The sequence below is a fragment of the Hyalangium versicolor genome, from assembly GCF_020103695.1.
GTDB lineage: Bacteria > Myxococcota > Myxococcia > Myxococcales > Myxococcaceae > Hyalangium > Hyalangium versicolor.
The window spans coordinates 230,685-346,027 of the sequence record NZ_JAHXBF010000012.1; the positions used below are offsets into that span (position 1 = coordinate 230,685).

General features: G+C 67.4%; 94 protein-coding genes (2 of these 94 cut by a window edge). 44 read left to right on the forward strand and 50 right to left on the reverse strand.

Annotated features, from left to right (window positions below; genetic code table 11):
• Nucleotides 1-811 carry the 3' portion of a hypothetical protein gene (locus tag KY501_RS25295; protein ID WP_224365952.1) on the forward strand. 2,531 nt of this gene lie to the left of the window's left edge, so only the last 811 of its 3,342 coding nucleotides appear in the window; the start codon falls outside the window, past its left edge; its stop codon occupies nucleotides 809-811.
• Here KY501_RS25295 and KY501_RS25300 read toward each other — a convergent pair.
• Nucleotides 802-1,593 carry an alpha/beta fold hydrolase gene (locus tag KY501_RS25300; protein ID WP_224365953.1) on the reverse strand — a complete coding sequence of 264 codons (792 nt, stop codon included), beginning with the start codon at nucleotides 1,591-1,593 and terminating at the stop codon, nucleotides 802-804. The two genes, KY501_RS25295 and KY501_RS25300, sit on opposite strands and share 10 nt — an antisense overlap.
• Before the next feature lie 249 nt (nucleotides 1,594-1,842).
• Here KY501_RS25300 and KY501_RS25305 point away from each other — a divergent pair, with 249 nt between their 5' ends.
• From KY501_RS25305 to lepB, 3 genes are all read left to right on the forward strand, one after another.
• Nucleotides 1,843-2,214 (forward strand): helix-turn-helix transcriptional regulator, encoded by a 372-nt coding sequence (locus KY501_RS25305; RefSeq protein ID WP_224365955.1) that lies wholly within the window; start codon nucleotides 1,843-1,845, stop codon nucleotides 2,212-2,214.
• Between the two features lie 140 nt (nucleotides 2,215-2,354).
• Entirely contained in the window at nucleotides 2,355-4,415 is a 2,061-nt protein-coding gene (locus KY501_RS25310; RefSeq protein ID WP_224366145.1) for a S46 family peptidase, read from the forward strand.
• An 88-nt stretch (nucleotides 4,416-4,503) separates the two neighbouring features.
• On the forward strand, nucleotides 4,504-5,178 hold the full coding sequence (gene lepB, locus KY501_RS25315; protein ID WP_224365957.1) for a signal peptidase I: 675 nt from the start codon (nucleotides 4,504-4,506) through the stop codon (nucleotides 5,176-5,178).
• 21 nt (nucleotides 5,179-5,199) lie between these two features.
• Here the strand turns inward: lepB and KY501_RS25320 are convergent, their stop codons facing one another.
• On the reverse strand, nucleotides 5,200-6,156 hold the full coding sequence (locus KY501_RS25320) for a serine/threonine-protein kinase (protein ID WP_224365959.1): 957 nt from the start codon (nucleotides 6,154-6,156) through the stop codon (nucleotides 5,200-5,202).
• Between the two features lie 80 nt (nucleotides 6,157-6,236).
• Here KY501_RS25320 and KY501_RS53990 point away from each other — a divergent pair, with 80 nt between their 5' ends.
• Entirely contained in the window at nucleotides 6,237-7,589 is a 1,353-nt protein-coding gene (locus tag KY501_RS53990; protein WP_224365961.1) for a sigma 54-interacting transcriptional regulator, read from the forward strand.
• Between the two features lie 43 nt (nucleotides 7,590-7,632).
• Here KY501_RS53990 and KY501_RS25330 read toward each other — a convergent pair whose 3' ends face one another.
• Entirely contained in the window at nucleotides 7,633-9,051 is a 1,419-nt protein-coding gene (locus KY501_RS25330) for a CPBP family glutamic-type intramembrane protease (RefSeq protein WP_224365963.1), read from the reverse strand.
• 247 nt (nucleotides 9,052-9,298) lie between these two features.
• On the opposite strand from KY501_RS25330, the gene KY501_RS25335 reads away from it, so the two are divergent.
• The 3 genes from KY501_RS25335 (at nucleotide 9,299) to KY501_RS25345 (ending at nucleotide 11,629) form a co-directional block, all read left to right on the forward strand.
• Nucleotides 9,299-10,801, forward strand: coding sequence for a LysM peptidoglycan-binding domain-containing protein (locus tag KY501_RS25335; RefSeq protein ID WP_224365964.1), 1,503 nt, complete (start codon nucleotides 9,299-9,301; stop codon nucleotides 10,799-10,801).
• Between the two features lie 82 nt (nucleotides 10,802-10,883).
• Nucleotides 10,884-11,213, forward strand: coding sequence for a tellurite resistance TerB family protein (locus KY501_RS25340; RefSeq protein ID WP_224365965.1), 330 nt, complete (start codon nucleotides 10,884-10,886; stop codon nucleotides 11,211-11,213).
• Nucleotides 11,214-11,257: 44 nt separating this feature from the next.
• Nucleotides 11,258-11,629 carry a helix-turn-helix transcriptional regulator gene (locus tag KY501_RS25345; RefSeq protein WP_224365967.1) on the forward strand — a complete coding sequence of 124 codons (372 nt, stop codon included), beginning with the start codon at nucleotides 11,258-11,260 and terminating at the stop codon, nucleotides 11,627-11,629.
• Nucleotides 11,630-11,661: 32 nt separating this feature from the next.
• Here the strand turns inward: KY501_RS25345 and KY501_RS25350 are convergent, their stop codons facing one another.
• Nucleotides 11,662-12,432, reverse strand: coding sequence for a PP2C family protein-serine/threonine phosphatase (locus KY501_RS25350; protein WP_224365969.1), 771 nt, complete (start codon nucleotides 12,430-12,432; stop codon nucleotides 11,662-11,664).
• A gap of 253 nt (nucleotides 12,433-12,685) precedes the next feature.
• Between KY501_RS25350 and KY501_RS25355 the strand changes: the two genes are divergently transcribed.
• Both KY501_RS25355 and KY501_RS25360 read left to right on the forward strand, forming a co-directional pair.
• Nucleotides 12,686-13,873 (forward strand): hypothetical protein, encoded by a 1,188-nt coding sequence (locus KY501_RS25355; RefSeq protein WP_224365971.1) that lies wholly within the window; start codon nucleotides 12,686-12,688, stop codon nucleotides 13,871-13,873.
• 17 nt (nucleotides 13,874-13,890) lie between these two features.
• Nucleotides 13,891-15,516: a hypothetical protein gene (locus KY501_RS25360; RefSeq protein WP_224365973.1), complete on the forward strand. Its 1,626-nt coding sequence runs from the start codon at nucleotides 13,891-13,893 to the stop codon at nucleotides 15,514-15,516.
• 15 nt (nucleotides 15,517-15,531) lie between these two features.
• On the opposite strand, the gene KY501_RS25365 is transcribed toward KY501_RS25360, so the two are convergent.
• The 4 genes from KY501_RS25365 to KY501_RS25380 form a co-directional block, all read right to left on the reverse strand.
• The gene (locus KY501_RS25365; RefSeq protein ID WP_224365975.1) at nucleotides 15,532-16,824 is read right to left on the reverse strand and encodes a choice-of-anchor X domain-containing protein; all 1,293 of its coding nucleotides are present in this window, start codon (nucleotides 16,822-16,824) and stop codon (nucleotides 15,532-15,534) included.
• Nucleotides 16,825-16,832: 8 nt separating this feature from the next.
• Nucleotides 16,833-17,717, reverse strand: a complete 885-nt coding sequence (locus KY501_RS25370) for a hypothetical protein (RefSeq protein WP_224365977.1) — start codon at nucleotides 17,715-17,717, stop codon at nucleotides 16,833-16,835.
• Between the two features lie 372 nt (nucleotides 17,718-18,089).
• A complete protein-coding gene (locus KY501_RS25375; RefSeq protein ID WP_224365979.1) occupies nucleotides 18,090-19,889 on the reverse strand; it encodes a serine/threonine protein kinase in 1,800 nt (599 codons plus the stop codon).
• A 13-nt stretch (nucleotides 19,890-19,902) separates the two neighbouring features.
• Complete coding sequence (locus KY501_RS25380) at nucleotides 19,903-20,775, reverse strand: DUF2381 family protein (protein ID WP_224365981.1); 873 nt, start codon at nucleotides 20,773-20,775, stop codon at nucleotides 19,903-19,905.
• A 275-nt stretch (nucleotides 20,776-21,050) separates the two neighbouring features.
• On the opposite strand from KY501_RS25380, the gene KY501_RS25385 reads away from it, so the two are divergent.
• Entirely contained in the window at nucleotides 21,051-21,551 is a 501-nt protein-coding gene (locus tag KY501_RS25385) for an SRPBCC family protein (RefSeq protein ID WP_224365982.1), read from the forward strand.
• 122 nt (nucleotides 21,552-21,673) lie between these two features.
• On the opposite strand, the gene KY501_RS25390 is transcribed toward KY501_RS25385, so the two are convergent.
• The gene (locus KY501_RS25390) at nucleotides 21,674-22,795 is read right to left on the reverse strand and encodes an aminotransferase class I/II-fold pyridoxal phosphate-dependent enzyme (protein ID WP_224365984.1); all 1,122 of its coding nucleotides are present in this window, start codon (nucleotides 22,793-22,795) and stop codon (nucleotides 21,674-21,676) included.
• Between the two features lie 161 nt (nucleotides 22,796-22,956).
• Here KY501_RS25390 and KY501_RS25395 point away from each other — a divergent pair, with 161 nt between their 5' ends.
• The 3 genes from KY501_RS25395 (at nucleotide 22,957) to KY501_RS25405 (ending at nucleotide 25,286) form a co-directional block, all read left to right on the forward strand.
• Nucleotides 22,957-23,448: a TlpA disulfide reductase family protein gene (locus tag KY501_RS25395; RefSeq protein WP_224365986.1), complete on the forward strand. Its 492-nt coding sequence runs from the start codon at nucleotides 22,957-22,959 to the stop codon at nucleotides 23,446-23,448.
• Nucleotides 23,449-23,491: 43 nt separating this feature from the next.
• Entirely contained in the window at nucleotides 23,492-24,535 is a 1,044-nt protein-coding gene (locus tag KY501_RS25400) for an SDR family NAD(P)-dependent oxidoreductase (RefSeq protein ID WP_224365988.1), read from the forward strand.
• 127 nt (nucleotides 24,536-24,662) lie between these two features.
• On the forward strand, nucleotides 24,663-25,286 hold the full coding sequence (locus KY501_RS25405; RefSeq protein ID WP_224365992.1) for an NADPH-dependent F420 reductase: 624 nt from the start codon (nucleotides 24,663-24,665) through the stop codon (nucleotides 25,284-25,286).
• A 35-nt stretch (nucleotides 25,287-25,321) separates the two neighbouring features.
• Here KY501_RS25405 and KY501_RS25410 read toward each other — a convergent pair whose 3' ends face one another.
• The gene (locus KY501_RS25410; RefSeq protein ID WP_224365993.1) at nucleotides 25,322-27,142 is read right to left on the reverse strand and encodes a DUF4215 domain-containing protein; all 1,821 of its coding nucleotides are present in this window, start codon (nucleotides 27,140-27,142) and stop codon (nucleotides 25,322-25,324) included.
• Nucleotides 27,143-27,286: 144 nt separating this feature from the next.
• Between KY501_RS25410 and KY501_RS25415 the strand changes: the two genes are divergently transcribed.
• Nucleotides 27,287-27,937 carry a TFIIB-type zinc ribbon-containing protein gene (locus KY501_RS25415; protein WP_224365995.1) on the forward strand — a complete coding sequence of 217 codons (651 nt, stop codon included), beginning with the start codon at nucleotides 27,287-27,289 and terminating at the stop codon, nucleotides 27,935-27,937.
• Nucleotides 27,938-27,946: 9 nt separating this feature from the next.
• On the opposite strand, the gene KY501_RS25420 is transcribed toward KY501_RS25415, so the two are convergent.
• Nucleotides 27,947-28,144, reverse strand: a complete 198-nt coding sequence (locus KY501_RS25420) for a hypothetical protein (protein WP_224365997.1) — start codon at nucleotides 28,142-28,144, stop codon at nucleotides 27,947-27,949.
• A 129-nt stretch (nucleotides 28,145-28,273) separates the two neighbouring features.
• A complete protein-coding gene (locus tag KY501_RS25425; RefSeq protein WP_224365999.1) occupies nucleotides 28,274-29,374 on the reverse strand; it encodes an MJ1255/VC2487 family glycosyltransferase in 1,101 nt (366 codons plus the stop codon).
• A gap of 60 nt (nucleotides 29,375-29,434) precedes the next feature.
• Between KY501_RS25425 and KY501_RS25430 the strand changes: the two genes are divergently transcribed.
• The gene (locus KY501_RS25430; protein ID WP_224366000.1) at nucleotides 29,435-29,746 is read left to right on the forward strand and encodes a hypothetical protein; all 312 of its coding nucleotides are present in this window, start codon (nucleotides 29,435-29,437) and stop codon (nucleotides 29,744-29,746) included.
• Nucleotides 29,747-29,874: 128 nt separating this feature from the next.
• A complete protein-coding gene (locus KY501_RS25435; protein ID WP_224366001.1) occupies nucleotides 29,875-30,768 on the forward strand; it encodes a LysR family transcriptional regulator in 894 nt (297 codons plus the stop codon).
• Nucleotides 30,769-30,772: 4 nt separating this feature from the next.
• On the opposite strand, the gene KY501_RS25440 is transcribed toward KY501_RS25435, so the two are convergent.
• On the reverse strand, nucleotides 30,773-31,870 hold the full coding sequence (locus KY501_RS25440) for an isoaspartyl peptidase/L-asparaginase family protein (RefSeq protein WP_224366003.1): 1,098 nt from the start codon (nucleotides 31,868-31,870) through the stop codon (nucleotides 30,773-30,775).
• Between the two features lie 195 nt (nucleotides 31,871-32,065).
• On the opposite strand from KY501_RS25440, the gene KY501_RS25445 reads away from it, so the two are divergent.
• The 3 genes from KY501_RS25445 (at nucleotide 32,066) to KY501_RS25455 (ending at nucleotide 37,025) form a co-directional block, all read left to right on the forward strand.
• Entirely contained in the window at nucleotides 32,066-33,889 is a 1,824-nt protein-coding gene (locus KY501_RS25445; RefSeq protein WP_224366005.1) for a two-component system sensor histidine kinase NtrB, read from the forward strand.
• A 187-nt stretch (nucleotides 33,890-34,076) separates the two neighbouring features.
• Nucleotides 34,077-36,482: a sensor histidine kinase gene (locus KY501_RS25450; RefSeq protein ID WP_224366006.1), complete on the forward strand. Its 2,406-nt coding sequence runs from the start codon at nucleotides 34,077-34,079 to the stop codon at nucleotides 36,480-36,482.
• Between the two features lie 72 nt (nucleotides 36,483-36,554).
• The gene (locus tag KY501_RS25455; RefSeq protein WP_224366008.1) at nucleotides 36,555-37,025 is read left to right on the forward strand and encodes a GNAT family N-acetyltransferase; all 471 of its coding nucleotides are present in this window, start codon (nucleotides 36,555-36,557) and stop codon (nucleotides 37,023-37,025) included.
• On the opposite strand, the gene KY501_RS25460 is transcribed toward KY501_RS25455, so the two are convergent.
• The 7 genes from KY501_RS25460 to KY501_RS25490 form a co-directional block, all read right to left on the reverse strand.
• Entirely contained in the window at nucleotides 36,982-37,809 is an 828-nt protein-coding gene (locus KY501_RS25460; protein ID WP_224366010.1) for a polysaccharide deacetylase family protein, read from the reverse strand. The two genes, KY501_RS25455 and KY501_RS25460, sit on opposite strands and share 44 nt — an antisense overlap.
• 81 nt (nucleotides 37,810-37,890) lie before the next feature.
• Entirely contained in the window at nucleotides 37,891-39,207 is a 1,317-nt protein-coding gene (gene rsmB, locus KY501_RS25465; protein ID WP_224366012.1) for a 16S rRNA (cytosine(967)-C(5))-methyltransferase RsmB, read from the reverse strand.
• Nucleotides 39,204-40,088 carry a type II 3-dehydroquinate dehydratase gene (locus KY501_RS25470; protein WP_224366014.1) on the reverse strand — a complete coding sequence of 295 codons (885 nt, stop codon included), beginning with the start codon at nucleotides 40,086-40,088 and terminating at the stop codon, nucleotides 39,204-39,206. Before KY501_RS25470 ends, rsmB begins: the two co-directional genes overlap by 4 nt.
• A 33-nt stretch (nucleotides 40,089-40,121) precedes the next feature.
• On the reverse strand, nucleotides 40,122-41,075 hold the full coding sequence (gene fmt, locus KY501_RS25475) for a methionyl-tRNA formyltransferase (protein ID WP_224366016.1): 954 nt from the start codon (nucleotides 41,073-41,075) through the stop codon (nucleotides 40,122-40,124).
• Between the two features lie 180 nt (nucleotides 41,076-41,255).
• Nucleotides 41,256-42,677 (reverse strand): hypothetical protein, encoded by a 1,422-nt coding sequence (locus KY501_RS25480; protein ID WP_224366018.1) that lies wholly within the window; start codon nucleotides 42,675-42,677, stop codon nucleotides 41,256-41,258.
• 204 nt (nucleotides 42,678-42,881) lie between these two features.
• Nucleotides 42,882-44,240, reverse strand: coding sequence for a sigma 54-interacting transcriptional regulator (locus KY501_RS25485; RefSeq protein ID WP_224366019.1), 1,359 nt, complete (start codon nucleotides 44,238-44,240; stop codon nucleotides 42,882-42,884).
• Nucleotides 44,241-44,327: 87 nt separating this feature from the next.
• The gene (locus KY501_RS25490; protein ID WP_224366021.1) at nucleotides 44,328-44,930 is read right to left on the reverse strand and encodes a signal protein; all 603 of its coding nucleotides are present in this window, start codon (nucleotides 44,928-44,930) and stop codon (nucleotides 44,328-44,330) included.
• A gap of 106 nt (nucleotides 44,931-45,036) precedes the next feature.
• On the opposite strand from KY501_RS25490, the gene KY501_RS25495 reads away from it, so the two are divergent.
• A complete protein-coding gene (locus KY501_RS25495; RefSeq protein WP_224366024.1) occupies nucleotides 45,037-46,629 on the forward strand; it encodes a HEAT repeat domain-containing protein in 1,593 nt (530 codons plus the stop codon).
• 103 nt (nucleotides 46,630-46,732) lie between these two features.
• A complete protein-coding gene (locus KY501_RS25500) occupies nucleotides 46,733-47,083 on the forward strand; it encodes a hypothetical protein (protein WP_224366026.1) in 351 nt (116 codons plus the stop codon).
• 2 nt (nucleotides 47,084-47,085) lie between these two features.
• Here KY501_RS25500 and KY501_RS25505 read toward each other — a convergent pair whose 3' ends face one another.
• From KY501_RS25505 to KY501_RS25515, 3 genes are all read right to left on the reverse strand, one after another.
• Nucleotides 47,086-48,462, reverse strand: a complete 1,377-nt coding sequence (locus tag KY501_RS25505) for a hypothetical protein (RefSeq protein ID WP_224366027.1) — start codon at nucleotides 48,460-48,462, stop codon at nucleotides 47,086-47,088.
• Nucleotides 48,459-50,291, reverse strand: coding sequence for a hypothetical protein (locus KY501_RS25510; protein ID WP_224366029.1), 1,833 nt, complete (start codon nucleotides 50,289-50,291; stop codon nucleotides 48,459-48,461). Before KY501_RS25510 ends, KY501_RS25505 begins: the two co-directional genes overlap by 4 nt.
• Nucleotides 50,292-50,548: 257 nt before the next feature.
• Entirely contained in the window at nucleotides 50,549-51,631 is a 1,083-nt protein-coding gene (locus tag KY501_RS25515) for a HEAT repeat domain-containing protein (RefSeq protein ID WP_224366031.1), read from the reverse strand.
• A gap of 144 nt (nucleotides 51,632-51,775) precedes the next feature.
• Between KY501_RS25515 and KY501_RS25520 the strand changes: the two genes are divergently transcribed.
• Nucleotides 51,776-55,735 (forward strand): serine/threonine-protein kinase, encoded by a 3,960-nt coding sequence (locus KY501_RS25520; protein ID WP_224366033.1) that lies wholly within the window; start codon nucleotides 51,776-51,778, stop codon nucleotides 55,733-55,735.
• Between the two features lie 42 nt (nucleotides 55,736-55,777).
• Here the strand turns inward: KY501_RS25520 and KY501_RS25525 are convergent, their stop codons facing one another.
• Together KY501_RS25525 and adh are read right to left on the reverse strand one after the other, a co-directional pair.
• Entirely contained in the window at nucleotides 55,778-56,167 is a 390-nt protein-coding gene (locus KY501_RS25525) for a DUF779 domain-containing protein (protein WP_224366035.1), read from the reverse strand.
• Between the two features lie 20 nt (nucleotides 56,168-56,187).
• Nucleotides 56,188-57,714 carry an aldehyde dehydrogenase gene (gene adh, locus KY501_RS25530; protein WP_224366037.1) on the reverse strand — a complete coding sequence of 509 codons (1,527 nt, stop codon included), beginning with the start codon at nucleotides 57,712-57,714 and terminating at the stop codon, nucleotides 56,188-56,190.
• Nucleotides 57,715-57,940: 226 nt separating this feature from the next.
• Here adh and KY501_RS25535 point away from each other — a divergent pair, with 226 nt between their 5' ends.
• Complete coding sequence (locus KY501_RS25535; protein ID WP_224366039.1) at nucleotides 57,941-58,726, forward strand: L,D-transpeptidase family protein; 786 nt, start codon at nucleotides 57,941-57,943, stop codon at nucleotides 58,724-58,726.
• Nucleotides 58,727-58,742: 16 nt separating this feature from the next.
• Here KY501_RS25535 and KY501_RS25540 read toward each other — a convergent pair whose 3' ends face one another.
• Together KY501_RS25540 and KY501_RS25545 are read right to left on the reverse strand one after the other, a co-directional pair.
• Nucleotides 58,743-59,270, reverse strand: coding sequence for a YkgJ family cysteine cluster protein (locus KY501_RS25540; RefSeq protein ID WP_224366041.1), 528 nt, complete (start codon nucleotides 59,268-59,270; stop codon nucleotides 58,743-58,745).
• 25 nt (nucleotides 59,271-59,295) lie between these two features.
• Entirely contained in the window at nucleotides 59,296-60,696 is a 1,401-nt protein-coding gene (locus KY501_RS25545; protein ID WP_224366043.1) for an LETM1/MDM38 family protein, read from the reverse strand.
• Nucleotides 60,697-60,870: 174 nt separating this feature from the next.
• Here KY501_RS25545 and KY501_RS25550 point away from each other — a divergent pair, with 174 nt between their 5' ends.
• Nucleotides 60,871-61,587, forward strand: coding sequence for a hypothetical protein (locus KY501_RS25550; RefSeq protein ID WP_224366045.1), 717 nt, complete (start codon nucleotides 60,871-60,873; stop codon nucleotides 61,585-61,587).
• 43 nt (nucleotides 61,588-61,630) lie between these two features.
• Here the strand turns inward: KY501_RS25550 and KY501_RS25555 are convergent, their stop codons facing one another.
• Both KY501_RS25555 and KY501_RS25560 read right to left on the reverse strand, forming a co-directional pair.
• Nucleotides 61,631-63,925, reverse strand: a complete 2,295-nt coding sequence (locus KY501_RS25555) for a carbohydrate-binding protein (RefSeq protein ID WP_224366047.1) — start codon at nucleotides 63,923-63,925, stop codon at nucleotides 61,631-61,633.
• 93 nt (nucleotides 63,926-64,018) lie between these two features.
• Nucleotides 64,019-66,607 (reverse strand): carbohydrate binding domain-containing protein, encoded by a 2,589-nt coding sequence (locus tag KY501_RS25560; RefSeq protein WP_224366049.1) that lies wholly within the window; start codon nucleotides 66,605-66,607, stop codon nucleotides 64,019-64,021.
• 441 nt (nucleotides 66,608-67,048) lie between these two features.
• Between KY501_RS25560 and KY501_RS25565 the strand changes: the two genes are divergently transcribed.
• Complete coding sequence (locus KY501_RS25565) at nucleotides 67,049-68,113, forward strand: DUF6607 family protein (RefSeq protein ID WP_224366051.1); 1,065 nt, start codon at nucleotides 67,049-67,051, stop codon at nucleotides 68,111-68,113.
• On the opposite strand, the gene KY501_RS25570 is transcribed toward KY501_RS25565, so the two are convergent.
• The 3 genes from KY501_RS25570 to KY501_RS25580 all read right to left on the reverse strand — a co-directional run bounded on the left by KY501_RS25570 (nucleotide 68,080) and on the right by KY501_RS25580 (nucleotide 71,099).
• Entirely contained in the window at nucleotides 68,080-69,555 is a 1,476-nt protein-coding gene (locus tag KY501_RS25570; RefSeq protein ID WP_224366053.1) for an MXAN_6640 family putative metalloprotease, read from the reverse strand. The genes KY501_RS25565 and KY501_RS25570 overlap by 34 nt on opposite strands.
• Nucleotides 69,552-70,334 carry an HmuY family protein gene (locus tag KY501_RS25575; RefSeq protein ID WP_224366055.1) on the reverse strand — a complete coding sequence of 261 codons (783 nt, stop codon included), beginning with the start codon at nucleotides 70,332-70,334 and terminating at the stop codon, nucleotides 69,552-69,554. Before KY501_RS25575 ends, KY501_RS25570 begins: the two co-directional genes overlap by 4 nt.
• A gap of 183 nt (nucleotides 70,335-70,517) precedes the next feature.
• Nucleotides 70,518-71,099: a DJ-1/PfpI family protein gene (locus tag KY501_RS25580; protein ID WP_224366057.1), complete on the reverse strand. Its 582-nt coding sequence runs from the start codon at nucleotides 71,097-71,099 to the stop codon at nucleotides 70,518-70,520.
• A gap of 61 nt (nucleotides 71,100-71,160) precedes the next feature.
• Between KY501_RS25580 and KY501_RS25585 the strand changes: the two genes are divergently transcribed.
• The 3 genes from KY501_RS25585 to KY501_RS25595 all read left to right on the forward strand — a co-directional run bounded on the left by KY501_RS25585 (nucleotide 71,161) and on the right by KY501_RS25595 (nucleotide 74,910).
• Complete coding sequence (locus KY501_RS25585; protein WP_304608637.1) at nucleotides 71,161-72,549, forward strand: FAD-binding oxidoreductase; 1,389 nt, start codon at nucleotides 71,161-71,163, stop codon at nucleotides 72,547-72,549.
• Nucleotides 72,550-72,620: 71 nt separating this feature from the next.
• Nucleotides 72,621-74,156: a Tox-REase-5 domain-containing protein gene (locus KY501_RS25590; protein ID WP_224366058.1), complete on the forward strand. Its 1,536-nt coding sequence runs from the start codon at nucleotides 72,621-72,623 to the stop codon at nucleotides 74,154-74,156.
• Between the two features lie 13 nt (nucleotides 74,157-74,169).
• Nucleotides 74,170-74,910, forward strand: a complete 741-nt coding sequence (locus KY501_RS25595) for an Imm52 family immunity protein (RefSeq protein ID WP_224366059.1) — start codon at nucleotides 74,170-74,172, stop codon at nucleotides 74,908-74,910.
• Nucleotides 74,911-74,922: 12 nt separating this feature from the next.
• Here KY501_RS25595 and KY501_RS25600 read toward each other — a convergent pair whose 3' ends face one another.
• Nucleotides 74,923-76,638, reverse strand: coding sequence for an FAD-dependent monooxygenase (locus tag KY501_RS25600; protein ID WP_224366060.1), 1,716 nt, complete (start codon nucleotides 76,636-76,638; stop codon nucleotides 74,923-74,925).
• A gap of 108 nt (nucleotides 76,639-76,746) precedes the next feature.
• Here KY501_RS25600 and KY501_RS25605 point away from each other — a divergent pair, with 108 nt between their 5' ends.
• The 3 genes from KY501_RS25605 (at nucleotide 76,747) to KY501_RS25615 (ending at nucleotide 80,533) form a co-directional block, all read left to right on the forward strand.
• Complete coding sequence (locus KY501_RS25605; RefSeq protein ID WP_224366061.1) at nucleotides 76,747-77,415, forward strand: TetR/AcrR family transcriptional regulator; 669 nt, start codon at nucleotides 76,747-76,749, stop codon at nucleotides 77,413-77,415.
• A gap of 134 nt (nucleotides 77,416-77,549) precedes the next feature.
• Nucleotides 77,550-79,403, forward strand: a complete 1,854-nt coding sequence (locus tag KY501_RS25610) for an HSP90 family protein (RefSeq protein WP_224366062.1) — start codon at nucleotides 77,550-77,552, stop codon at nucleotides 79,401-79,403.
• A complete protein-coding gene (locus tag KY501_RS25615) occupies nucleotides 79,400-80,533 on the forward strand; it encodes a hypothetical protein (protein ID WP_224366063.1) in 1,134 nt (377 codons plus the stop codon). Before KY501_RS25610 ends, KY501_RS25615 begins: the two co-directional genes overlap by 4 nt.
• Here KY501_RS25615 and KY501_RS25620 read toward each other — a convergent pair.
• Nucleotides 80,517-82,091 (reverse strand): serine/threonine-protein kinase, encoded by a 1,575-nt coding sequence (locus KY501_RS25620; RefSeq protein WP_224366147.1) that lies wholly within the window; start codon nucleotides 82,089-82,091, stop codon nucleotides 80,517-80,519. The two genes, KY501_RS25615 and KY501_RS25620, sit on opposite strands and share 17 nt — an antisense overlap.
• A gap of 216 nt (nucleotides 82,092-82,307) precedes the next feature.
• Here KY501_RS25620 and KY501_RS25625 point away from each other — a divergent pair, with 216 nt between their 5' ends.
• The gene (locus KY501_RS25625; RefSeq protein ID WP_224366064.1) at nucleotides 82,308-82,739 is read left to right on the forward strand and encodes a universal stress protein; all 432 of its coding nucleotides are present in this window, start codon (nucleotides 82,308-82,310) and stop codon (nucleotides 82,737-82,739) included.
• 30 nt (nucleotides 82,740-82,769) lie between these two features.
• Here the strand turns inward: KY501_RS25625 and KY501_RS25630 are convergent, their stop codons facing one another.
• Complete coding sequence (locus KY501_RS25630) at nucleotides 82,770-84,359, reverse strand: long-chain fatty acid--CoA ligase (protein WP_224366065.1); 1,590 nt, start codon at nucleotides 84,357-84,359, stop codon at nucleotides 82,770-82,772.
• Complete coding sequence (locus KY501_RS25635) at nucleotides 84,356-85,891, reverse strand: aromatic amino acid ammonia-lyase (protein ID WP_224366066.1); 1,536 nt, start codon at nucleotides 85,889-85,891, stop codon at nucleotides 84,356-84,358. The genes KY501_RS25630 and KY501_RS25635 overlap by 4 nt, the downstream gene beginning before the upstream one ends.
• A gap of 199 nt (nucleotides 85,892-86,090) precedes the next feature.
• Here KY501_RS25635 and KY501_RS25640 point away from each other — a divergent pair, with 199 nt between their 5' ends.
• Nucleotides 86,091-86,663: an HdeD family acid-resistance protein gene (locus tag KY501_RS25640; protein ID WP_224366067.1), complete on the forward strand. Its 573-nt coding sequence runs from the start codon at nucleotides 86,091-86,093 to the stop codon at nucleotides 86,661-86,663.
• A gap of 85 nt (nucleotides 86,664-86,748) precedes the next feature.
• A complete protein-coding gene (locus tag KY501_RS25645; RefSeq protein ID WP_224366068.1) occupies nucleotides 86,749-87,459 on the forward strand; it encodes a hypothetical protein in 711 nt (236 codons plus the stop codon).
• A 42-nt stretch (nucleotides 87,460-87,501) separates the two neighbouring features.
• Here KY501_RS25645 and gstA read toward each other — a convergent pair whose 3' ends face one another.
• The 5 genes from gstA to KY501_RS25670 all read right to left on the reverse strand — a co-directional run bounded on the left by gstA (nucleotide 87,502) and on the right by KY501_RS25670 (nucleotide 94,847).
• Entirely contained in the window at nucleotides 87,502-88,110 is a 609-nt protein-coding gene (gene gstA / locus KY501_RS25650; protein WP_224366069.1) for a glutathione transferase GstA, read from the reverse strand.
• A 99-nt stretch (nucleotides 88,111-88,209) separates the two neighbouring features.
• Entirely contained in the window at nucleotides 88,210-90,537 is a 2,328-nt protein-coding gene (locus tag KY501_RS25655; RefSeq protein WP_224366070.1) for a Tex family protein, read from the reverse strand.
• A gap of 91 nt (nucleotides 90,538-90,628) precedes the next feature.
• The gene (locus tag KY501_RS25660; RefSeq protein ID WP_224366071.1) at nucleotides 90,629-92,044 is read right to left on the reverse strand and encodes a hypothetical protein; all 1,416 of its coding nucleotides are present in this window, start codon (nucleotides 92,042-92,044) and stop codon (nucleotides 90,629-90,631) included.
• A gap of 84 nt (nucleotides 92,045-92,128) precedes the next feature.
• The gene (locus KY501_RS25665; RefSeq protein ID WP_224366072.1) at nucleotides 92,129-92,668 is read right to left on the reverse strand and encodes a GNAT family N-acetyltransferase; all 540 of its coding nucleotides are present in this window, start codon (nucleotides 92,666-92,668) and stop codon (nucleotides 92,129-92,131) included.
• Nucleotides 92,669-92,711: 43 nt separating this feature from the next.
• On the reverse strand, nucleotides 92,712-94,847 hold the full coding sequence (locus tag KY501_RS25670; protein ID WP_309242993.1) for an alkaline phosphatase D family protein: 2,136 nt from the start codon (nucleotides 94,845-94,847) through the stop codon (nucleotides 92,712-92,714).
• A 183-nt stretch (nucleotides 94,848-95,030) separates the two neighbouring features.
• Between KY501_RS25670 and KY501_RS25675 the strand changes: the two genes are divergently transcribed.
• Both KY501_RS25675 and KY501_RS25680 read left to right on the forward strand, forming a co-directional pair.
• Nucleotides 95,031-96,413 carry a hypothetical protein gene (locus KY501_RS25675; RefSeq protein ID WP_224366073.1) on the forward strand — a complete coding sequence of 461 codons (1,383 nt, stop codon included), beginning with the start codon at nucleotides 95,031-95,033 and terminating at the stop codon, nucleotides 96,411-96,413.
• The gene (locus KY501_RS25680; RefSeq protein WP_224366074.1) at nucleotides 96,403-97,746 is read left to right on the forward strand and encodes a hypothetical protein; all 1,344 of its coding nucleotides are present in this window, start codon (nucleotides 96,403-96,405) and stop codon (nucleotides 97,744-97,746) included. The genes KY501_RS25675 and KY501_RS25680 overlap by 11 nt, the downstream gene beginning before the upstream one ends.
• 3 nt (nucleotides 97,747-97,749) lie before the next feature.
• On the opposite strand, the gene KY501_RS25685 is transcribed toward KY501_RS25680, so the two are convergent.
• The 3 genes from KY501_RS25685 to KY501_RS25695 form a co-directional block, all read right to left on the reverse strand.
• Nucleotides 97,750-98,148, reverse strand: coding sequence for a hypothetical protein (locus KY501_RS25685; protein WP_224366075.1), 399 nt, complete (start codon nucleotides 98,146-98,148; stop codon nucleotides 97,750-97,752).
• Nucleotides 98,149-98,390: 242 nt separating this feature from the next.
• The gene (gene recA, locus KY501_RS25690) at nucleotides 98,391-99,476 is read right to left on the reverse strand and encodes a recombinase RecA (protein ID WP_224366076.1); all 1,086 of its coding nucleotides are present in this window, start codon (nucleotides 99,474-99,476) and stop codon (nucleotides 98,391-98,393) included.
• A 133-nt stretch (nucleotides 99,477-99,609) separates the two neighbouring features.
• Nucleotides 99,610-100,725, reverse strand: coding sequence for a hypothetical protein (locus KY501_RS25695; RefSeq protein WP_224366077.1), 1,116 nt, complete (start codon nucleotides 100,723-100,725; stop codon nucleotides 99,610-99,612).
• 26 nt (nucleotides 100,726-100,751) lie between these two features.
• Here KY501_RS25695 and KY501_RS25700 point away from each other — a divergent pair, with 26 nt between their 5' ends.
• Genes KY501_RS25700 through KY501_RS25720 form a run of 5 tightly spaced genes read left to right on the forward strand, consistent with a single transcriptional unit; the run spans nucleotide 100,752 to nucleotide 103,619 of the window.
• Nucleotides 100,752-101,414: an RNA polymerase sigma factor gene (locus tag KY501_RS25700; RefSeq protein ID WP_224366078.1), complete on the forward strand. Its 663-nt coding sequence runs from the start codon at nucleotides 100,752-100,754 to the stop codon at nucleotides 101,412-101,414.
• Entirely contained in the window at nucleotides 101,411-101,881 is a 471-nt protein-coding gene (locus KY501_RS25705; RefSeq protein ID WP_224366079.1) for an anti-sigma factor family protein, read from the forward strand. The genes KY501_RS25700 and KY501_RS25705 overlap by 4 nt, the downstream gene beginning before the upstream one ends.
• Entirely contained in the window at nucleotides 101,881-102,381 is a 501-nt protein-coding gene (locus KY501_RS25710) for a DUF3106 domain-containing protein (RefSeq protein WP_224366080.1), read from the forward strand. Before KY501_RS25705 ends, KY501_RS25710 begins: the two co-directional genes overlap by 1 nt.
• Nucleotides 102,378-102,623 (forward strand): hypothetical protein, encoded by a 246-nt coding sequence (locus KY501_RS25715; RefSeq protein ID WP_224366081.1) that lies wholly within the window; start codon nucleotides 102,378-102,380, stop codon nucleotides 102,621-102,623. The genes KY501_RS25710 and KY501_RS25715 overlap by 4 nt, the downstream gene beginning before the upstream one ends.
• 21 nt (nucleotides 102,624-102,644) lie before the next feature.
• Nucleotides 102,645-103,619, forward strand: a complete 975-nt coding sequence (locus tag KY501_RS25720) for a serine/threonine-protein kinase (protein ID WP_224366082.1) — start codon at nucleotides 102,645-102,647, stop codon at nucleotides 103,617-103,619.
• Between the two features lie 33 nt (nucleotides 103,620-103,652).
• On the opposite strand, the gene KY501_RS25725 is transcribed toward KY501_RS25720, so the two are convergent.
• From KY501_RS25725 to KY501_RS25745, 5 genes are all read right to left on the reverse strand, one after another.
• On the reverse strand, nucleotides 103,653-105,656 hold the full coding sequence (locus KY501_RS25725) for a PAS domain S-box protein (RefSeq protein ID WP_224366083.1): 2,004 nt from the start codon (nucleotides 105,654-105,656) through the stop codon (nucleotides 103,653-103,655).
• A 73-nt stretch (nucleotides 105,657-105,729) separates the two neighbouring features.
• Nucleotides 105,730-108,312, reverse strand: a complete 2,583-nt coding sequence (locus tag KY501_RS25730) for a bifunctional aminotransferase class I/II-fold pyridoxal phosphate-dependent enzyme/GNAT family N-acetyltransferase (protein ID WP_224366084.1) — start codon at nucleotides 108,310-108,312, stop codon at nucleotides 105,730-105,732.
• 243 nt (nucleotides 108,313-108,555) lie between these two features.
• The gene (glmS, locus tag KY501_RS25735; RefSeq protein WP_224366085.1) at nucleotides 108,556-110,391 is read right to left on the reverse strand and encodes a glutamine--fructose-6-phosphate transaminase (isomerizing); all 1,836 of its coding nucleotides are present in this window, start codon (nucleotides 110,389-110,391) and stop codon (nucleotides 108,556-108,558) included.
• A gap of 164 nt (nucleotides 110,392-110,555) precedes the next feature.
• Nucleotides 110,556-111,944, reverse strand: coding sequence for a bifunctional UDP-N-acetylglucosamine diphosphorylase/glucosamine-1-phosphate N-acetyltransferase GlmU (gene glmU / locus KY501_RS25740; RefSeq protein WP_224366086.1), 1,389 nt, complete (start codon nucleotides 111,942-111,944; stop codon nucleotides 110,556-110,558).
• A gap of 33 nt (nucleotides 111,945-111,977) precedes the next feature.
• Nucleotides 111,978-112,139, reverse strand: coding sequence for a hypothetical protein (locus KY501_RS25745; RefSeq protein WP_224366087.1), 162 nt, complete (start codon nucleotides 112,137-112,139; stop codon nucleotides 111,978-111,980).
• Nucleotides 112,140-112,574: 435 nt separating this feature from the next.
• Here KY501_RS25745 and KY501_RS25750 point away from each other — a divergent pair, with 435 nt between their 5' ends.
• Nucleotides 112,575-113,357: a TatD family hydrolase gene (locus KY501_RS25750; RefSeq protein ID WP_224366088.1), complete on the forward strand. Its 783-nt coding sequence runs from the start codon at nucleotides 112,575-112,577 to the stop codon at nucleotides 113,355-113,357.
• A 12-nt stretch (nucleotides 113,358-113,369) separates the two neighbouring features.
• Here KY501_RS25750 and KY501_RS25755 read toward each other — a convergent pair whose 3' ends face one another.
• On the reverse strand, nucleotides 113,370-113,972 hold the full coding sequence (locus KY501_RS25755; RefSeq protein WP_224366089.1) for a DUF2378 family protein: 603 nt from the start codon (nucleotides 113,970-113,972) through the stop codon (nucleotides 113,370-113,372).
• Between the two features lie 211 nt (nucleotides 113,973-114,183).
• On the opposite strand from KY501_RS25755, the gene KY501_RS25760 reads away from it, so the two are divergent.
• Nucleotides 114,184-115,343, forward strand: the 5' portion of a protein-coding gene (locus KY501_RS25760) for a M3 family metallopeptidase (RefSeq protein WP_224366090.1). The gene runs 907 nt beyond the window's last position; 1,160 of the gene's 2,067 nt are visible here — the first part of the coding sequence; its start codon is at nucleotides 114,184-114,186; the stop codon falls past the right edge of the window.

Below are 115,343 nucleotides of genomic sequence, written 5' to 3' on the forward strand. Positions count from 1 at the left end.
GAGCCCCTCCGAGCTGCGTCCCGAGGTGCGCCCGCGCTACGCGGCCCTGGTGCTCCAGGTGGCTCGGCATTCCGAGCTCACCGTGCGCAAGCAGGCGTGGCTCAAGCTCGCGGCCTGGTCCCCCGGCCTGGAGGAGCAGGTGGCGCGGGCGGCCTCCGAGCGCATCCTGGAGCTCGCGGGCGGTGCCGAGTGGAAGGAGGCCACACAGACGCTGGTCAATACCGTGCGAGACGGTGTCGCGGTGGAGCAGGTGATCTCGACGGTAGCGGCGCTCGTCACGCAGCCCGTCACCGAGACGCAGAACGCCACGGCGGAGAGGGATCTGCCGGCCCGCCAGCGGCTGCAGGGGCTGTGCGCGGCGTTGCTGGAACTGCCGCCACCGGCGCGCCTGCGGCTGCGGACTCGACTGCATGAGGTGGCGGATGTCATCGCCACGGACGCATCGCTCTGGCCGGAGAGCGTGAGGCTGCGGCTGAGCGTGCTCGACTGGAAGAATGCGGAGACGGTGAGCAAGGCCCTGCTCCACCTCACGCACGAGTCGCACCAGGAGCCACTCTTCGCCCCGACGCTCGCGAACGAGGTGTCCATCGCGGTGGGGAACCCGAATGCCCAGTGGGAGCCGGAGACCCTGCTGGAGATCTCGGATCACGTCGCCCAGGCGGCTCCCCTCGTCTCGGTGGAGTTGGTGTTTGCCGCAGGGAACCGTCTGCACTGGCGAGAGGACGCGGCGAAGCGCCTCCGCGTCCTGCGCGAGCACTCACGCCCGGCCGTTCGAGCCGCGGCGCGAGCCATCACCACGGCTCAAGAGTGAGCGTGGGCGCGGAGGAACTCCAGCAGGTGCGCGTTGAACACCTCGGGGTGCGTGAGGCTGGCGGCGTGGGAGGCCCCGGGGATGCTGACGAAACCCACGCTGCCGGGCAGCAGATGGCTGAGCAGTTCTCCCTGCGAAGGAGAGATGGTGGTGTCCTCGGCGCCGTGCAGGACGAGCGCCGGACACCGGATGTCCTTCAAACGCTTGCTGATGTCATCCCGATCGACCAGACAGCGGATGGCGGCCAGCACGTGCGCCCCGGTGAGCACCCGCCAGTGATTGATCCAGGTGGTGAAGCGAAGCGGATCTCCCAGGAAGGAGCTGGCGAGGATATGGAGGATCGGCTCGATGGGCCCCTCGGAGGACCAGATCTTCGCGATGTCCTGGTAGATGTCCTTCTGCTGGGCCTCCTCCGGAGTGATGCGGGTGCTCATGAGCACCAGGCCCTTGACGCGATCGGGATGGCGCAACGCCATGCGCAAGGCACAGTGGCTGCCCAGGGACATGCCGCCCACCACCGCCCGATCGATGCCGAGGTGATCGAGCAGGGCCACGCAGTCATCCGCTGAGTCCCAGAGGTTGAAGGGCTTGCCGTCCCAGCGCGTGCGTCCCAGCGCGCGCGAGTCCCAGCGGATGACGCGGAACTCGGGGGCCAGCGCGAGCACCTGCGGCTCGAACATGCGGCTGTCCATGAGGAAGCCGTGGCCCAGAATGAGAGGAGGGCCCGAACCACCCGAGTCCTCGAAATAGATGTCCTGACCGTGAATGGAGACAAGGGGCATGGTGTCCCCGGAACCCTGCCCGCCCCTGGCCTCCGGGGGCATACTCCTGGAGTGGTACGGCTCCCGCCTCGACCGTTGCGTACCCTCCCGCGCATTCCAGTCAGTTGGACGACACATAAGGTGGGCGGAATGAAAGGCAAACCGGCAGCGCGGGCTCTCCCGCGCTCCTCTGGGGCTCAACACAAGCGGCGTCACACGAGCCCTCTGGCGCTTCGGGGAGACAGGCAACTTCAGGAGCAGCGGCTCCGGATGACGCTCGGCCGCGCGGCGCGAGTGGCGAGGCTGCGCTCCGGGCTCACCCAGGCGGACGTCGCCGAGATCATCGGCACCGTCACGGAGGTGTATGGGCGCATGGAGCGCGGCAAGCTGCTCCCGAGCGTGCCCACCCTGCTGCGGCTCTGTGTGGCACTGCGCAGCGGGCCCCATGAGCTGATGGGGTTCGTCCCCGTGGGCCCGGCCGGTGGGAAGGCGCCCTGGGAGGATCTCAAGTCCGCGCCCGCCGTGACGAAGACCCCGGAACTCCAGCGGCTGGTGACGCGTCTGGGCCGTCTCCAGCGCTCGGAGCTCCGGCTCGTCCTGTCGCTCGTCACCTCCCTGGCGGCGCGGCGGATGAAGCGGTGAGCCTGCCGGAGCAAGCTCCGAACCCCAGGCGCTGCACCGCCATTCCCTGAAAGAAAAGTCCTGGGAGGAGCCTGTTGACGCGGGCTGCCTCTCGGGAAAGAACAGGCGTCTACCTCCTGCACCTGGAAGGACGCATGCCTGTGTACCGCCTGCTGCTCGCCCTCGGCCTGCTCGTGGCCCTCCCCGCCCGCGCGGAGGAGGGAATGTGGACCTACGACGCATTTCCCTCCGAGGCCGTGAAGAAGGCCTATGGCTTCACGCCGACACAGGCGTGGTTGGACTCGGTGCGGCTGGCCTCGGTCCGGCTCGCGGGTGGGTGCTCGGCCAGCTTCGTGTCTCCCAACGGGCTGGTGATGACCAACCACCACTGCATCCGCAGCTGCGTGGAGGACCTGTCCTCGTCCCAGAAGGACCTGCTCGCGACGGGTTTCTCCGCCGCCGAGGCCAAGGACGAGCTGCGCTGCCCCAAGGTGGAAGCCAACCAACTGGTGGAGATGACGGACGTCACCGCGCGGATGAACGCGGCGACGAAGGGGCTCAGCGGCGCGGCCTTCAACACGGCGCTGAAGGCGGAGATGTCCAAGGCCGAAGCGGAGTGCGCCACCGGGCCGCAGGTGCGCTGCGACGTGGTGACGCTCTACAACGGCGGCAAGTACCACCTTTATAAGTACCGCCGCTTCCAGGACGTGCGGCTGGTCTTCGCGCCGGAGTTCTCCATGGCCAGCTTTGGAGGGGACCCGGACAACTTCAACTTCCCCCGCTTCGGCTTCGACGTGGCCTTCGTGCGCGTGTGGGAGAACGATCAGCCGGCTCGCAGCCCGAACTTCCTGCCCTGGGCGAAGCAGAGCGTGAAGGAGGGAGAGCTCGTCTTCGTGTCCGGCCACCCGGGTGGCACCGAGCGCAAGAGCACGGTGGCCGAGTTGGAGTTCCAGCGGGACGTGGCGCTGCCGTACACCCTGCTGAACCTGGCGGAGCTGCGCGGCATGCTGCGCGAGTTCACACAGGGCTCCCCGGAGCGGCTGCGTGTCACTCGCGCGACGCTGCGCTCGGTGGAGAACGGCCTCAAGGCGCTGCGAGGCCGGCACCAGGCGCTGGCGGCTCCGGCACTGCTGGCGCAGAAGCGCAAGGAGGAGGCAGAGCTCCGGACGCAGGTGATGGCCAGAGCCAAGCTCAAGAGCTTGACGGTGGGGGCGTGGGAGGAGATCGCCCAGGCGCTGGAGCTCTATCGCCCCATGCTGCCCGAGTACCGGATGAAGGAGGCGGGAGATGCCTTCCAGTCCGAGCTCTTCACCCTCGCGCGCCAGCTGGTGCGCAGCGCGGAGGAGCTGCCCAAGCCCAACGCGGAGCGGCTGCGCGAGTACACGGAGGCCCAGCTGCCCTCGCTGCGCCAGCAACTCCTGCGCGAGGCCCCCATCTCGTTGGAGCTGGAGGTGGCGACGCTGACGTACGGCCTCACCCGGATGCGCGAGACGCTGGGCGCGGATGATCCCTTCGTCCGGACGGTGCTCGGCCGCGCGGCACCGGCGGACATGGCGCGAGCACTGGTGGTGGGCACGAAGCTGCACGACGTGAAGGTGCGAAAGGCGCTGCTGGAGGGAGGCAAGGCCGCGGTGGACGCCTCGGAGGATCCGATGGTGGTGCTGGCGCGCAAGGTGGACGCGGAGGCTCGGGCGGTGCGCAAGCGCTACGAGGACTCGGTGGAGGCTGTCCTCAAGCGCAATGGTGAGCGGCTGGCCCAGGCGCGCCTGGCCGTGTACGGCACCAGCGGCTATCCGGACGCCACCTTCACCTTGCGGCTCAACTACGGCGCGGTGAAGGGATGGGAGGAGAACGCCCGCACGGTGGCGCCGTTCACCACCTTTGGTGGCGCGTGGGAGCGGAACACCGGCAATGAGCCCTTCAAGCTGCCGGCCTCGTGGCTGGCGGCCCAGGGGAAGGTGCCTCCGGAGACGCCGCTGGACATGGCCACCACCAACGACATCATCGGCGGCAACTCCGGCTCGCCCATGGTGAACAAGGACGGGCAGGTGGTGGGGCTCGTCTTCGACGGCAACCTGCCCTCGCTTGGAGGCCGGTATGCCTATGTGCCGGCGACGAACCGCGCGGTGGCGGTGAACGGGGCGGGGATCCTCGCCGGGCTGGAGCACGTCTATGGGGCCCGGCGTGTCCTGGAGGAGTTGCGCGCCACGCAGGCCCGGTGATTGTCGGCTGGAAGGTGAATCGACACCGCTTCGGCAATGGCCAGCCCCTCTCGACGTAGAATCCTCCGCTAGCGTGCGAGGAGGAACGATGGAGCGTGCTCACCCGAAGCCACCGTCGAAGCGGTGGATGAAGTACCTGGCCGACCTGGCCTTCTTCGCCATCATCCTGGTGGGCCGAGGCAGCTTCGCGGACCACTACCATGTGCCCTCGGGCTCCATGGAGCCCACGCTCCAGGTGGGCGATCGCCTCGCGGTGGACAAGCGCGCCTACGGGCTGCGCATCCCCCTCACCCACATCTGGCTCACCGAGAAGTCACCTCAGCGCGGGGATGTCGTCATCTTCGACTCGCCGGCCAATGGCAACGTGCTGGTGAAGCGGCTGGTGGGGCTGCCGGGGGACCACATCGCCTTCGATGGCGTGAACCTCATCCTCAACGGCCAGCGCGTGCCTCAGGACTTCACGCAGGAGGACGCGCGCATCGAATATCTCCCGGGAGCGCCCCATCCGCTCCACCCCGAGCCCTATCAGGGGCCTCCGATGAGAGAGGTGGAGGTGCCTGCTCGACACTACCTGATGCTCGGCGATCACCGGGGCAACTCGGCGGACAGCCGCTTCTTCGGATTCGTTCCTCGGGAGAACCTGCTCGGCCGCGCGGTGGCCGTCTACTACAGCCCACGCGACGGGCTCTCTGGCAGCGAGCGCTGGTGGATTCCCCTGCGCGCGGCCGATGGCTCGCAGAGCGATCCGCGGCTCACACGGTAGGTATCGGAGCGCGCTCCGCGCTCACTCAGGGCCCGAGTCCCCGTCTTCCAACACCGTCTCCGCTGGCCGCCGGGGCTCCGGCGTTACAGGCTGCGCGCGCTGGATCCACCGCGCCAGCTCCGAGGGTCCTGCGTCCGGCCGCGCACGGCGCAGCGGCGCCAGCAGTGTGCGGAACGCCTCTGCCGAACCCACCCGCTCCTCCGGTTTGCGCGTCAGGCATGCGCGCAGCAAGGGCCTCAGGTCCGCCTCCACGTCCTCCAGTGAGCCCAGCTGCGCCTCGCGCACGCGATCCATGGTCTCCAGCGTCGTCTCTCCGTCGAAGGGACGACGGCCGGTCAGCAGCTCATGCAGGGTGGTGCCCAGTGAGAAGAAGTCGCTCGCGGGGCTCAGCGTCCCGCCGCGCATCTGCTCTGGAGACATGTACGCGTACGTGCCTTTGCGGACACCGCTTCGAGTGACCTCCCGCAGCAACGTGGCCTTGGCGATACCGAAGTCCGCGAGCTTCACCTCACCGAGCCGGGAGATGAGGACATTGGCCGGTGTGACGTCCCGATGGACGACTCCGAGCGGACGCCCCTCGTCATCCGTGAGCGCGTGCACTGCGCCGAGCGCCAGCGCCAGCTCATCCGCGATGTGGAGCGCCAGCGATGTGCCTGGAAGACCTCTGGCGAGGAGGCTCGCGAGATCGGCTCCATCCACGTAGTCCAACCGGACGTAGTACACGCCCTCCGCACAGCCCAGGTCGTGCACGCCCACGAGGTTGCGGTGGCTCAGCCGAGCACCCAGCCTTCCCTCCTCGATGAACATGCGCTCGTACACGGCATCGCCCACGTGCTCCTCGCGCAGCACCTTGATGACCACGCGCTTCTCGAAGCCGCTGGCTCCGAAGGCGAGCGCCAGGAACACCTCCGCCATGCCTCCCGCGCCCAGGCGGCGCACGAGCCGATACGGCCCCAGTTGTCGCGGCAGCTCCCTCACACGCCCTAGGATAGCGCCTGCGATGGGATTGGCGGGCGCGTCACTCCGCCGCTGCGGTAGCATGACCGCGTACCCCGCCCGTGAGCCAGACCGCCCTCATCACCTCCCAGGACACGCCCGGTGAAGGCCCACCCCGGCGCTACCAGCTCCTCGTCGTCGATGGGCCGGATGTGGGTCGCGCCGTGGCGCTCGGCTCGGAGCCTGTCCGAGTGGGGACCCGCGAAGGCTGTGCCCTGCGCCTGACGGATCCGCGCGTCTCGGGAGAACACCTGGAGGTGCGCGTCGAGGGCACGGACTTCGTCGTGAGGGACCTGGAGAGCCGCAACGGCACGCTCTACGAGGGCTCGAAGCTCCGCGAGGTCCGCGCCCCCCCTGGAGCCACCTTCAAGCTGGGCCGCACCTTCCTGCGCATCCAACCCGAGAGCCAGCCCTGGCAGGTGGCTCCCAGCCAGGCCCGCCGCTTTGGAGAATTGGTGGGTGAGAGCCTCGGCATGCGCGAGCTGTTCGCCGTGCTGGAGCGCGTGGCGAGCTCGGACGCCACGGTGCTGCTCCAGGGAGAGACAGGCACCGGCAAGGAGCTGGCGGCGCGCTCCCTTCACGAGGCGAGCGGGCGACGCAAGGGTCCCTTCGTCGCCGTGGATTGTGGCGCCCTGCCCGAAGGCCTGGTGGAGAGCGAGCTGTTCGGCCACGTGAAGGGCGCCTTCACCGGAGCGCTCGCAGCGCGATCGGGCGCCTTCGTCCGGGCTCACGGCGGAACACTCTTCCTCGACGAGCTCGCCGGCATTCCCCCGCCCGTCCAGGCCCGGCTGCTGCGCGTGCTCGAGGAGCGCAAGGTCCGCCCCGTGGGAGGAGACGCCGAACAGCGCGCCGACGTGCGTGTGGTGGCCGCCTCGCGCGAGGACCTGTCGCTCTCCGTGGCCGAGGGCACGTTCCGCTCGGACCTGTACTACCGCCTGGCCGTGGTGCCGCTCGTCCTGCCGCCCCTGCGCCAGCGCCGCGAGGACCTGCCGCTGCTCATCGCGGAGATCCTCCGCCGTCGAGGGTTCGAACCCGGCCCGGTTCGAGGTCCCGCGCTCGAATTGCTGTCGGGGCACGCCTGGCCGGGCAACGTCCGCGAGCTGCGCAATGTGCTGGAACGCGCGCTCGCCCTGGGACCCGGTGCGCACTCCTTCGAGGAGCTTCGCCCGTCACTCCAACCCGTGGGCGCCGGGCCGGAGCTGCCCCTGCGCACGGACCTGCCCTTCGCCGAGGCCAAGCAGGCCGTCATCGACTCCTTCGAGCGCCACTACCTCCGGGACGTGCTGGCGCGCGCGCACGGAAACCTCTCCGAGGCAGCACGGCAGGCCGGAGTGGACCGCAAGCACTTCCGGACCCTCGCGCGGCGGCACGGCCTGCTGCCCTCCGCGGACGAACCGGGCGACTCGGAGCGCTGAGCCCGAGTCCTCGCTGCATGGGAGCGCGGCGCCGCGGTCGAGCTCAGCCACGCATGAGGCTGCGCGCGAACATCAGCAGGGCGAAGCTGTTCATGGTGGCGTGCAGGAGGATGGGCGCGCGCAGCCCTCCGCTGGCCAGCCGCGCCCACCCCAGCATGAGCCCCAGGTAGAAGATCCACAGGGTGAACACGCCATAGAAGAGGTGGAGCGACGCGAACAGGCCCGCGCTCACCACCAGGGCCACCACCTGCCCCATCCATCCACGCAGCCACGGCAGGAGGACACCGCGGAACAGCAGCTCCTCGCCAATGGGAGCGAGCACCGCCGCCGGGACGATGAGCAGCACCCAGCCCAGCACCCCCATCGGCCCGTGCCGGGACATCTCCAACATGGGATGCGCGTTCTCCCCAGGCACGGCCGAGACAAGCCGCGAGAGCCAGACCAGCAGCACCAACACGCGTGAGCCCAGGGTGATGAACAGCCCCAGAGTCACGAAGTACGTCCAGAGCCAACCGCGCCCCTCCGCCTCCTCGGGGCCGGGGGCGCCGCGTCTCACGAGCAGCCCCGAGACGGCCACCAGGATCAATCCCTGTGCCCACAGGCTGAGCAGCAGCGTGCCGCGAGACGGCCCTCCCAGCAGTGCCGAGAACCCTTTCAGCGCCGCCAGGGCGCCAAGCCCTGCAACCCCGAGCACCCCCAGCACCGCGAGCGGACGCATATCCGCGCCACGCCTCCGCCCCACGCCCCAGAGCACGACCAGCGCCACCACCACGAAGGACGTGCCGATCCACCCCCGCGGCATCGTCCGCAACCCCTCCAGAGCCTCCGACTCCTCCGGCCCCTCCGGCGCTGAGGGCTCGAACAACCCTCGAGGCGCTGGAGCGAGGGCTGAAGCCTCCACCGGCACGATGCGGACCTCTCGGCGCTCGCCTTCGTGCTCCACCTCCAAGAGCAGCCCTTCTGGCTTCGAAGCCTGGACCGCGTCGCGCAGGGCCTCGTGACCATCCACGGGCTCTCCATCGGCCCGGTGCACGACATCGCCCACCTGCAGGCCTCCATCCTTCGCCGGGCCTCGAGCCGTCACCTGCGCGAGCCGGACCCCAGGCCCCGGGTACTTCGGATCCGTGATCACCCCCAACACCTTCTGGGACGTGAGTGGCGCCTTCATGGCCTCCGGGTTCTGCCGAGCCGCCACCGCCATGTGCAGACAGACCAGGGCCACCAGCGTGTCGAGGATGGCCAGGGCCAGCAGCCGCCGGAACCAACGCCGAGCCAAGGGGCTCGCCTCCCACCTCCGCCCAAACAGGGCGAGCCCCCAGACCACGGGCAACCCACAGACCGGAGTGAAGCCCGCCACCAGGGCCCAGATGAAGGATTGCCGAGCCCCCTCCTCGAGCACTCGCTGCTCTGGCGTGACAGGCGGCTCCTCGGGCGCGACAGGAGGCGGTGGGATGTCGGACACGCAGCGTCTCTAGCACCCCGAGCCAGACCACGCACATCTCGCCGCGCAGCCTCGGGACCGCTCCAGCGCGTCAACGCAAGCGCACTCGCAGGACGACCTCCGCGCTCGCCTGCCTGCTTCCGACCCACCAGATCGTATTTCCGAGGGACATGCGCTTCAGGTTTGGCCGATTTCGGGTAATCCTTCGGCCCGCGTGCGTCTCCTGTCCTGTCTCCCTCTCCTGCTGTGCGCCGCCTGTGCAGCGCATGTGGCTTCCACCCCCGCCGCGTCGGCGCTCCCCGAGCATGCCGACGCGACAGCGGCCTCAGCCTCCGCGACGCCTCCCACCGCGTCCGTCACCGCCCCGGCGAGCAATTCTCCCGAGGGAGTGGCGCCAGCCGTGGCCGCCGAGTCCTCCCCGGAACAGGCCTCCGCGGGCGAGGATGCGGCGGAGGGCTCCGAGGGCGAAGCCGATGATGACAGCGCCGCCGCCGTCGAGGGGTTCGACTCGACCGAGGGCGACGAGGGCGAGGCCTCCGTGTCCAGCACCGGCACCCCGGAGCTGCAGTACACCTCCGATCTGTCCGAAGAGGAGCTGAAGCGCCGCTGGAAGGAGGACCCTGCTTCTCTCGGCTCCGTGTCCGTGGGCTTCGTGCAGAGCGGCCGGCTGGTCAACAGCGTGCGCTTCCCCGAGAGCCCGGACTGGACCGTCGTCTCGCCCGAGAAGGCCTGGACGACCTCCGAGACGGTGGACTACCTCACCCAGGTCATCCGCGAGCTGCGCACGCGCTTCCCCAAGGCGCCCCTGCTCCGCGTGAACCAGATCAGCGCCAAGGACGGCGGCTACATCCGTCCCCACAAGAGCCACCAGAACGGCCGCGACGTGGACCTGGGCTTCTACTACCCGGACGGCAACCCCATCCGCGCCCGCGCGCGCGAGAAGTACATCGATCTCACGATGAACTGGGCCCTCGTCCGCGCGCTCGTCACCCTCTCCGACGTGCAGGTGATCCTCGTCGATCGCCGCGTCCAGAAGGTGCTCTACGACTACGCCCTCAAGAACGGCGAGGACAAGGCGTGGCTCGACTCGCTGTTCCACGCGGGCGAGAACTCGATCATCAAGCACGCGCGTGGGCACCGGGATCACTTCCACGTCCGCTTCTTCAACCCACGCGCCCAGGAGCTGGGGCGCCGGCTGGCCCCACTGCTCGCGATGCAGCCCGAGCACAACATCGCCATGCACCGGGTCCGCTCGGGAGACACGCTCGGCGCCATCGCCATGCGCTACAATTCCTCGGTGAACTCCATCCGCGGCGCGAATCGGATCCGCGGCACCCTGCTGCACATCGGCCAGGTGCTCTCCGTGCCGCTGCGCGGGCCCTGCACCCAGTGCCCCGTGCCTCCGCCCGTGGTGGTGCCGCCCCGGCGCCTGCCCGCGCTCGCGAAGGTCGACGCCCAGCCCGAGGCGAAGCCCGCGGTGCAGGCCAAGGTCGACGTGCCGCCCGCCTCGCCCGCGCCAGCTGACGCTCCGCCCCCGGTGCAGGCGCAGGCCGACGTCCAGCCCGCCGTGCACACCGCGAGCGATGCCCCTGCCACCGTGCAGGCCCAGGTGAGCGCTCCCGCCGCGGAGCAGGCCAAGGCCCAGGTCCAACCCGCCGTGGTGCTGACTCCCCAGTCTCCACCCTCTGTCCAGGAGAAGACCGAGCCCCCGGCGGCAGCCCCGGCGAAGGACGAGCCCCCGACCACGGTGGTGAACAGCCCGAGCCCCTGAGGGCCCCGCCAGCGCAAGACACGCTCCCTGTCTGCCTCCAGCGATATAGAGTCATCCTCGCTCTAGCCCCTGAGGATGACGGATGACGCCCTCCGCCGAGGATCGCTTCAACATCGAGGTCATCAAGCTGCTGCTCCAGATCGCCTGGAGCGATCGCCAGCTCACCCACGCCGAGCAGTTGGTGATCTTCGGCCTGGGCCGGAGCTGGAACGTGCCCGAACCGGAGCTCCAGTCGCTCCTGGAGACGCTCAGGGCCGGAGGCTCCCTGCCCGAGCCCGACATCGAGGTGCTGCGCACCCGCCCCGATGACGTGCTGGAGGCCGCCCGCGCCCTGGCCGTCTCGGATGGCTCCTTCGCAGACTCTGAGAAAGGCATGATCGAGCGCATCCAGGCTCGGCTCGGTGCGTCGTAGTCCCCGACGTGTCGAGTCCGGGGGCACTCCTTATATAGGAGTGCATGATCCCCCGCCCCGGAGCCGCCCCCGCCTCGGAAGCATCCTGGACCTTCCTGACGAATCACGCCCACGTGCTGCTGTGTCTCGCGATGGACTCCCAGGCGCGGATCCGGGAGATCGCCGACAAGGTTGGCATCACCGAGCGCGCGGTGCAGAAGATCGTCGCGGATCTCGAGGAGGGCGGCTACCTGACCCGAGCCCGGGCTGGGAGGCGCAACCGCTACCAGATCCACGCGCACCAGCCCCTGAGGCACCCCATCGAGAGCCACCGGAACATCGAGGCGCTGCTGGCCCTGGTGCTCTCGCCTGACGCGGCCTCCGCGGAGCACGCCAGGCCCGTCCGTCCCCGCGCGTCCAGCCACCCCCCTCGATAGGACCCGAGAGAGGCCGTCTTCGACTCGGAGCGTTAGATCAACCCCGCCGCCGGCGACCACGGAGCGGCCAGGCGCACCACCACGGCGGTGATGTTGTCGCGCCCACCCGCATCAAAGGCGCTGGTGACCAGCGTGTTGCATGCGTCGGTGAGGCTCGGGCGGGACAGGCCGGTGATGATGCCCTCCGGCCCCAGCGGCTCGTAGAGGCCGTCCGAGCACAGCAGGTACACATCCCCCGGGCGCAGCTCCAGCCGCTGCACCGTGGGCTCGGCGCGATCCGTGCCCAGCGCACGGGTGATGATGTGGCCGAAGGCGCTCTGCCCCCGCGGAGGCGGTGCGAGCCCCGCCGCGCGCAGTTCCTCCGTCACCGAGTGATCCTGGGTGACGGCCTCGAGCTCGCCGCCGCGCAGCCGGTAGAGGCGGCTGTCTCCCACATGGGCCACGGCCCCACCCTTCTCGCCCACGGCGAGCGCGACGACCGTGGAGCCCATGTCCCGCAGGTATCCCACCCGGCGTGAGATGAGTTCTCGCTGCGCGAGCGCGGTGCAGGCCGTCAGCAGGTTCTCCTCACGGCTGTGCTGGGGGTTGAGCTGGATGGGCCAGGTGGCATCCGGATCGCGCACCAGCCGCTCGCCATACTCGGAGAAGGCATCCACGACACAGCGGCTGGCCACCTCGCCCCCGGCCTGACCTCCGAGCCCGTCGGCCACGACGTACAGGCCGAGATCCGTCCGGATGACATAGGCATCCTCGTTGTGGGCTCGCCTGCCGACATGTGTCTGTCCCGCGCTCTCGATTCGCATACCGTCCTCCTCGTTCCCCCCGGGACAGCAAGCGGGGGACCACCTCCAAGCATGCGAAACGACATCGGCGACAGGGGCCAGACACCCCGGCCGACCCACCAAGGATAGCAGGGATGGGGACTCTATACCCCATGGCGGGCGGATGACCCAGTTTCCCCCGCCTGGGGACGAAGCCAGCGAGCAGGGGTAGCAACTTCCAGGGGTTCGGCGTGACAATGCGGATGCAGCCCGCCTTCCGTCCGCACGAGGCCCCATGACTTCCATCCGACGTCTGCTCTCCGGGATCTCCTCTTCGGCGGTCTCCTGGGCGCGCTACGAGGTGACGGCGCCCATCCGCCAGAAGCCCACCGCGCCGGTGGAGCCGGTACGGCGTGGGTTCTCGGACCACAGTGACTTCCAGTCCGCGGAGGAGGCCGAGCGCTCGCCGCTCGATGCCCATGCTCCGCAGTTGGCGGGAAGGGAACGCCGGGCGCTGGATCCGCTGAGCGCCTACACGGGAAGGAGCGACTTCCAGGCCCGCCTGCCGCGCTACCAGCACCTGCTGGGGACGAACGTGCCGCCCCCGCCGAAGCGCTACTGGGAGTCCGCTCGTGCCCAGACTCCGAATGCGGCGCCGCAGCAGGAGCCGGAGAGCATGAAGGCTGGCGCTCGCACGAGCCTCACCGCTCCGACGGATCTGGAGCAGGCCTTCGAGCTGGCGGGCGAGGACGACTCGGTGCTGCTCTACAAGGGCGAGGGAGACGCGGGCGGCCGCTCGGTGGTTCAGCGCTCGGACGGCAGCGTCACCGACCCGGCGGAGCCGGACAAGCGCTTCGCGAGCACCGAGGAGTGGGAGCAGGCGCACCCGGACCTGAGCCAGACAGTGTCCCTGTCGCGCAATGATGCCGAGCTCGTGCTGGCCATGCCCGAGGGCGAGGCGCGGGATGAGATCCTCGCGGAGCTGGCCGCTCCGGAGACCTCCACCGCTTCGAGCCAGGCGAACGCATCGCGTGACGACTTCATGCCGTCGCTGGATGATCTGCCAACGAACGCGGAGCCCGAGCCGGAGACAGGGAACTCGGATGGCTTCATGCCATCACTGGACGATCTGCCCGGGGATGGCGGGCAGGTGGAGCAGTTGCTCGCGGCCGCGGAGGATTCCGTACCGCTCTCGCCCGAGGAGCTGGACGGGCAGCTCAGCCCCACGGGCGAGCTGGCCGAGGGACGCAGCCCCATGGACGTGGCCAGCCTGGTGGCGCGGCGCGGAACACCGGAGATGCAGGCGCGGGTCGCCACCACGCTCCATGACCGGAGCCGGACGCCCGACCTGCCCGAGGCCGCGGCATGGTCGCGCGGTGCGGCACTGGCGGCGTCGGCCAGTCCCGAGGCCTCCGCCGCCTTCCTCCAGCACGTGGGAGAGGCGCAGCTCGCGGACTTCGTGCGCTCCGTGATGCAGTCCTGATGCAGAGCCCTTCCGACATGAATGTTCCTTCCGGGCCCTCGATCATGGGCCTGCTGCTGCGCGCGGTGGCGGAGCTGCCGCGCGAGCCGTCCACCGACATCCTCGTCACCCAGGCCTTCCTCCAGGCCGATGCGCGGGCGTTCCAGAGTCCCGAGTTTCGAGCGGGGCTGGTGGCCTGCCTCGCGGCGGTGCGCTACCCGGAGGCGGGAGAGGCGCGAGAGCAGGATGTGGCGCAGTGGGAGCAGCTGCTCTCGGAGCCGCTGGGCGAGCAACTGCTGAGCGATCCACGGCTCACGCCCGAGCAGCGCGTGGCCAACCTCTCTTTCTTCCTGCTGCGGCGGGAGCTACCAGTACCGCTGTTGTCTCCGGCTGGGGGCAACCTCACCAGCGTGGCTGCTCACGAGGCACAACTGGCGATCCAGGCGTTCGCTCCGGAGCAGGTGGCGTCCGTGGCGCGCTTCCCCGTGGAGCTTGCGGCTCGATTCCCGGAGCTGGCGAGGCTCACTCCTCCCGTGGATGCGCAAACCATCGCAGGGCTCATCCCCGAGACGTTGCCGCCAGAGCAGGCCGCGCGGATCCTGGACTCGCTCGCCGACGAGGCCCTCGCGTCCACACTGGAAGAATCGCCGGTGAAGGCATGGCGACAGGCCTTCGGCACCCTGGCGTCGGAGGGAATACGAGCGCTGGCGGAGCAGGCCAGGACCGAGACAGAGCCCCAACGGGTGGCGCAGCTCCTCGTGCTTGGGGGGCTCCAACACCAGGCCTTCTCCCAGAGCATCGTCCCCCTCACGGAGGACGCGCTCGCACGGAACCATCGGCCACCGGGAGCGGTGGGTGCCGTGGGCGGCGTGGCGCGAGAGCTGATCTCCACGAGCGTCGTTCAGCTCGGCATGGCCCTGGGAGGTCCCGTCGGAGTGAACGCGGCGAAGCTGATCCTTCGCAAGGTCTTCCAGACGGTGGATTCGCTCTGCGAGGGAGGAAAGCTGCCGCTGGGGGCTCTGGCGGGAGAAGTGCTTGGCATCCCCGGGCTGGGCCTGGCGCCCGGAGCGATCGGCGAGGTGGTCACGGCGCTGACCCAGCTCTATGCGAACCGGCTCGCCGGGCTGGAGGAAGAAGAGGGGCAGACCTTCCTGGAAGAGCTCCTCCCGCTCCTGTTCCGAGGAGAAGTCGAGGGACTGGGCGCAGCCTGGAACACCCTGCTCAACAACCCGGAGCACATGGAGTTCCTCCGAGACATGGACGGGATGGCCCGCGCACAGGCGCTCAGCGTGCTGCTCGTGGGAGGCGCCGTCGGAGCCTTCCCATGGGAGGAGATCACGCCAACGCTCCAGATGCAGGGCCAGGCGATCTTCAGCCATGCCCTGCCCGCGGACACATCGCCCGAGGCAGTGCCCACGCGCTACGCCGCCAGCGCGGCCCTGGCAGTGGCTGTGCTGGCCAATGAAGAGATCTACGAGCAGGTCTGCCTGGGCGTCTCCTCGCCCGAGGAGGCACTGACCCAGGCCCGCGAGTTCGGCTCGGGCCTGTTTGCCGGAGGCACGGATCAACCCGATGCCTTGCTCAGCCTCGCGATGCTCCGCGCCATCACCCCCGTGCGCAGTTACGAAGCGACGGATGACGGTGACGGCGACGACGAGGATTGAAGCGCCGGGTGCTCCTCAGGGAGCTTTCGCGCCACCCGCGAGGGCATCCAGCTCGTCCTGGATCTCCTTCACGTCCTCGGAGAAGCGTCCGATGTAGCGGGAGCGCTCTTCGCTCTGCCACTCCTCGGAGGAGAAGACGGAGTTGGGGTACTCACGCGTGGTGTGCACATAACCCGGGAGCGTGGAGAGCAGCTCGCGGTCCGGATCTCCGCGTTCCTTGAGCAGGAAGCCCTCCACGTCGCGCAGCTTCAGCGGTAAGGCGGGCGCCTCGTCGAGGATGAGCTTGCCGAAGACGACGAAGTCCACCTCCTGAGGCCCCGCGGGGATCTCCTCGTTGAAGGACACGTAGGCAAAGGGGACTCCCGCCTCATCGTCCACGCGGCCCGCCAGCACGTAGCGCCCGGCCGTGCGCACCTGGAGCCCCACATAGATGTGCAGGGAGCCACGCACCACCGCCTCGCGCACCTTGCCGGTGAAGCGGGCCGGCGGCGAGGGCGTGAAGAGGATGTCGAAGAAGGCGCTGCCCTCCGCGCTGCCGGAGCGCACCTGGAACGAGATGCGCAGCGTGCCGGAGTACAGCGGGAAGCCCTGCTTCGAGGGCTGGAAGGCCGTGGTGAACGTGCCATCCCCGGCCAGCACATCGCCCTGAGTGCCATCATCCACGAAGGACAGCGGCACGGCCGCCAGCGGGGCCTGGCCTCCCAGGGCGTGCTCGGCTTCGTGCGCCGTGGCATTCGTCACCTGGCACGGCAGCGGCTGGTTCGAGATGTTCTCGCAGCCGACGTAGAAGTGCACCACCTCGTCCCCGGCGACGAAGACCTTCTCCTGCTTCAGCTTGAGCTGCACATCCGACGAGCCGTCGCGCTTGAGCGGCTGCTTGCGCTCGGGAGAAGCCAGCTGCTCCTGATCCGGGTGCTCGCGGATGGGGCGGGACTCGGGTGGGTAGCGAGTGCCCGCGACGTATGAGTCGAGCGAGAACTTCGCCCGCTCGAGCCGCTTCTCCAGCACTGCGCGCTGAGCCTCACGCTCCTCTTCCTCGCGAGAGCGAGGCGGAGCCACTGGAGCAGCTGCCTTGCCGGGAGCCACTGGAGCACCGGGAGCAGCGCCGGCGATGGCCTTCGCTCCCGAGGCGCCCGAGGACTGCGAGAGTCCCGGCGCGGACGAGGTGCCTGCAACCTCGTCCGGCCCGGATTCACCCGCGCTCCCAATCCACCACAGCCCTCCGAACACGATCGGCACGAGCAGCAGCAGCCACAGCGCTCGACGTGAACGGGAGCTCTGAGCAGGAGCGGGGGTGTTCACGGCCATGGCTCGGATTACTTGGCGTACGTCGCGACATCCGCACGCACGGGGCCGATGATGCCCGCCCAGTTGCCGTTGGCGTAGTGGTTGTAGGCCTCGCCGTCATCGCGCAGGGACACGGTGTGGTAGCTCCACTTGGCGCGGCCATCACTGCACGCGCTGGTGCCAGTGTTCAGCGTGCCGTCGCAGAACCAATCGCCGGGGTTGCAGTACGAGCCGCCAGAGGAGCCCGAGACGCCACCGGTGGAGTGATAGGAGACCGCCTCGTCATCCTGGCCGGGGAGGATGCCGGAGTAGAGCGTCCCCTTGGAGCCAGCGAAGTGGTAGAAGTAGAGCGAGCGCGTGGTGTTGTGGTTGTACATGGCGCGCGCCGTGGTGGTGACGAGATCGCTGACGAGCGGCTCGCTCACAGCCCAGTCGCCGTGGTCGGCCAGCTCGCTGCCACCGCCAGCGCCCGAGGCCACGTCCACCCAGCGGATGTTCCAGCCGACTTGCGTGGTGCCGTCGGTGTTGCCACAGACGCCGCTGGAGTTGGGGGTGGCGTTCTTCTTGTAGCGTGCGGAGCCGCCGTAGAGGGACAGCGCGTAGCCGATCTGCAGATCGCCCGCGCTGTGCACGGCGATGTAGCACCAGTTGGTGCCTGTGCAGAAGCAGTCCAGGGCGTCACGGACGCGGTAGTTCTCGACGGAGATCTTCTGGGTGCCGTTCCAGTTGATGGCCTTCTTGTTGACGCCGGCCGAGGCGGAGCTGGGGCCCCAGTAGCTGAAGTCGGCATAGTTGCCGGCCTGGGTGGAGCCGCCGTTCCGGCCATGGATCCACAGCGTGTAGTTGGTGGCGGAAGCCTCGGGGGCTACCAGGACGGTGACGGCAACGAGAACTGCGCTGAACAACGTCTTCATGTGAGCGCCTCCGGCTCGGGGGTTGCGAGAGAGCACTCCTGCCTGGACGCGGCCCAGGCAACGGAGCGGGCGCACTCTAATGTTTCATTCCGTGAAAAATCGAGAGGCGAGAAGGCCACGTTTGTCGCGAATAAACCGACTCATTGCGTCAATGTTTTGCGCCCGTTCCAGCGGGTCGGTGATGACCCGAACGAGGCGTAAAAGGCCATCCCGGGAGCCGCACTTCGAGCGCTGGGACGCCAACCAGACGAGGGCTGTACTTGGCCGATTCCTACCTGGGTTGAGTGGTACCCGCTCCAAGTCCTCCACACGCTGGAGCAGGCGCGTTGTCATGCCGCAACTGTGGGCGACCTCGTCAGGTGGAGGCCCTGTTCACGGCCAGCGGCGAACAGCCAGAGCGCTCCACTCCCGCGGCAGGCGGGCTTCCCCGGGCTTCGAGCCCTCGCTCTTGATGGTGAGTCCCGTCTGGTCTCCCAGGACGAAGCAAACGGGCATGCGGCGTCCATCCGGCAGGAGGGCCTCGGTGTAGCGACCCAGCACGGCCTCCTGTCCCTCCTTCTTGAGGTTTTCCGTCCAGAGCTGACCATACAGGAGGGTGCCCTCGGGGAGCGGGCCCGTCCACGAGTACTTCATCACCTTGCTGACGATAGACCCCGGGCGGTAGGTGCCCTTCTGCTGTTGCGTGCCAGGCTGGTTGATGTCGATAACGATCGTGTAGCCGCTCTCGTCGAGGAGATCCATCTGCTCCATGGCCTGGACAGCCTCCTGAGGGCAGTCCTCCGGTAGGGGCCGCACCTGAGCCGCAGTGCATCCGACGCTGAAGGTGGCGCACAGCCAGGCGGCGGTGGCCCTCATGGGCCGGGAGTTGCTGAGGGTGGACACGAGCGAGCTTCCTTTCTCGGATGCTGCGGGAAGAGGCGGGACGGGAGTACGCCACACCTGCCAGGCGACCCAGAGGAACCCGAGCAACAGGAGTGAACCCGCCCCAAGGGCGATTCTGCGCCATCGCTTCTTGCGGCGAGCGTCTTTCTCATCCTGGATGCGCAGGTCCGCCTCCATCTGCTGAACGGCGGTGGAGAATTGCTCCAGCGTCTGCGCCATGGAGAGCTCTTCAGCCTTCTGCTTCTGAGCCTCCCGAGCCCGACGCTCGGTCTCCTGCTGGTGAAGGCGGCGCTCCTCCTCCTCGTCCTGAGTCATGGGCGCCGGTCCCTCGGGGGGCATCCTCAGCGGCACCTTCCAGGCCTGCGTGGAGCGCTCCTTGTTGGCCTCCCACAGCGCCTTCAGAAGCGCCTCGGCACTCTCGTGCCGGTCTTCCGGACGCTTCTCGAGCAGCCGCAGGACGATGCGGCTGAGTGACTCCGGCACCGCCGGATTGAGCCGGTGGGGCGCTCGCGGGACGACGGTCTGGATGGCCGTGAGCAGCTCCTTGTCCGTCAGTCGTGGATTGAAGGGCCAACCCTCCGTGAGGGCCTCGTACATGAAGACGCCCAACTGGTAGAGGTCGCCGGCCTCCGTCGCGTCGAAACGCGCTCCTTCTTTCCAGGTGCCCTCGCGCAGGAAGGCGACGCACTCGGGGGGCAACGCGTAGGGCGTCCCCGGAGCCAGCCCCACGGTGAGGGTGGAGCCGCCCGGCAGCCACGCGCTGCCCAGGTCCACAAGCGTGGGTCTTCCATCCTCCGGGACGATGACGTGCTCGCTCTTGAAGTCGCGGATGAGGACGCCGTGACCGTGCAGAGTCGCCACCACGCGCACCACGGCGATGAAGACGTCCACCAACTGAGCGGCGGTGGGCCGGGCATGCTCACGCCAGTCATGGAAGGGCGCGCCGGGCACGAAGTCAGTGACGATGTAGAGGTAGCCCTTCTTGGGATGGGGCCATCGACCGATGCCCCGAAGGTGTGGCAGGCCGTCGACACTGGTGTTGGCCAATAGGACGGCGCCCTCATGACGCATGCGCCCATCCACCTGCCCTTCCTCCCTAAGCTTCTCGGGTGTGGCCTCGGAGAGCTCCGGCGGCGGACGCACCGCCATCTTCAACGTGAAGAACTCACCCTCGAGCTCCGCTTTGAAGGCGTGGCCGAAGCTGCCGCTGCCCAGCGATTCGACGATGTGCCAGAGGCCCACCATGTCCCCAGGCTTGAGCTGGTCGGGGTGAAAAGCTTCCGTCGTCATGGGCGGTGGCCTCCTACTTCTTCAGCAGGTTGATGGAGAGACGGCGCTCGCCGCTAGCATCCACGAGCGTCACGCTGAACGACTTGCCGAGCACCCAGGGTGGCGTCTTCACCTCCACCACCACGAGCCCTTCCTCCCCAGGCTCGAGTTGCACCGGCTTCATCTGCGCCGAGAGCACCTTCATCGCTGCGCCGCCTGGGCCGACGACGCGCACCTGCTCCAGCACCCACAGCCTCTGGCCGGCGAGGTTGCGCAGCCAGATGGCGAACAGCGCTGAGGACTTGCCCCGGTAGCCGAAGGCCCGTCGGGCCACCAGCCCTTGGCCGCCGACAGCCGGGGACTCCACCTCCAGGATGACGGGGCCGCTCGCTTCGGTGAGCCACCCGGAGAGCATGAGCCCCGCGGGGCCGGTACCCGCGTACCGGGCCTTGAGCTCCTCCAACTCGGCTTCCTTCTGATTGAGGGCTGCGAGCAGGGCCTCGGGGGTGTTCGCCCGCCGGTCCACCTCCACCTTCCCGTCCATCACGTCCGCCTTGGAAATGACGGCGAGGACGGCCTTCGCGGGCAGGGCCCTGTCCTTGAAGCCCACCTGCATGATGAGCCGCTCGCCTGGCCCCAGGTCCGTGAAGGGCTCCAGGACGAGGGTGCGGTCGCCGACGTCCATCCACTTGAAGCGGGTGCGATCCACCACGAGGCTGTCCCTGTCCAACGGGCCGTTGAAGGCCACCGTGGTGAGGTTGCCCGCGGCCACGTACACCTCGGGGATGGGCTCGACGGAGGTGGTGGGCAGCGCGGCGCGGCGATCCTGGCGCTGCCGGGCAGGGAGTTGAGGCTGGGCGGCGGCTTCGCTCGCCACCACAACCACGGCGAGCAGTAGCCACTTCATGGGTAGTGCCAAGGAAGCAGAACCTCCAAGGTTACTACCCTAGCAGAGGAGCGGCGCCAGTGGAGTGTCCGCGAAGTGTTTGGACATAGTCGCTAGGGAAGCCACGGCCTTGAGGCCCTGGCGGCGACGCGTGGCACAAACCTGTCCGACAGTCGGACAGGTTCGGCTCGGTCGCTTCCGGCGGGTCCCCTCGCAAGCTCAGGTACCGATCGCGACGATGTCCAAGAACTTGTAAGACAGTCCACTAGCGACGTGCTCCGTCGTAGCGTCCACGCATGAGCACGACCCGCCTCCGTCGTCATGTGAATGCGCCCCGCGCGAGCGTCTATCGCGCGCTCCTCGATGCACGTGCGGTCGCCACGTGGATGGTGCCGGATGGCATGACCAGCCATGTGCACGAGTTCGAGCCTCGCGAAGGAGGCGCGTTCCGGATCTCGCTCACGTACGACGCGCCCACGGGGACGGGCAAGACGACCGCTCGCACGGACACGCATCACGGGCGGTTCGTGAAACTCGTGCCGGACGAGCAGGTGGTCCAGGTGACCGAGTTCGAGACAGAAGATCCCGCGCTGCGCGGCGAGATGACGATCACGTTCACGCTCTCCGATGCGGACGGAGGCACCGATATCCTCGCCGTGCACGAGGGTGTACCGCCCAGCGTGCCGCCCGCCGACAATGAGACCGGCTGGAGCATGTCACTCGCGAAGCTCGCGGCACTCGTCGAGGCGGGCTCAGTGCAGACGCACACCTCGAAGGACAAACCTCACCAGAAGTAGCAGCCCCGCTGGCGGCCGAGTGGTCGCGAACTGGTATGACAGGCATCCCAGTTGGCTCAAACCGCGCCCGGAGAGGCCCTCTCTCTCACGCTCCAAGGCATGGGCGCCCCACGCCGAGAGGCTCAGCGGAACGCCGTCTCACAGAAGCGCTCCAGCCGCGCCAGCGCCTCCGGCATCTGCGTGCGCCCAAGCCCCATGCGGAAGTGATTACCCGGGAAGTCGTAGACGTCTCCAGGCAGCAGCAGCACGCCCTCCCGCTCCACGAGCGTCTGGCAGAAGGTGGCCACCGGCATCTCTCGCAACAGGCGCGGGAAGGCCACGCTGCCCGCGCGCGGACGCACCCAGCGGAACGTATCCGCGTGTCGCGCGAAGAAGGCATCCAGCCGCTTCAAATTCTCCTCGAGGATCGCCCGGCTGCGCGCGAGCACCTGCTCCCGGGCCCGCAGGGCGATGAGTGACAGCACCTCGCTCGGGGCGCTGTTGCAGATCGTCGTGTAGTCCTTGTACGCCGCGCACTGGCGCAACACCTCCGCATCCCGGCACGCGAGCCACCCCACGCGCAGGCCTGCGAGCCCGAACGCCTTCGACATCACCCCGAGACTGATCCCCCGAGCGGTACGCTCCACCGCCGCGGGCAGCGTCCGGGCCGGCGCATGCTCCAGCAGCCGGTACACCTCGTCGGACAGCAGATACACCCCGCGCTCCTCCGCGAGCGCACACAGCCCTTCGAACACCGCCGGCTCCGGCAGCGCGCCCGTCGGGTTGTGGGGAAAGTTCACCACCAGCAACCGGGTGTTCGGCCGGAGCGCCCGGCGCACCGCATCCAGATCCAACGCCCAGCCCTCCTCCTCGCGCAGCGGCAGCAGCGTCACCTCGGCCCCGGTCGCGCGCGCCACCTCATACAAGGACTGGTAGCCCGGCCACGTCACCACGGCATGGTCCCCCGCCCCCAACAGCACGTTCACCAGGACGAACACCGCCTCCTCGGCACCCGCGAAGGTCAGCACCTGCTCGGCCCTCAGTCCCGGGTAGAGGCCCGCGATGGCCTCGCGCAGGGCGGGCAGTCCCGTCGACTCGGTGTAGCCGAGCGTCAGTGACTCCCAGCGCGCACGGGCCTCGGGGTCCGCGAGCGCCAACAGGTCCGCCATGCGCCAGCCCTCGATGTCCGAGGTGGACAGCAGATAGGGCGCTGAGAACTCCCACTTCGCGAAGTACCGCTCCAGCTTGAACTCAGGAATGCGCACGTCCAGGCCTCCTGCCCCCGGAGCCTGCTCGGCTGTCCGGGAGCCTCCTCCCCTCTCCACCCAGGCAGGCAAGCCCGCCTGGGAGCCGGCATGGGGGACACCGGCTCCCGATGCATAGCTTGAGACACGTCCGATCCAACGTCTTTTCGCGGAGCGTTCCCATGGCCTTGGATGAGCTGAACGACGATCAGCATCCCATCCCCCTCACGCTGCTCGATCCAGATGGGGGCTGGATCAACTCCCCAGTCCACGTCTCGCAGTTGCACGGCCGCCCGGTCCTGCTCCACTTCTGGTCCATGGACTGCGAGTCCTGTGTCAGCCAGCTCGCCCAGGTGCAGGACTGGATCCGCGACTATGGCCCCCAAGGGCTGGTGGTCATCGGCGTGGATGTGACGCACTCTGAATCCGAGCTGCGTGACACCAATGCCGTGGAGGACTTCGCGCGCCGCCACGGACTGCGCCATCCCATCGCCGTGGATGATGGCTCCATGGCGGGGGCCTACGGCGTGGACTCGCACCCGGGTTACCTGGTCTTCGACACGCAGGGCATCCTCCGGCTGCACGTCCTCACGCCCGAGCAGATGCGCGACATCCAGATGATCCTCGAGCGCCTCACCGGGCCCGACGCGACCACCGGAGCGTTCGCTCCCTGAGCCAGACCCGCCTCGCCCCTCGAACCTTCACGGAGCCTGAATCATGGCCGAGCGCCACAAGAAGGAATCCACCCGCCTGTCCCTGGGCACGCTGACCGCGGCTGGCGTCGGCGCGGCGCTGGGATTGCGTGCCCTGCTGCGCCCCCGGATGAACTTCCAGGACAAGACGGTGCTCATCACCGGCGGCTCACGGGGACTGGGGTTGGTGCTCGCGCGAAACTTCCTGAAGGAAGGGGCGCGCCTGGCCATCTGCGGCCGGGACGAGGCCACGCTCGAGCGGGCACGCACAGAGTTGGAGCGGCTGGGCGGAGAGGTGGTCGCCATCCCCTGTGACGTGACGGATCCGGTGCAGGTGGAGGCCATGGTCGCCGCCGTACACGAGCGGTTCGGCGCGGTGGACGTGCTGGTGAACAACGCCGGCATCATCCAGACGGGCCCGCTCGAGTCGATGACGATGGAGGACTTCCAGGAGGCCATCGACACGCACCTGTGGGCGCCGCTGTACACGACGCTGGCGGTGCTGCCCGAGATGAAGCTGCGCGGCGCGGGGCGCATCGTCAACATCTCTTCCATTGGCGGCAAGCTGAGCGTGCCGCACATGGTGCCCTACAGCACCAGCAAGTTCGCGTTGGTGGGGCTGTCGGACGGCATGCGGGCCGAGCTGGCGCAAGATGGCATTCTCGTCACGACGGTGTGCCCGGGGCTGATGCGCACGGGTAGCCCTCGCAACGCCACCTTCAAGGGCGACCACGAGAAAGAGTACGCCTGGTTCTACGTGAGTGACTCGCTGCCCGGCTTCTCGATGAACGCGGAGCGGGCGGGACGGAAGATCCTCAAGGCGTGCCGGCGCGGAGACGCGGAGGTGCTGGTGGGCCTGCCCGCGAAGCTCGGAGCGGTGGCTCGCACGCTCGCGCCGAACCTGACCGCGACGTTGCTGGCATACGTGAACCGATGGCTGCCGCAGGACAGCCACCCCGAGCGCTTCACCGGCAAGCAGAGTGAGACGCCGCTGACACGTTCGTGGCTCACGGAATTGTCTCGCCGCGCCGCCGAGCGCAACAACGAGACCGAGGTCCCCATCCACTGAGGCCTGGAATCCCTCGGGCTCCAGGAGTCCCGGATCTCGCGGACAACACCTCTCCCTTCCGGAGCGAAAACGCTGCGCGGACAGGGACCTTGGGGTATGGCTCCCGCCGGCCAAGGAGGGAGCCACATTGAAGATTGGCATCATCGGTTCAGGGCACATCGGCGACACGGCCGCGCGCCTCTTCGTCCAGGCGGGTCATGAAGTGGCCCTCAGCAACTCGCGGGGCCCGGAGTCCCTGAAGGCGCGGGTCCAGGAGCTCGGCTCCCTGGCGCGCGCAGCCACCGTGGAGGACGCGGCGGCCTTCGGCGAGCTGGTGCTCATCGCGGTTCCCCTCAAGGCCTACAACACGCTGCCGCGGGCACAGATGTCCGGGAAGATCATCATCGACGCGATGAACTACTACTCGCAGCGCGATGGCCAGCTCGACTTCAGCGGCCACACGTCCAGCGAGTTCATCGCCCGGTACCTGCGCGGCTCGCGACTGGTGAAGGCGTTCAACACCATGTGGTTCAAGACGCTGGGCGAGGACGCCAAGCCGGGAGCGCCGCTCGAGGAGCGGCTGGTGCTGTTCCTGGCGGGGGATGACGCAGAGGCGAAGCAGACCGTGGCTCGCCTCATCGAGCAGATCGGCTTCGCGCCCGTGGACACCGGCTCACTGGCGGTGGGAGGCAAGCACCAGCAGCCGGGCGCGGCCGTCTACAACCGTCCCATGCGGCCGACCCAGGCCCGCGAGGTGCTCGCCACGTTGTAGGTGGCGCGGCCGAAACCGCGCCACCTCGAGCCTGCTCAGCCGAAGATCACCTGGCAGGCGTTGCTGCAGGCATCACCGTTGTTGGTGTTGCCGTCGTCGCACTCCTCTCCGGCCTGCGACTGGATCACGCCATCGCCGCAGCGAGGCCCCAGCGTGCAGGTCGGCGAGCACTGGCCGTAGCCGCCGGTGTTGTTGGCCGTGCCGTTGTCACACTGCTCGGGCGCCTGGACGACACCGTCGCCGCAGGAGTTCTCGCATTTGGTGCGGCGGGTCACGAAGTTGGTGAGGGTGAGCTTGTAGTTGGACTGAGTGGTGTGCCGCTCCGCCTGCAAGACGATGGCGTCGTAGACCTTGCCGAGTTGGAGGCCGAGATCTGAGCGCTGAGAGAGCGTCACCGAGCCCGTCTCAGCTCCATGCACGCCGCCGAGATCCACGGCGAGGCGGTCGTTGATGAAGACCCACACGTCGTCATCGCCGATGAACTCCAGCACCTCGGTGCCCTTGTATTCGAACCAGTAGCGCACCTCGCTGGTGAAGCTGAAATTGTGGCCGTTGTTCTGCGGCTTTTCCTGCTTGGTTGCCACCCAGCCCAGGCCATCCAACGGGAAGAAGTTGCTGTTCGAGAACTGGTACGCACCGCTCGACTGCCTCGCCAGCGTCAGCGTGGAGACGACGGTCTTGTTCACGTTCGGCGTGTCCCGGTACCACTGATCGAAGAGAGCCTTGCTGGTGGTCGTGGGAGAGTGGCTGCCATCCGTCCGCGCATACACCGGCTTGCCATCCGCACCAAGTTGGTTTGCCAGCATGCCGCGATCATCACCGCTCATGGAGTTGAAATCCGCGTGCTCGAGGTTGGTCCCACCATCCTGGGTACCCTTTCCAATGAAGTCCCGGTAGACGATCGGGATCTCCACCGAGGGCGGCGGATCATCTGCGACTGTCTCGCAGTGGAAGCCTGGCTCGAACTTGCACTCGGGCGAGCATCCGTCGTTAGCGCGCAGGTTGCCGTCGTCGCACTCCTCCGAGTTGTCGCCGGGAAGGATCACTCCGTCTCCGCACACCGCGGTGCAGCTACCATTGCTGCAGTTGGGCTCGCGGACACACAGCGGCGAGCACCCATCGCCCATGTTGTTGTTGCCGTCATCGCACTGCTCGGTGCCTTCCACGATCGTGTCTCCACACGTGGTGGCGACGCAGGCCTGGCCCGGCACAGGGCACTTGTAACCGCGCTCCAGGCGGCACTTGTCGGAGCACCCGTCACCGCTGCCGGGAGGATTGTCGTTGTCCTCACACTCCTCGTCTCCGGCGACGATGCCATCACCGCAGCGGGCAGCCGTGCAGCGGCCTCCACCAGGGGGGCACGAATACCCGGGCTCGATGGTGCACGTCGCGCTGCAACCATCATTGGGGGTCGTGTTGCGATCGTCACACGCCTCGGTCGAACCGGTGCGCCCGTCGCCGCACACGTTGCGGGTGCAGGGTCCCGCCACATCGCAGAACCAACCGGATTCGACCGTCTTGCAGTCGGCCGCGCAGCCGTCTCCGGCGTTGGTGTTGCCGTCATCGCAGGCCTCGCCGGCCTGGATCACCCGGTTGCCACACTCCAGGGTGATGGGCCCGCCATCGGGATTGGTCGGGCCTCCATCCGGATTGTTCGGGCCTCCATCCGGATTGTTCGGGCCTCCATCCGGATTGTTCGGACCTCCATCTCCAGGTCCCCCGTCTCCACGCGAGCCACCGTCTCCGGGATCGATATGGGGACCGTCGGGGGGGTCTCCCACGCAGCCCACGACGGCGACGAGGAGCGAGGCGACAATCAGGTTCGAGAATGAAGATCGCGAGCGAGGTCCAAGCATGACCGCGATCGTGGAATTCACGACAAGCAGAGTCAATCAGCGGATGATCCGCTGCGTTACGTCTCTCGTGGGTCTGTGTCCTGGAATGTGTGCCCCCATTCGGGAAAACCTGCGTCCTCCAACGAAATCGCTAGGCTCACTTTCATGAGTGCTTGTCCTTTCTGCCAGGAGCGGATGCGCGACACCTTCCACCACGGGCTGGCCCGCGAGGAGTGCGAGGCGTGTGGCGCCGTCTGGATCGAGGGGGAGTTCGTGGCGAAGCTGCTGGGAGGCGCCCAGTCGGCGACGCTGCCTCGGCGTGCGAAGGGGCAACCCGGCGTGTGCAAGGGCTGCAGCGCGCGGATCCAGTACGTGCCGAACTGTCCCGAGTGCGGCCTCCGGTCATCCACCTGCCCGCGATGTGGCACCGCGCCGCTGGCCGTGCTGGAGGCCTTCAACGTCAAGGTGGACGTCTGCGATGGGTGCGGCGGCGTAGCGCTGGACGCGGGGGAGCTGGAGCAACTCCACGAAGCCGCCACGGTCCATCGAGACGATGGGTTGCCCCCGCCCTCCCAGGTTCCGAGTGACACGCCAACCCGTTGCCTCTCATGCAAGCGCAAGCTCAAGCCCGAGCATGCCTTCGTCTGGGAAGGGCGCTTCTACTGTGGGAGCTGCGCCCCCGAAGGAGCGGCTCCCTTCACCGCGGAACTGACCCGGGCCCGCCCCACCGCTCAGGGAAGCATTGGGGCGGCCCGGTTGGGAGACACGCCCACCGAGTCCGCCCTGGTGTGGCTGTTCTCCAAGATCTTCAGCTGAGCGAGCCCGTCACTCCTGATCCGAGTCCTCCGTGGCGAGCGGGTACACCGTCACCACGCGTCCGTCCTTGTCCGGAGTGCTTCGTGCCGCATCCAGCTCATCGGGATTGCGCGGGGCACGCTCGGAGAAGTTGTCGTTGTGCAGGCTGCGCTGACGCTGCTCGCTCGTGCCGCCGTAGCCCTCTCGCAGCTTCGGTTCCTTCGCCATGGCTTCCTCCCTGGTTCGCGTTCGTCCGGTAACGCTTGGGATGACGCGGCGTGAGAGCAAGCAGGGAAGTCCGCAGAATCGCCCCGCTCGAGGCCCGGCAGGCGCCTGCTTGCCTCCTAGGAGCCCGGCTCAGTCCAGCTCCGACAACTCCGCCCGCCAGTGGCCCCGGTGCTCGTAGGCACGCGCGAGCTGCTCGCGCAGGGCGGCGATGATCTTCGTATTGCCCTCCTGCTCGTAGCCCTTCAGCGCCTCCTGGCTCGCCGGCACCCGGGACAGGAATTCCTTCAGCGCCTCCAGCGTGAGCTGCTTCGTGTACATGCCGTACCCGAGCTTCTCCAGGTACAGCGCGTTGATCACCTGTTCGAACTGTCCCTCCACCGGGATGGAGAGCAGGGGCTTGTGCAGGTACACCGCCTCGCTCATCAGCGTATAGCCGCCTCCCGCCACCACCGCCCGCGCCGTGCGCAGATCATCGATGAAGCCCTTCTCGCTGAAGGGCCGGTACATCAGGTTGCCATCCACCACGTCCTCGGAGATGTCCCGGCGCAGGCCGTAGATGCGGCACGGCAGCCCGCTCTGCTTGAGGATCTCCGGCAGCTGCGTGTTCGTCGTGGACGTCTGGTACACCAGCAGGTGCTCGCCGGGTTCGGACTTCGCCTCGAGGATCTCCGGGCGAAGGATCGACGGCGCCAGCGTGGTGCGCTCCTTGCGCACCGGCGGGTAGAAGAACGTGGTGATGAGGTAGTGGAACGCCCCTGGTAGCTTGGCCTTCACGATGGCGCGCGTGCCCTCGTAGGCGTCCTCCCACCCCGCCAGCAGCTCCGGCTCGTGCTTGCAGCGGTTGATGATCTGCATGTTGTCCACGCTGATCACCGGCAGCCGGTGCACCTTTCCGAACATGTAGCTGAAGGACTCGAAGTCGCTCACCACGACGTCCGGCTGGAACTTCTCCACCAGCTCGAAGTACTGGCGGATGTTCTGCGGCCAGCCCGTCACCGCGCCCTGCAGGTTCTGCAGCACCGTCTGCCACTTGCTCACCGCGTTGCCTTCGTAGGCCAACGTGTAGCCCCAGATGCCATGCACGTTCTGGAAGCGCTTGGACAGGTAGTCCCTCGCCCGACCGGAGACGACGATGTGGACCTCGTGCTCCTTCGTGAGCTCCTCGAGGAGCACCCGCGAGCGCGTCGCATGTCCCATGCCCTCGCCAACGACACCGTAGAGGATTCTCATGGCCCGACAGCATACGGCAGGATGTGGCGCACGTGACCGAGCGGTGATAGCTCCCTCGCCATGAGCCCCGCTCCGGACAGCTCGGGACAGCCCACCCCCTCCTCCCTGGGTCGTGCCGCCTTCCTGGGGCTTGCCTCGGGCATGGTGTTCGGCGGGCTCTGGCTGCTCGTCCTCGGCCTGCGGGGCATCTTCCTCCCGTTCGACTGCACGGGCCTGAGCAAGAACGAGTGCGATCTGCGCGTCGAGGCCCTCAGCCATGTCGGCCGCGTGCAGACGCTGTGCGGCGGCGCCCTCATCGCACTCGCGCTCGCACTCTATGTGTTGCTGCGCCCCTACCTGAACCGTCCGCCAGCGCAGCCCAAGCAGCCCTGAGCCTCCGAACTCCCTCCTGATCTTTCGGACAAGGGGCCTGCGAGCGAGCAGACGCAGTGGCGCGCTGGCGTAAGGAAAGCTAATTACCCCTAGCCTAATGCTCGGCCTTCGGTATAGGAGGCGCCCTTATGCAGCTTGAATCCCTGAAGATGTTCTGTGACGTGGTGGAGACGGGCTCTTTTTCTCGCGCCGCTCAGCTCAATCACGTGACGCAGTCGGCCGTGAGTCAGCAGATCCGTGCCCTGGAGAACCGGTACGAGCAGAAGCTGCTGTCTCGCAGCGCGCGCCAGGTGACGCCCACTCCGGCGGGCGAGCGCCTGTTCCGGGGGTGCAAGGAGATCCTCGCCCGCTTCGCCGAGGTGGAGACGGAGATCCGCGAGCAGTCCACCGAGGTGGCCGGCACCTCCACGGTGTCCACCATCTACTCGGTGGGCCTGCACGAGCTGCAGAGCGTGCAGAAGCAGCTGTTGAAGACGCACCCCAAGGTGAACATGCGCCTGAACTACCGGCGCAATGATCAGGTGTACGACGACGTCATCCTCGGGGCGGCGGAGATCGGCATCGTCGCCTACCCGCAGCCGCGCGCGGGCGTGGACATCCTGCCCTTCCGAGACGACAAGCTGGCGGTGGTGTGCGCGCCCGGCCACTCGTTCGCCACCAAGTCGAAGGTGAGCCTCTCCGCGCTGTCCGGCGTGCCCTTCATCGCCTTCGATCGCGAGGCCCCCACGCGCAAGGCGCTGGACCGGCTCTTCCGCGAGAAGAACCTGGACCTCAACCCGGTGATGGAGATGGACAACGTCGAGACCATCAAGCGCGCGGTGGAGATGGGACTTGGAGTGGCCATCCTCCCGCTGTCCACCTGTCACGCCGAGGTGGCGGTGAACTCGCTCGTGGTCAAGCCGTTCGCCGAGGGGCCCGTGTCCCGGCCCATCGGCCTGCTCATCCGCAAGGGCAAGTACCTGGATCGCGCCTCCGCGGCGGTGCTCGATGCCTTCAAGCTGGCCGCGCAGTTGGAGGAGTAGCCGCCTACTCCTGGAAGATGGCTACGTGGGGCGTGCCGTCCTCGCCCATGTAGCCGCGATACATGCCGGGGGAGTTGAAGGGCATGGCCACGTTGCCCTGCGCATCCATGGCGATGACGCCGCCCTCCCCTCCGGCCTTCACCAGCACGTCCATCACCATCGCGTTGGCGGACTCCTGCAGCGGCAGTTGCTGGTACTCCATGCGGGCGCAGATGTCTCGAGCCACCGTGTAGCGGATGAAGAACTCGCCGTGCCCCGTGCCCGACACGGCGCAGTGCGCGTTGGCGTAGGTGCCCGCGCCGATGATGGGTGAGTCCCCCACGCGGCCATAGCGCTTGTTCGTCATGCCGCCCGTGGAAGTACCCGCCGCCAGGTTCCCCGCCTGATCCAGCGCCACGGCGCCCACGGTGCCGAACTTCTCCTCGCCCGTGGCCGGATCCCGGCTCGGCTGGAGCGACGAAGGCTTGCCCGGCGAGGCCTTCTCCTTCTCCAGCGCCTTCTGCAGCTGCTCCCAGCGCTCCTCGGTGCGGAAGTACTCGGCCGGAACCAACTCGATGCCCTGCTCCCTGGCGAACGCCTCCGCGCCGTCTCCCACCATCATCACGTGCGCGGAGTTCTCCATGACCTTGCGCGCCAGATCGATGGGGTTCTTCACGTGGTGGAGCCCCGCGACGGCGCCCGCCCGCAATGTCCTTCCATCCATGATCGCGGCGTCCAGCTCGTTCTGCCCATCATGGTTGAAGACAGCTCCCTTACCGGCGTTGAAGAGAGGCGAGTCCTCCAGGATGCGAAGGGCTGCCCCCACGGCGTCCAGACTGGAGCCTCCACGCGCGAGGACAGCGTGCCCGGCCTGGAGTGACTCGGTGAGCTTGGCTCGATAGGCTGCCTCCTTCTCGGGCGAGAGCATGTCCCGGCGAATGACTCCCGCGCCGCCATGAATGACGATGCCCCACTGGGGCTTGCGAGCAGGCGGGGCCTCGGTCGCCAGGGCTGCCTCGTCCCTCGCACTGGCCTGAAGGGAAGCACATCCCACCAATGGCAGCGAAAGCATGAGTACGCGGACAATGATCCGAGGACGCAACGCGGCAGATAGAGCAGACATGCGCGGCGTTATCCCACTCCTCTCATCTCCTCGCAGCCGAAATCATGGAAATCATTGGTGAACATATGACTCAGTGATTCAGTTTATCTGCGATACATCTCGGGCGTTCTCACGAATGCTGCTCCGTACATCATGGTCTCCTCATCATCCCCCGAGCCGGCACGGGACTCGTCCCCCGAAGAGCCTTCGTGGCTCTTGAGCTGGCTGGACTCGCTCCTCTCGGAGGAGCTCCGTGGCGCGCCCCCCACGGAACTCGTCCGCTACCGCGTCATCGTCGGCGCGGCCTGCTTCCTCATGGGGCTCACCACCCTCTTCATCCTCTCCAACGTGCGCACGCCGCTCCGGGCCCTTCCCGGCATCTTTACGAATCTCGGCTTCATCGTGACCCTGCTCGTGGCACGCAAGGCACGAGCCCCCTTGCTCCCCGCTCTGCTCCTGGTGGGGACCATGTCCGCGGGCGTCGTGGCCACCATCTTCTCCTCTCGCTCTCCGGGGAGCAGCGTGCACGTCACGACCATGCTGCTGCCCGCTCTGGCGGTGTACCTGCTCGGGCAACGGTGGGGCCTGCTCGTCACGTTGATCCTCGCCCTCCTCTTCATGGTGGCCCACCCGCTCTACCTCCTCCATGTCGGCATCGTCCGTGTGGACCCCGCGACGACCCTCTGGTCCTCGCACTTGTTCGGAGCCCTCGCCTTCATCGGAGCGTGGTGGCTGTTCTCGTTGAGCACCACAGCCCGAGACGCCGCGCAGACTTCGCTGGAGCGGACGTTGAAGGTCCTCCGCGAGAGTGAGGGCAAGCTGAGCAGCGTCATCGAGAGCACCGATGACATCGTCGTCTCGCTGGATCCCCAGGGGCGGGTGATCACCGCCAACCAGGCCGCGAAGCGCATGTATACGAAGCGCCGCGGCATGCCGCTCGAGGAGGGGCAGACCCTGCTCCCAGAGCAGGGGACGGATCGGGCCACGCTGTGGCAGCAGCGCATGGCCCAGGCACTCCGGGGCGAGCGCCTGCGCATCGAGGAGGAGCACACCTTCGGGGATCGCCACCTGGTGCTGGACATCAACATCAGCCCCATCATCGGAGAGGGCGGCCAGCCCGCGGGGCTGACCATCTTCGGCCGGGACATCACCGCCCGCAAGGAGGCCGAGTCCCGCCTGGGCGAGATGCACCGCAACCTGGTGGATGCCTCCCGCCAGGCGGGCATGGCCGAGGTGGCCACGGGCGTTCTCCACAACGTGGGCAACACCCTCAACAGCGTCAACGTCTCCGCCTCCATCATCACGGATCGGCTGCGCCAGTCCCGGCTCAACAGCCTGGCCAAGCTCACGCAGCTCCTGCGCCAACACTCCGCCGACTTCACCTCCTTCCTCTCTCGAGACCCTCAGGGCCAGAAGATCCCCAGCTTCCTCATCGCCTTGTCGGATCAGCTCCAGGAGGAGCGGGAGTTCGTCCTCGAGGAGATGAGTTCGCTGACCGGGAGCGTGGACCACATCAAGTCCATCGTCAGCATGCAGCAGAAGCACGCGCGGGCCGCGGGCGCGGTGGAGGAGGTGGCGGTGCCCCAGCTCATCGACGAGGCGCTGCGCCTGCACGCCGTCTCCTTCGAGCGCCAGGGCATCCGCATCGAACGGGACTATGCGTCCGTCCCCCCCATCCTCGTGGACCGCCACAAGCTTCTTCAGATCCTCATCAACCTGTTCAGCAACGCGCGGCACGCACTGGTGGACAGCCAGAAACCCGACAAGCGCCTGACGCTCCACGTGCACCCCGCGCCGGGAGGAAAGCGGTTGCTCATCGAGGTGGAAGACAACGGCACGGGCATCTCCCCGGAGCACGTGGCGCGCCTCTTCACCCAGGGTTTCACCACGAAGAAGGAAGGCCACGGCTTCGGCCTGCACATCAGCGCGCTGGCCGCCACGGAGATGAAGGGACGGCTGACCTGCAGCAGCCCGGGCCCCGGCCAGGGCGCCACCTTCACGCTCGAGCTGCCACTGGAGCCCGAGGCCTCCAGCCCTTGAGGGCCGCCTCCTACCCTGTAGGCGGACGTTCATGGTGAACGCAGCTCTCGGCAAAGCGGGTGGCTGGCGTTGCCTACTGAAGGCCCCAGCCGTAGCCCCCCTGTTTGGACCGCAATCACCCCCTTGACCTGGGGACGCGGCGATCTGAAGGTGCATCCCGAGTCATGCGTTCCGGGGGGGACGCACCATGTCCAGTCCTTCACAGCTCCGAGGGGCTGCGGTCGCGCGTTTCCTGAAAGGAATCACGGCGATCGTCAGCCCACTGATTGGCATCCTGGTCCTGGTGGGTTGGGCGCGGGGTATCCCTGCCGCGATGTCGGTGATACCCGGGCTGTCCAAGATGGCACCCAACACCGCGCTGGGGCTCATCTTGAGCGGCGTGGCCCTGAGTCTGCTCCACCCACGCGCGCTGGCGCCTGCCCGGAGGGCGGTGGGGGTGGCCTGCGCCGGGGCGCTCATCCTCCTGGGTGTACTCACGCTCTTGCAGGTGCTGCTCATCCCCTGGTTGGGCTCCCAGAACGTGCTCCTCTTGTGGGCGAACGGGCCGGCACAGAATGCGCCTCCGCTGACAGCTCCCAGCACCGCCCTCAGCTTCACGCTGCTCGGGGGCACGCTGCTGTTGCTCGGGCGAGAGGCGCCACTCTCCGCGTACTGGACGGACACGCCCATCATCTGCGTGATGCTCGTGGCGCTGTTCGAGTTCAATGGCAGGCTCCACGGCGCCATCGCGGACAGTCCCGACGCGCCCTACGCCGGGGGCATGGGACTGCACACCTCCCTGGTGCTGATGCTTCTGGGGGCCAGCATCCTGTGCACCCGGCCGGAGAAGGGGCTGATGGGGCAGCTCACGCGAGACACGCTCGGCGGCTTCCTCGCTCGCCGGCTGGTCCCCGTGAGCATCCTCGGCCCGACGCTGGTGGGGGTGGTGCTGGAGTTGTTCCACCGGGAGGACATCTTCAGCCTCCCCACCAAGGCCGCGCTGTTCTCCACCGTCATGAGCCTGGGAGGCGCGGCCATCGTCTTCTTGTCGGCCCAGGCGCTCAACCGCATCGACGTCGAACGCCGACATGCGAACGCCTCGCTCCGGGCCTCCGAGGAGCGCTTCCGCGGCCTGCTGGAGACAGCGCCGGAGGCCGTCATCACCGTGGACGCCACCGGGCACGTGCGCTTCGTCAACGCCCAGGCGGAGCACCTGTTCGGCTACCCGCGTGAGGAGCTGATCAGCCAGGACGTGGAGCAGCTCGTCCCGGGACTGCTCCGGGAGATGAGCCCCCTGTGGAGCACCGTGTCCGCCTCCGCGTCCCCGGTCCACAACCCGGGCCCACGGGTGGCCCTGCGCTCCCGGCACAAGAGCGGCAAGGAGCTGCCGGTGGAGGTGATCCTCGGCGTCTTCACCATGCCGGAGGGGACGACCGTCACCGCCCTCATCCGGGACATGACGGAGCACGAGCAGTACCTGGAGGGACTGCAGATCGCCCGCGCCGAGGCGGAGCGGGAGCGCGCCCTGCTCGAGGCCGTGGTGGAGCACGCCCCCGTGGGCATCTTCTTCGTCGATCCCACGACGGACGAGATGCGGCTCAACGCCTCCTTCCAGAACATGCTGGGCGCGGATCCTTCCCCCCAGCGCACCCAGTACCTGGGAACCCTCCGGCACCCGGATGGCAAGCCGGTCCGATTCGAGGAGCTGCCCTCCACCCGAGCCCTGGAGGGGCAAGACGTCCCCCCCGAGCGATACGTCTTCAATCACCCGGAGGGCCCCGTGCCCGTGCTCGTGTCCGCGGCGCCCGTGCGCGTGATCACGGACGAGATCCGCGGCGTCATCGTCTGCATCCAGGACATCTCCGCCCACGAGGAGCTGGAGCACCTGCGCGAGGAGTATGTGGGGCTCATCTCCCATGATCTGCGCACGCCCCTGCAGAACATCCTCCTGCGCTGTCAGCTCCTCCTGCGCTCGCTCCAGGCCAAGGGACTCACCTCGGAGGTGACCGCGGCGGAGGCACTGCTGCGCAATACGCGGTGGATGAGCGGCATGGTGGAGGAGCTGCTGGAGGGCTCGCGCTTCGAATCCGGCCAGGTGGAGCTGCACCTCGAGCGGATGGATCTCAGCCGCTTCATCGAGGAGGTGATCGAGCGGGATGTGCCACCGGATGCGCGCGAGCGGCTGCGGCTCGAAGTGGCCACGCCCGTCCCCTGGGTTCCCGTGGACGCCCCCCGGCTGGAGCGCGTGCTGGTGAACCTGATCACCAACGCCCTCAAGTACAGCACCGCCGGGACTCCCGTCGTCCTCCGGCTGGAGCAGGAAGAAGGCATGGCGCGGATCTCGGTGATGGATCAGGGCAAGGGGCTGCAGCCCGAAGAGGCCGATCGCCTCTTCACCAAGTACTACCGCACGCACGAGGGCCGGCGCGTGGAGGGCGTGGGGCTGGGGCTCTACATCAGCCGGCTCATCATCGAGGCCCACGGCGGCCACATCCGCGTGGACAGCACTCCGGGCAAGGGCTCCACCTTCCACTTCACCCTGCCCCTGGCAGCGGCCGGGCGGGACGAACGCCAGCAGCGGGTGGCGGATGGGAGACCACCGCAGTCCTCTTGAGAACGAAGTCTCTCCGCCTGCTCATTGCGCCTTCGCCCGGGCCGCGCGAGCCTGCAAAGGTTGGAGGCACCCATGTCACGCATCCGCCCCGCCACGCCCGCAGATCTCTCCGCCCTGGGCACCGCGCTCGCGCCGCTGCCGCTCTTCCAGGCCTACCAGCTCACCGCCTCGGCGCTCACCCAGCGCTTCGAGTCCGCGCTCCAGCGAGGCGAAGGACTGCTGCTGGCGGAGCATGAGGGGGCTCCGGTGGGCGTGTGCTGGTTCATCGCTCGCGGCGCGTTCGCCTCGGGGGCCTACCTGCGCACGCTGGCCATCCGCGAGGGGCTCCAGAGCCAGGGGCTGGGCGCGGAGCTGCTGCGCGGCTATGAGTCGGGGAGCAACAACCCGCCAGGGGGCTGGTTCCTGCTCGCGTCGGACTTCAACGCGGGCGCGCACCGCTTCTACGAGCGCTACGGGTACCGCGAGGTGGGCCGGCTGCCGGGCTTCGCGGCTCCGGGCGTCACGGAACGGATATACTGGAAACCGCGTCCCGCAGCGGGCTGACCGGCCACGGATCATTGCAGAGTGGCGGCGGGCGCTCCTTCAACATCTGCCCCACCGTCACCAGCTCGTAGCCACGCTTGCGCAGGCCCTGGATGATCTCCGGCAGCGCGTCCGCCGTGGGGAACTGCTTGTGGTTGATGTGCATCACGATGATGCTGCCTGGCCTGGCCTGCTTGAGCACCCAGTTCACCAGCTTCGGCTTCGTGGCGCGCTCGTCCGGATCGCCCGAGGCCAGATCGAACTCGATGGTCGTCAGCCCCGCCTGCCCCACCACCGAGGCGAGCCGCGTGTCGAACTCACCGAAGGGCGGCCGGAAGTACTCGGGGATGACGCCCGTGAGATCGTAGATCTCCGCCTGCGTGTGGAGCAGCTCGTCCAGCGCCTGCGCGGGCTTGAGCTGCGTCATGTGCTTGTGCGTGTACGAGTGGTTGCCCAACTCGAACAGCGGGTTGCTCGCCAGCTCGAGCACGGTCTGCGGGCTGTTCTTCACCCAGGAGCCACTGAGGAAGATCGTCGCGGGCGTGCGCGTCTGCTGGAGGATCCGGGTGATGCGCTCGTCGTACGCGGACCGCGTCGGGCAGGCGTCAAACGTCAGCGCCACGCGCATCTCGTTGCGCAGGCCGTTGTGCACCACCGGAGAAACGAAGGACGCGATGGGCTCGGGAGGCTCCACCTTCACCTCCTTCGGCGCGGGAAAATCCTCCACTGGGAGCACCACCGGGACGCAGCCCGAGGCCAGCCCCATCCCCACCACAGCCACCACTGTCCGCAGTCGGACACGCATTGCCCCATAAGTATCGTGAACAGGGCGTTTGCGCGAAGTAGGAGCGTGTGTGCGTACGCCCCCGAGGGAATGGACACACCGTCAGTAGAGCTTTCGCAGCCGGGCGGCAAAGAAGCCATCCCAGCCTTCGGGGCCAGGCAGGGTGCGAAGCCAGGCCTGATTCAGGGGCAGCTTCAGCCCGGGGAGCACGGGGGGTTCGGACGTCCACTCCGGGTGGCTGCGCAGGAACATCTCCACCTGGTCCTGCCCCTCCTGCGGCTCGGTGGTGCACACGGCGTAGACCAGCAGGCCTCCAGGCGGCACCACCTCCTGGCAGTTCTCCAGGATGCGACGCTGGAGCGCCGCCAGCCGGCCGATGTCCTCCTCCTTCCGGCGGTAGCGCAGCTCCGGGTGACGGCGCAGCGTGCCCAGCCCGGAGCACGGCGCGTCCACCAGCACCGCGTGGAACTCGCCCAGGTCCTCCGGCAGCGGCACGGTCGCGTCATGCGCCACCGCCTTCAGCCTCTCGGTGAGCCCCAGCCGCTTCGCCTCGGCCTGGATCTTCGGCAGCTTGTTGGCGTGCAGGTCCGTGGCCACCACCTCGTGCACCTCGGCCAGGTGGCACGACTTGCCGCCCGGTGCCGCGCAGGCGTCCCAGACGCGCGCCGTCTCCGGGATGGCGCCGTACACGCCCACCAACTGCGCCGCCTCGTCCTGCACCTGCCAGAGCCCCTCGGAGTAGCCGTACACGTCCTCCAGCCGTCCCACGGGTGGCAGGGTGATGCCCACGGGGGACACCGAGGTGGGCTGGACCTCCAACCCCACCTCACGCAGCTGGGACAAGAGCGACTCGCGCGTCACCTTCGCGGTGTTCACGCGCACGACGATGGGCGGCGTCTGGTTGTCCGCCACGAGCATGGACTCGGCGCGCTCACGGCCGAAGTGCCGCAGCCAGCGCTCCACCAGCCACTTGGGATGGCTCTCCCGAATGGAGAGATACTCGGCGATGTCGCTCTCCGGAGGCAGCGGCGGTCCCGGCAACTCCGCCAACCTGCGGAGGATGGCGTTGACGAAGCCCGCCGCTCGCGCCACGCCCAGATCCTTGAGGGCCTGCACCGTCTCGGCCACGGCGGCGCGCGCGGGGATGCGCGTGTGGAAGATCTGGTAGGCCCCGATCCGCAGGGCCGCGAGCACCCGATCCTCCATGGAGTCCAGCTTCCGGTCCGCGAAGCGGGAGATGGCGTAGTCCAGCGCGAGCTGCCGCCGTGCAGCCCCGTAGGCCAGCTCCGTGACGAGCGCCGTGTCGCGCGAATCCTTCAGCGGCGACTCCGACAGCATCGTGTCGAGGACGACGTTGAGGTAGGCGTCGGTGGCGCGCACTCGCGCGAGCACCTGGATGGCAAGAGAGCGCGCGCTCATCCTTCGAGCTGGGTCATCATGTCCACGAGCTGCTCATCCGAGAGGCGGCTCGCGGGCAGGGTGGAGAGGGTGAGTGTCTGCAAGTTGTCCTCGAGCATGTCGCGGTAGCCGCTCTCGGCGGGAGCGCCGCGTTGGACTTCCATGTACTGGGTACGCGCCCAGGTGGCCAGCCCCGCGGGCGTCAGCTTGCCGGAGAGCCGGTCGGCGATCTTCTCTCGCACCAGCGCCCGGGTGAGGAGGTTGGCCGCGGGCGTCTCCTTCGAGCCGCGCCCGATCGTCTTCTCCTTCTCCGCCTTCGCCGGTTTGTCCGCCGCTTGAGCCTTGCGGCCCAGCGTCTTGGCCACCCCGCCCGTCTCGGCCGTGCGGGCCAGCGCCTTCGCGGGTGCCGCAGCCAGACTGTCCGCCTTGCGGCCGATGGTCTTCGCCTTCCCGGGCGCCGCCGCGGCCTTGGAGCGCTCACGGCCGGAGATGAGATCGCCCTGGGCGAAGCGATCGATGGCCTGGAGGTACGAGTCAAAGCCCTTGCCGGACAGCTGCGCCGCGCACGCCTCCTTCAGCACGGACTGTTTCGCCCGCGCGCCGTCCAGGTGGACCTCGATGGCAGGCACGCCGATGGCCTCCAGGGCATCCCTCAGCGGGTACGAGCCGAAGAGGCCCGCGGGGTTCACCACCACGCCATCGATGATCCGGCGCTCGGCGTGGAGGGTGTCGATGAGCACGCCCTCGTGGTTGGACTGAACGATCTTCAGCTCGATGCCGTGGCTGGCGGCCCGGGAGCGGAGCGCGCTGTTGAGGTCCTCGAACCGTCCACCCACGGAGTTCTCCCGCTCACCCAGTAGGTTCAGGTTCGGCCCGTGCAGCACCAGCAGTCTCGTTCCCATCCGCGTGTCTCCTTCTTTTCGCTCCAACAGCCCTCAGCCCTTGCTCTCGACAGGCGCCGAGAACGGCTGACTCCCCGGCGCCAGCCTCCGGCCGGTGAGGAACTCCGCGGCGCTCATCACCCGCTTGCCCTCCGGCTGGACATCCAGGAGCACGATCGAGCCCTCGCCACAGGCCACCTCGATTCCACCCGAGTCCGCCGACAGCACGGTGCCAGGAGTGCCCCGCCCCGAGCCCACCTTCGTCCGGTGCACCTTGATGCGAGCGCCGTTCAGCCCGGTGAAGACGCCGGGCCAGGGCGTGAAGGCGCGCAGGCGTCGCTCCAGTTCCACCGCGGGCCGGGTGAAGTCCAGCAACCCGTCCTCCTTCTGGATGATGGGCGCGAGGACCATCCCCTCGGAGGGCTGCGGGACGGGCTTCAGCTCCCCACGCAGGTAGGCCGGGAGGGACTCACGGAGGATGTCTCCGCCGAGCCGGGAGAGCTTCTCGTGGAGGCTGGCGCTGGTGTCGTCCGGAGTGATGGGCAGGCGCTTCATCGCGATTACCGGTCCGGTGTCGAGCCCCTCGTCCATGCGCATGAGGGCCACGCCCGTCTCAGAGTCTCCGTGAGCGATGGCCCACTGGATGGGAGCGGCGCCGCGGAAGCGAGGCAGCAGCGAGGCGTGCACGTTGACGCAGCCGTGGGGCGGCACCTCCAGGAGGTCCTTGGGGAGGATCTTCCCGTAGGCCGTCACCACGCACACGTCGGGCGCCAGCTTGCGCAATTCCTCGGCGAACGGAGGGGTGCGCAGCTTCTGTGGTTGGAACACCGGCACGCCGCGCTCGAGCGCCAGCGCCTTCACGGGGGAGATGGCGATCGCGTTGCCGCGGCCCTTGGGCTTGTCCGGCTGGGTGACGACGGCAATCACATCGCCGATGTCAAAGCAGGCCGAGAGCGACGCCACGGCGAACTCGGGCGTGCCCATGAAGACGATCCGGGGTCTGCTCATGAGGGGCTGGGGTCCTGGTCCAGAGGTCATCAATGCTCGGCGGACCATACCGCCCCGAGCCTGGAATGGAACCCGGGAACTCACCGGGAGCATCAGCCCTTGAACAAGCAGGGGCCTGGACGCGGCAAGGCCGGACACGGGGAGTCCCGGTCCGGCCTGCTCGCTGCGTCAGAGACGGGCTCAGGCCACGAAGGTGCGAGCCATCAGGTGCATCGGCCGGGGCTGCAGTTCGTGGGTCATCTCGCGCAGCATCTTGCGGTAGTCATTCAGGGCAATGCCGCTGTCGCCGTGGGCCTGGGCCGCCTTGGCGTACTTCTCGTAGGTGGCCAGGACCTTCTTGGCCTCGGGAGAGAGCTTGTTGGAGTGCGTCTTCGCCCAGTCCGCGAACTGCTTGAACTCGTCGGTGGCGGACTTGCCGTCGAAGTCACCCACGCCCTTGCGGATGGCGTTGAGCATCTGCCGCCCGGAGACGTGGCCGCGCACGTGCGAGAGGTCCGCCAGGGCCTTGGTGGCGCTGGCGTCGCGCACCCCGTTCATCTCCTTCACCATCTGGCGGTAGTCCTTGTCGGAGATGCCGCTCTGGCCGTGGGCCTGCGCCGCCTTGGCGTGCTTCTCGTAGATGCCCAGCACTTCCTTGGCCTCGGGGCTCAGGCGCTTCTCGTTCTTCTGCGCCCAGTCGGCGAACTGCTTGTATTCGTCCGAGGCGCCCTTCCCGTCCGCGTCGGAGATGCCCTTGCGGATGGCCGCCGCCATCTGGTCCCCGTTGATGGGGCCCTGGGCCTTGTCCAACCCGGCCAGCGCGGTCTTGGCGCTCACATCCTGGACTCCGTCCATCTCCTTCACCATCTTCTTGAAGTCCGAGTCAGGCAGGCCGCTCTGGCCCTTGGCCTGTGCGGCCTCCGCGTGCTTCTTGTAGATGCCGAATACCTCCTTGGCCTCGGGGCTCAGCCGGCTCTCGTTCTTCTGTGCCCAGTCGGAGAACTGCTTGTACTCGTCCGAAGCGCCCTTCCCGTCCGCGTCGGAGATGCCCTTGCTGATGGCATCGGCCATCTGGTCACCGGTGATGGGGCCCTCGGCCTTGTCCAGCCCGGCCAGCGCGGTCTTGGCGCTCACGTCCTGGATGTTCTTCATCTCCTGGACCATGTTCTTGAAGGCCGTCTGCGGCAGACCGCCCTGCCCCAGCAGATGGGCCGCGTCCGCGTACTTCTTGTAGACGTCCATCACCTGCTTCGCCTCGGGGCTGAGCCGCGACTCATTGCGCTGGGCCCAGTCGGAGAACATCTGGAACTCCTCCGAGGCCGCCTTGCCATCCAGATCGCCCACGCCCGCCTCGACGGCCGCGGCCATCTGGTCACCCGTGATGGGACCCTGGGCCTGATCCAGTCCCCACAGCGCCACCAGCGAGCTGGCGTCCGGGAGCGCGGGCGGCGTGATGCCGGTGTTGCCCGAGAGGGCCCGCTTCTCGAAGCCATCGCTCTTCACAGGAGTGCTGGCCGAAGCCACCAGGTTGCTCTTGGCGGAGACGAGCGTGGGCTTCACGTCAGTCTTTCCCATCGAGGTCGGGGCAAACGGCAGGGGCAGGTGGCTATCGGGGATCCGCATCGTTCTCTCCAGGGGGTGAATCAGCTGCCCCTGCCCATTGCGGCTCACGTGCCACGCTTCTGTGTTCTTCCTCGCGAGCGCATTTCACTGTGATTCCAAGCGCTTACGAACGGACCAGCAGAAACCATCCGTGGTAACAGCAGTCATCACCGAGGACCGCAGTTACCAGCGAGAGATACCAGGGGCCGAGCGCTCGACGGCACTTCAAGGCGCGTCATCGCCGCCCTGCAGGCCGTGCTTCTTCATCAGCTTGCGGACGTAGAGCCGGGCGATGCCGGCCTCGCGGGAAGCTCGCGAGATGTTGCCCCCGCAGCGCTCCAACAGGCTCTTGAGGTAATCGCGCTCGAAGCCCTCGATGAGCCGCTCCTTGGCTTCCTTGAAGGGCAGCTCCTTCTCCTGCGAGCCCCGAGGCGCATGTGCCCGGATCTCGAGCTGCGTGGGCATGTCGGGCAGCGCCACCTCGCCCAGGCTCACCACGCGCTCCACCACGTTGCGCAGCTCGCGCACGTTGCCGGGCCAGGGGTACTGGGCCAGCAGGGCCCGCGTCTGCTCGGACAGGACGCTGGGCGGCTTGCCCATCCGCTCCAGCACCGTGTCCACCAGCAGGGGAATGTCCTCCTGACGCTCGCGCAGCGGAGGCAACTGCACGCGCAGCACCGCCAGCCGGTGGAACAGATCCTCGCGGAAGCGCCCCTCCTTCACCGCCTGCTCCAGGTTCACGTGCGTGGCGGACACCACCCGCACGTCCACCTGGCGGTACTCGTTGGCCCCCACCCGCTTCACCTGACGGCGCTCCAGCGCTCTCAGCAGGCGCGGCTGCACCTCGAGCGGAAGCTCTCCCACCTCATCCAGGAAGACAACGCCCCCACTCGCCCGCTCGAAGGCACCAGCCCGATCCGTGTTCGCGCCCGTGAAGGCCCCCTTCACATGGCCAAACAGCTCCGACTCGATCAACGAGGGGGAGATCCCCGCGAGATCCACGATGATGAACGGGCCGCTCCGGCCGCGCCGGCTCTGGGAATGGATGGCCTCGGCGCACAGCTCCTTGCCCGTGCCCGTCTCGCCCTCGATGAGCACGTCCGCCTCCCCGTTGGCCGTACGCTCCAGCAGGGTGAAGGCCTCGCGCATCTTGCGGCTGTGGCCCACCAGCGCGCCGAACTGGCGGCTCGCGGAGGAAGGGATGACGCGCTCGAGGGAGTCCTCCGGGACGAGCTTCAACTCCGTGGTCCCCAGCTTGAGGATGGCTCCCGGGCGCACCTCCAACTCGGTGAAGCGCATGCCCTCGCAGAACGAGCCATTGCGCGAGCCCTTGTCGATGGCCTTCACGCCGTCTCCGCGCACCTCCAGGACCAGGTGCTGCCGGGACACGGTCCGATCCTTCAGGACGATGTCACACGAGCGATCCGTGCCGATCCGGCGGTATCCGATGGGGAGCGCGTGGCTCTTGCCCGCCTCCGGTCCGGACAGCACCAGCAGCTTCACCCGCAGGGGCTCGAGCCGGAAGTTCGGCAGCGTGGCGGTGCGGGGCCGCCTCTCGTCATCATCCTCTTCCTGAGACCCCACGGCCCCGGGACCTTAGCGGGTCTACCGGCCCCTTGGGCAGTTCCCGCGAAGCCGAGAGCCCCTCTCAGCTCCTGAGAAGGGGGCGGCTCAGCGCGTGGGGACCACGGGATGGTTGCCGCTGACAGGCTTGTCCACGGCCTCGCGCTTGCGCGAGTGCAGCTCCTCGAGCACCTTGAGCGCCGCGCGGGCCTCGTCGCTGGTGGCCAGCGGTTGGAAGACGGACAGGGCCTGGCTGAGCGCCCGAGCCTCGTCCGCCTCACGCGCGCGGATGCGCTCCACCGCGTGGCTGAAGCGGTCGAAGAACTTCTTGAGCTCGTCGTACTTGCGCAGCGGGCGCAGCCGCGGGTAGTGCCCGGCCGCCAGCGCCTCCACGTAGAGATTCATCACGTGCACCGGCCCGGCCACCCGGTGGGTGAAGACGAGCCCGAACAGGCCCAGCGCCACGGAGGTGCCCACCACCGCCAGCACTGTGAGCCAGAGGATGGTCATGCCGGCGAAGCCCTCGGAGCCCGAGCCCGCTTCGAGCGCCGCGGTGTGTGCCCACCACGTGAGCCCACCGAACAGGGCAATGCTCCCGGCACCGATGGAGGCCAGCATGAAGATGTACTTGAGCTGGAACTCTCGATCGATGAGGTACGTCCGACGCTTCCAGACGCGCTTCTGTGAACCAATGACTGTGTCTGAGGACATTGTCGTTGACCAGCGTACCTCAACCAACCGGGCAGGTTTGACCCGTTCTTTCAAGCGGGGGTACGACGGAGCCACCCACCCGCCAGACCGCAGCCCAGGAGGCCCCATGCCCCGCTGTCTCGCCGCGTTGAGCGTCATGCTCGTACTCGCAGTCCTCCCGGGGTGTAAAGGCGATCCGAAGACGCCCGAGTATTGGGAGAAACGGCTCTCAGGAGCGAAGCGGGCGGACGGGCGGATTCAGGTGGTGGAGTCGCTGCGCACCTCCGGCAACCTGCAGGAGGGCTTCCTGCCCATGCTGCACGCCAGGCTGGCGGCGGAGAAGAAGCCCGAGGTGAAGGCCGCCCTGGCACGGGCCATCGGAGATTTGAAGAGCCCCACCTCCCTGGAGCCGCTGCAAGCCGCGCTGGATCCAAGCTCCGCGGACTCGGAGACGGCTCTGGCCAACAAGGAGCTGGCGGCGGTGCTGGGCCGGCTGGGAGACCCGAAGGCGGCGCCCGCGCTCGTGGGGCTGCTCCGCAACCGGGACAACTACACCCGGGTCGAGGCGGTCCAGGCCCTGGGGCTGCTGCGTGCGCCCCAGGCCGTGGAGCCGCTGGTGCAGATCGCGTCGAGTGATGACAACGAGACCTTCCTCCAGAAGAAGGCCATCGAGGCACTGGGCCGCATCGGGGACGCGAAGGCCGTGCCCATGCTGATGCGGATGCTGACGAAGGAGCGCCCGGGCACCTCCTACTATGCGGAGAGCGCCCTGGCGCTGTACCAGGTGGGCACCCCCGCGGCGGACGCGCTGCTGGCGGCGATGGAGGGCCGGGACGCGGAGCTGAAGACCTGGGTGCAGCAGCACGGCGTCCATCCGGCCAGCTACGCGATGAAGGGCGCGCAGATCCTGGGATATCTGAAGGACCGGCGCGCGGAGGCGTCGCTCCTCAAGCAGTTGTCGTTCACGGATTCGAACGCCCAGGTGCAGGTGCTGGTGCGGATGCAATCGGCGGAGGCCCTGGGGAGGATGCGGGCGACGGCGGCAGTGCGTCCCATCGCGGCGCTGGCCTCCGAAGAGGATCCCATGGTGCGGGCCGCATATGTGCGCGCGCTGGTGCTGCTGGGCGGGCGAGACGCGCTGCCGGCGCTGGAGAAGGCGGCGGGCCAGGGAGACTGGTACGCGCGCGAGGTGGCAATGAGGGCCGTGGCGATGCTGGGCAACGCGCAGGAGCAACCACTGTTCACGAAGTGGGCGCAGAGCGAGCCCGCGTTGGCCGCCAAGGAGTGCCAGGAGTACGGAGGCGACGGCTGCGACAACCCGGAGGCGCTCGGGCTGAAGCGCGGGGAGACGATCCTGCGCTACGGCAAGGTGCTGGAGGCGGCGAAGGCGTGCAGCGCCGACCCGGGCTGCTGGGCGCAGAAACTGGGGGACAAGGAGCCTCGGATCGTCGAGCGGGCGGCGCTGGAGCTGGGCCGTACGGGCAATCCGCAGCATGCAGCGGCCATGGCGGGACGTCTCTCCGAGAAGGATCCGGAGACACGCGCCGCGCTCGTCCAGGCACTGGACTGGATGGTGGGAGACTCGAAGGAGTCGGCGGCGAAGGCTCGCGAGGCACTGCCGAAGATCGAGGCCCAGCTCGCGGACGAGAAGGGCAACCGCACCTTCGCGGACGTGAACGAGGATCTGCGCAGGCTCGCCTTCCGGCTCGAAAGGGCCTGAGCGGGTAGGAACTCCGCCGCTCGCCTCCTCGCCTGCCCTGGCCTGTCGTTGGGGAATGGATGCCTACCTTCCCCCGGGGACGATTCGAGAAGGAGGAGGCACCATGACGCGGCACGGATGGAAGGGTTTCGTTGTGGCAGGCCTGCTGGGGCTGACGGGGCTCGCCATGGGCTGCTCCGAGCGCGGCAAGGCCGAGGTGCGCGAGAGCGCCCGCCAGGTGGGCCAAGAGGTCGGCAAGGCCACCGAGGACGTGAAGGAAGCCGGCAAGGAGGCCGCGGACGGCTTCCGCGAGGGCTGGGGCGGCTCGGGCACGGACAAGAATATCGGTGACGGCAAGATCGGGGACAAACCGGGCGTCATCAATGACGGCGAGGGCCCGTTCGAGCAGCACGATCAGCGCGGCGACCACAACATCCTCAAGGATGGTGAGGGCCCGCTCGAGGGCCATCACTAGCCTCAGTGAGAGGAGCTGGAAGAGGAAGCGGAGTTGCTTCCCTCCCGGTGCCGCTCGGCCACGCGGTACAGCTGCGTGAGGGAGAAGTCCAACAGGGACTGGGACGAGCGCATGTACTTGTGGGCGCGGACGAACGGCAGCCACACGCGTTGGCCGACGCGCACCTGGGTCTCCTCCAGCTTCTTGCGAGGGATCCACTGCCCGCCGAGGTAGCGCACCAGCACCTGGCCCAGGTAGGCCCCGACCGTCGGTACAGCCCTCTGGTCGATGTGCTGGCGCTCGAAGGTTTCCGGAAAGCGCTCCACCCAGAACTGGAAGTCCACATCGGTGAGGGACTCGGGCGTCTGCTCGAAGACGGAGGGGACCTCGGTGTGCAGGAGCGCCACCAGGTACTCGGCCAGCAGCGAGTAGTGCTCGATCGCCGCCTTCGTATCCGGCACATCCGAGGGCAAGGCAGCGTTCGCTGGGAGCCATTCCTCGGGCTCTGGAGGCTGGTAGGCGTTGAGCTCGGCGATCCTCCGTTGGCGCTTGCTGATACCGACCTTGTTCAGCAGGCGCGTGAGCAGGGGCGCCACGTCCGGGTGGAAGAGCTGGTCCACGGGGATGAAGGCCGCGTTGCGCTCGTGCAAGGCGCGCAGCACCGTGTCGTAGTCGAGTTCCGGGCGCAGGTGAACGAGAGCGCGAGCCTGGGCCTGACGGGCTTCCTGGCGAGTGAAATCCGCGGCGGTGGGCCATGTCACCAACAGCACCGAGCCATTGGGCAACTCCTCCACACGATGGGCTGGAGTAGACAGCATCCGATCTCGGCCCACCTGAGCCACCAGCCGAGGGCCAAACACGTTCAGCCAGCACACCTCATAGATCTTGTCGAAGCCATCACGCCGAGCGATGGCCTTGTCACGTCCGTAATAGGGCGCGTCTGCCAGTTGCTCATCCGCTCCACTGTGGGCCGATGCATAGAGCACTGGGTAGTGAGAAGACCAGGCACGCACCAACTCCACGAGCTTGCGGCAGGGCTCTTCCTGCGTAAAGAAGGTGAGCGGCTTCACGCCCAGGCTGACACTCAGCTTCCGGGGAACCTGCTGGAGCCCGAAGCTGAGCGCCATGTCCAGGAAGGGCTCTGTCGTATGGTAGAGCCCGCAGCCTGAGCCGTATTCATCACGGCGTTCCTCGAGAGCCTTCCAGACAGCGGCGCGCATGTACCGACGCCGCCGCTTGCCTTCCACAAAGTCTGGCAACCATTCCCCGGCATGGGTCTCAAGCGCCTGGAAAAAGGGCTCCAACGCGAACTCGACCTCCATCTGCGGTTCGAGGATGCCATCCCAATAGAGATCGAGACCATCCTGCCCATTCGAGTCTTGGAGTGTCAGCGACTTCATCGGAACAGGATCTCCACTCCCGGAAGCCTTGCTTGCACCTGGTTCACCGCAGTCTCCAGTTCCCTTGGGTTCCCAGGCAAGAGTTCGCCCCCCTGATAGACAAGACGGACGTTCTGGACCTGCACGCGGCCCTTGAGAGAGGGCCGCAAGATCTCGAGTGTGCCGCCGTAGTAATCCAGGGCAGCACGTGCATCCACCCTTATCTGTTCCCGCAGAGGGTCGCGTTCCAATGGCGCGAGGTAACGGCTCTTGAAGCTGAAGGTCTCTACTCGAGGAGACTGGCCGACAGGAGGCTGCTTCTCGATGATGAGCACGTCCGCGTAGCGGATACCGGGCACCCCCGGCTTCGATACACCGACATGCACCTCGATGCGGGGTAGGTTGAAGCCCTGAAGCCACTGGCGCTGTGTCACCGGCAGGAGAGCATCCGCGCGCAGCAACTCGACCATGAACCGCTCAAAAGCCAGCCCCCGAGCGAATGCTCCTCGCATCCACTCATACGCTTCCCATCTCAGCGGCCCTGCCCTGGCAGCACCCCGCTCGAGCTCCGAAAGCCTGCGCTGCCGGTAGGTAAGGTATTCATTCCACAGCGCGTAGCCTTCCGGTACTCCCGGAGGTGGAGTGGAGAGCGTAGCGCGCAGCTTGTGAAGCAGCGTCACGTCCGCGGGCAGACGCGGCCCCGTAGCTTCCAGCTCCGCCTGCAGGAGCTTGGCTTCCACCACCTGCGTGCTGTAACCGGCTGCCTCGTCCACCAGCGACGCCACCCCACTCACCGCTCCGCTCGGGGTGACCCTTGGCTCAGGGGCTCCCGCGCGCTCGGGGCGGGCCTCGGACAACCACGCCTGCGCCCGAGCTACATCGCCGCGCGCCTCATACAAGGCCACGGCGGCTGGCTCTCCACCAGCGCCCACGAAGACGGCGGCTTCCCGGCTGGCTCGAATGTAGCGAGACAGCTCCGCCAGGCTGTCCACGCCCAGACGCTCAGTCACCTGCCACGCGACCCGCCTCAGGGTCTCCAACCGAAGTTCCGGCAATGAAAGCCGTGCACCCGCCCCTCTCGTCTCCGCCAGGTACCGCGCGCCCTTGCCTCCGGCATACAACGCCACCAACAACGCTGCCGGAGCCAGCTCTCTCGTGGCCTGCTCGTACTGGCCCTGTGTGAGGTCCCCCAACCCGTGCGCCGTACCAACAGCCAGATGGTAGAAACCCAAAGGCACGCCGAAGGTCAGCTGATCGATGGCTCCCAGCGCCATGCGGCCAGGGGCGTAGTGCTCGCGCATCAGCTCTCGTTCCAGCGATGCCTGTGCCCGCTGATAGGCTGGGGGCAGTTGCCGGAGTTGCTCACTCATCCGCTGGTAGCGCGCTCCATCGCTCGACGGGCTGCTGTTAAGCGCATCCGCGGCGGCTTGCCCGAGTCCTCGCAGCACGTCTCCAGGCACCTCGCCCCGCTCCGGGTAGTCCGAGAGCTTCAGCCCACGCCGACCCAACTCCCGGCGCACCGCTTCCATGGGCCCCAATGTCTGACCCAGCTGCTTGTCGCGAGCCAACAACCGCAACAGTTCGTCCAACTCGTCGTCATAAGCCGTGTGGATGATGAAAAGGGCGAACACCTGTGCGTAGGCGCCAGAATCCCGCACGGCATCGAGCAGAAAGGCGGCCCTCTTTCGGGTGAGCACCCGTGAGGCCCGAGCATCCACGAGTGGACCCAGCGCTCCCAACCTCACCGCGCTCCAATCTCCCAGCCGCTCAACCACCCGCGCCATGTCCACATCGCGCTGCAACGCCAGGTAGTCCTCCACCGAGGCGCATGCCAGCAACGGCGCCAACACCTCCTCCTCACTGGAGTCCTCTGTGGGCCAGCCCTCCGTTACCAGAGTTCGTCCAGATGGGAGTCCGCAATACCGGACACGCTGGCGGTAGGCATCCGCAGCATCAAGTGTCCCCGACACTGTGGCGCAGCCTGTGCCCATCAGCAGCAGCGCGCTCAGCCATAGCGCCCCAGCGCCCCGTCCCAGGCACACCCAAGCCCAAGCCAGATGCGTGCTCATCAGATGCTCCCTCAATCCATGGAGTGCTTCACGCTACGCTACTTCGAACGGGCGCGAATCCGGCCCGCGGCGTACTCAGCCTTACGCCGCAGCCGGGTTCGCTCCTTGCGCGAGAGGTCGGGCACCTGCCGGGGCTCGAACAGGTCCAGCAGTTCGAGAATGCGCGCGTCGCCAATCTCGGCGAGGCTCACGAGCACCGCCTCCAGGAGCGAGCAGTCCTCCGTCGCCAGGAGCACATGGAAGAGCGAGATGGCCGCATCCGCATCCCCGCACCGGCCCAGGGCCCAGGCCGCCGCCGCCCTCACGCTCGGCTCCACATCCTCCTGCAACCGTTGAATCAGGTGCGGGACGGCGTCTCTCTCGCCCAGAGTGCCAAGCGCCTCACACAAGGCCCGGCGGACACCCGGCTCGGGATCCGAGAGCCGCACCTCGAGCATGATGCTGGCGTACCGTGGCCGGAAGCGCCCCACGCACCCGACGGCGGCCGCACGCACCTCCCGATCCGGGTCATTGAGCTGCTCGACAGCAAACTCCGCCGCCCGGCCATCACCGATATTCGCCAGACACCGGAGCACCGTGGCCCGAGCGTCCGCCTCGGCTCTCATGCCCAGCTCGATCAACGCGGGCACCGCCGGAGCCCCCAGCTTGTGCAGTGCAGCAGTGGCCGCCATCCGGAGGTTCAGGTTCTCGTGCCTGAAACAATCGAGCAGCACGGAAAGGGCCCGGGCATCTCCCAACGCTCCCAACGCCCGGAGCGCCTCATACCGCACCCACGGCAGGGCCCGAGAGGAGCCCGCGATCGGCGCCAGCACCTCCACCGCCAGTGCGTCCCGGGCAGAGGCCAGGGCCTTGCCCACTTGCAGGCGCGTCTCGAGCTCGAACGCCCAGACCTGGGGACGCAACGCCGCCACGGCTTCGGCGCTCCCCACGCGGCACAGCATCTCCGCGGCCCAGTTGCGCACCTGGGGCTCTCGAGCGCTGAGCTCCTCCACGAGCGGAGCCACCGCTGCATCTCCCAGCAAGAGCAACTGCTGCTCACGCCCGGCGTCACGCAGGTTCCGCAACACTCCCGAGCGAAGGCGTTGGATGAGCCAGGACGCGAGGCGCGGACGATCCAGCATCCGGGCAGTCTCGCCGATAAGGAAGCGGCAGGGCGAGGGGCCGGTAGATATCCGGCCCACGCGCGGAGAGCGGCTCTCTTCCAGTAGAATGCCGCCGCCTCACGGACCTCTCTCCAGGTAGCGCATCCCAGCCCGCCCCTTCAGATGCCTCACGCTCCTCCCACGTCCGGCACGCCAGCCCCCGGCACCCTCCTGGCGGACCGCTTCAGGATCCAACGGCTGGCGGGCCGTGGGGGCATGGGTTCCGTCTATCGGGCCATGGACATCACGAGCGAGCATCCCGTGGCCGTCAAGCTGCTGAATGCGGCCACCGACTCCGAGACGGCGCAGCGCTTCACGCGCGAGGCCCAACTCCTCTCGGAGCTGCGCCATCCCCGGATCGTCTCCTACGTGGCCCATGGCGTCACCGAGGAGGGCCAACCCTTTCTCGCCATGGAGTGGCTGGAGGGTGAGGACCTGGCCCACCGGCTGCCGCGCCAGCCCTTGAGCCTCTCTGAAGCACTGCTGTTGGTGCGCCGCAGCGCCGAGGGGCTCGCCTCCGCGCATGCGCAGGGCATCGTCCACCGCGACATCAAACCGTCCAATCTCTTCCTGCGCGGGGGCGAGGTGGAGGATGTGGTGGTGTTGGACTTCGGCCTGGCGCGGCTGGCGGCGGCCTCGCAGGCGCTCACCGGCAGCTCCATGGTCCTGGGTACGCCTGGGTACATGGCCCCGGAACAGGCCTCGAGCCACCACGACATCACCCCCGGAGCGGACATCTTCTCCCTGGGCTGCGTGCTGTACGAGTGCCTCACGGGACAGCCGCCCTTCCGGGCTCCCCACATCGCCGCGGTGCTGGCGAAGATCCTCTTCTCCGAGCCCGCGCGGCTGCGCACGCTCCGGCCCGAGCTGCCTGCCTCGCTGCAGGCTCTGATGGACCAGATGCTCGCCAAGGATCCCGCTCAGCGGCTCGCGGATGCCTCAAGCCTGCTACGGGCGATGGAGGCGATGGAAGCTCCCGCTGAAGTGCCCGCGCCGGGCCGGCCCCGGACACCGATCCCCATCAGCCTGACCCAGGCCGAGCAGCACCTGGTGAGCGTGCTGCTGGCCACTCCTTACGGGGCCGCCGCGGACGATCCCACGCTCAACGCCGACGATGCGAAGCATGCCCGCCGCCGCCAGGGCCCCCTGCTGCAGGAACTCCGCGCGAACGGTGCGCAGGCCACGCTGCTGGCGGACGGCTCGCTGATGGCCACCTTCCTCCTGGAGCGCGGCACCGCCACGGATCAGGCCGCTCTGGCCGCGCACTGCGCCCTCACCGTCAAGGAACAGTGGCCCGATAGCCTCGTGGTCCTCGCCACGGGCCTGACGCTCCGGGGCGAAGCGCTGCCCGTCGGCGAGGTGATGGACCGGGCGGGTGAGTTCCTCCGGAAGATGGAGCGGGAGCGCAACGAAGCAGCCCTGGTGGTGCTGGACGACACCACGGCCGGGCTGCTGGGCCCCCGCTTCCTGCTCGACAAGGCCACCTCCGGAACCACCCGGCTGCTCGGAGAACACCTGGGCGCGGACGAATCCCGCCGCCTGCTGGGCCGCCCCACTCCCTGTGTGGGCCGCGAGCAGGAGCTGGCCGTGCTGGAGATGGCCTTCTTCTCCTGCCTGGAGGACACGTTCGCCCGCGCGCTGCTGGTCATCGCCTCGCCCGGCACCGGCAAATCCCGCCTGCGCCATGAGTTCCTGCGCCGCCTGGAGCACCGCGCCCCGCCCATGCTCGTGATGCTCGGGCGTGGCGATCCCATGAACGCGGGCTCCGCCTATGGCCTGATGGGCGAAGCGGTGCGTCGGATGTGCGGCATCCAGAACGGAGAGCCCTTGGAGTCCCGGCGCCAGAAGCTGGCGCGACGCGTGTCCCGGTACCTCTCGCCCGAGCTGATGAAGGACACCGCCGAGTTCCTGGGCGAGCTGTGCGGCGTGTCCTTCCCCCTCGAGGACAGCCCCAAACTGCGCGCGGCCCGCGAGGATCCGCAGGTGATGAGCGCCCAGGTGACACGCGCGATGATCACCTTCCTCCGCGCCGAGCTGTCCCAGGGGCCGGTGCTGTTGATCCTCGAGGACCTGCACTGGAGCGACACCTTCACCGTGAAGCTGGTGGACGAGGTGCTGCGAGAGCTGAGCGAGCAGCCCCTGATGGTGCTGGCGCTGGCCCGCCCCGAGGTCAAGGAGCTCTTCCCGGAACTCTGGCCACGGCACCTCCAGGAAGTGCCCCTGCGCGGCTTGAGCCAGAAGGCCTGCACGCGGTTGATCCACGAGGTGCTCGGCCCCCAGGTGCAGGAGGCCGTGGTGGCCCGGCTGGTGGAGCAGGCGGCCGGCAACGCGTTGTTCCTGGAAGAGCTCATGCGCAACGAGGCCGAGGGACACGGCTCGGAGACACCGGGCACGGTGCTCGCCATGCTCCAGTCCCGCCTCCAGCGCATGGAGCCCATCCCTCGGCGCGTGCTGCTGGCCGCCAGCATCTTCGGCCGCTCTTTCTGGACCGGTGGCATCAAGGCGCTCCTGGAAGAGGTGCTGTCTCCCCAGGAGATGGAGCGCGGACTCCAGGGCCTGAAGGATCTGGAGATGGTGCAGCCCCAACCGGGCAGCCGCTTCCCGGGGGAGACCGAGTACCGCTTCCGCCACGCGCTGGTGCGAGACGCGGCCTACAGCCTGCTGCCCGGCCACCTCAAGCCTCTGGGACATCGCCGGGCCGGAGCATGGCTGGAGCACGCGGGAGAGCATGATCCCTGGCTGTTGGCGGAGCACTACCAGCTCGGGCAGGAGAAGGAACGGGCGGTGCACTTCTTCATCCGTGCGGGCGAGCGGCTCTTCGAGCAGGAAGACATGCCCGGCGCGCAGCGGTGCCTGGAGGCCGCACTCGAATGTGAGCCCACAGGCTCGCCCCTGGCGGAGCTGCGAGCCCTGGAGGTGCTCATCTGCTTCTGGCGAGAGGACTTCGAGCGCGGGTTCAACGTGGGCACCAAGGTCCAGCCCCAGCTCCCGGTAGGGAGCGCGCCCTGGGCCCGCGTCACGGGTGCGATGATCCTCATGGGAGCCCAGAGCAGCCGCCACGCGGATCTGGCCCGGCTGGCGCAGCTCCTGCTGGGCACCACTCCCGAGCCCCAGGCCGCCACCTCCTATATCGAGACGGCGGCCTTCCTGACCGCCATCAACAGCTGGGGCGGGCTGCGGGCCCAGGCCCTCATCGTCCTGGGCCGCCTGGATTCGGTGGGGACGGACATCCTTCCGCAGGCTCCCATCGCGAGGGGATGGACCTGGTGCGCGAGAGCCTATGCCCACCACTTCCTGCAACCTCACCCCTGGCAGGCCTGTGTCGCCGGCGAGGAAGGCGTGCGAGCCTTCCGCGAAGTGAACTCGGAGCGCAACCGGACGGCGCCCCAGGCCATCTGGGGCCTCGCGGTGGAGGCGCTCGGAGAAGGGGCTCGCGCCATCGAGATCCTCCGCGACGCGGTGGAGACGACCCAGCGAGGGGGCGAGACATACGCGGCAGCGGCCACACGGATGCAGTTGCTGTTGGTCCTGTCCAACAGCCCTGAATCCACGCACCGGGAAGAGGCCCGCCATCGGGCACGCCACCTGTTGGAGACGACGGGAGACCTTCTCTATCAAGGCGTCGCGCACCTGGCGCTGGCACGGGTGACGGGAGCCGAGGGCTGGCAGGCGCAGGCGGAGTCCCATGCTCGCGAGGCGTGCGAGCGCTTCGGCGTGTTCCTGTCCTTCCAGCTCCTGGCGCGCACCTTCCTGTCAGCGACGCTGCGGGCCCAGGGGCGAGCCGAGGAGGCACGAGCCGCAGCGGAAGCAGGTGTGCAGGTGCTGGAGCAGATTGGCGGCCTGGGAGCGGGAACCGTGGGCGCATGGCTGGCTCTGGCCGAGGCCTGCCTCGTCCAGGGAGACACGGCCGCTGGAGAGCGAGCCCTCCGCCGGGCCGTGCAGTGCGTGGGCATGCGCGCCAACGACATCCCGGATGCCTCGGCCCGCGCGCGCTTCCTCCATCAGGTCCCCGAGAATCTCCGCACCCTGGAGCTGGCCCGGCAGCGGTGGGGAGAGGGCTGGGAGCTCGACTTCACCCCTTGAACAGAGGGGGTGAGAACCGAAGCCCTCACCCCCTCCGCGACTTCAGTGCTGCGGCCCGCGAGGCGGCGGACCCGCCTCCTTCAACGCGAGGTACTCCGTGTCATCGAAGACGCGCGAGCGGATGAGGAAGCGAACGCCCTCGGGAGCCTCCACCGAGAAGCCGCTCCCCCGCCCCGGCACCACATCCACCGTGAGGTGGGTGTGCTGCCAGTACTCGAACTGCGGACCGGAGATGTAGAACGGCGTATCCACGATCGTCCCGAGGAACACATCCCCGTGGCCAATCTTGAAGTCGCCGCGCGGGAAGCACATCGGCGCGCTGCCGTCGCAGCAGCCTCCCGACTGGTGGAAGAGCAGCGGGCCATGAATCCCCTGTAGCTTGCGCAGCAGGGTCTCGGCCTTCGGAGTGACGGTCACTCGGTTCACGCTCATGGTGCCTCCCTTTCTACGGCCTAGAAGAAGCCCATCGGCTTCGGGTCGTAGCTCACCAGCATGTTCTTCGTCTGCTGGTAGTGGTTGAGCATCATCTTGTGCGTCTCGCGGCCGATGCCCGACTGCTTGTAGCCGCCGAACGCCGCGTGCGCCGGGTACAGGTGGTAGCAGTTCACCCACACGCGGCCCGCCTGGATCTCCCGGCCCATGCGGTACGCCGTGTTCGTGTCACGCGTCCACACGCCCGCGCCCAGGCCGTACAGCGTCTCGTTGGCGGTGGCCAGCGCGTCCGCCTGGTCCTTGAACTTCGCCACCGACACCACCGGGCCGAAGATCTCCTCCTGGAAGATGCGCATCTTGTTGTGGCCCTCGAAGATGGTGGGCTCCACGTAGTAGCCCTCGGCCAGCGCGCCGGGCAGGCTCGCGCGGCCACCACCGGTGAGGACCTTGGCGCCCTCCTTCTTGCCAATATCGATGTACGAGAGGATCTTCTCCAGCTGATCGTTGGACGCCTGCGCGCCGATCATCGTCTGGGGATCCAGCGGGTTGCCCTGGACGATCTTCTTGGTGCGCTCCACGGCCTTCTGGATGAAGGCCTCGTAGAACTTCTCCTGCACGAGCGCGCGCGAGGGGCAGGTACACACCTCGCCCTGGTTGAGGGCGAACATGGCGAAGCCCTCGAGCACCTTCTCGGCGAAGTCGTCGTTCTTGTCGAACACGTCCGCGAAGAAGATGTTGGGCGACTTGCCGCCCAGCTCCAGCGTCACCGGAATGAGGTTCTCGGAGGCGTATTGCATGATGAGGCGGCCCGTCGTCGTCTCACCGGTGAAGGCAATCTTGGCAATGCGCTTGTTGCTCGCCAGCGGCTTGCCGGCCTCGATGCCAAAGCCGTTCACCACGTTGAGCACGCCGGGCGGAATCAGATCGCCTACCAGCTCCATCAGCTTGAGGATGGTGGCCGGAGTCTGCTCGGCGGGCTTGAGCACCACGCAGTTGCCCGCGGCCAGCGCCGGCGCCATCTTCCACGCCGCCATGAGCAGCGGGAAGTTCCAGGGGATGATCTGGCCGACGACGCCTAGCGGCTCGTGGAAGTGGTACGAGACGGTGTTGTCATCGAGCTCCGCGAGGCTGCCCTCCTGCGCGCGGATGACACCGGCGAAGTAGCGAAAGTGATCGATGGCCAGCGGCAGGTCCGCCGCCAGTGTCTCGCGGACGGGCTTGCCGTTGTCCCACGTCTCGGCGACGGCGAGCTGCTCGAGGTTCGCCTGCATCCGGTCGGCGATCTTGTTGAGGATGTCCGCGCGGGCGGTGACGGACGTCTTGCCCCAGGCCGTCTTGGCCTTGTGGGCCGCGTCGAGCGCCTTCTCGATGTCCTCGTGGTTGGAGCGAGGAATCTCACAGAACGGCTTGCCCGTCACCGGGGTGATGTTCTCGAAGTACTGGCCGCGCACGGGCGGAACGAACTCGCCCCCGATGTAGTTGCCATAGCGGCTGGCGAACTGGACCTTGCTGCCGGGCTGATTGGGGGCTTCATAGACCTTCGACATCTGAGGACCTGCCTTTCGTGTGTGTGGAGGCCGCGCCAACCCCGCAGTGGGAGCTCCGGGGGACGCAGTTGCGCACGATAGCGAGCAACACACCGGAAGAGGTAGGGGCGCGCAGTGAAGGCGAGAGACGTGAATGGTAGGCCGTCGTTCGAGGGGCCTGGCCGACGGGCGGGAAGTGTTCAGAACTGGAGGAACATCCCGCGGACATGCGGAGTCCAACGCTGCCGTGAGAACCGCACTGACCTGCCTGCTGCTGACCTATGCGCTGACGACGCACGCCGAGGACCGGGTTGCCGCCGCGCGTCAAAACCGAACCCATGCGCTCTCGGAACTCTTTGCCTCCGCGGGGTTGCAGTACCCGCCGGGGGAACTCTATCTGCGCGCCTTCAAGCAGGAGCGCGAGCTGGAGGTGTGGGCAGGAGCGAGAGGTCAGCCCCTGGTGAAGGTGAAGACGTATCCTTTCTGCGCTGCGTCAGGCGAGCTGGGGCCCAAGCGGCAGCAAGGAGACCTGCAGGTTCCCGAGGGCTTCTACACCATCGACCTGTTCAACCCCTGGAGCGACTTCCACCTGTCCATGCGGGTGAGCTACCCGAACGAGTCGGATCGCATCCTGGGCGGTCGGCCGCTGGGGGGCGCCATCATGGTGCACGGTGACTGCGTGAGCATCGGGTGCATCGCCATCCAGGACGACCCCATCGAGGAGCTGTACGTGCTGACGCTGGACTCGCGGGCGAAGATGGGGAGGGAGGTGCCCATCCACATCTTCCCGCGTCGGCTCGACGCGGAGGGGATGGCCGCGCTGGAGAAACTGCCCTACGCCACTCCCTCGCTCGTAGCGTTCTGGCGGGGGCTGGAGCCGGGCTGGCGGCTGTTCGAGGAGTCCCACCGTCCGCCCCGGGTGTCCGTGGATGCGAAGACGGGCGCCTATCGCGTGCGGCCCGAACCGCCACCACGCGCTGCGACGCCCCAGCCTCGCGGTGCCCGAGCGACTCCCTCTTCCCAGGATTCGTGAAGGGGCACCGCCTGCCTCACTCCTTGTCCTGGAGATGAAGCTTCTCGAGCAGTTCCTTGAGCTTCTCGGGCGGGAGGTTGGCGCGCTCCAATGACTTCCGAAGCCCCTCGGCCTTCTTGTACACGGCCTGATAGCCGCATTCCGGCAGGAACTCCGGGAGCGCGGCATAGAGGAGGTTGCGCGGGTAGTCCCGGCACATGCCCGGGCGGCTGTCATATGAGTCGCATTGCTTGGTCGCCGGGTCGTAATGCGTGCAGCGGAAGATGAAGATCTTCTGCCTGCGATCTTCTCCCGTGAACTCGAACCCGTTGATGACGCGGTGCCAGGCCAGCGCGAGCCAGCGCAGCGAGCGCAGACGGAACACGGGCGTGCTCACCGGAATCATCGGGGACTCGCAGCACTTGCCACAGCCGTTGCACGAGCCCGTGAGGCGGTAGCGAGGCTCGCCTCGGGCGCGGAGAACCCACCGGGTGAAGCCCAGATCAAAGTTGTAGCGAAGCAGCGCGAGCTTCTTGATGAACCGCCGGATGGGGCCGTCCTTCATGAACTCAGCTCCAGAACCTCGCCGCTCAACCCACCTGGCGCTCAGAAGCTTCTGGCTCGGGCTCGGGAGAAGGCTCGGGCTCGTCCTGGAACGCGCTCGGCAGCAGGCTGAAGGGCAGAACCTTGGACAAGGCGATCAGCAGCAACACCCCGCCCGGCGCGGCGAAGATCGCCAGCGCGGGAATGGCCTTGGCCACATCGATGAGCTGCGCCCGCATCCTCCGGCGCTCATCCCGCGTCAGGCCCTGGCCGCGAGCCGCCTTGGCCAGCAGCACCGCCAGGTCTCCCGTCTCCCGCACCTCCTGCATCACCCGGTGGAAGTTCGTCTCCAGCGCCTCCTGGATCCGGATGACGTAGTCCTCGCCCATCACACCCGCAGCCGCGGACACCGTGAACACGTCCACCACCGAGCGGTGGTGCGCGTAGAACTCGGCCATCTCGAGTTCCAACCGGTGCAGCTCCTCACCTGGCACATGCAGCGCGTCAGCCAGATCCTGGATGAAGGCCCGCTCCCCCCGAGACCGCTGCCCATCCACCAAAGAAGCCAGCAGCGTCTGCTCGAGGATGAAGTGCTGCATGTCCTTGCTGCGCACGCCAGCCACCATCGTCCGCACGGAGAGCCGGTGCTCAAAGGACTTCTTCACCGCGGCCTTCAGCTCAGACTCGATGGCATCCGGCAGCGTCAGATCCTCCACCTGACGCAAAATGGCACGGCGCGTGGAGTAGCTCGGCTCGCGATCCGCGCAGGCCAGTCCCGCCAACACCTTCACGAGCAGCGCCTTCTGCTTCGCCGCGAAGTCGATGCGCCGCTGTGCCTCCGCGCGCTGGAACTTCCCCCGCGCGAAGTAGTCGATGGCCTGCCGACCAAACATCTGCGCGTCCGCGTACAGCGCCCCGTTGTGGAGAACCAGCCCGTAGACGGGATCACCCGCCAGCGAGATGGCGCGCCGGGCCAGCGCCGACTCCACCTTGCCCCTCAAGCGCCGAGACACCGCCGTCCCGCCCTGGAGCTTCGCGTCGATGTCCTCGGCCAGGGACACCTCCCCGGTGAACACCGCGAACAGGAACAGGAGCTGATCCTGCCGCGCTCGGTCCGGAGCCCCGGTGAGCAGCGCGATGTCCAACGCCATTCGCGCCAGCGTGCGAACCACCGCGAGGAACAACTGCTCCTCGGGCGCGCGAGCCCGCTCCCCGCTCGTCTCCGCGGTGGGCACTTCCTCCTCAGTCCCAGCCGTGCCCTCCGTGGGCGTGCCGTACAGCAGCCCCGAGGCCCGTAGTGTCTTGCGCAAGTAGGCACGGGCCCTCGCACGGCCCGAAGCGCGGTCCTCGGACAGACCAGGAGCCACCGCGGGAGTCGACACACCTGCGTGTGCCGCCACCGCCTCCTCGAGAATCGAGGAGAGCCAACCCGCTTTGCCCAGATCCATGACCGTGCCCTACCCGCGACGCCACACCGCTCGCGTCCACCTGGGAATAACCTACCTGCCGCGCGGATGCCACCCTCCCCTCCCGCCGGTGCGAGAGCGGTGACAATTCTGGGCAGTTGGACTGCCAAGAACCGTCTCTTGTTCTGGCCGAGCCCGGGGCGCAAGGATCAACCCATGCGCCGCGTGATTCCTCTGCTCGTGACCCTGATGACCTCTATGGCCTCCGCCCAGGACGACACCGAGGGCGCCATCCCCGACGGCTACTCCGATGAGGACTATGAGCGAGAGGCCGCCAAGCGGCTCGAGGGCACCAGCCGCGTCTCGATCATCGGCGGATGGCGGTATGCGCCCAACTTCACCTTCTATGACAACTACTACTTCAAGCGGGACAACCGGGCTCTGGAACGCTCCCGGGGGGCCATCGGAGGCCCACTGCTGACGGGGACGTTCGCGTACTCGGTCACGGAGCTGATCGAGGTGGGCATCGACCTGTTCACCACCTACGAGCGGATGGAGCTGACGAACAAGCCGGGACTGAACGCCGTCACCTTTGGCGCGCTGGTGGGACTGCGCTTCCAGAAGCGGCTGGAGCTGGGCAATCGAGTGGTGATCCCCTCGGTGGGTGCCCTCTTCGGCCCCATCGTCGCCGCGTCCTACTTCGACGGAGGGCAGTCCGTGGAACGCGGCCAACAAGCGCTCGGCTTCACGGGTGGAGCGACGCTGAAGCTCTCGAAGCAGTGGGGCCTCTGCTTCGAGCTCCGGTACCTCTTCGCATCGGGCGATGTCAAAGACGTGGGCCCCTTCAACGCCGGCGGGACGTGGCTCGGCGTGGGAATGACGTACAGCTTCCCCTGGCAGAACGAAAACACGCGGATCCACGGGAAGATCTAGGCATCGGGTGAGGTGGGGCCCACCCCACCCGAGCCCGTTTCCTCTACAACCGCGTGAGTTCGAAGTCGTCGAACGCGGACCAGTTGCCCGCCGCCGCGTTCGAGTACACGCCAATCGTCACCGTGCCGGTCGTGACGTTGATGGTGCCGATCGTCAGCTGCTGCCATGTGGACGCCGAGGCCGTGGCCCCGAGGTCCGCGCTGTACAGCGTGCCGCCGCCGTGGTTGCTCGCCTCCAGGCGCAGGTTGGTCTGCCCGCCACCCGAGCGGACCCACACGCTGGCGCGGTAGGTGCCGTTGGGCACGCTGACGGCCTGGTACGTCGTCTGCTGGTAGGCGGTGGCCGAGTAGTGCGTCAGCTTGTAGGCGCCCGTGCGCGGCGTGTCCGTGTCCACCTTGTGCACGTCCGCGGACTGACTGGTCGGATGCCAGCCGGACCAGCTGCTCAAGCTCCCGCCCTCGAGGCCCGCGTTGACGAGCAGGTTGCCCGAGACAAGCGCCGTGCCGAACTGCACCCAGTTGAGGTTGGCGCTGCCCCGGAACACGACGTAGAGGTCATGCACGCCGGATGCGCCGGTGATGGGAGCGCTGGCCGTCGTCCACGTCTGCCAGCCGCCCGTCACGTTGGCGCTGACGGTGCCGAGCAGCGGCCCCGTGGCGCTGTCCGCGCGGAACTCAATCGTAGTGGCCGAACCGCCATTGGCCAGACGGGCGCTGACGGACGTGACATTCGTGAGGGTGACGTTCTTGAACAGGAGGTAGCTGCCATTGGACGTGTAGCCCACGTCCTTGCCGCCGCCCGTGTCGCTGCAGTTCTCCGGCCGCGCGCCCTTGGCCTCCTGGAACGCCGCGGCGAGGAGCCGGGTGGTCGCGGGGATCGCGGTGCTGCCCGCCTGGGTGCCCGTCCACTTGAACGTGGCGATGGACGTGGCCGGCAGCGTGTAGGTGAACGAGGAGTTGCCCCACTTCACCGCGAACTGGGCGCTCGCGCCGTTCTGGTTGTAGACGATGAGCGACTTGGAGCCGTCCGGGTTCTTGAACGCGACGTTGTGCAGGCCCTGCGCGTAGCCGGTGGAGGCGATGCGTTTGGCGCCGGGGACGACGAACTTGCTGATGTGTCCCATGGCGTAATACGTCGGCGTGTAGGTCGCCGTGCCGTTGGACTGGTTGATCGTCACCAGCCCCGAGCAGGTGGTGCACCCGCCATTCGTCGGGCCGCGGTTGGTATCGAGCGCGATGTTCCAGTCCGTGTACGTCTTCGCCCAGTTGCGGAAGATGGCGATCTCGTTGGTGATGTTCGCGTCGAACAGGTTGGTGATCCACGTCCCGCTGGAGCCCTCCGTGAAGTAGATGTCCTTGTTCGGGTACTGGTAGTGGATGTCATTCATCGTGGAGACATCCCCGCCATAGAAGTGCCAAGCGGAGCCCGCGAGGTAGCCAGCCGTCGACGCATCCGCGTAGAGCGTCTGGACGTAATCGGGCCGGTCCCAGTTGTGGTCGTAGCCGAGGATCTTCGTCGTGAGGCCCCGCCCCGCGAGCGTGGGGCCAAGGTTGTACTTGATGAAGTTGGACGCCTCGGCGGCGGTCAGGTTCATCGTGGGATAGCCGGACGTCTCGTGCAGCGGCTCGTTCTGCACGGTGAGCGCGTAGACGGGAACGCCCGCCGCCTGGTACGCCTGGATCGTCTTGGCGAAGTAGAGGGCGAACTGGCCATAGGCGGCGGTGTCCAGCTTCCCGCCATTCATCGAGCCGTTCGTCTTCATCCACGCCGGCGCGCTCCAGGGGGTGATCATCACCTTCAGGTTGGGGTTGAGGGTGAGGGCCTGGCGCAGCAGCGGCAGGACGTACGCCTCGTCATGGGCGATGGTGAAGTGGGACAGGTTGGTGTCGTCCCGCTGCCCGGAGGGCATGTCGTCATAGGAGTAGTTGCCATTGACGGCGAAGTCGGAGGCCCCCATCGGCTGGCGCAGGAACGACACACCGATGCCGTTGACCGGATCGAACAGCTTGCTCATCACGGACGTCTGGGTGGCGGCGCTCAGCTTGTTCTTGATGAGCCACGCGGAGGAGTCCGTCAGCGAGGCACCGATGCCATCCATCGTCTGATAGGCGGTGTTCTCGTCCACGAAGATGGTGTTCAGCCCCGCGCTCGCGTCCGCGGTGAAGGCCACGTTGCCCTGCTGCTGCAGCGCCTGGGACAGATCCTGTTTGGTGAGCCAGACATTGGCCGTCTCTCCGGCCGCATGCGCGGAAGCACCGGCCACGAGGCCCGCGAGCGGCACGAGCCGCAAGGAAGACAGCAAGGAGCTCAGAGAGCGTTGGAGGTACGTTTTCGTCATGGTGTGTTCCTCGGTTCCAGAAAAGGCAGGAGGGGACTGACGGGACGAACCCGCCAGCCCCCTTCCGAGCTGCAAGTCACTCGAGCCTGGCGGCTACTTCAGATCCAGGTAGTCCACCGAGAAGATCCACCCGTTCGGGTGGGTGACGCCCACCAGGCACAGGGTGCCGGTGCCGCTCGCGGAGACCGGGAGGGTGAGGTTGGTCAGCTGGGGGCTGCTCCATCCACCCGTCGCCGTGCTCAGCGTGTACGTGCCGAGCACGGTGTTGTTGAACTTCAGCTGCGCCTGACCGTTGGGGTACGGCGCGCCCACGTGAGCGACGACGGAGGTGAAGCCCGTCATCGTCACGTTGCTCCAGCAGATGGTGTCGCCGCCCTCGAAGGCCACGACCTTGCCACTGCTGTCACCGCCGGCCTCGGCGAAGCAGCCCGTCAGCGTGGCGGCCTCGGCCTCCTTGCGCACGGAGGTGGGGGGCGTCGAGGTGCACTGGCCCGAGCTGTTGCAGGAGCTGCCCGAGCTGCAGGTGCCGCACGTGCCGCCACACCCGTCGCTGCCGCACACACGGCCCGAGCAGGCCGGCACGCAGGAGCTGACGCACTGGCCGGAGCTGTTGCAGGAGCTGCCCGAGGAGCAGGTGCCGCACGTACCGCCGCACCCGTCGCTGCCACACACACGGCCCGAGCAGGCCGGCGTGCAGGTGCTCGTGGAGGCGGTGCACTGGCCCCAGCTGGAGCAGGTGGTGCCCGAGCGGCACGAGCCGCACACGCCGCCGCATCCGTCGCTGCCGCACGTCTTGCCCGTGCACTCCGGCTGGCAGGCGTTGCCCGTGGTGCCCAGGTACATGTCATCCACGTACACCTGGGTGTTGCTGCCCGCGCTGCCGCCCGCGTCGATCTCGAACTTGTACGTGTCCGTGGCCGAGGGGGTGAAGTTGGGGCCGGTGCACGTGGTCCAGCCGGTGCCCACGTTGCAGTTGAAGGTGGAGACGACGCCCCAGGGATCATGCGCCTGGGCAATCTTGATGGGCAGCGTCCGCGCCACGCTCGACTTCAGGTCCACCTTCCACTTGTACTGGGTGCCCGCGGTGAGCTGGAAGCCCTCCTGGCGGATCTGCACGCTGTAGGGCTGCGAGCCACCGTTGTCGATGCGCACCCACTGCACAAAGCCGCGCGTGCCACCCTCGTTGATGACGTCCGTGAGGCCGCCACCACCCTCGAAGAACAGATCGCTGCGGTGGTAGGTGTAGTCCTCGTTGAAGCCACAGTTGCGGATGATGTTGTCGGCCGTGCCGTTGCCATCGCTGTCCTGGCACGAGGCCTTGGCGGCCTGGGTGTAGCCGGAGTTGCGGTGATACCAGCGCACGTAGTCCACCTCGAGCTTGGCCTTGTCACCCTGGCTGGCCCAGTCGACGTTGATGCACGAGCTCGGTGTCTCCTGGCACTTGCCGCCCGAGCACGCCGCACCGTTGGCGCACTGCGCGCTGGAGGTGCACGAACGGCCGGACCAACCCAGGCAGCCCAGCTCGCCGCCCACCGCGTTGTTCAGGATGAGGAACATGGGCTGGCGGAACTCGGTCGCGTTGTCCCCGATGGAGAGCGTGCCCACGGGCGTTCCGCCGTTCTGCGGCAGGTTGTCGATGTAGATCTTGAAACCGTTTTCATCCCAGAGGAAGCCCCAGGTGTGCCACTGGTGGTAGTCGATCGTCTTGCCGGGCCACTGCACGCGCGAGCCGCCCACGTCGCCGTCGCACTTGGCGTCACCGTGGTTGGGCCAGTCGCTGCACGCGTTCGCCTGCCAGCCACCGGGAGCCGCCGCCATCTCTCCGGACTCGGGGTACTCGCGCCACAGGGCGTTGAAGCCCATCGCCTCGTTGGAGGGGAAGAGCGACTTGTTCTCCTTGATCTGCGAGTACTCCATGATGTCGATCTCGCCCGTCATGGGCCAGCCGGCGCTGTCATCGCGGCCACCGTTGGTGATGGCGCCGTTGGCACCGAGCAACCAGATGGCCGGCCACATGCCGTTGGGAGGCGTGGCGCCCGCGGGCAGATCCGCGAAGGGCATGCGCGCGCGGAACTCGATGTAGCCGTAGCGGAACTCGACCTTCTCGTCCGACTTGATGCGGCCCGAGGTGTACTGCTGCCCGTTGGCAGGGCCGTTGGAGAGACCGTTGAAGGGCGCGCACTCTTCGTGATCGTAGACGCCGTTCTTGTTCTGGTCGTAGATGCAGTAACCCGTGGCCGCGCAGGTGCCGTTGGTGCCACATTGGCTGCTGGCGGTACATTGCTGCCAGACGACACAGTCCAGCGGCTCCTTGCGCGCCAGGATCGTCAACTTGCCCTGCTCCACACAGTAGTTCCAGTTGGTGGGATGGTCAGGACATTCCCGGTTCGTATAGGCCTGCTGCTCATAGTTGACGCCCAGGTTCTCCTTGGTCCAGTTGGCCGTGTTGAGGAAGGACTTGCCCTGGCCCCCGTTCAGGTCGCCACCGAAGTCGTCCTCCCACGTCAGCGTGAAGGGCTGCCCACTGATGGAGAGCGTCCGCGAGCCCGTGGACTCCAGCGGCTCCGCGCTCTCCACGGCCGGGACGGGCTCGGGAGCCTCCTCCACGACACAGCTCACGCCCCCCAACCCCAGTGCCCAGACACTGCAACCCAACAGGGCCTGCTTCCACGCAGGCTGCATGCTTCGTTTCATTTCACTCACCCCGGCCATGGCTTGTTTCAAAGGGAGAAGTCACAGCAAAACGCGTGAAAGCGGTTTCACGAAACTATTACGCTTATTCCCTAGAAAAGGAAATATGAATTCAGCCGACGCAGCGCGGCGACGAAAACCCGAAGTTTGAAAACAGCCACTCCGGGGCCGAAGACATGTCAAAGCCTGACGCGGTGCAGCGCTCGCTCCCGGGGCTTTAAAGACAACCCCTTGGAGTCAGGCATCGGCGACAAAGACATCTCCGACGCAGTGCAGCGTCTCTGTTCAGGTACCCGCATCCTTCACGCGAAGTGCGTCTCGTGGGCGACAGGGAGGAGGGCCGCGCGCTCCAATCTCCTTGTCTCCACGGGCAGTTCCGCACATCATGTTGATTTTGAGAATCAGTATCGAATTCAACAAAGGAGACAGTGGATGAGTTCATCAGGCGTCCCTTCGCGCTTCGGAGGAAGAGTTCCCTTGCAGCCGCTCACCCTGCCCGCCCTGGCGCTGGTCATGGCGTGCGCCTCCCGGCAGGACACTGGCACCGGAGGTGGCGGCAAGCTGGAGGCCGCTGCGTGCGATCCAGCCCGGGACAAGGCCGCCATCCTCCAGATGGCGGGGACCTACCAGGTGGACTTCGCCTTCGAGGAGACAGTGAGCCTCAGCGAGGGCTACACGCCTCACGAGCCCTACCGGACGACCGGGACAGAGCAGGTCTCCGTGGTGGAAGACACGCCTCGAAGCGTGACGCTCCAGCACATCCTGGTGGTGGAGAAGAACGGCAAGCGAGAGGCGCTCAAGCACTGGCGCCAGGACTGGACGTTCGAGGACACGGAGCTGCTCGAGTTCCGGGGGCATCGGACGTGGGAGCGGCACACGCTCAGCCCGGAGGCGGTGAAGTGCACCTGGAGCCAAGCCGTGTTCGAGGTGGACGATGGGCCCCGATATGAAGGTTATGGGCGGTGGACGCATGAGCGTGGGCTGTCCGCCTGGGAGTCGGCGGAGACGTGGCGGCCCCTGCCGCGCCGCGAGTACACCAAGCGCAGCGACTACGACGTCCTGGTGGGGACCAACCGGCACGCCCTGACTCCCAAGGGCTGGGTGCACGAGCAGGATTCGCTCAAGGTGGTGCTGGGCCCCACGCCGCACGCCCTGGTTCGGGAGCGAGGACTCAACCAGTACACGCGCCAGTCGGCCGAGCCGAACCTGCCGGAGGCGAGCGCTTACTGGAAGGAGTCTCAGGGCTTCTGGGCCGAGGTCCGCCAGGAGTGGCAGGCCGTCTTCCAGGAGCACCCGCAATTCACCCTGCGGGAGACTGTCGACGGCAAGCCACGCTCCCAGTACCTCTTCGGGCTCGCCGAGGAGCACGCGAAGAGCGCGCAAGAGGGGCATGCCCCGCCGGCACCCGAGGCGCGGCAGCAGATCCGTGCCGCCCTCGAGCGCTTCGTCGAGACCGCCGTGAGTCAGCGGTCCGAGCGGAGTCCTGACGGGACGTAACGACGCCTCCGGGTGAGCAGGAGGACCAGGGCCAGCGCCGGGGCAAGTCCAGCCGGCGCTGCCTGGCAGCCTCCTTCATCGTCCCCTCCTCCTGGCGTGTCCGGTGTCACCGCCACGCAAGGCTGCTGGGAGGAGGTACCGGTGATGCACAACCGTCCGTAGCGGCCCGTTCCCTCGTGCCGCCCGTCCACCACGGCCACCACCACGTGGGTGGCATCCGACGCGGGCACCTCGGCGACCAGTGTTCCGGGACCGTCCGCTCGGGCCGTGCGCAACACCGCATTGTTCGTGACAGCGGACACCACCAGATGGAGCGACTCGGCCGCGGCTCCGTCCGCGGGCTCGAAGGCTGCGGAGACGGCCTGCCCTCCCCCGGCCACTTCGAAGTAGCGGGTGGAGGCAGGCGCCACGCGAACCTCGGGCTCGTCCACAGGAAGGGTGGCGGGGGCGACGGTGAGCTCGGGAAAGCCCGCACCGCGTGCATAGCCCTGCCCCGCCCTGGCCCTCGGGCCCGTGGCCAGGTTCCACTGGGCGAACTCCGCGAATGCGGCGTCGAAGTCCGAGTTCCAATCGCGGCGCAGCGTTGTCTCCAGCAACTCCGGCCAACTGGCCGCCGGAGCGAGGACACTCTCTTCCCACAGCGAGAGCAGGAGTTCGTCTCCGAAACGCTCGCTCAGGAACTGGAAGAAGATCGCCGAGCCATAAGTGAAGGACACCGCTGCCCCGCTTGGATCCAGCACCAGGCTGCGGTCCGGGCGCTGCAGGTATGCCTCGGAGAAGTGCTCCAGGTCGTCCAGCTCGGGCCTGAAGCGCTCCGTGGCCCAGACTGCGGTGCCCTCTCCCATCACGGTGCCCAGGCCCAGGCGGTAGGCAGCCTGGACGGCATGGAAGAACTCATGGCTCGCCAGAATGGCCACCGCCTCTTCCTCGGAGCTGTAGCCGTAACCGGCGAAGTCGTTCTCCTGCAGCATGTGGCCGGAGCAGCGGGCGTCCGTCTCGAGGCAGCCGTCCAGCCGGAACTCCCCATCCGCTCTGCCGGCGAAGTCCACGAGGTAGACGTCGAAGAGTCCATCCCCGCCATGATCTCCCGGCACCCAGGCGTCGTCCGGGGGCAGGCGATAGCCCAGCCCTGCGTAGAAAGACTCCACTTGATCATAGGTCCGCGCGGCGGTGTCCACCATGTCCGGCACACCGTTGCCATCCTGATCGATCGCCCCTACCGCGTTGGGACCGCTGCGAGAGAAGTGGAGCCGGAAATGACCGCTCGGCGAGACCGCCGACTCCACAGCCTCACCCAAGGCGAAGCTCGGCGGGGGCGCCGAGGGATCCGTGGGACGAACTGCCGCCTGGAGCGCTCCATGAGTCACCGCCAGTTCCTCGTGAGGAGGCCTGGCCTGACTGCACCCCATGCCCAGGAGGAGGAGGAGCGCTGAGAGCCTCATTTCAGGAAGGCCCACTTGACGCGGAACTGCGCCGACCCGCTGGGGCCATCTGGCAGCTTGCCCGTCTCGTCGCAGGCCTTCTGCACAGCCGGATCGTAGTAGCTCACCACCTCCAACTTCACGTGGCGGCCATCCGCCAGCGTCACCACGAAGACGTTGCCCGTCATGGCCAGGCAGCCCGCGTAGGTCCAGTAGCTGCCAAGCTGTGCCGCCGGAGCGCCAATGCCCGATTCGTCCTCGACGAACTCACAGGTGTCGGTGAAATAGGTCTCCGTCTTGACCTCCCAGGCGGAGTTCACCGTCGTCACGGACCCGAAGGCGGTGCCTTCCGGAGTCTTCGCCACCGAGACGCACGAAGGGCCAGATACCCCGCTGTTCACCCGGATGACGTAGCGGCGGAACGCGATGTCCCAGTCCGTCGAGGACAGCGCCGCCTGATCATCGATGTCCACCCGTGTCAGCCCCTGCTCGGTGAAGCGGACATAGGTATAGGACATGGTCGGCGTGAGTCCTCCAGCGCGGGCATCCACATAGGTGAGGAACTCACCCGAGGTGGTTCCTTCCTCTCGCACCTCCATCGTGGATGGCGTGGTGAGCAGGTCCAACTGATCAATGCTCTGCTCGGTGCAGCGCACCGGGCTTGCCGAGCACTTGACCGGCTCGGGCTCCTCCTCCTCGGAGTCACAAGCCGTCAATGCCAGGGTCAGGGCCAGGACTGCCAGAGACCGGGCGCGCTGCCCGTCGAGCATCGTCATCGATCTGCGGGAGGGAAAGTGCATGTCGTGTTCCTCGTATAAGCCCCTGCTCCGGGGATCCAGGCACGGGGAGAGTGCGAGGGGCAACGTAAATGAGAACGATTCTCAATCGCAATATCAAAGTATGCGGAGAGGTGAGAGAGCCCACTCCACCGGCTCCCCACCTCGGTCTGCGCTTCTTGCCCGGCGTGCCTGGATCCAGCCCGCTCAGTGCTGGATGCGGGTGCCCAGCACCTGCAGGAAGCCGGCGATCCACTTCGGATGGGCGGGCCAGGCGGGCGCGGTGACGAGGTTGCCATCCACCACCGCGTCATCCACGGGGACCTGGACGTAGGTGCCGCGTGCGAGCGTCACCTCGGGGCCGCAGGCCGGGTAGGCCGTGCAGCGCTTGCCCTCGAGCGCTCCCGCCGCCGCGAGCAACTGCAGCCCGTGGCAGATGGCGGCGATGGGCTTGCGCGTCTCGGCGAAGTGGCGGACCACCTGGATCACCTTTGCGTCGAGCCGCAGGTACTCCGGCGCCCGGCCGCCCGGGATCACCAGTCCGTCGTAGCTCGAGGCCTGGATATCGGCGAAGGTGGCGTTGAGGGCGAAGTTGTGCCCCGGCTTCTCGCTGTACGTCTGCGCTCCGTCGAAGTCATGCACGGCGGTGCGGACCGAGTCTCCGGCCTTCTTGTCCGGGCAGACGGCATGGACGGTGTGCCCCACTGCCAGCAGGGCCTGGAACGGCACCATCACCTCGTAGTCCTCCACGTAATCACCTACGAGCATCAGCAGCTTCTTGCCAGCCATGTTGCCTCCTTCGGGTTGGAACCCGCTGTTCATAACAGCTCGGGGCCCGGGATGACTGCCCATGGTACCGTCGACGCTCATGAGCGCGAACCTGTTGGGTGAACTCGCGGCCGTGCTGCCACCCGAGGGCGTCGTCACCGACGCGGATGTGCTCGAGTCCCATCGCCGCGATCAGGCTTCGTGGGCGGAGGCAGGCATGCCCCGCGTCCTCGTCCGCCCGGGCTCGACCCAGGAAGTCCAGGCCGTGCTCCGCGTCGCCTCCGCCCACCGAGTCCCCGTGGTGGCTCGCGGGGCGGGCTCGGGGCTGACGGGCGGTGCCAATGCCGTGGAGGGAGGCATCGTGCTCTCGCTCTCGCGGATGAACCGGATCCTCGAACTCGATCGGAGAGGGCTGTTCGCCGTCGTCCAGCCCGGAGTCATCAACGCCGCGGTCAAGGCGGCGGCGGCAGAGCACGGGCTCTGGTACTCGCCGGATCCCGCGAGCTGGGAGTTCTCGTCCATTGGCGGCAACCTCGCGACCAACGCGGGTGGACTGTGCTGCGTGAAGTATGGCGTGACGGGAGACTCGGTGCTGGGCTTGGAGGCCGTGCTCGCGGATGGCTCTGTCGTGCGCACGGGCGGCCGCACGCACAAGAACGTGGCGGGATATGACCTCACCCGGCTGTTCGTGGGCTCCGAGGGCACGCTGGGCATCATCACCGAGGCCACGTTGCGGCTCCGGCCGCGCCCGCCTCCGGCTACCACGCTGGTGGCCTCGTTCCCGACGCTCGTCGCGGCAGGAGCGGCCGTCACGGAGATCATGACGGGCACACGGCCCTCGCTCCTGGAGTTGATGGACCGGGCGACGGTCCGCGCCGTCGAGGCGCACCGGCCCATGGGATTGGACGTCGACGCCGCAGCGCTCCTGCTGGCGCGCTCCGATGCGGGGGGAGATCAAGGCGTCGCGGAGTGCGCGCGGATGGCAGCGGCCTGCGAGTCCGCGGGAGCGACCTTCATCGCGCAGTCCGGGGACGAGGCTGAGGGAGAGCTGCTGATGGGAGCACGCCGGCTCGCCTACCCCGCGCTGGAGCGGCAAGGGTCCACGTTGCTGGATGACGTGGGCGTCCCACTGTCTCGCATCGTGGACCTGCTGGCGGCGGTCGAGCGCATCGCCGAGCAACGCGGTGTCCTCATCGGCACGTTCGGGCATGCGGGGGACGGGAACATGCATCCAACGCTTGTCTTCGATCGAAACGACCCGGATGCTGTGGCTCGAGCTCAAGCGGCCTTCGACGACATCCTCCGCGTGGTGGATGAAATGGGAGGAACGATCACCGGGGAGCACGGGGTCGGCATGCTCAAGCGGCCGTACCTGGCGCGGCAGCTTGGCCCCGAGTCGACTCGGATCCACATGGCCATCAAGGCCACGCTCGATCCGCTGGGCATCCTCAATCCCGGCAAGCTGCTCTGATTGCCAGGATGGAGAGTGCGGGCACCCCGGTGGCTCCGGTGCATTCTCATCGTCGCGTATAGAGGGAACTCATGGTGCATGCAGAGCAGAGGTGGCACCGCTGCTGGCTGATGGCGCTGGCCACCCTGGTGTCACTGGCCGGCTGCGCCACAGAAGGCGTGGGTCGCAGGGCAGGTACGTTCCACGACCTGCCTCCCCAGCCCAACATGGCCCGAGAAGCGTCCTCTCCTCGCCAGACGGAAGGCTCCCCGACGGCTACGCGGAGGAGCTCCCGCGGCGCAGGTGTCTTCGGTCGTCTCGGCCAGAAGCAGGATGACTTCCAGCTCCTTCAGGAGTCAGCAGGCCTGGAAGAGGACGCCCGCCACAAGGAGGAACAGGAACTCGAGACCGCAGATGCACAGGCGTTGTGGAGGGTCCTGGCGCAGACACCGACGAGCCTCAAAAACTTCAGCTCCCGCCGCGCCATGGTCTTCTTGTTGCGGCAGGTGCTCATCGACGGCAAGGATCTCTCCTACTCCGAGGTGCTTCAACGCACTTCCCGCTTCCGCTCTCTGGTCGTGATGCGTCCGGACGGCTACCTGGTGAGTGCCCTCGACGGCCGGCCTTTGCAGCGCATGGGGAGAATGGAGCTGCGAGAGGGCCGCCTCATGGCTGGCAGCTTCGAGGTCGGCGCCTTCTATCGAGACAAAGGCGGTGTCTTCTATGCCGTGGACGAGAAACTCCAACCCCTCGTCGCGTCCTCGCTGGGGGAACTGGGTCTGGAGCATGACTGGTTCAACGCCGCGCTGGATGGAACCGAGGACGCACTGGCGGAGATGGTCATGGGCATGGGGGCCCTCATCACCCATCCCATCCGCAGCGCCGAGGGACTGGCACAACTCCCATCGGCAGTAGGGGCCCTCATTGCATCCTCACCAGGCTACTTCGCCCGCTACTCAGCACTTCCTATCCAGGAGCAGATACGCGAGGCAGCACGGCTGTCGACGCACCTGCTCATGCTGTACGGAAGCACAGCGGGCTCCGCGACGCGGCTGGGCTCGGTAGGTGCAAGGCTGCCGGTGCTTTCACTCTCGGCCGAGGGAGCCATGGCCCTCGAGCAGGTGACGATTCCAACAGGCACGGCCGCAGCAGCCCTGGGCACTGGCGCTAGTGCCGTCTACGTCCTCATGGCGGCCGAGCGAGCGCCCAAGGACGGCAGCAAGCCCAGCTCCACAGAAGGGCCAGGAGAGTGGAAGCGCAAGAAGTTCTCAGGCTCGGAAGAGGCCAAGCGTTACCAGGAGCAGATCAGCGGGCGTCCTGCCGATGAAGTCTTCTACATCGATGGCGTGGAGTATGACGGCTTCACCTCTGGCGTCCTACGAGAGGCCAAAGGCGAGCATTATCTCAACTTCTTCAAGAAGAACGGCCAGCCCGAACAGTGGTACCGAGATTCAGGCAATTTCCAAGGGTTGCTCGACCAGGCGGCAAGACAGGCGCGAGCGGCTCGCGGCATACCTGTGGAGTGGCATGTGGCTGAACGAGAGATGGTCGAGATCCTTCAGTATCACTTCCGCCAAGAGGGCATCTCGGGCATCCGGGTCATCTTCACGCCACTGCTGCCGCCCTGAGGAGTAGGACACCATGTTGGAAGAAACCTATTACGTGGGGGCCTACTGGGGCGTCAGGCAAGAGACCGTCTCTGAGTGCGCCCGGCGCGTTGAACTCTTCTTTCACCTCCTTGCTCAATGCGATGCGTCGTTCGGTCAGTGGTATCAGAGCGGCCGAGGGAGCAGCAGTTCACAGGGATTGGCCCTCACTCCACATGACCCGGCAGCGCTGGAAAATGTGCTCCTGCAAGGTCGGAACCGAACGGACCTGCACAAGCAGGTCATCGACGATCTGGGCTACAGCCTCCGCGTCAGGAACCAGCTACCCGAGGGCAGCGCGACAAACGTGAGCATTCGCTGCGGCGTCTACACGGAGGCAGTGAGCAACACGTGCCTCTTGGAGCCACCTACGGAAGGAGAAACTGCGGAACGCATTGGGACCCTGCCTACGCTCATCCAAGTGCTGACATGCATGGTGACTGCATGGGATCCAGACTGGGGCGTGATCAATTCCAATCGTGCCTTGATGGAACTCGCCCCGGAGGCTTCGCAGAGCGACACGAATGTGGGCTGGGTGACCTATCTCGCGCGCCGCCGAGGCATTGTCCCTCTCCTTCCCGCTCCAGTGCGCATCGAACCGCTGTCCTTGAACGGCACGCTCGTCATCCTCACTCCCGAGCGTTTCACGACTTCCAACCCCGAGCACATGCAGTTGGGCCGCCGCGTACGTGGACTGCTCGACCGAGCCAGCTTGTTGAAACCCCGCCCGGCCTGAGGATTCCATCCATCAGAGCAGCGGCGCCACTGCGCGTGGAGTGGGACCCTGGCCGTGCTCGGCTCTCTGAGCTTCACTCGCGCGCACCGTCCCCTGCCGAGCCAGCACTTGTGCCAGCACTCTCGTCAGCGTCTCCTCTGGCGAGGCCCCCTTGCCCTTCGACCGCCAGGCCACGATGCCATCCGGCCGAACCAGGATCGCCCCCTCCGCCTTCACGCCATACGCGGACGGCCACTTGTCTTCGGGATCTCGCAAGTCCACGCCCACCCGGAACGTGTCCATGCGCACGCCCATCCGCTTCGAGATGGCCTGAGCCGCCTCGCACCATGCGGAGCCATTCCTCCCCGCCAACAGCACGAAGCCTCGGCCCAGCAGATCGAGCGCCGAGAGCTTCTTCCCCTCCCTCTCGAGCCATACGTGCGGCGCTCGCGTTCCGGGCCGGCCTCGCAGCTCGCTCGTGCCCGGCCCAGGCACACTGCCTCGCTCGAGCACCACCGCCGCTGACGCGTAGCCGTACCCCATGGTCATGTACGGGAAGATCCGCCGCATGTTCCACAGCATCCCCAGCGATCCCAGCCCCTTCGGAATCGTCATCAACCCCCGCTCGTCACTCATGCTCCCGGAGATCTCCGCCACCGCGCGAGCCACCGGCCGCCGCTCCACGTCGTAGGTCGCCAGCAACTCCGGCCCCGCCTGCCCCCCCAGCACCGCCGCCAGCTTCCACGCCAAGTTATGCGCGTCCTGGATGCCCGAGTTCGCACCGAACCCGCCCCACGGCGGCATCACGTGCGCCGCGTCTCCCGCCAGGAACACACGCCCGTGCTGGTACCCATCCGCCACCCGCACCGTCGACTGCCACGGCAGTGCTCCCTTCAGCTCCACCTCCAGCTCCGGCATCCCCACCGCCTTGCGAATCAGCTGCACGCACCGCTCCGGCGGAAAGTCCTCCGGCCGCTCCCCCTTCTCCGGGTAGTACGACACGTGCAGCACCCACAGATCCGAGTTGTTGATCGATGCGAACAGCCCTCGAAGCCCCTCGTTCTCCACCAGGCACATGCTGAACTCGCGCCCCTTCACCAGCGCCGCCAGGTCCGCCCGGAAGTAGAGGTTCAACTGGTGCGCCAGCACCCCCGCGCCACTCTGTGTGACGCCAAGCCGCCCGCGAATCGGGCTCCGAGCCCCATCCGCCGCGATCAGGTAGTCCGCTCGCACCGTCCGCCGCTCCCCCGTCCTCCGGTCCGCGATCGTCCCCGTCACGCCATCCGCGTCCTGCGCCAGGTCCACCAGCTCCGTGAAGAACCGCGCGTCGACGCCCCGCCCCCGCGCCGCCTCCAGCAACACCGGCTCCAGCTCATCCTGGGTGCAGCGGCAAGGGCCCGTCGGGCTCTTCTTCGTAGCCTGCCCTCGGACGCCCCTCGCACGGAGCCGCTTCAGAAACCACCCGCCCTCCCCACGCGACTCCAGCACCTGCACCAACGTGGTCCCCGCGTAGATCCCCACGCTCGGGCCCAGCTTCACGCTCGCCCGGCGCACCGCCTCCTCCAACCCCAGCTCGCGCATCAACTCCATGGTGCGCCCGTTCACCCCTCTCGCACGCGGGTGGATGCTCGTGCCCGGATGGCGCTCCACCAGCATCGAGCGCACCCCCTGCTGCGCCAGGAAGAGCGACGCCGACAGCCCCACCACTCCGCCCCCAACGATCAAGACAGGAACCCGGTCATCCGCCATGGCTGGTTCTCCTTGCGAGCCGGCCAAGGGCCTGCTCTTTTCTGGAAGGCACTCCAAATATGGAGTCACTCCAAGTTTTGTGTCAACCCAATTTCCAGGAGGCCGGTGTTGGCGACGAAGGCAAAGCCAGGGCTGAGGGAGCGGAAGAAGCAGCAGACGCGCCTGGCGATCTCCCAGGTGGCGACCCGCATGTTCATCGAGCGAGGGTTCGACCACGTCACCATCGCGGAGGTGGCCGAGGCCGCCGAGGTGTCGGTGAACACGATCTTCAACTACTTCTCCACCAAGGAAGAGTTGTTCTTCGATCGCGGAGAAGAAGGGGTGGAGGCCCTCTGCCGCATCATCAAAGAGCGGCGGGAAGGGGAGTCCGCCCTCGATGCCCTGCACCGCGTCTTCCGTCAGGTGGTGAAAGGGGACTCGGGGCCGCTGCGCGTCCAAAACATGAAGCCGTTCATCGCGACCATCGAGGCCAGCCCGGCACTCCGGGCCCGGGCGCGCCTCCTACTGGAGCAGAGCGAGGCGCGACTCGCCCAGACGCTGATCGAGGAGACAGGCTTGCAGCCCGATGATCCCACCGCTCGGTCCGTCGCGGCGATGGTCATGGGTGTGTGGTGGATGCTCATCCAGGACTTACAGGCCCGCGTGCTCCGGGATGAGCCGGATTCGAAGTTTCGCCCCGCGCTCTTGCGCCTGGGAGAGCGAGGCTTCGAATTGCTGCGCTCCGGCATCGGCGACTACTGCCTGCGAAAGAAGTCCCCCCCTCCCCCTGCGAAGTAGGCCGAACAGGCCTACCTGGAGTACAGCCTGCCAGGAGAACCCCACCCCGTTCTCCTCCGGGTGTACGAAGTCCCGCTCCTCACCCGCATCTGACCCGCCAGTCAACACGGGGGGTGCGCTACGCTGGCCCGGACGTGGACCACCGATTCCAGATCAACCTCCGTGGGGTCATCGACCTCCTGTCCCATCACCTCTACAGCTCTCCCGGCGTCTATGTCCGGGAGTTGCTGCAGAACGCCACGGACGCCATCCGGGCCCGCCAGTTGCTGGAGCCCGGCCATGTGGGCACCGTGCGGGTAGAGCTCATCGAGAAACAGGATGGAGGCCCGCCCACGCTCCTCTTCAGCGATGACGGCATCGGGCTGACGGAGGAGGAGATCCACCGCTTCCTGGCCACCATCGGCGAGAGCTCCAAGCGAGAGGCGCTCGCCGAGCGCCGCAACGACTTCATCGGCCAGTTCGGCATCGGCCTGCTCTCCTGCTTCATGGTGTGCGACGAGCTGCTCGTGGTGACGCGCTCGGTGAAGGGCGACGGCAGGACCATGGAGTGGCGGGGGCGCCATGACGGTACCTACTCCGTGCGGCCCTCCGAGCACCCGCTCGATCGCCCGGGGACCCAGGTATTCCTCGTGGCCCGGCAGGACTCGGCCAGCTTCTTCACCGCCGAGCGCGTCAGCGAGCTCGCCCTCCACTACGGAGGGCTGCTGCCCTTCCCCATCCTGCTCACGGCGGACGGGCAGACCTCTCGCATCAACTCGGAGGGAGCCCCCTGGCGCCGCAAGTACGAGAGCGCCGGAGAGCGGCGGGCCGCGCTGCTGGCCTATGGGCGAGAAGTGTTCGGCTCGGACTTCCTGGACTGCATCCCGCTGAAGTCCCCCGCCGGAGACGTGGAGGGCGTGGCCTTCGTGCTCCCCTTCAGCCCGCACTACAACGCCAGGCAGAAGCACCGCGTGTACCTGAAGAACATGCTCCTGTCCGAGAGCGCGGAGAACCTGCTCCCGGACTGGGCCTTCTTCGTGAAGTGCGTGGTCAACGCCAATGACTTGCGTCCCACCGCCAGCCGCGAGTCCTTCTACGAGAACGAGACCCTGGCCAAGGCCCGCCAGGCGCTGGGCCAGGCGCTGCGGCGATACCTCACGGAGCTGGCCAAGGACGACCCACGCGCCCTGCAGCGCCTCATCTCCCTGCATGCCATGTCCGTGAAGGCGCTGGCGCTGGATGATGACGACTTCTTCCGGCTCGTCATCGGCTGGCTCCCCTTCGAGACCTCCCAGGGGGCGATGACGCTGGTGGACTACCGCCGCGCGAACCCCACCGTGCGCTACGTCTCCACGGTGGACGACTTCCGGCAGGTGGTGCGGGTGGCCGCGGCCCAGGGCCTGTGCGTGATCAATGCCGGGTATGCCTATGACTCGGAGCTGATCGAGAAACTACCTCGCGTCTTCCCGGATGCCCACGTGGAGCCCTTCTCCGCGGCGGAGCTGCCGCAGACCTTCGACGAGCTGACCCTCGATGAGCGCGAGGAGGTGTTCCCCCTCATCAAGGTGGCCGAGCTGGCGCTCCAGCCGTTCCGCTGCGACGTGGCGGTGAAGAAGTTCCGCCCCAAGGAGGTGCCCACCCTCTACAGCGTGGACGCCGAGGGTACCTTCCGGCGCGACGTGGAGCGGGCCCGCGACGAGAGCGATGACCTGTATGGCTCCATGATGGACAGCGTGTTGTCCGGCGTGCGGGGCAGCGACCGCCCCCTGCTCACCTTCAACTTCCTCAACCCCGTGGTGCGCAAGCTGGCAGGCGTGGCCGATCGAAAGCTGATGAAGCTCTCGGTGGAGATGCTGTACGTCCAGGCCCTGCTGCTCGGCCACCGCCCGCTGAGCGCGATGGAGATGGCGCTGCTCAACCAGGGCCTGCTCGGGCTCATCGCCGGACGCCTGGAGGGCGGCGGCGGTAGTGGTGGAGGCGAGGACTCGGGTCGGGGAGGCATGCATTGACCGCGCGGGACTGGCGTGAACAGGTGGACGAGCTGAGGAATCGCGCCGCCCGCATGCGGCACGGCGAGGTCAAGGTCCAGACGCTCGAGGAGGCGGTGCGTCTGGCCGACACCCACGGCGACCTGGATCTGGCCTTCGAATTGCGCGACGAGCTCGTCGACGCGGCCACCTTCGGCGGCTTCCCGGACAAGGCCCTGGTGGCCTTCGCGTGGTGCCGCGCGCAGACGAAGAAGAATCCGGAGCGCTTCGACTCGGACTCGCTCCTGTGGAAGCAGAAGTGGGTGGTGGGCCGGCTGGACGACTTCCCGCACATCTCCCTCAAGCAGATCCACGATGCGCTGGACGACATCGAACAGACCTACGCCAAGGTGGACGCGGGCAAGCGGGCCATCCTCAAGCTGCGCTACCAGACGTCTCGGGACGTGGGCGATGAGACCGCCGCCCAGAAATATTGGGACCAGTGGGTGGTGGCTCCGCGCGACTACCTCACCGATTGCCGCGCGTGCGACCTGGATGACGAGATCGATCACCACATCGACAAGGGCGAGTACGAACAGGCGCTGAAGAAGGCCCGCCCCATCCTCGAGGGCCGCAGCAGCTGCGCGGAGATTCCCCACCTGACGTACGGCAGCGTCCTCTATCCGCTCCTCAAGCTCGGGCGGCTGGAGGAGGCGCGAGACTGTCACCTGCGCGGCTACCCGATGATCTCTCGCAACCGCGACTTCCTGGCCTGCGTGGGCGAGCACCTGGAGTTCCTGGCGCTCACCGACAACCTGTCTCGAGGGCTGACGCTCTTCGAGCATCACCTCGGCTGGGCGCTGGACCACGCGAGTTGGAGAGACCGGTTCACCTTCCACAGCGCCGCGGAGTTCCTGCTGGCCCGGGTGGTGGCCTCGGGACGCGGCACGGTGAGCCTGCGGCTGCCCAAGGCCTTCCCGCTGCATCAGGGGAAAGGCACCTACGAGACGCGCGATCTGCACAGTTGGGTGAAGACCCAGGCCCAGGAGATCGCCGCGCGGTTCGACACGCGCAACGGCACCGACCGCTTCCAGCAACTCCTGGAACGCCCGCAGCAGTTGGAACGGGACGTGTCACCGTTCCCCATCGAGACGACTACGGTTCCGAGCTAGACGGACGCGGCTTGGAGAAGATGGGGACAAAACAGCTCCCTCTCCATTCGTAGGCGAAATCCGGGCAGTCTGGAGGACTGGCCTCGTGCTTCATCCAACACCCTCCCTGGATCTCGACGGATCCCGGGCAAGGCGCACGCCGCTGACCCGGTAGCGGACCTTTGGGAAACTCGGCGCTGTATACACTCCATCGATAGAGCATGGGCGTTTCGAAGGTGGCTGCCGAGGCGAGGACACCGTCTCCCAGATCCACGGTCCCTGCGTCCCTCTCGCCATCGAGCGACTCCGCCTGCACCATCATCGGAGCTTCCAGGAACTCCTCACTGAGGCTCTCCTGCCGAGGTGCCTTCAGAAGCAGGGGCATCACCACGGCAGCCACCACCAGGGTGAGCCACACCCAACGTGTCCGCCCCGAGCCGGAAGACGGTTCCCTCCATGAGCCTTGCTCCGTGCGTGCCAGGGCGACACGAAGCCCATCCACCTCAATTCGATCCAGCGTCTTCCTCGCGGCGCTGGCTCGGTGCTCGGCGGCGTGGACCTTCTCCATGTCCCTGAACAGCGGGCGATGGTCCGGGTTGGACGGTGCATCCCGATCCTGCGTGGGCCAGTCGCTGGGCTCCAGCGTCTCCCAGCCGAACAGCGGGACGTGGTCCTCCGGATCCTTGCTCTCCGAGAGATGCTCCAGGGCTTCGGCCAACTCCTGCGCCGTGCCCCGCTCCGCGGGATTCACCGCGAGCATCTTCAGGATCAGCGCGTTGAGCCGCTGAGACACCCGCGGGTTGAGCTCCCGGGGTTGCTTGAGCACCTCGCCCTCGACGTGCCACACCTCGGAGCCGTCCAGACCGGGCTCCGTGGGCGGAGGGTACTGCTCCGTCACCAGCCGATAGGCCGTGATCCCCAGCGCGAAGAGGTCATCCGTGGGCTGGGCTGTGTAGTGCGCGCGGGGATGGCTGCCGTAGCGCCGGGCGAAAACCCAGGCCTCGGGGCTGCGGTAGGCAGGCGTCGCGGGAGGAATGGGATACGGCGTGAGTGTCGCCGCGCCCGTGTGGTTGCCCAGGCCGAAGTCCGTCAGGACGACGCGTTCCCCGTCCTGCTTCACCAACGTGTTGTCTCCCTTCACATCCCGATGGACTCCCCCTGCCTCGTGCGTGGCCGCCAGGGCACTGGCCACCTGCGCCAGCATCCGGGCCACCCGGCACGACGATGGGTTGTGCGTCGCCGCCCACTCATAGAGAGGCATGCCCTCCACCCAGTCCATGACGATGTAGGGGTAGAGAGCGCCCTGGGGAGATCGCCAGAAGCCATCATCTCGCGGCCGGGGAACGCTGGGGTGGTGGATGCGGGACAGCAATTCCACCTCGCGGTCGAAGCGGGAATCCAGCTGCGTCATCGCGATCTTCAGGGCGACGATCCCCTGCTGTTCCTGGCCCTCTCTCACCGCGCGGTACACGACGCCATAGGTACCTCGGCCTCTCCTGCTCACCACGCGCCAGGGCCCCACGAGTGTCCCCGGTTGAAGGAAGGCGGGATGCAGATCCGGTGGGTGGGGGAACTCCATCAAGGACAACCTCTCGGTGCGAAGAGCAGCCAGCTCATCTTCCAACACCCTACCCCATCAGTAGGTCGAAGTCAGCCCTCCCTGATGGGTTGGTCTCCTCCAGCCCCGGCAGGCCCATCTGTCATCTCCTGAAGCCAGGGAAAGGGCGTCCTCCACGAACACTTGCCCGCTCCCGCGCCGGCCGATACGTAGGGCGGCCACACCCAAGGAGCGGACGTGATCGAACACATCCTCGTCGCCATCGATGGCTCGGAGCACTCGCGCAGGGCGGCACGCTTCGCCCATGACCTGGCGCAGCAGACGCGCGCACGCATCACCCTCCTCTTCGTGCTCGAGCCTCCTCGGGTGCTCCCGCTCGGCTTCCTGGACGCCGCGGCCATCTCCCCTCCCCACGCGAGCCCCCAGGAGATGGAGAAGGTGCAGCGCCTGCTCGATGAAGTGGCCGCCGATCTCCCGAAGGCCCAGGTGGAAAAGCTGGTGGAGTTGGGGCAGCCCGCTGACACCATCGGGACCGTGGCCGAGCGAACCCAGGCGGACCTCATCGTCGTGGGTGCGCGCGGCCTCTCCCGGGGTGGGAGGTGGCTGCTGGGCTCAGTGAGTGACCGGGTGATTCAGCACGCGGGCCGGCCCGTCACCGTGGTGCATTGAGACTCGCGGGCCCCTACACGGGCACGGCGGTCAGGTCGCGTGCGAGCGAGCGTAGACCCGACGCAGCGCCTTCTTGTCCACCTTGCCCGTGGCAGTCTTCGGCAACTCCGCCACGAAGTGCGCCGCGTCCGGCAGCCACCAGCGCGCCACTCGCGGACGCAGGTGCTCCACCAGTTCCTCGAAGGAGACGCGGGACTCTGGCTGACGGACCACCACCGCCACGGGGCGCTCCCCCCAGTGCTCGTGCGGCACGGCGATGACCGCCACCTCCTTCACCCCCGGGTGCGCCATGAGGTGGTTCTCCAGCTCGACCGAGCTGATCCACTCCCCGCCGGACTTCACCAGGTCCTTCGTCCGGTCCACGATGCGCAGCGCTCCCTGAGCATCCAGCGTGGCGACGTCCCCCGTGCGCAGCCACCCCGCCCGGAAGCGCTCGCCCTCCGAACCCTTGAAGTAGCGGCTCGCCCCCCACAGCCCTCGCGCCTCCAGCTCTCCCACGGACGCACCGTCCCAGGGCAGCTCGCGGCCCTCCGAGTCCACCACCCGAAGCTCGATGCCCGGCACGGCGGCGCCCTGGAGTGCCAGCGGTGCGAGCCGCTCCTCGGGAGAGCCCTCCTCCCGGGCCCGTGCCATCGTCCCGCTCGGCGCCAGCTCCGTCATTCCCCACGCATGGAGGAACGAAATGCCGTGCTCGGCGAACCGCTGGATGGTCCGCATGGGCAGGGGCGCTCCTCCACAGAGGATGCGCCGCAGCGAGGACAGCTCGTGCTTGCCTTCGCGCAGCACGGGCTCGAAGGCATTCCACACGGTGGGCACTGCGGCGGCCAGGGTGACGCGCTCCCGCTCGATGAGGTGCGCCACCGAGCCCGCATCGAGCCTGGGCCCCGGCAGCACCAGCGTCGCGCCCGCGAAGGCAGTCGAGTAGGGCAATCCCCACCCACTGGCGTGAAAGAAGGGCGCCAGCGGGAGCACCACGTCCCGCTCCGAGACGGCCATGGAGTCCACCATCAACGCGCCCATGGCATGCAGCACCAGCGCCCGGTGCGAGTACTCCACTCCCTGGGGCCGGCCCGTCGTCCCGCTCGTGTAGCAGAGGCTCGCGGGCGTGCGCTCATCCACCTCGGAGAGCCCTTCGAGCGGCGCCTCACCCGCGATCAGCTCCTCATAGCGAGGCGCGCCCATGAAGGAAGGAGCCACTTCCCCTTCCTCTCCCATCACCACCCAATGGCGGACATGAGGGAGCCGGGCCCGTACCTCCGCCAGCAACGGCGTCAGCGAGGCATCCACGAACACCACAGCATCCTCGGCCTCGCGAGACACATGCACCACATCATCCGGATGCAGACGGACGTTGATGGGATGCACGCAGGCCCCCAACTGGGGCACTCCCAGCAACAGTTCCAGGTGCTGATGGTGGTTCCAACCGAAGGTGGCCACCCTTTCTCCCGGACGCACTCCGAGCCGCTTCAGCGCTCCACACAAGCGCAGCGCCCGCTCCGCCACCTGCGCCCAGGTGCGTCGCTCGGCTCCTTCCCGAAGCGCGGTGACCACCCACTTGGAGCCGCCCATCCGGCTCGCCCGGCGCAGCACGAGAGAGAGCGTAAGGGGTAGCTCGCTCATCCCAGGGCTCTCCTCAACTCCCTCGGCTCGGCCGGCACCAGCGCCTCCGAGGCCCAGCGCTCCACCAGCCCCGCGGCCTCGCGCACCTCCAGCGCAAAGGGCCGATCCAAGGTGAGCGGTGGGAAGCGCTCGAACAGCTCGGCCCACAGGCCCTCCTCAGAGGAAGGACGGCGGCCGGACAGGTGCGTCCATTGGTTGAGCGCCAGGGCCAGCGAGCCGAGCACCCACCCTCCGAACTCCAGCGCATCATGCACCGCGTTCGCCCCGTTGAGCGCCATGGGCACGTGGTCCTGGTTGTGGAGGTTCGTCGGCAAGGCCGTGAGCGAGGCGGGATAAACCAGCTGGCGGATGCGCGACACGAACGAGGTCGCGGAGACCTGCACTCCCGCCAGCCCGCTGTAGGCCCCCGGGTGAGGCGTAAGCATGGGAGGCATGCCGCCATTCGTCTCCGGTGTCAGCAGCAGGGCCAACTGCCGCTCCGCGAGGAAGGCCAGTTGCTGCACGCACAGCCCGTACATGTCCGAGGCCAGCCCGATGGGCATCGCGTGGAAGTTGCCGCCATGCAGCACCTCCCCATCCACCACCACCGGGTTGTCCGTGCACCCCTGCGTCTCCGCCATCAGCACGTGACCGTGCAGGCGCAGCTCCTCGAGCACCGCGCCAATCACCTGGGGCGCGCAGCGCAGGCTGTAGGGCTCCTGCAGCGGACGGCCCTCGGCACGCTCCCTCAGCCCGGCGCATTCCTCGCGGATCCACGCGGCGGCCAGCTGCTGGCCCTCCTGTCCGCGCACGGTGGACAATCCAGGGTGGTAGGCCTGCGGGTTGGCCCCAAGCATCCGTGCCATTCGCCCCGTGAGCGCAGCCAGGGCTCGTGCCATCCGCAGCAGCGCCCGGTGGTTGAAGCACGTAGCCGCCAGGCTCGCCGTCGTCCCATTGACGAAGGCGAGCGCATCCCGAGCCCCCCACCTCCTGCGCTCCAGACCCAACGCTTCGAGCATCCGCGAGGCCGGCACGCGCTCCCACGCCCCAGCCTCGCTCCGCCCCCACGCCTCTCCCACGCCCGCGAGCGCCAGGGCCGCCTGGGCCAGGGGCTGCAAGTCTCCGCTGGCGCTCACCGTCCCTTCCCGGCACACCACCGGGATGAAGCCTCGGCTCCACGCCTCGGCCAGCTGCCTCCAGAGCCCCGGCTCCACGGCCGAGTGCCCCCGGCGCAGCCCCTCCAGCCTCAGCCAGAAGAGCAGCCGCGTGACCTCCGGCGACAGCGGCTCCCCCTGCGAAGTGCCCAGGTGAGCCAGGAGGTTCATCCCCTGCTCGCGCCCGGAGGCGTGGGCCTCGAAGACGACGAGCGGACCAAATCCATGGGTGACTCCATAGATGCGCTCCCCCGCGGCCTGCCGCTCCGAGAGCACGCGCGCGCTCGCCTGCATCCGCGCTTCTTCCTCGGGGTACAGCTCCAGCGAGACCTGTCGCTGCACGTACTCCACCAGCGCGGACACGCCGTCCACGAAGGGCAGTCCCAACTCCTCGGCCATCACGCCTCCTCAGGCGCTCATCATTTCAAGGCAGGGGCTCCCGAGGCACCGCGCAATGCGCCCACCCCGAGCGCCGAGTGTTCCCTTTGGCACAAGGGCCCTGACTGCCAGCGGCCGGGGTGCCTGCACGCCCTGGCTTGCCCCACGCATACCGCGAGTCCATCCCTAGCTCTGGAACTCTCACGCACGGAGACACTTCATGGCCTCGATCTCCTCCTCTCCCGACTTCGCCGACCGCACCCGGGCCGCTCTCTGGGGCACTCCCTTCGTCGTCGGCCTGCTGCTGATGGTGCTCGGGCTGTTCGCCTTCGGCACCGCGACGCTGACCAGCCTGATCTCCATCGTCGTCTTCGGCGCCATGCTGGCAGCCTCGGGCGTGCTGGAGATCGTCTACGCCTTCCGGTGGCGCCAGAGCAGCCACTTCCTCCTCTACCTGCTGGGAGGCGTGCTCTCGCTGGTGGTGGGTGTGCTGATGCTGCTGCGGCCCCTCGCGGGGCTGGCCACGGTGACCCTGCTGCTGGCGGGCTACTTCTTCGCCAGCGGACTGTTTCGCGGCATCACCTCGCTGATGGACCGCTATCTCGGCTGGGGGTGGGATCTCTTCGCCGGGCTCGTCTCCATCTTCCTGGGAGTGCTGGTCATGGCGCAGTGGCCCATCTCCGCGCTGTGGATCGTCGGCGCGCTGGTGGGCGCGGAGATCTTCTTCCGCGGCGTGCGCATGGTGGCCGGCTCCCTGGAGCTGCGGCGAGGCCTGCGGGCCGCCACTCCCTGAGCGGGGGAGCGGGCCGTTCCCCGCCTTCTCCCCGGTGCCGTGCACGCACGAGCACAAGGGCTACCTATGTATTGGGGGCCTTCTCATGCGTACCCACAGATGGGGATGGATGTTGGCGCTGGTCATCGCGGGGTGCATCCCCGAGACCCAGCTTCAACCGAGGCCGGACGCCCGCTCGCTGGCCGGTGATCCGAGCGCCGCCGTCGCTGAGGCCCAGGGAGTGCGGCTCGTGGCGGACGGAGCGTCGTGGAAAGGTCACCCCTCGAACCTCGAGCGCCGCCTGACACCCGTGGAGCTCCGGGTGGAGAACCACAGCGGCCGGAGGCTGAACATCCGCTACACCTTCTTCGATCTTCTCGGGGAATCGCGCTTCCAGTACGCCGCGCTCTCGCCCCTGCGCATGGACGAGGCCAACGATGCCCGGCCGAGCTGCGTCGCCAGTTACCGGCCCGGCTACTGGAGGCTGGGCGTCAGCTGGGGCTACCAATCCGCCTGGCGCCCCAGCGCTCCCTGGCGCAGGGCCTGGTGGCCGAGCCCCTTCTACGATCCGTTCTATGATCCGTACTACGGCCCCCCGCCCTACGTGCGGTGCGAGGAGCCGCTGCCCACCCAGGACATGCTGGATCGAGCCCTTCCCGAGGGCACCCTGGAGAACGGGGGCACCATCTCGGGCTTCCTCTACTTCCAGGGAGTCGGCGAGCGAGAGCGTCAGGTCGTCCTGCAGGCTCGCCTCGTGGATGCCACCACGGACGAGCCCTTCGGCCAACTGACCATCCCCTTCCAGGTGCACCGGTGATGCCGGGAGCGCAGAAGCGCTCTCCGCGCCCCCGTGAGGACGTCAGGCCTTGCCGAACTCAGCTTCCAGCGTGGCCTTGACCGCGGGCCGGGAGGAGATGCGCTCCTGATAGGCCTGCAGCGCGGGCCACTTGCTCAGGTCGAATCCCACAATCTTGCTCCAGCCTAGGAGGACGAACAGGTAGGAGTCCGCCGCGGTGAATTGATCGCCCAGGAGGAACTGCTTGCCCTTGAGCTTCTCGACGACGTAGTCGAAGCGCTTGCTGAGCTTGTCGAAGTACGGCTTCTTCTCCGCGTCGGTCATGCCTGGCCGGAATAGCGGCGAGTACTGCTTGTGGATCTCGGTGCCGATGAAGCCCAGCCACTCCTGGAGCCGATAGCGCTCCAGGGTCCCGTTGGCGGGCGCCAGCTTCAACTCCGGCTTCTGGTCGGCGATGTACTGTGCGATCGCCGGGTTCTCGGTGAGCACCTCGCCGTTATCCAGTTCCAGCGCGGGCACATAGCCGTTGGGGTTGACGCTGTAATAGTCCGTGCCCTTCTCGGTCTTGTGCTCGCGCAGGTCGACCTTCACGAGGTCGAACTTCAGGCCCGCCTCGCGCAGCAGGATGTGAGGGTTCTGCGAACAGGCACCAGGGGCGTAGTAAAGCTTCATGAGAGCCTCCAACGGATGGTTGTGGGGCGCCCTATATATGAGAGGATCATTTTCCGCGCACGCGCAACGAACGGCGCGGAGGCCACGACTGTCCCCAGCTCAGCGCTTGATGTTGCGGAAAGGGTTGTTGAAGGGTTCCGGGCCTTTCTTCTCTCCGGGGGGCGGCTTGCTCGCGGGAGGACGCCCTGGTGGAGCGCCCTTCCCTGCCGGGGGACTCGTCGTCATGCGTCCCGGGTTCCCCGCCGGAGCCCGGTGGGACGCAGGCTGAGGCGCACCGCCCTCTTGCACCGCGCGTACCGAGAGGGCCAGACGTTTGCGCTGCAGGTCCACGGAGAGGACCTTCACCGTGAGCCGATCCCCCACCTTCACCACCTCGGCGGGATCCTTCACGAAGCGCGTGGCGAGCTGTGACACGTGGACGAGCCCGTCCTGGTGCACCCCCACGTCCACGAAGGCGCCGAACGCGGTGACGTTGGTCACCACGCCCTGGAGCACCATGCCTTCCTTCACATCCTCCAGCGTCTTCAGGTCATCGCGCAGCGTGGGGGCGGAGAAGTCTCCGCGCGGATCGCGGCTGGGCTTCTCCAGCTCGGCGAGGATGTCTCGGAGCGTCATCTCGCCCAGGTCCGGGCCCAGGTAGCGCTTCGGATCGATCTTCCGGACCAGCTCCGCGTTGCCCACCAGCGCGCCCACCTCCACGCCCAGATCCTTCGCCATGCGCTCGACGACGGGGTAGCGCTCGGGGTGCACGGCGCTCGCATCGAGCGGCTCGGGACCGCGCACGCGCAGGAAGCCCGCGGCCTGCTCGAACGTCTTGGGTCCCAGTCCGCTCACCTTGAGCAGCTCGCGCCGCGTGGAGAAGGCGCCCTTCTTGCTGCGGTGCGCCACCAGCTTCTTCGCCAGCGAGGGCCCCACACCGGACACGTGCTCCAGCAACTGCGGCGAGGCCGTGTTCACGTCCACGCCCACCGCGTTCACGCACGAGTCCACGACCTCGCCCAGCTTCTTCTTGAGCAGCCCCTGGTCCACGTCGTGCTGGTACTGCCCCACGCCGATGCTCTTGGGATCGATCTTCACCAGCTCCGCCAGCGGATCCTGCAGCCGGCGGCCAATGGACACCGCGCCCCGCAGGGACACGTCCAGGTCGGGGAACTCCTCACGCGCCACCTCGGAGGCCGAGTACACGGAGGCGCCCTGCTCACTCACGGAGACGACCGGCAGCTTCGTGCCGAGCTTCTCGAGCACCTCTCGTACGAAGGACTCTGCTTCGCGGCTGCCCGTGCCGTTGCCCACGGCGATCAACTCCGGATGGTGCTTCTGGATGACGGCGGCGAGTTGCCGGGCCGCACGGGCGCGCTCGTCGGGTGAGCGCTCGGTGTAGAGCGTGCCCGTCTCCGCCACGCTTCCGGTGGCGTCCAGCATCACCATCTTCACGCCCGTGCGCAGGCCCGGGTCCAACGCCACCACGGCCCGTGTGCCCGCGGGCGACGCCAGGAGCAGGTGGCGCAGGTTCTCGCCGAACACTCCGATGGCCTGGCGGTCCGCGCGCTCCTTCACCTCGGCTCGCAGCTCCGACTCCAGGGACGGGCCCAGCAACCGCTCCCACGCATCCTCCGCCGCCGTGCGCAGCTCCGAGGCGAAGAGCGCCTGCGGCTTCGTCACTACGCGCGAGCTCAGCAGGCCCTTGGCCTCGTCATCGGGGAAGAGGACCTTCACGCGGAGCACCTGCTCGGCCTCGCCGCGCAGCAGCGCCAGCACCCGGTGGGAGGGCGCCTGGGCGAGCGGCTCCTCGTGCTCATAATAGGACTCGAACTTGGAGGGCTCGTTCTTCTTCGCGGGGGCGACATCGGAGTGCAGGCGCCCCTTCTGGAGGCACAGCTCACGCGCGGCGCGGCGCAGGGGCGCATCCTCGGCGACGCGCTCGGCGCAGATGTCCCGCGCTCCCGCGAGCGCCGCATCGAGGTCCGGCACCCCCTTCTCCGCGTCCACGAAGGAGCGCACGCGTGCGTTCCGGTCCTCGCTGCGCTGCCCTTCCTGCTTCCACATGATGTCCGCGAGCGGCTCCAACCCCCGCTCCCGGGCGATGGCGGCCCGGGTGCGCCGCTTGGGCTTGTAGGGCAGGTAGAGATCCTCCAGCTCGGTGCGCGTCCGCGCGCGCTGGAGCGCCTGGGACAACTCGGGCGTCAGCTTCCCCTGGCCCTCGATGGTGCGCAGGATCGTCTCCCGGCGGGAGTCGAGCTCCGAACGCTCGGCGGCGCGATCCAGGATCGTCTGGATCTGCACCTCGTCCAGCCCGCCGGTGGCTTCCTTGCGGTAGCGGGCAATGAAGGGGACGGTGGCGCCCTCGGCATTGAGCGCGAGGGTCTTGTCCACCTGCTCGGGCTTGAGGCCCAGCTCCTGGGACAGCTCGGCGGCGTAGGCGTGCATGGCAGGGGCAACCTATCACTTTTTGCCCGCCGTGTATGCTTCTCACCTACCTCCAGGCTGCCGAGCGTCCAGGCGGCGGCCTCCGAGGCCTTCATTGCAACCGGAAGGAGCCGTCGGCGACCACGAGCAGCTCCACTGCCGGAGTGGCCTTCTCCCCGAACGTCGCGAGCGGCGTAGCCTGGGCCTTCACCGCGCTGACATAGGTGGCGTAGGCATCGGCAATCCCGGTGGCCAGCTTCGCGGTGTCCGTCTGGGTCGCGGTGACGGCGGCCTTCACCGCCACATCCAGCGCGGCATCGAGCGCGGTGGCCGCAGTGGCCGTGGCCTGCACGGCTCCAGCTGCCGCGACCTGGTTGACGACGCTGACGCCCAGATAGGAGCCCAGCACGGTGCTCTTCAGATCCGCGCCGGTGGCCACGCTCGCCGAGAAGCCCGTGAATGCCTGCGCCGCGGCCGCCGCCGTCACCGAGGCGCTCACGTTCGAGCGCAAGGCCGTAGCCGCCGTGTCCGCCTGCTGGAGCGACGCATCCGTGGCCGTGGAGGCCTGGAGGATCACCGAAAGCGCCATGCTCGAAGTCCTCGCCTCGGCCGCCGCCGCGGCACGTACGGCCGCGTCCACGAGCGGCTGCGCATCCTGCGCGGACAGACGGCCCTTCACCGTGGCGCGGAAGGCCACGCTCGCCGAGCTCTCCGCCTGGGCCTGCTGCTGCGCCTTCGCCCCCAATCGCTGGGCCGCCGCGGCCAGCTCCATGTAGAAATCCTGATAGGCCGTCTCCACGGCGGCCCCCGTGTCGGACGCCGCATCGAGCGCCACATTGAGCTTCGCCGAAGCGGCCAGCTCCGCGTCGAAGAGCGCCGACTGGCTCGTCGTGACGCCCGCCTTCGCATAGGCACGGATCTCCGCCTCCTGCGCGGCGCGCACGGCCTCCGCCAGGACTTTCACCCGCGCCTGGACCGCCTCGCGCGTGCTGGCCCCCTGCTTCGCGGCCGCCGCCATCTTCGCGTTGATACGAGTGCGCAGATCCACCGTGTTCGTCTGCGCGACCTGGGCCCCATCCGCGACGATGCGGGTGAAGACCTCCGCCTCGAGCGAGCTCTCGCTGTCCATGGGCGGAGCGATGGTGGCGTCACCGGCCTGGCCGCTGGCATCGAGCAGCGCGGAGACCACCACCGTGCCCGAGTTGTCGATTCCCTGGAGCACCAGCTTCTGCTGTCCCTCGGGGACCTCCACGGTGTAGCTGCCCTGAGCGGAGACCTCCGCCTCGCCCACGAGCGTCAGCGCTCCGCCCTCGGCGACCGTGCTCGCGCGGACCTTCGTGACGGCCGACGCGGTGCCCGTACCCCCGAGGCCCTCCGCGCCGAAGGCCCGTACGCCCAGACTCTGCCCCTGCGAACCCTCCAGGTCCGTCACCCGACCGCGCACCTGGACAGGCTCCACCTCGTCACCGCACGCGCAGAGCACGACAGTCGCCACCGCTGCCCACAGCTGTCTGGTCATTCGCCTCATGATGCACCTCATCGAGGACACAAGGCTTCTCCGGCCAGGAAGCCCTCGCGTCACAGCACCTTGACCCGCCCTCGCGCGGATGGATCACCGCGAGGCCTGGCGTGCCTCCCACTCGGGCCGCAGCAGCCCCCAGAACTGCAGATCCATCCGCCGCCCCTGGACGACGGTGTGCTCGCGCATGACGCCCTCCAGCACAAAGCCCAGCTTGCGCGCCAGGGCCTGCGAGCCAACGTTCTCCGCCGTGGTGGTCAACCAGACGCGGTAGAGCTGGGGGATGGAGAAGAGCCGCTCCAGCATCAGCGTCACCGCGCGGGTGCCGATGCCACGGCCCAGGTACTCCTCGGCAAGCATGTAGCCCACCTCGACCCGGCCATGCACACGGGACAGCTCTCGTGCGGACAAGGTGCCAGCAATGCGCCCATCCGCCTCCACCATCCACCGGAAGCTCTTGGCGCGAGGATCCGTCACGTCACTGCTCGCCTCGCTCAGCCGCTTCAGCAGTGACTCGCGGCTGTCCTCGTCCATCGGGATGAGCCGGCGCGAGGTGGCGCCAGCGCGGATGGCGATCCATTCGTCCAGGTGCTCGGGGAGCGCGGGGACGAGCCGCACGACAGGGGTGCCCATGAGAGGCGCAGCGTACCGCCTGCGCCTCCCGGGCAGGAACGACTTACGCGGAGGTGATGGTGCCGTTCTGGATGACGAGCGACTGGGAGATGAACTTGGCCCTCAGCTCGTCATCGCTCCGCAGCGAGTAATCCTTGTGGATCTCGCTGCTGGGGATGAGGTGGTAGGTGGCCAGCGCCTGATCAGGGCGGATCTCCACCATGAGGAAGCCATGGGCCTCCGAGTTGGCGAACGCGAGACCCGGGTTGCCGGCCTTGAGCGTGGCATCCATCTCGGCCACGGCGTACCGGTAGATGGCGCTACCCGAGTAGTAACCCGCGCCGAGCAGCGCCGTGCCCGCCAGTTCCTGCACCGTGCCCGAGGAGATGGCCGGCCCCGTGAGCGCGGGGATGCCGTACTCCACCGAGGCGTACGAGGCGTGGATGTCTCCGGACAGCACCAGCGCGTTGACGTTGGTGGCCTTCAAAGTCTTCAGCAGCTCCTGCTTCTTGGTAGGGAAGCCGTCCCAGTGGTCCACGTTGAAGTAGAAGCGCTGGCGCAGGGTGGGATCGGGGATCTCCGTCTTGGCTCTCAAGTCCCACACCAGGGAGGTGACGGACACGGAGCTCACCACCACCTTCCAGGTGTTGCTGGCCTTCACCTTGTCCTGGAACCAGGCCTCCTGGGCAGCACCCCAGGCGTTCTCGCTGGCCTTGGCCGTGGTCTGGTAGTGATACGCCGCGTACAGATCGAAGGTGTCCTTCACCACGACGTAGCGAGAGCCGCGGATGTCGAAGAGGCCCACCTTGCCCATGTGCACGTAGGCCAGGCCTCGCGGCAGGCCCTCGGCCGAGATCGGCGCCACGGGCGTTGGCGACTGGGCGAGCACCTGGTTGACGTAGGCCAGCGCCAGATTGCCCTGCACCCAGGTGGCTGCCTTCGCCTTGGCCTCGTCCAAGGAGAGCCCCGCCTTCATGGCCAGGAACACGTAGGCCTCCTGCAAACCGGGCTTCAGCGCCGCGAAGGGCGCTACATCCACGTTGATGTACGCGAAGGACGCGTCCGTGAAATAAGGCGCCACCTGGGCCGCCTCGAGCGCAGCCTGATCCATCACCACCGTGCCGGGGTAACCATCCTCGGGAATGATGTGATCGGGCCGGTAGGTGCGGTAGTCCGTGACGATGAGCTTGACGTGCTTGCCGAAGTCGAAGTCGCGGTAGATGTGCGTGTTCGGGTAGCGGGGCTCCGAGTTCACATCGATAGGACCCGGAGGAGCGCTGGCCGAGGTGTCGATGGGGATGAACTCAAAGAAGGCCTGCTCGGCGTTGCGGCGCCGCTCGTCCTGCTTTTCGAGCTTCTTGCCATCCTGGTAGGTGGCGTTCGAGCCCCAGCAATCATCCGAGAATTCGTGATCGTCCCACACGACGATGAAGGGGTAGCGCTCGTGGACCTTCTGGATGATGGGGTCCTGGCGGACGGTCTTGTAGATGTCGCGGTAGTTCGAGAGCGCCGATGCGGCCTGATACTTGAAGATGCCGGTCTGCTGCACCAGCGCGCCATCGGGCTCGGTGAAGGAGACGCCGCGGGTGGTGCTGGTGGACTGGAAGGACGGGTCTCCGGTGGTCTCGTAGATGTAGTCGCCGAGGAAGATGATGGCATCCACATCCGCGTTGAGTTGGAGCAGGCGTTGCCAGGAGTTGTAGTAGCGGCCGACGTAGTCCTGGCAGTTGCCGACCACGAACTTCACGGGCACGTCATCGCCGGGATTGGGTGCCGTCTTCGTGCGGCCCACGGGGGAGATGAACTTCTGGCCACCGTCCTCGTAGATGAAGCGGTAGTAGTAGGTGGTGCGCGCCTGGAGGTTGGTGACCTTGACCTTGATGGCGTTGTCGTGCGCGGCCTGGGCGGTGAGGCCCTGCTGCTGGAGCACGAACGAGCCGAAGTTCTCGTCGGTGGAGACATCGAGGGAGATCGCGGTGTCGGTATTGGACTGCGCGGAATTCACGGCGCGGGTCCAGAGCACGACGCTGTCGGGGCGCGGATCTCCGGAGGCCACGGACTGAGGGAAGTACGCGCGAGCCTTCTCCGACTCCGACTGGGTGTCGACGGTGGTCTCATCATCGCTGCAGGCGAAGGCAGTCGAGGCCGCGACGGCGACGACGGACTGCAGGATGGTGCGGCGGTTCATCTTCTGGGACAAGGAACCCTCCAAGGGGCCGAGGCCGTCGGGGCCTCTGGCGCGCGGAGTCTATGGCGCATCTGCGCTTTGTGCGCAAACGACGAGCCCGCGACATCCATGACGCGCCGCGCCTGAAGATGGAGTGAGGCACAGGGTGTCAGCGCGGCTTTCTCGCGGGGTGAAGCCGGAGGAAGACTGGGCCGCATGCTTCGACTGCTGGCGCTGACTTCGTTGGTAGCGCTTTCTCCACTGCTAGTGGCAGCCCGATGCGGTGGACCAGAGGCCGTGTCGCTGGAAGAACTGCGCAGGGATGAGGTTCCCGCCTTCGACTATGGGCTGTACTGCGATGCGACAGGCCGTCTTGAGGGCGATCGCTCCGCAGTGTTCCTGGTCCACCGCTCCGCGCACTTGGAGCGCGTGTACGCGGATGCTCAAGGGGGGGATGCACGTGCCCTGGAGGTGGTGCGGCAGCTGGAAGAAACCCTGCGGCACACGGGTGAGGCGATTGGGGATCAGGCGCTGGGAGTGGTGTGCGGCACTTTGCCGAGCTGCACGGTGCAATGGAGGCACCTGGAGGAATTCATCCCTTCACGAGGCGCGGGCGGCCTGAGATTGAGAGGGCTGCTCGCGGAGGGATTCACTCGCAGGGCCAGGATGAAGGGGGTGGAGAACGCCATCATCGCTGGAGCCCTGGACGTGTTGGTGGTCGGCAGCGTGCTGAAAGCCGGCGGAGCGGAGACGAGGTCAGGCGTAGCAGAAGCCGAACGCATGGCCGTGGAAGCGGCGCGTGTGGAGCAACTCGTCGGAGCAGACGGGCGGATGGCGCTGGAGGAGGCGCTGACGCAGGAGGCTCGGCTCGCGGAGGCGGAGGCGGAGGCGGCGGGGCCTCGCTGTCCATCTGGGCTGAAGGAGTTGGAGCGCTACCACCCGAGAATGAGTGAGCCTCCTTCGGGAGTGAAGGCCGAAAGCCGCCTGTGGGTGGATTACGTGGCGTATTGGGAGGGGCGCTACCAGGATCTTGTGGGTGGCAGATCCGCAGTAACGGGGCGAGTGGAGCTGAAGCCGCCGCTGAAGTGGGAGAGCTATCAGGCATTCCGAGACCGCTTCCAACAGGCGCTGGAGTTCCAAAGACGCGTGGGCAAAGCCATGCAGCGGGAGGCAGGTGAGGCTGCAGGAACACGAACTCTGCTGCGTGGCATCGAACAGCCCCTGGTCGCGGAGAACGTGGGCCTGGGACACGAAGGCGGCTGGCTCACCTACGCGGACCAGTTCGTTATCGACGAGGCCTCACTCGGCGCGGGCAGGCAACCTACCGTCCACTCCTTCAGCAACAAGCAGCGTGCCTTCCCCAACAAGAGCATCGATGAATCCATCAAGCAACTCCGCGAGGACATCCAGGAGGCCCGAGCCAAGTATGGAGGAACGGTGGAGGTGCGTCGGCTCGGCCATCCGCTCTTCGGACGCAAGGTGGGTGTCACCCGGGTCCACCTCGTCTATGACGGAGAAGGGCTGACACCGAAACTCCAGGAGGCCCTCGCCGATGAAGCCTTCAACCGAGGGATCGAGCTCCACTTCCATGGACGCTGACGCGTGGAACAAGGAAGACGACTTCGTCCTGCAGCTCTACTCCTTCAAGGATCCGCTGGCACGGGGCTTTGAAGGGCTGGAGGAACTCCTGGACATCATCGAGTCCTTGGACGAAGAGCTGCGCCCGGACCAGATGCATCTCACCGCGCGGCCGCAGAAGTATTCGCGGCAGACGCTGCGGGAGCGCTTCCACAAGAACCGCATCGGTGCGGGCACAGGTACCATCCTTGCTCGCTCCCGGCCTCCCAAGGTCAGCGTGTGGCTCGATACCTTCGATGGAGAGACCGATGGTGTGCGCTTTGCCTTGAAGCTAAGGATCAGTCCTTTCTCGTTTCTTCACCAGGGCGGAAAGGCATCAGAGCATGCTGAGCAACTCGTCTCGCTGGTGCGTGCAGTGGCGGCCAGGCTACCGCTGGCCTACGGACTGGGACACAGCTTCACCGACTTCACGCTGAGCAGGAAACCAAACGAGGAGCGTTCTCGCATCCCCCAACGCATCACCGAAGCCTTCTGGCTCAACCTCTATGGCGCACACATGCAGGAGGAACTCGGAAGGGACCGCGTGCTCTCCACTCCCGCCTCACGGATGGAGGAGCTACCTGGCGGTGCGGTGCTCTGGCTCACACAGACTACGCCTGTGGATTTTGACTCCGAAGAAGCGCGTGCAGCACAGGCCCGTTCGCTGATCCACCTGCGCCCCGACCTCAACCCGGAGGCCACGCTGGCAGCTCTGCGCGAGCGCTCACTGGCATTCGCCCCGATTCCCATGGAGTTTCATCCGGACGTGGCGGAGATCCTCCGAAAAGAGGTGGACTTTCAGGGGTTGCTGCGCAAGCGCCAGACGGTGGAGCGGTTCAACCGCTACCAACCGCCACCCGTCGCCGAGTGGCTCCCCGCCGCCCAGGTGCTCCAAACGGACATGACGAACGTAAAGGCATCGGTGGAGACCTACGAGGGCCTTTACGCCGAGCAGCTCATCGCCTTGTTCCACACGGAAGTACCGGAAGTGCTGCAAACGATTCCAGAAGCCCTTCCCGCCTTGGACTGGCGACTGTGGCACTTCGGCTGGGGAGAGCACCCCTCTGCGGAAAAGAAGGAGGCGCTCATCTCAGCACTGGGGGCATGGCTGGGCCGCTACCTTGTACACAAGCTCGGCGGGCATTGGGTGCCACGTCGTGAGCTCGCAGAAACAGCAGTAGTCGTGGAGGACTCGGTCTGGCTCCCATTCCTCAGAGCCCGTCACGCGCTCCAGAGCAGCGATGCACCGCTGGACTTCTCCTGCACCCAGTTCGTCCGCGAAGCTCAGCGCCGCATTCGCACGACCCCTCTTTGAGTTTCATCCTCCTCGGTTGCTACTCGGGAAAAAGAACGCACAGAGCGCGCACCCAATAGCCACCCAGAATGCTGTGTGTTCGATAGAGGCCCACCACTTGGCCGGCCAACACCGAAGCCCAAACGGACCAAGCTTTTTGTTCCAGAACAGATCCAATCTCCGCTCATGGCACATACTGCTCAAAAGAACGCCGCCCGCAATGCCAGCAATCACAATAAAAACGATTGCACTGATGAGCCATGCCCTATTGAAATGGAATGAGAAATCTTTGGCGCTCGTGGCAACAATCCCAGTCAAGACGCCAACGACGGTGAGGTAGATGCCGACATGAAACTTGGTGTAATCAAACAAAAGCTTGAGTTTTTCGAACTCAGCATCATCGCCGGGTTGGCTGGTATCCACCTCTCCTCCACGTATGCAGGACCACTTATCTCCAACGCCCAAGCTCGCGAACCCGGGGGAGCAAAGTAAGGTCACGATATGAGAGGGTGAACTACCTGTGAGTCGCAAACACGTGTTTCTCGCTCTACAGCACCAGGGCACTTCGCAGCGGCCCCGGTCCAATCAGCCCCGACACGAAAAGGGGCTGCTCACCTCGCGGCAAGCAGCCCCTGAGACTTCGTCCCTGCTGTGTCAGCGCAGGACTACTTCACGGCCTTCACGCGAGGGCGCTTCTCGCCCTCCGCCGGAGCCTCCGGCTCAGCAGGAGCCGCTGCGGCCGCCTGCGTCTTGAGCACCCCGTACTTCTCCAGCACCCGCGCCTCGATCTCCTTGTACGTATCCGGATGCTCGCGCAGGTAGTCCTTCGCGTTCTCACGGCCCTGGCCGATGCGCTCGCCCTTGAACGCGAACCAGCTGCCGCTCTTCTCGACGATGCCATCGTTCGACGCCAGGTCGATCAGGTCTCCCTCTCGCGAGATGCCCGTGCCGTACATGATGTCGAACTCCACCTCCTTGAAGGGAGGCGCCACCTTGTTCTTCACCACCTTCACGCGCGTCCGGCTGCCCACCACCGCCTCGCCGTTCTTGATCGCTCCAATCCGGCGGATGTCCAACCGCTGCGACGCGTAGAACTTCAGCGCGTTGCCGCCCGTCGTCGTCTCCGGATTGCCGAACATCACGCCGATCTTCATGCGGATCTGGTTGATGAAGATCACGCACGTCTGGCTCTTCGAGATGGTGCCCGTGAGCTTGCGCAGCGCCTGGCTCATCAGTCGCGCCTGCACGCCCATGTGCGCATCGCCCATCTCGCCCTCGAGCTCCGCCTTCGGAACCAGCGCCGCCACCGAGTCCACCACCAGCACGTCGATGGCGCCCGAGCGCACCAGCATCTCCGCGATCTCCAGCGCCTGCTCGCCCGTGTCCGGCTGGCTCAACAGCAGGTCGTCCGTGCGCACCCCCAACTTCCGGGCGTACCCCACGTCCAGCGCGTGCTCCGCGTCGATGTAGCCGCAGATGCCGCCCCGCTTCTGCGCCTCGGCGACAATGTGGAGACACAGCGTCGTCTTACCGGAGGACTCCGGCCCGAAGATCTCGACGATGCGCCCCTTCGGCACCCCGCCCACGCCCAGCGCGATGTCGAGCGAGATCGATCCAGTCGAAATGGCCTGAATGTCATGCGCCAGCGGCTCATCGTTGCCGAGCCGCATGATCGAACCCTTACCGAACTGGCGCTCCACCGCCGACATCGCCAGCTCGATCGCCTTCTCCTTCTCCTGATTCACGGCCATCTCTCGACTCCTCCAGTCGTATGCGGTGAGCCACCCCGGCCCACCTGAACCCGCGTTCAGAACGCGGTTCGTATTACTACGCGACGGGTAGACCGTAGTCCACCCCCCTGACATACCTGTATCGCAAGGCCCCTCAGCTCCGATGGAGGGCAAACAGGAGAGCAGCCACCAACCCGCCCAAGCCCGCCGCCAGGCCAGCGTAACCCCCCAGGACTCCAAGGGAAAGTGTCAGCATCGACACAACCAGCAGTACCGCCAGCCCCATGTTGTGCGCCGCCGAGCGCGGCCTGCTCACCAGCAGCGTCACCAGGGCCAGCAGCAAAAGGCCTACCTCCACCGTGAGCAGCTCCATCCCCGGCAACTGCCTCAACACGTCCAGCGCGACCTCCGCTCCGAGCCCTCCCACCAGGACTCCCGCCGCCGCCCCCTTCAGCTTGCGCCCCCGCTTCCGGTGCTTCGGCTGGGACTGCCGCGGCTTGAGGCGCTCCAGATCCTCGGGCCGCACCTCCAGCGCGTACGGAAAGCCCATGGCCAGCAGCCCTCGGACCGCTGTCTCATGACAGGACTGCCCCGCCGCATCCGCCAGCCCCTCGAGCCGACCGCGCTCGATCAGGTGGTGGAACCAATCCGCCACGTGCCGTGAACCTCCCTCGCTCACCATCTTGTCCAGCCAACGGTTGATGCGGCGGGAGAGTTCCTGCCGCTCCTCCCCCGAGGCGTTCTGCGCCTGCTCCACCAGCAGCAGCACCGGCAGCGGCGTCTCCGGCGGGGGCGTGTTCACCCCCGGCGCCGGGCGCGAACTCGGAAGCGCGGTGAGCATCGCCGGATCCACCACCACCGATGCCACGGACCGCTCGTCCGAAGGGAAGGACTCGACAGCAACAGGTCTCGCTCCCTGGCGGGGCGAGGGCAGCGGCGTGAGTTCCTCCGAGTTGGCCTCGGAAACCAACTCCGGGCGCTCCGCCACCTCTATCGAGAAACCCGCTGCGCTTGGGCCCGCGCCCTTTAAAGGAGGGGGCTCAGCCGAGGGAGCCGGCGCCGGCGCCTCGAAGCGCTCCTCCGAGAGCACGGCCCCTGAGTCGACAGCTGGTACCGCTCCCGCCAGAGACTCCCCCTCGGGTCGAGCCTCCGGGAGGAGATGTCCCCAGTCGGCCACGTCCGCGATGGGCAGCTCGCCCACGGCCTCGCCCGAGACGGTGCTCGACGCTTCACCCGAGGTGGGTGGACGTGTGCTGGAGATGGTAGCCACGCCGAAAACTGTACCCAGGGTTACCCGTGAGGTTCAAAGCGCACGGTGCCCGCAACTTCTTCCAGGCAACGGGGTTCAAGGCATTCGTGGAGCCTGAATCGGACACAGAACTCATGCGGCGGGTGGCGGCGGGCGACCGGAAGGCCTTCGCCCAGCTGTTCGACCGCTACCACGCGAGCGTGGCCCGCTTTGCTTTCCGCTTCGTCGGGGATCAGGCCCGGGCGGAGGAGCTGACGCAGGACATCTTCGTGAAGCTCTACCGGAACGCCAAGGCCTACAAGCCCACGGCGCAGTTCAAGACGTTCCTGTTCCGGGTGGCCACCAACCACTGCCTCAACGAGGTGCGCCGTGGAGAATACCGGGTGACACACACATCCACTTCACCCCGCGAAGAGGAGGAGGAGAACGGGGTGGAGGTGGCTGGGCCGGAGGGAGAGCGTCCGGACGAAGCGGTGGCGGGCAAGGAATTGGAGCGCGCCGTGGGCGAGGCCCTCCAGGACATGAGCGAGCGGGAGCGCGCCGCCTTCACCATGTGCCGCTTCGAGGGCATGGCGTACCGGGACATCGCCGAGGCCCTGGAGGCCAGTGAGGCCGCGGTGAAGAGCCTCATCCACCGGGCCACTCTCGCGGTGGCTCGCAAGATAGAAGAGCTGCAGGCGGGCACCTTGCCCGCGAGGAGCAGGGCATGAGCTGCGCGTTCGAGGACGATCTGACGGCATACATCGACGGGGAGCTCTCCGCCGCGCGCCGAGCGGAGATGGAGACGCACCTGGGCACCTGCGCCGAGTGCCAGGGCACCGAGAAGCTGCTGCGACGCACGCTGACCCAGCTCGCCGCGCTTCCCGAGTTCAAGCCCTCTCTCGACACGCGCCGGGCGGTGCTGGCCAGAGTGGACGCGCTGCCGCCTCCGCTCCGGGAGCGGCTCAAGGCGCTGCTGCGGCCCGCCGTGCTGGTGCCCTCGCTGGGGCTGGCCGCGGCCGTGGGGTTCGCCATCGTCTACACCGGCCACGAGTCGCAGAGCATGAATGTGATGGACGCCGGCTCGCTGGAGCTGGCCGCCAATCTGGAGCTGGTCGAGGACTACGACATCGTGGGCCTGGACAGCGCCGAGGACCTGGAGGTCATCGAGAACCTCCACGAGTTGGAGGGGCAGTGATGAGACACAACCTGGCAATCATCGGCGCGGTGGTGGCGCTGCTCGCGGGCACGCCCTCGCGAGCCCAGGCCCAGAGCACCGAGCAGGCCCAGACGGCAGCCGAGCGCTTCGAGAAGCTCTCTCCCGAGCAGAAGGAAGCACTGCGCGCCAAGCTGCGCGAGTTCAAGGCGCTGCCCAAGGAGGAGCAGGAGCGCATCCGCGGCAACCTGGAGCGCCTGCGGAAGATGCCTCCCGAAGAGCGCGAGCGCCTGCGCGCCAACCTCCGGGACTTCCAGAAGCTGTCTCCCGAGGAGCGCCAACTGCTGCGCGAGCGTTTCCGCGACTTCAGGGACATGGATCCGGAGCGCAAGGCCGAGGTGCGCAAGCGGATGCGCGAGTACCTGCGCGCCCACCCGGAGCGGCGCGAGCAGATGATGGAGAACATGCGCCGCTGGCGGCAGATGTCTCCGGAGCAGCGGCAGGATCTGCGCGAGCGCCTGCGCGAGAGGCGGCGCCAGTGAGCCGCATCCTCCTCATCCTGCTGGCCACCAGCCTCTACTCTGGTGTGGCCGCAGCGGAGGATCGGACTCCGACACCCCCTCCGCCGCCTCCACAAAAGACCGAGCCCGCTCGCCCACGGCCCAAACAGCCCCAGATGTCCCGGGAGGACCAGGAGGTGGTGGAGAACCTGGAGCTGCTCGAGAGCATGGACGCGGCGGAGGACCTGGATCTGCTGATGGAGCTCTCGAAGGAAGACGATTGAGCCCCCTGTCCGGGGGGTGAGGTGCCACCTTCCTGGTTCGTGGCGTACAATGGGACCGTGGAAGTCGGGGCCGCCAGAACCGTCGAGGTGCCGTCGAGGCGCTACGGGCGTTACGTCATCCGCTCGCGCCTGGGACAGGGCGGGATGGCGGAGGTGTTCCTGGCCGAGGCCATTCCTCCTCGGGGCGACAAGTTCTCGGTGGCCCTCAAGCTGATGCGCAAGGACGCCCCGCCCGAGGCCTTCGCCGACGAGGCGGACCTGATGGGGCTGCTGGACCACCCCAACCTCGTGCGCTTGATCGAGTCGGGCCAGGCCTTCGGGCGGCCTTACATCGCCATGGAGTTCCTCGTGGGAGGGGATCTCAAGCGGCTGATGGAGGCCCACGATGCGCTCAAGCGCCGTATACCCCTGGGCGTCGCGGTCCACATGTGCATCGAGGTGCTGCGGGCCCTGGCCTACTTCCACCAACTGCGCACGCGCAGCGGCCGTCCCCTGGAGCTGGTGCACGGCGACGTGAACCCCTCCAACATCTTCCTCTCGGGCGAGGCGGACGTGAAGCTCGGGGACTTTGGCGTGGCCAAGGCGCGCGGGGTGGACATCGGCCCCCAGGACGGCATCGCCGCCGGGAAGCTCCACTACCTCTCTCCGGAGCAGACACTGGGCGAGCCACTCACGCCCGCCTCGGACCTGTTCTCCCTGGGCATCGTGCTCCACGAGTTGGTGGTGGGCAGCAACCCCTTCCAGCTCGGGGACGCGGAGGACGAGGTGGTGATGGAGGCTATCCGCGCGGCCAAGTTGCACCTGCCGGACACGGTGGACCCGGCGCTGGGCCAGATCATCCGAAAGGCGCTCTCGCCGGACACGGACACCCGCTACCAAACGGCCGGGGAGTTCGCGGGCGCCCTGTTCACCTGGTCGCTGGACTCGGGCCACAGCCCCACGCGCAACACCGTGCAGACCTGGCTGATGCAGACCCTCAGCTACGCCGGGCTCTGAGCCACGGGGCCCACTGGCCTCGGCGCAGGTGCCCTAATAGAGCAACGAGCGCACGCGCACGGGATCGAATGGCTTCTCGAGGCGCCGGATGGAGCCGCGCTCCAGGAACGCGACGGCTCTGGGCGTGAACGCACCCGCCGACATGAAGACCATGCGCTGGAGCAACTCCGGGCGCTGCACCGCGATGATGTCGTGCAGATCCATGCCCGTGAGGTCCGGCATCATCAGATCGCAGAAGATGACGTCGTACTCCTCTCGCTGCTCCAACAACACCCGCTGGGCATCCCGAGCCGTGTCCGCCAACTCCACATGGTGCGGCGAGCCGATGATGCGCGCGAGCGCCGCGCGGACCTCGGGATCGTCATCGATCACCAGCACGCGCCGCGGGGTGGCCACGCGCTGCACTGGAACCGGAGTCTCATGCTCGTCCGGGAAGAGCGTCTTCGCGGCGGGCAGGCGGATCCGGAACAGGGTGCCCTGCCCCACCTCGCTCTCCACCTCGATCTGCCCTCCCAGCCCCACGACGATGCCGTGGCACACCGAGAGCCCCAGCCCCGTGCCCACCCCCAGCGGCTTGGTGGTGAAGAACGGCTCGAAGATGCGCGGCAGATGCTCGGGAGCAATCCCGCTGCCTGTGTCCGCCACCTCGACGATGACCCAGCCCTCCTCCCCCTCCCGCACCGCCACCGTCACCGCGTGCTGGGCGACGAACCCCTCGGGGATGGCCTGCGCCGCGTTGATCAGCAGGTTGAGGAAGACCTGTCCCAGGCGGGACTCGTTGCCCATCACGAAGGGCACCTTCCCGTAGCTGCGTACCAGCTTCGCCCGCTGACGCATCTGCGGCATCGCCATGGAGATGGAGAACTCCAGCGTGGCCTGCACATCCACCGGACCCATCGCGTCGGGATCTCCCCGCGCGAAGGTACGCAGATCCCGGACGATGTCCCGGATGCGCTCGGCCCCCAGCTGCGCCTGCACCAGCGCCCGCTGGACCTCCTCCAGGTCCATGCCCGGCATGGGCAGCTTCAGCCGAGCCAACTCCTCGATGGCATACGTCTGGTTCGCCAGCACGTAGGACAGCGGATTGTTGATTTCATGCCCCACGCCCGCCGCCAGCTGGCCCGCGGTGGCCAGGCGCTCGGCCTGGACGAGCGCGTTGCGAGCCGCCTCCAGCTCCGCGGATCGGCGACGCACCAGCTCCTCCGCCTCCCGACGTGCCTCCTGCTCCCGCGCCAGCAGCTCATCCCGCTCCTGCTCCGCGCGATGGCGCCGGGTGATGTCCTCGATGACGGCGATGAAGTAGTCGGGCATCCCATCCGGCTTCCTCACCAGTGAAACAGTGAGGTTGCACCAGATGATCTCCCCCGACTTGTGCCGGTAGCGCTTCTCCAGCGAATACATGGGGAGCGTGCCCTCGAGCACCTGCATGGCCAGGTCCAGGTCAGGCCCCACATCATCCGGGTAGGTCGTCTTCTCGAACCCGAATGTCATCATCTCTCCGGTCGTGTAACCGAAGATCTCCGCCATCTTCGAATTCACTCGCAGTGGCAGCCCAGCCACACTGACATGCGCAATACCGACGGCAGCCTGCTCGAAGGTGGATTTGAAACGGCGCTCGCTCTCCTCGAGCTGGGTGAGCGCATGCTCCCGCGCTGTCACATCCAGCGCCTGGGTGAGAACACACAGCAACTGCCCCGCGGCGTCGCGGATCGCGGTGCAGTACCACACGCACCAGGCGAGCGAGCCGTCCTTGCGGTAGTTCCTCAGCTGCAGATCGATCCAGGGCACCTCACCCGAGAGCAGCTGTCTCACGCCCTCGGTGAAACGCGTCTCATCCTCCTTGTGGATGAGGGCCATCTCCACCGGGTGCTTGCCGCGAATCTCGCCCTCGCTCCAACCGAAGAGCTCGGTGGCTCGCGTGCTCCACACGGACACCTTGAATGCCGCGTCCCACTCGATGATGGCAAGCGGCGAGTTCTCCGCGAGATCATTCGCGGAGAACGACCCTCTGGCAGGCTCACTCGAGGGAACTTTCAAGGGACTCGCAGGCATGAACAGGTACAGCTGTTGTTCAGTCTACGCCTGGACCCACCGCCGTTCCACCCGCCCCCTATTCGGAACGTGCGACAACGGCGCTGTCGACAGGAACGGCCGAGCGAGAAAGGCTTGCTTCGGCAGCAATCTCCCGTAACAGGGCGCCGCTGAAGTGATCCCTCGCCTGCATGTAGACACACGTGCGGTGTGTCACCGAGCCAAGCCGGAGCTTTTCCAGGTCCGCCGTCATTCCCAGGTGGACCGTCTTCATCCCCAGCTCCATGGCGCGTCGCACCGTTTGATACAGGAGCTGGCGGTAGACGCCATGGGTCTCCACGTACTCATAGTCCACCCCGCACAAGAACCCTCCGTAATGTCCGTCCTGCTTGTGGGCTGCCCCAAAGGCCACTGGACGGCCGTGAGAAGGCCCGCCGTGCTCGGGCGGGACGCGCAGGACGATGAACTCCCACGCCGGAGACTCGTGCATGGCGGCCAGCAGGCGCAGGGGGAGGTGAAACACGTTGAAGCGCAGGCTCTTGCGCGCCACGTTCAGGTAGAGCGAGTGCAGGTACTCGAGCTCCTCCAGGGAGAGGGTCTCTCCGACCCCTACCCCATGGATCCGCCGCTCGTAGGAGTGGGACTGCGCGATACGCGCTTTCAGGTGATCACGCTTCCGCTTGGACTTCAGCTGGGTGAGGTACTCGTCCTCCGTCCACCAATTGATATGTATCAGGTGGGAGTCGAGCATGGGCACCTTCACGAACCCATGGTGGAGCATCTCCTGATCCATCTCGGCGTCATCCGCGGGCAAATCGCGCAGTGTCATCACCGAGCAGCCGGCCTTGTCGTACTCCTCGCGAGCCACCTCCAGCAGCCGGGCGAGCGCGGCGCGCCAGGGCCCCGCTCGGTTCAGATACAGGTGGTTGCCCTCCGAGAGCAGCGTGCCCAGCACCAGTGAGCGTGAGGACAGGAAGTAGGGATCCGTCTTGCGCCGCTCCTCGACACGCTGAGACACCTCCTCGCGCATCAGCATGTCATCCTTGCACAGCGCCACCGTGAAGGGCGCCGCCGCGAGGATGTTGCCGGGCTTGTCGCGGATCAGCACGTAGAGGAACTGCCAGGAGTTCTCGCGCTCCTCGGTATCGGTGAACACCTGTTCCTGCATCATCAGCGAGTCCCAGCTGACGAAGCCCACGGTGCCCAGCATCGAGTTCCACAGCGCCTTGTCGATCTGCCAGATGGAGGAGTAGCGCTCGACGACGAGCTCCACGGGCGGATCCACCGGCCTCCGGGCGGGAGGCAGCGGCGCGACGGGCTTCTCCTCGGGCGGCTGCTGCTCGACGATGAGCCGCTGGATGAGTTCCTGCAGCGGAGCCCGGACCCGGGCGCCGAGCCGGATCTTCCCCGGCAGCGCGTTGCGGAACTCCTCGTCCAGGTTGTCGACGCTCCACCCCTCCTCCGCGAGCACGGCGGGCACGTGCACCGCCAGCCGTTCGATAACACGTGATACATCCTCGGCGGTGTGGTTCGCCGTGAGGGACAGGCGGATGCCTCCGCGGCGCATGGGCACCGTGGGGTACACCGACGGCGTGACATAGATGCCCTCGTCCATCATCCTCCGCGCCACCTTGAAGGCCAGCCGCGGCAGCCCCAGGCGCATGAAGAAGATGGGCGTCTCGTTCTCCAGCAGCAGCGGCAGGCCCGCCTCATGGATCAGCGTGTTGGCCTGCCGGATGCGCTCCTGCAGCACCTCCTGGTGCTTGTAGATCTCCGGGGACAGGTGCAGCTTCGCCGAGGCGATGGCCGCGCCCAGCATGGGCGGCTGCAACGGGCCGGAGAAGAAGAGCGGGCCTCCCGTCTTGCGGACGAACTGGCGCTCCTTCTCGGTGGCGAACAGCAGACAGCCGCCACCCGCCGCGAAGGCCTTGTTCAGCGAGGTGGCCAGGACGATGCGCTCGTTGAAGCCCATGCGCGTCAGGAAGCTGCCCTGGCCGTGCTTGCCCACCCAGCTCATGCCGTGCGCGTCATCCACGTACAGCCGCACGTTGGGGGCAATCTTCAGCGCCTGCCGCAGCAGCTCCACCGGTACCAGGTCGCCGTACATGCTGTAGACACCGTCCACGGCGAACCACACCGTGCGATGCAGCGGCGCCAGCTGCTGGATCACCTCCAGCGCGCGCTCCAGCTCTCCGTGCCGGACGATCTCCACCCGACACCCCGAGGTGCGAGTCAGCTGCGCCGCCTGCTGGATGCTGTAGTGGGCCTGGTGATCCAGGACGATGGCGTCCTTCTCCGTGGCCAGCACGCCCAGCGCGGACTGGTGCCCCAACGAAGTAGAGGAACAGACGAGCGCATAGCCCCCAAGCAGCTCGGACATCAGCGCCTCCAGCTCCGCGTACGGCGGCGCGGACACGAAGCCGCGCGTCGCCGAGAACTGGGTGCCGTAGCGCCTCACCGCATGGACAACTCCCTCGACCAGCTGGGGGTGATGCTCCAGCCCCAGATAGGAGCACGAGGCGAAGGACAACAGCTCCTGCCCGTTGAGGCTGAATGTCCGCCCGTGCAGCTCCTGATCATCCGGGGTGAGGAAGTAGATGCCATGCTGGATGGCCTCCTGATGGATGGAGGCCACCGTGGCGCTGCGTTCCGAAGCTTCCATAGGGGGTACCTGATACCTGGGTGGGAGAGGGTAGGCCGTGGCCCCAGCTTGTGAGAACCAACATTCCCCAGGTTGATTACACAGGTAGCGTATTATTTTTATTGGTTCAATACCTAGCAGGTCACTTCGGCGAGTGGATTTCCGGGTTCCCTGACAAGGCATGTACCCGAGAACGAACAAAGCCCGGGAACCTCGTATAGGAGGTGCCCGGGCTTCGGTTTTCCCGATGTATCAGGTAGGGCGTTACTCGACGGTCACACTCTTGGCGAGATTGCGCGGCTGATCCACGTCATTTCCGCGCATTTCCGCCACATGATACGCAAGCAATTGCAACGGGATGGTGGCGACCACTGGCGCGAGCAACGCGCAGGCGGGCGGGATGCGGACGACGTGATCCGCCAACGAGGCCACGTGCTCGTCATCCTCGTCGATGATGGCGATGACCTTGCCGCCGCGGGCACGCACCTCTTCGATGTTGCCGATGATCTTCTCGTAGGCCACGTGCGGCTGCTTGGGCGCGATGACGACCACAGGCATCTTCTCGTCGATCAGCGCGATGGGGCCGTGCTTCATTTCGCCGCCGGCGTAGCCCTCCGCGTGGATGTAGGAGATCTCCTTGAGCTTGAGCGCACCCTCGAGCGCCACCGGGTGCATGGGGCCGCGGCCGAGGAAGAGGAAGTCCTGCGCGGTCATGAACTCGCGCGCCACGCGCTTCACCGAGTTCTCGCACTTGAGCACGTCCTCGATCATCTTCGGGATCTCGGTCAGGTGCGTCAGGTGCTCCTGGGCCTGCTTCACGGTGAGGGTGCCGCGCATGCGGCCCAGCTTCACCGCCAGCATGTAGAGCGCCACCAGCTGCGTGGTGAAGGCCTTGGTGGACGCCACGCCGATCTCCGGGCCGGCATTGGTCAGCACCGAGAATTCCGCCTCGCGCGTCATCGCGCTGCCGATGACGTTGCAGATGGCCATGGAGGTGGCACCGCGGGCCTTGGCCTCCTTGAAGGCCGCCAGCGTGTCCGCCGTCTCGCCGGACTGGCTGATGGCGATGGCCAGATGCGTGCCGTCCACAATGGGGTCCCGGTAGCGGAACTCACTGGCCAGCTCCACCTCCACGGGGATGCGCGCCAGCGTCTCGATCATGTGCTTGCCAGCGACACCCGAGTGCCACGAGGTGCCGCACGCGAGGATCGTGACTTTCGACAGCGAGCGGACCTTCTCCGGGGAGAGATTCCAACCCTCGAAGTGGATGTCGCCCTCGGACAGGAGCATCCGGCCGCGCAGCGTGTCCGCCACGGCGCGGGGCTGCTCCCAGATCTCCTTGTGCATGAAGTGCTTGTGACCGCCCTTCTCGGCCATCATCGGCGTCCAGTCGATGCGGCGGGTGGGCCGGTTCACCTTCTGGCCCTGGCGGTTGTAGATGTCGATGCTCTGCGCGGTGACGACGGCGAGATCCCCCTCCTCCATGTAGACGAAGTCGCGGGTGTGCTCGAGCAGCGCCGGCACGTCGCTGGCCACGAAGTTCTGCCCCTGGCCCAGGCCCAGCACCATGGGCGACGAGTCCTTGGTGGCGACGATGCGGTTCGGATCACTCGCCGTCACCACGGCCAGGGCGTAGGTGCCCTTCACCTGCTTGATGGCGAGGCGGACGGCCTCCACCAGATCCACGCCGCGCTCCAGCTCATCCGAGATGAGGTGGGCGAAGACTTCGGTGTCCGTCTCCGAGGAGAAGATGTGGCCCTTGGCCCGCAGCTCCTCCTTGAGCGCCAGGTGGTTCTCGATGATGCCGTTGTGCACCACGGCCACGCCCTTGTACGAGTGCGGGTGAGCGTTCTCGTCCGAGGGACGGCCGTGCGTGGCCCACCGCGTGTGGCCGATGCCGATGGTGCCCTTGGGCACCTCTTGCGACACGCGGTTCTCCAGGTTCTTCAGCTTGCCCGTGGCTCGTACCACGTTGAGCGTGTTGCGATTCACCACCGCCACGCCCGCCGAGTCGTATCCCCGGTACTCCAGCTTCTTCAGGCCGGACACCAGGATGGGAGCCGACTCCTTGTCACCGACGTAACCAACGATCCCGCACATGATTCAGACCTCACTCTCTCTCACACGCCCTTGCCCGTCGGACTTCTCCGCGGGATTCCCGAGCCACGCTGCCTGGAATGGTTTCCGGTTTTCTTACTGAGCAAGAGCCGCGCCATCGTAGCGCGGCGGGGGCGGCTTCAGGAAACCGCCCGATCTTCAGGGTGTTAGCCGCGCTGAGCCTTCTTGCGGGCCACCCAGCCTTCCTTGTTCACCTGAGGCACCCTGGACACAGCGAGGCTCCCAGGCGGTACATTTTTCGTCACGGTTGTCCCCGCGCCGACATACGCACCGTCCCCGACGCTCACGGGAGCCACCAACTGCGTGTCCGAGCCGATAAAGACACCGTCCCCGAGTTCGGTGACGTGCTTGTTCACTCCGTCATAGTTGCAGGTGATGGTGCCCGCGCCGACGTTCACCCCGGAGCCGATCTTCGCGTCTCCCAGGTACGCCAAGTGGTTGGCCTTGGAGCCCTTGCCGATGCGGGCCTTCTTCGTCTCCACGAAGTTGCCCAGGTGGACCTCCTCGGCCAGCTCCGTGCCCGGACGCAGGCGAGCAAACGGACCGATGATGCACCGCTCGCCCACCTTGGCTTCCTCGAAGACGGAGTAAGGCTTGATGGTGGTGCCATCCGCCACCGTGGAGGCCGTCAGCACGCTGCCCTGGCCGATGGTGACGTTGCGTCCCACCACCGTGCCGGCCGCCAGTGACACCTGCGGGCCGATCTCCGTGTCCGCGCCGATGCTGACGTCGTCCTCGATGAAGGCGCTGGCCGGATCCAGCAGCGTGACGCCGGCCCGCATGTGGCCTTCGTTGATCCGCTGCTGCATGACCCGGGCACGCGCGGCCATCTCCACGCGATCATTCACGCCCGCGGTGTCCGTGGCGTCCGCCTCCACGGTGGCCACGGGCCCCAGGCGTGCCGCCATCTCCACCAGATCCGTGAGGTAGAACTCGCCCTGCGCGTTCTGCGGGCGGATCTCCGCCAGCGCGCGCCACAGGAAGGAGGACTCCACCAGGTAGATGCCGGCGTTGCACTCGCGCACCGCCCTCTGCTCCGGAGTGCAGTCCTTGTGCTCGACGATGCGCGTCACCTTGCCACCCTCGCGGATGACGCGGCCGTATCCGGTGGGATCGTCCAGAGTCGTGGACACCATGGAGAGCGTGGCCTTGCCGGACTCGTGCGCGGCCACCAGCGCCTCCAGCGTCTCGCGGCGCAGCAGCGGCACATCTCCATAGAGGATGAGCACCCGGCCCGAGAAGTCCTTCAGCTCGCCCTCCGCCGAGCGGACCGCATCCGCGGTGCCGCGCTGCTCCTTCTGGAGCGCGAAGCGCAACGAGGCCGAGGGGAACTGCGCGCGGATGGCCTTCTCCACTTCAGCTGCCTGGTGGCCTACCACCGGCACCAACGGAGAGGCACCCAGTTCGAGCGCGCGCTTCAAAGGATATGCACAGAGGGGCCTGCCCAGGATGGGGTGAAGGACCTTCGCCTTCTCCGACTTCATCCGGGTGCCCTTGCCGGCACACAACACCACTGCCGCGAGGGATGGGGACATGCGGCCCAGAGATAGGGACCGCGGAAATGATCGTCAACCGCGCTGGGGTTCGTCCTTGTCCTTCTGCGGACGGGCGCTCACATCCACGGACAGCCCGTGGCTCTCGGCGCGTATCCCGAAGCACGGCTTGTAGAACACCTTCACTTCCTGCTGCGGTGGAGGTGGTTGCTTCCTGGATTTGGTGGTTGTGCTCATCACAGCCCCCGTAGGTAACCTCATGGCATTTTTCATCTTGTACGGATTTCTACACCCGTACAAGTAAAATTCTGTGACCATGCTGAAATTCCGAGGGTGAAGACGTGAGGACCGCCACGGCTCGCCCTCGGGTCGGGGATACTGGTGAGACCCAAATCCCCCCCAGACAACGGGGACTTAGAAACCTCAAACAGGGCCGCTGTACAAGAGCGAAGGGGCCTAACGACCACCATCCTGCATTACGGGCGCTATGAGTTTTCGGAAGGAAACAGGCCCCCGAGAAGAGATGTTGAGCACCAACAACCCGCTGCTGACACGGCGCGTTGTTTGCTAGGCAGGGTGACGTGGGGAGTCGTGTCGGGGGAGGGAACGGGGCACGCAGCAGTGCCGAAGATCAGGATATAGGTTGCTGTCTTCCCCCCTTGTGAGAGCCCTGTGCCCGAGCTCCCCTCCCTCTTCGACGCGCACCTGCACCCCGAGGCCCTGAGCGATCAGGACCTCGAGTCCATGCGCTTCTTCGGGGTGCAGCGGGTGCTGGTGGTGGCCCATCACTTCCCCGAGCCCTCCTCCAAGGCGCTGCTGAACCACTTCGATGACCTGGTGGGCCGACAGCTCCCCCGCCTGGATCGGCTGGGCATCCGAGCCTATGCGGCGCTGGGAGTGCACCCGCGCTGCATCCCCCGGCGCGGGCTGTCCGAGGTGCTCTCTCGGCTGCCGGACTACTTCCAGGGCGGACGCGTGGTGGCGCTGGGAGAAACCGGGCTCCATGCCGGCGGCGAGGAGGAGGAAGAGGCCTTCCTGGAGCAGCTCGCGCTGGCCCGGCGGCTGAAACTGCGGGTGGTGGTGCACACGCCCCTGCAGGACAAGGAGCGCCACACGCGGCGAATCCTCGCGCTGCTGCGCGCTTCGGGGGTGCTGCCCTCTCGTGTCCTGGTGGACCACGCCACGGGGAGGACGGTAAGCGCCATCCTGGGCTGTGGGCACTGGGCCGGCCTGACGCTGCACCCCGAAGCTCTGAAGGCCGAGCGGGCGGTGGCTCTGGTGCGCAAGCTGGGCAGTGAACGGCTGGTGCTGAACTCCGACGCGGGCGATGGCGCCGGGGACATCCTGGGACTGGCGCGTCTGGCCCGCCTGCTGGCCAAGGCCAACCTCTCCGAGCGAATCGTCCGGCGCGTGGGCTACGAGAACGCCGAGCGCTTCTTCCAGATCACGGCCTGAGCGCCGGGGGCTTCAGAAGCTCACGTGGAAGACGGAGGTGCCCAGCACCTCGTCATGGTCCACCAGCTCCATGCGGACACCCTTGGCTCCCGCCGCCTCGAGCGCGCGGGTGAGCACTCCCCGCATGAAGTGGGGCGGGTCCATCTGGAGCAGGTGGGAGGCGACGAACTCCGGCAGAGGACGGGTGACGAGCTCCCAGCCCTTGCCTCCGGGCAGCGCCCGCACCGTGGCATCCGTGAAGTTGTTGGCCATCCGCAGGTTGCGCGCCGTGCGCATCAGCGTCCGCTCCGGCCCCACCACCTGCGCATGGGCGTTCAGGGCTGCGCCGATCCGCGAGTGCATGGCCTGGTCGGCGTAGCGCTGGCCCAGCAGGAACTCCGCCGCCGCCGTCCCCACGTCCGCCGAGAGCGCCTTCACCAAGGTGCCGAGCGCCTCGGACCACACCTCCACGGGGTATGCCACCTCCAGGAAGTGCTGCGGAGACAGCCCCAGCCGGGCGAACTCATCGAGGACATGCGGCGCCAGCACCTCTGCTTCGGCCACGAGCGTCTCCAGCGCGTGTCCGAACACGATAGGCTCACGTCCCAACTCGCAGCGCGTCGTCTCGACCAACATGGGTGAGGCCTCCAACCGATCCAGGACGCCGGCCGCGTCCCTGTCATCGGTGGTGCCATGACATACGAGGCCTGTTGGCCCGCCATTGCAGATCCATGAAGAAATGTTTCGAGGCCGGGTAACCTGCCTCGCCGGTCCGAGGCCTGGCGAGGGAATGCCTCCTCGCGGACCGGGTTGAAGAAGACCACCCCCCTTGGAAGGGACCCACCTCTTGCGTCGTCTCACTCTCGCTCTCGCCGCCGCCTCTGCGCTCGCAGGGTGCGCCAGCTCCACCGCCAACACTCCCGCCCCTCCGCCCACCGCCCAGACGGCCCCGGCCCCGGTGGCTGCCCCTGCGCCCTTGGCCCTCAACGGGGGGCGCGCGCTGACGGTCACCGCTGCCCAGTTCCGGGACTCGTGCCTCCAGGACATCCAGAAGGCCCGGGAGGCCATCGCCCGCTTCAAGGCGCTGCCGGCCCCCCGGGACACCGTCGCGGCGCTCGAGGTGTATGACGAGGCCATCGCCCTGCTCAACGACGCCAGCGGACGCTCGGCCATCGCCACCAACTCCCACCCGGACGAGGCCGTGCGCAACGCCTCCCAGGACTGCGACACCGAGGTCCAGAAGACCCTCACCGGGATCAACCTGGATCGCGGTGTCTATGACGTGCTCGTCAGCCTCGACCCGAGCAAGGCGGACGGCCCGACGCGGCAGTACATCACCCACGAGCTGCGCACCTTCCGCCGCTACGGCGTGGACCGGGACGAGGCCACGCGCGCCAAGGTGCTCTCGCTCCAGGAGGAGCTCACCCGGATTGGCCAGGAGTTCGGCCGCAACATCCGCGAGGACGTGCGCTCCGTGGAAGTGGATCCCAAGGAGCTGGCCGGCCTGCCGGAGGACTACATCCAGGGCCACAAGCCCGGGCCCAACGGCAAGGTGCGCATCACCACCGACACCCCGGACTACGCCCCCTTCCTCGCGTACGCCCGGAGCGCCAAGGCCCGCGAGTCCCTCTGGCGCATCTACCGCCAGCGCGGCTATCCGAAGAACCTGGACACGCTCTCGCGCCTCATCGCCAGGCGCCACGAACTGGCCACGCTCCTCGGCTACCCGAACTGGGCCGCGTACACCACCGAGGACAAGATGATCCGCACCGAGAAGGCCGCCGCGGACTTCATCGAGAAGATCACCACCGCCTCGGGCGCCCGGGCCAAGAGCGACTACGAGACGCTGCTGGCCCGCAAGCGCAAGGACGAGCCCAAGGCCACCACCGTCAACCCGTGGGACCAGCAGTACCTGGAGGACCGGGTGAAGGCCGAGCAGTACCAGTTCGACTCGCAGGCGGTGCGCCCCTACTTCGAGTACACGCGCGTGCGAGATGGAGTGCTGGA

Coding starts and splice junctions, on each gene's coding strand:
- KY501_RS25350 (WP_224365969.1), bottom strand. CDS start 12,432: ATGCGAATCGAGAGCGCGGGACAGACACATGTCGGCAGGCGAGCCCAC.
- KY501_RS25415 (WP_224365995.1), top strand. CDS start 27,287: ATGAGTGCTTGTCCTTTCTGCCAGGAGCGGATGCGCGACACCTTCCAC.
- KY501_RS25495 (WP_224366024.1), top strand. CDS start 45,037: ATGCCCCGCTGTCTCGCCGCGTTGAGCGTCATGCTCGTACTCGCAGTC.
- KY501_RS25660 (WP_224366071.1), bottom strand. CDS start 92,044: ATGAGGCGAATGACCAGACAGCTGTGGGCAGCGGTGGCGACTGTCGTG.
- KY501_RS25620 (WP_224366147.1), bottom strand. CDS start 82,091: ATGGAGTTCCCCCACCCACCGGATCTGCATCCCGCCTTCCTTCAACCG.
- KY501_RS25360 (WP_224365973.1), top strand. CDS start 13,891: ATGAATGTTCCTTCCGGGCCCTCGATCATGGGCCTGCTGCTGCGCGCG.
- KY501_RS25340 (WP_224365965.1), top strand. CDS start 10,884: ATGACGCCCTCCGCCGAGGATCGCTTCAACATCGAGGTCATCAAGCTG.
- KY501_RS25585 (WP_304608637.1), top strand. CDS start 71,161: ATGGTACCGTCGACGCTCATGAGCGCGAACCTGTTGGGTGAACTCGCG.
- rsmB (WP_224366012.1), bottom strand. CDS start 39,207: ATGAGCGCGCGCTCTCTTGCCATCCAGGTGCTCGCGCGAGTGCGCGCC.
- KY501_RS25300 (WP_224365953.1), bottom strand. CDS start 1,593: ATGCCCCTTGTCTCCATTCACGGTCAGGACATCTATTTCGAGGACTCG.
- KY501_RS25755 (WP_224366089.1), bottom strand. CDS start 113,972: ATGTTGGTCGAGACGACGCGCTGCGAGTTGGGACGTGAGCCTATCGTG.
- KY501_RS25545 (WP_224366043.1), bottom strand. CDS start 60,696: ATGGATCTGGGCAAAGCGGGTTGGCTCTCCTCGATTCTCGAGGAGGCG.
- KY501_RS25450 (WP_224366006.1), top strand. CDS start 34,077: ATGTCCAGTCCTTCACAGCTCCGAGGGGCTGCGGTCGCGCGTTTCCTG.
- KY501_RS25385 (WP_224365982.1), top strand. CDS start 21,051: ATGAGCACGACCCGCCTCCGTCGTCATGTGAATGCGCCCCGCGCGAGC.
- fmt (WP_224366016.1), bottom strand. CDS start 41,075: ATGAGCAGACCCCGGATCGTCTTCATGGGCACGCCCGAGTTCGCCGTG.
- KY501_RS25490 (WP_224366021.1), bottom strand. CDS start 44,930: ATGTCCTCAGACACAGTCATTGGTTCACAGAAGCGCGTCTGGAAGCGT.
- KY501_RS25520 (WP_224366033.1), top strand. CDS start 51,776: ATGCCTCACGCTCCTCCCACGTCCGGCACGCCAGCCCCCGGCACCCTC.
- KY501_RS25675 (WP_224366073.1), top strand. CDS start 95,031: ATGCTTCGACTGCTGGCGCTGACTTCGTTGGTAGCGCTTTCTCCACTG.
- KY501_RS25630 (WP_224366065.1), bottom strand. CDS start 84,359: ATGAGCGAGCTACCCCTTACGCTCTCTCTCGTGCTGCGCCGGGCGAGC.
- KY501_RS25355 (WP_224365971.1), top strand. CDS start 12,686: ATGACTTCCATCCGACGTCTGCTCTCCGGGATCTCCTCTTCGGCGGTC.
- KY501_RS25665 (WP_224366072.1), bottom strand. CDS start 92,668: ATGGGCACCCCTGTCGTGCGGCTCGTCCCCGCGCTCCCCGAGCACCTG.
- KY501_RS25370 (WP_224365977.1), bottom strand. CDS start 17,717: ATGAAGACGTTGTTCAGCGCAGTTCTCGTTGCCGTCACCGTCCTGGTA.
- KY501_RS25400 (WP_224365988.1), top strand. CDS start 23,492: ATGGCCGAGCGCCACAAGAAGGAATCCACCCGCCTGTCCCTGGGCACG.
- KY501_RS25430 (WP_224366000.1), top strand. CDS start 29,435: ATGAGCCCCGCTCCGGACAGCTCGGGACAGCCCACCCCCTCCTCCCTG.
- KY501_RS25590 (WP_224366058.1), top strand. CDS start 72,621: ATGGTGCATGCAGAGCAGAGGTGGCACCGCTGCTGGCTGATGGCGCTG.
- KY501_RS25435 (WP_224366001.1), top strand. CDS start 29,875: ATGCAGCTTGAATCCCTGAAGATGTTCTGTGACGTGGTGGAGACGGGC.
- KY501_RS25470 (WP_224366014.1), bottom strand. CDS start 40,088: ATGGGAACGAGACTGCTGGTGCTGCACGGGCCGAACCTGAACCTACTG.
- KY501_RS25515 (WP_224366031.1), bottom strand. CDS start 51,631: ATGCTGGATCGTCCGCGCCTCGCGTCCTGGCTCATCCAACGCCTTCGC.
- KY501_RS25645 (WP_224366068.1), top strand. CDS start 86,749: ATGCGTACCCACAGATGGGGATGGATGTTGGCGCTGGTCATCGCGGGG.
- KY501_RS25555 (WP_224366047.1), bottom strand. CDS start 63,925: ATGACGAAAACGTACCTCCAACGCTCTCTGAGCTCCTTGCTGTCTTCC.
- KY501_RS25710 (WP_224366080.1), top strand. CDS start 101,881: ATGAGACACAACCTGGCAATCATCGGCGCGGTGGTGGCGCTGCTCGCG.
- KY501_RS25380 (WP_224365981.1), bottom strand. CDS start 20,775: ATGAAGTGGCTACTGCTCGCCGTGGTTGTGGTGGCGAGCGAAGCCGCC.
- KY501_RS25550 (WP_224366045.1), top strand. CDS start 60,871: ATGCGCCGCGTGATTCCTCTGCTCGTGACCCTGATGACCTCTATGGCC.
- KY501_RS25505 (WP_224366027.1), bottom strand. CDS start 48,462: ATGAAGTCGCTGACACTCCAAGACTCGAATGGGCAGGATGGTCTCGAT.
- KY501_RS25525 (WP_224366035.1), bottom strand. CDS start 56,167: ATGAGCGTGAACCGAGTGACCGTCACTCCGAAGGCCGAGACCCTGCTG.
- KY501_RS25460 (WP_224366010.1), bottom strand. CDS start 37,809: ATGCGTGTCCGACTGCGGACAGTGGTGGCTGTGGTGGGGATGGGGCTG.
- lepB (WP_224365957.1), top strand. CDS start 4,504: ATGGAGCGTGCTCACCCGAAGCCACCGTCGAAGCGGTGGATGAAGTAC.
- KY501_RS25635 (WP_224366066.1), bottom strand. CDS start 85,891: ATGGCCGAGGAGTTGGGACTGCCCTTCGTGGACGGCGTGTCCGCGCTG.
- gstA (WP_224366069.1), bottom strand. CDS start 88,110: ATGAAGCTTTACTACGCCCCTGGTGCCTGTTCGCAGAACCCTCACATC.
- KY501_RS25595 (WP_224366059.1), top strand. CDS start 74,170: ATGTTGGAAGAAACCTATTACGTGGGGGCCTACTGGGGCGTCAGGCAA.
- KY501_RS25680 (WP_224366074.1), top strand. CDS start 96,403: ATGGACGCTGACGCGTGGAACAAGGAAGACGACTTCGTCCTGCAGCTC.
- KY501_RS25730 (WP_224366084.1), bottom strand. CDS start 108,312: ATGGAAGCTTCGGAACGCAGCGCCACGGTGGCCTCCATCCATCAGGAG.
- KY501_RS25655 (WP_224366070.1), bottom strand. CDS start 90,537: ATGCACGCCTACGCCGCCGAGCTGTCCCAGGAGCTGGGCCTCAAGCCC.
- KY501_RS25705 (WP_224366079.1), top strand. CDS start 101,411: ATGAGCTGCGCGTTCGAGGACGATCTGACGGCATACATCGACGGGGAG.
- KY501_RS25500 (WP_224366026.1), top strand. CDS start 46,733: ATGACGCGGCACGGATGGAAGGGTTTCGTTGTGGCAGGCCTGCTGGGG.
- recA (WP_224366076.1), bottom strand. CDS start 99,476: ATGGCCGTGAATCAGGAGAAGGAGAAGGCGATCGAGCTGGCGATGTCG.
- KY501_RS25600 (WP_224366060.1), bottom strand. CDS start 76,638: ATGGCGGATGACCGGGTTCCTGTCTTGATCGTTGGGGGCGGAGTGGTG.
- KY501_RS25560 (WP_224366049.1), bottom strand. CDS start 66,607: ATGCAGCCTGCGTGGAAGCAGGCCCTGTTGGGTTGCAGTGTCTGGGCA.
- glmU (WP_224366086.1), bottom strand. CDS start 111,944: ATGTCCCCATCCCTCGCGGCAGTGGTGTTGTGTGCCGGCAAGGGCACC.
- KY501_RS25570 (WP_224366053.1), bottom strand. CDS start 69,555: ATGAGGCTCTCAGCGCTCCTCCTCCTCCTGGGCATGGGGTGCAGTCAG.
- KY501_RS25580 (WP_224366057.1), bottom strand. CDS start 71,099: ATGGCTGGCAAGAAGCTGCTGATGCTCGTAGGTGATTACGTGGAGGAC.
- KY501_RS25440 (WP_224366003.1), bottom strand. CDS start 31,870: ATGTCTGCTCTATCTGCCGCGTTGCGTCCTCGGATCATTGTCCGCGTA.
- KY501_RS25395 (WP_224365986.1), top strand. CDS start 22,957: ATGGCCTTGGATGAGCTGAACGACGATCAGCATCCCATCCCCCTCACG.
- glmS (WP_224366085.1), bottom strand. CDS start 110,391: ATGTGCGGGATCGTTGGTTACGTCGGTGACAAGGAGTCGGCTCCCATC.
- KY501_RS25565 (WP_224366051.1), top strand. CDS start 67,049: ATGAGTTCATCAGGCGTCCCTTCGCGCTTCGGAGGAAGAGTTCCCTTG.
- KY501_RS25575 (WP_224366055.1), bottom strand. CDS start 70,334: ATGCACTTTCCCTCCCGCAGATCGATGACGATGCTCGACGGGCAGCGC.
- KY501_RS25365 (WP_224365975.1), bottom strand. CDS start 16,824: ATGGCCGTGAACACCCCCGCTCCTGCTCAGAGCTCCCGTTCACGTCGA.
- KY501_RS25540 (WP_224366041.1), bottom strand. CDS start 59,270: ATGAAGGACGGCCCCATCCGGCGGTTCATCAAGAAGCTCGCGCTGCTT.
- KY501_RS25640 (WP_224366067.1), top strand. CDS start 86,091: ATGGCCTCGATCTCCTCCTCTCCCGACTTCGCCGACCGCACCCGGGCC.
- adh (WP_224366037.1), bottom strand. CDS start 57,714: ATGTCGAAGGTCTATGAAGCCCCCAATCAGCCCGGCAGCAAGGTCCAG.
- KY501_RS25420 (WP_224365997.1), bottom strand. CDS start 28,144: ATGGCGAAGGAACCGAAGCTGCGAGAGGGCTACGGCGGCACGAGCGAG.
- KY501_RS25375 (WP_224365979.1), bottom strand. CDS start 19,889: ATGACGACGGAAGCTTTTCACCCCGACCAGCTCAAGCCTGGGGACATG.
- KY501_RS25745 (WP_224366087.1), bottom strand. CDS start 112,139: ATGAGCACAACCACCAAATCCAGGAAGCAACCACCTCCACCGCAGCAG.
- KY501_RS25455 (WP_224366008.1), top strand. CDS start 36,555: ATGTCACGCATCCGCCCCGCCACGCCCGCAGATCTCTCCGCCCTGGGC.
- KY501_RS25410 (WP_224365993.1), bottom strand. CDS start 27,142: ATGCTTGGACCTCGCTCGCGATCTTCATTCTCGAACCTGATTGTCGCC.
- KY501_RS25345 (WP_224365967.1), top strand. CDS start 11,258: ATGATCCCCCGCCCCGGAGCCGCCCCCGCCTCGGAAGCATCCTGGACC.
- KY501_RS25425 (WP_224365999.1), bottom strand. CDS start 29,374: ATGAGAATCCTCTACGGTGTCGTTGGCGAGGGCATGGGACATGCGACG.
- KY501_RS25480 (WP_224366018.1), bottom strand. CDS start 42,677: ATGCGGATCCCCGATAGCCACCTGCCCCTGCCGTTTGCCCCGACCTCG.
- KY501_RS25305 (WP_224365955.1), top strand. CDS start 1,843: ATGACGCTCGGCCGCGCGGCGCGAGTGGCGAGGCTGCGCTCCGGGCTC.